Origin of the sequence: Pantoea sp. PNA 14-12 (assembly GCF_004364735.1) — a bacterium.
GTDB classification, from domain to species: Bacteria; Pseudomonadota; Gammaproteobacteria; order Enterobacterales; family Enterobacteriaceae; genus Pantoea; species Pantoea stewartii.
In genome coordinates, this window is sequence record NZ_SOAJ01000001.1 from 1379314 (window position 1) to 1494656 (window position 115343).

The 115343-nt window shown below is 53.0% G+C and carries 107 protein-coding genes, 2 tRNA genes, 2 other RNA genes, 1 pseudogene and 1 other annotated feature (2 of these 113 only partly in view); of the genes and pseudogenes, 59 read left to right on the plus strand and 53 right to left on the minus strand.

Features of this window, described 5'->3' with window-relative positions; all coding sequences use genetic code 11:
* From C7434_RS06525 to pdeR, 5 genes are all read left to right on the plus strand, one after another.
* A protein-coding gene (locus C7434_RS06525) for an FdhF/YdeP family oxidoreductase (RefSeq protein WP_133745317.1) crosses the window boundary here: on the plus strand, window positions 1–855 show its 3' portion. Its footprint begins 1449 nt before the window's first position; the window shows 855 of its 2304 coding nt (coding positions 1450–2304); the start codon falls outside the window, past its left edge; its stop codon occupies window positions 853–855.
* A 111-nt stretch (window positions 856–966) separates the two neighbouring features.
* Window positions 967–2898: an exoribonuclease II gene (locus C7434_RS06530; RefSeq protein WP_033741804.1), complete on the plus strand. Its 1932-nt coding sequence runs from the start codon at window positions 967–969 to the stop codon at window positions 2896–2898.
* A 182-nt stretch (window positions 2899–3080) separates the two neighbouring features.
* Window positions 3081–5147, plus strand: coding sequence for a carbon starvation CstA family protein (locus C7434_RS06535; protein ID WP_033741806.1), 2067 nt, complete (start codon window positions 3081–3083; stop codon window positions 5145–5147).
* Window positions 5140–5430: a CstA-like transporter-associated (seleno)protein gene (locus tag C7434_RS06540; protein WP_033741809.1), complete on the plus strand. Its 291-nt coding sequence runs from the start codon at window positions 5140–5142 to the stop codon at window positions 5428–5430. The genes C7434_RS06535 and C7434_RS06540 overlap by 8 nt, the downstream gene beginning before the upstream one ends.
* A gap of 156 nt (window positions 5431–5586) precedes the next feature.
* Complete coding sequence (pdeR, locus tag C7434_RS06545) at window positions 5587–7572, plus strand: cyclic di-GMP phosphodiesterase (RefSeq protein ID WP_039340199.1); 1986 nt, start codon at window positions 5587–5589, stop codon at window positions 7570–7572.
* A 12-nt stretch (window positions 7573–7584) separates the two neighbouring features.
* Here pdeR and C7434_RS06550 read toward each other — a convergent pair whose 3' ends face one another.
* Window positions 7585–8451 carry a crotonase/enoyl-CoA hydratase family protein gene (locus C7434_RS06550; RefSeq protein ID WP_033741810.1) on the minus strand — a complete coding sequence of 289 codons (867 nt, stop codon included), beginning with the start codon at window positions 8449–8451 and terminating at the stop codon, window positions 7585–7587.
* Window positions 8452–8720: 269 nt separating this feature from the next.
* Window positions 8721–9419: an L-ribulose-5-phosphate 4-epimerase gene (gene araD, locus C7434_RS06555; RefSeq protein WP_033741813.1), complete on the minus strand. Its 699-nt coding sequence runs from the start codon at window positions 9417–9419 to the stop codon at window positions 8721–8723.
* A 344-nt stretch (window positions 9420–9763) separates the two neighbouring features.
* Here araD and osmB point away from each other — a divergent pair, with 344 nt between their 5' ends.
* Complete coding sequence (osmB, locus tag C7434_RS06565) at window positions 9764–9979, plus strand: osmotically-inducible lipoprotein OsmB (RefSeq protein ID WP_006119323.1); 216 nt, start codon at window positions 9764–9766, stop codon at window positions 9977–9979.
* An 80-nt stretch (window positions 9980–10059) separates the two neighbouring features.
* Here osmB and yciH read toward each other — a convergent pair whose 3' ends face one another.
* The 5 genes from yciH to pgpB all read right to left on the minus strand — a co-directional run bounded on the left by yciH (window position 10060) and on the right by pgpB (window position 13680).
* Window positions 10060–10383 carry a stress response translation initiation inhibitor YciH gene (gene yciH / locus C7434_RS06570; RefSeq protein ID WP_006119324.1) on the minus strand — a complete coding sequence of 108 codons (324 nt, stop codon included), beginning with the start codon at window positions 10381–10383 and terminating at the stop codon, window positions 10060–10062.
* Window positions 10380–11093 carry an orotidine-5'-phosphate decarboxylase gene (gene pyrF, locus C7434_RS06575; RefSeq protein WP_006119325.1) on the minus strand — a complete coding sequence of 238 codons (714 nt, stop codon included), beginning with the start codon at window positions 11091–11093 and terminating at the stop codon, window positions 10380–10382. The genes yciH and pyrF overlap by 4 nt, the downstream gene beginning before the upstream one ends.
* A 206-nt stretch (window positions 11094–11299) precedes the next feature.
* A complete protein-coding gene (gene lapB / locus C7434_RS06580; RefSeq protein WP_033741814.1) occupies window positions 11300–12469 on the minus strand; it encodes a lipopolysaccharide assembly protein LapB in 1170 nt (389 codons plus the stop codon).
* Between the two features lie 6 nt (window positions 12470–12475).
* Window positions 12476–12787: a LapA family protein gene (locus C7434_RS06585; RefSeq protein ID WP_033741817.1), complete on the minus strand. Its 312-nt coding sequence runs from the start codon at window positions 12785–12787 to the stop codon at window positions 12476–12478.
* Between the two features lie 128 nt (window positions 12788–12915).
* Window positions 12916–13680: a phosphatidylglycerophosphatase B gene (pgpB, locus tag C7434_RS06590; protein WP_033741819.1), complete on the minus strand. Its 765-nt coding sequence runs from the start codon at window positions 13678–13680 to the stop codon at window positions 12916–12918.
* Window positions 13681–13909: 229 nt separating this feature from the next.
* Here pgpB and ribA point away from each other — a divergent pair, with 229 nt between their 5' ends.
* Window positions 13910–14503: a GTP cyclohydrolase II gene (ribA, locus tag C7434_RS06595; protein ID WP_006119329.1), complete on the plus strand. Its 594-nt coding sequence runs from the start codon at window positions 13910–13912 to the stop codon at window positions 14501–14503.
* Between the two features lie 33 nt (window positions 14504–14536).
* On the opposite strand, the gene acnA is transcribed toward ribA, so the two are convergent.
* From acnA to topA, 5 genes are all read right to left on the minus strand, one after another.
* Complete coding sequence (gene acnA / locus C7434_RS06600) at window positions 14537–17218, minus strand: aconitate hydratase AcnA (RefSeq protein WP_033741821.1); 2682 nt, start codon at window positions 17216–17218, stop codon at window positions 14537–14539.
* A 398-nt stretch (window positions 17219–17616) separates the two neighbouring features.
* A complete protein-coding gene (locus tag C7434_RS06605) occupies window positions 17617–17796 on the minus strand; it encodes a hypothetical protein (RefSeq protein ID WP_033741823.1) in 180 nt (59 codons plus the stop codon).
* 3 nt (window positions 17797–17799) lie between these two features.
* On the minus strand, window positions 17800–17958 hold the full coding sequence (locus C7434_RS06610) for a YmiA family putative membrane protein (protein ID WP_006119333.1): 159 nt from the start codon (window positions 17956–17958) through the stop codon (window positions 17800–17802).
* A gap of 495 nt (window positions 17959–18453) precedes the next feature.
* Window positions 18454–19428, minus strand: coding sequence for an HTH-type transcriptional regulator CysB (gene cysB / locus C7434_RS06615; protein ID WP_033741825.1), 975 nt, complete (start codon window positions 19426–19428; stop codon window positions 18454–18456).
* 189 nt (window positions 19429–19617) lie between these two features.
* Window positions 19618–22215, minus strand: a complete 2598-nt coding sequence (topA, locus tag C7434_RS06620; RefSeq protein WP_006119337.1) for a type I DNA topoisomerase — start codon at window positions 22213–22215, stop codon at window positions 19618–19620.
* A gap of 371 nt (window positions 22216–22586) precedes the next feature.
* Here topA and C7434_RS06625 point away from each other — a divergent pair, with 371 nt between their 5' ends.
* Window positions 22587–22835, plus strand: coding sequence for a DUF2498 family protein (locus C7434_RS06625; RefSeq protein WP_033741829.1), 249 nt, complete (start codon window positions 22587–22589; stop codon window positions 22833–22835).
* A 28-nt stretch (window positions 22836–22863) separates the two neighbouring features.
* On the opposite strand, the gene sohB is transcribed toward C7434_RS06625, so the two are convergent.
* On the minus strand, window positions 22864–23910 hold the full coding sequence (gene sohB / locus C7434_RS06630) for a protease SohB (RefSeq protein WP_006119340.1): 1047 nt from the start codon (window positions 23908–23910) through the stop codon (window positions 22864–22866).
* A 173-nt stretch (window positions 23911–24083) separates the two neighbouring features.
* Between sohB and C7434_RS06635 the strand changes: the two genes are divergently transcribed.
* The 3 genes from C7434_RS06635 (at window position 24084) to C7434_RS06645 (ending at window position 27213) form a co-directional block, all read left to right on the plus strand.
* Window positions 24084–24845, plus strand: a complete 762-nt coding sequence (locus C7434_RS06635; protein WP_033741832.1) for a YciK family oxidoreductase — start codon at window positions 24084–24086, stop codon at window positions 24843–24845.
* Window positions 24845–25435: a cob(I)yrinic acid a,c-diamide adenosyltransferase gene (gene cobO / locus C7434_RS06640; protein ID WP_033741834.1), complete on the plus strand. Its 591-nt coding sequence runs from the start codon at window positions 24845–24847 to the stop codon at window positions 25433–25435. The genes C7434_RS06635 and cobO overlap by 1 nt, the downstream gene beginning before the upstream one ends.
* Window positions 25436–25899: 464 nt before the next feature.
* Window positions 25900–27213: a CitMHS family transporter gene (locus C7434_RS06645; protein ID WP_006119344.1), complete on the plus strand. Its 1314-nt coding sequence runs from the start codon at window positions 25900–25902 to the stop codon at window positions 27211–27213.
* Between the two features lie 88 nt (window positions 27214–27301).
* Here C7434_RS06645 and rluB read toward each other — a convergent pair whose 3' ends face one another.
* The gene (gene rluB, locus C7434_RS06650) at window positions 27302–28186 is read right to left on the minus strand and encodes a 23S rRNA pseudouridine(2605) synthase RluB (RefSeq protein WP_006119347.1); all 885 of its coding nucleotides are present in this window, start codon (window positions 28184–28186) and stop codon (window positions 27302–27304) included.
* A gap of 1079 nt (window positions 28187–29265) precedes the next feature.
* On the opposite strand from rluB, the gene C7434_RS06655 reads away from it, so the two are divergent.
* The gene (locus tag C7434_RS06655) at window positions 29266–29907 is read left to right on the plus strand and encodes a hypothetical protein (RefSeq protein WP_006119348.1); all 642 of its coding nucleotides are present in this window, start codon (window positions 29266–29268) and stop codon (window positions 29905–29907) included.
* 5 nt (window positions 29908–29912) lie between these two features.
* On the opposite strand, the gene C7434_RS06660 is transcribed toward C7434_RS06655, so the two are convergent.
* Together C7434_RS06660 and C7434_RS06665 are read right to left on the minus strand one after the other, a co-directional pair.
* Window positions 29913–30533 carry an L-threonylcarbamoyladenylate synthase gene (locus C7434_RS06660; protein WP_033741837.1) on the minus strand — a complete coding sequence of 207 codons (621 nt, stop codon included), beginning with the start codon at window positions 30531–30533 and terminating at the stop codon, window positions 29913–29915.
* A 12-nt stretch (window positions 30534–30545) separates the two neighbouring features.
* The gene (locus C7434_RS06665) at window positions 30546–31430 is read right to left on the minus strand and encodes a PHP domain-containing protein (protein ID WP_006119350.1); all 885 of its coding nucleotides are present in this window, start codon (window positions 31428–31430) and stop codon (window positions 30546–30548) included.
* Window positions 31431–31584: 154 nt separating this feature from the next.
* Window positions 31585–31687 (plus strand) — a sequence feature (Trp leader region).
* Between the two features lie 23 nt (window positions 31688–31710).
* On the opposite strand from C7434_RS06665, the gene C7434_RS06670 reads away from it, so the two are divergent.
* The 6 genes and pseudogenes from C7434_RS06670 to C7434_RS06700 all read left to right on the plus strand — a co-directional run bounded on the left by C7434_RS06670 (window position 31711) and on the right by C7434_RS06700 (window position 38732).
* Complete coding sequence (locus C7434_RS06670) at window positions 31711–33273, plus strand: anthranilate synthase component 1 (RefSeq protein ID WP_054633693.1); 1563 nt, start codon at window positions 31711–31713, stop codon at window positions 33271–33273.
* A pseudogene (gene trpD / locus C7434_RS22155) lies at window positions 33273–34866 on the plus strand (bifunctional anthranilate synthase glutamate amidotransferase component TrpG/anthranilate phosphoribosyltransferase TrpD). Before C7434_RS06670 ends, trpD begins: the two are co-directional and overlap by 1 nt.
* Window positions 34867–34868: 2 nt before the next feature.
* Window positions 34869–36230 carry a bifunctional indole-3-glycerol-phosphate synthase TrpC/phosphoribosylanthranilate isomerase TrpF gene (gene trpCF, locus C7434_RS06685; RefSeq protein WP_033741841.1) on the plus strand — a complete coding sequence of 454 codons (1362 nt, stop codon included), beginning with the start codon at window positions 34869–34871 and terminating at the stop codon, window positions 36228–36230.
* Window positions 36231–36274: 44 nt separating this feature from the next.
* Window positions 36275–37465, plus strand: coding sequence for a tryptophan synthase subunit beta (gene trpB / locus C7434_RS06690; RefSeq protein ID WP_033741842.1), 1191 nt, complete (start codon window positions 36275–36277; stop codon window positions 37463–37465).
* A complete protein-coding gene (gene trpA / locus C7434_RS06695; protein ID WP_033741843.1) occupies window positions 37465–38268 on the plus strand; it encodes a tryptophan synthase subunit alpha in 804 nt (267 codons plus the stop codon). The genes trpB and trpA overlap by 1 nt, the downstream gene beginning before the upstream one ends.
* A 149-nt stretch (window positions 38269–38417) precedes the next feature.
* A complete protein-coding gene (locus tag C7434_RS06700; protein ID WP_006119359.1) occupies window positions 38418–38732 on the plus strand; it encodes a BON domain-containing protein in 315 nt (104 codons plus the stop codon).
* A 48-nt stretch (window positions 38733–38780) separates the two neighbouring features.
* Here the strand turns inward: C7434_RS06700 and ompW are convergent, their stop codons facing one another.
* The gene (gene ompW / locus C7434_RS06705) at window positions 38781–39413 is read right to left on the minus strand and encodes an outer membrane protein OmpW (protein ID WP_039342995.1); all 633 of its coding nucleotides are present in this window, start codon (window positions 39411–39413) and stop codon (window positions 38781–38783) included.
* A 252-nt stretch (window positions 39414–39665) separates the two neighbouring features.
* Here ompW and C7434_RS06710 point away from each other — a divergent pair, with 252 nt between their 5' ends.
* Genes C7434_RS06710 through yciA form a run of 4 tightly spaced genes read left to right on the plus strand, consistent with a single transcriptional unit; the run spans window position 39666 to window position 41919 of the window.
* Window positions 39666–40082: a YkgJ family cysteine cluster protein gene (locus tag C7434_RS06710; protein ID WP_033741845.1), complete on the plus strand. Its 417-nt coding sequence runs from the start codon at window positions 39666–39668 to the stop codon at window positions 40080–40082.
* A gap of 27 nt (window positions 40083–40109) precedes the next feature.
* Window positions 40110–40844, plus strand: a complete 735-nt coding sequence (locus C7434_RS06715; RefSeq protein WP_033741847.1) for a YciC family protein — start codon at window positions 40110–40112, stop codon at window positions 40842–40844.
* Between the two features lie 56 nt (window positions 40845–40900).
* Window positions 40901–41440 carry a septation protein A gene (locus C7434_RS06720; RefSeq protein ID WP_006119363.1) on the plus strand — a complete coding sequence of 180 codons (540 nt, stop codon included), beginning with the start codon at window positions 40901–40903 and terminating at the stop codon, window positions 41438–41440.
* Between the two features lie 56 nt (window positions 41441–41496).
* The gene (gene yciA / locus C7434_RS06725; protein ID WP_033741850.1) at window positions 41497–41919 is read left to right on the plus strand and encodes an acyl-CoA thioester hydrolase YciA; all 423 of its coding nucleotides are present in this window, start codon (window positions 41497–41499) and stop codon (window positions 41917–41919) included.
* Window positions 41920–42022: 103 nt separating this feature from the next.
* Here yciA and tonB read toward each other — a convergent pair whose 3' ends face one another.
* Entirely contained in the window at window positions 42023–42781 is a 759-nt protein-coding gene (gene tonB / locus C7434_RS06730) for a TonB system transport protein TonB (protein WP_133745255.1), read from the minus strand.
* Between the two features lie 198 nt (window positions 42782–42979).
* Here tonB and C7434_RS06735 point away from each other — a divergent pair, with 198 nt between their 5' ends.
* Together C7434_RS06735 and C7434_RS21930 are read left to right on the plus strand one after the other, a co-directional pair.
* The gene (locus C7434_RS06735; RefSeq protein WP_006119366.1) at window positions 42980–43276 is read left to right on the plus strand and encodes a YciI family protein; all 297 of its coding nucleotides are present in this window, start codon (window positions 42980–42982) and stop codon (window positions 43274–43276) included.
* 40 nt (window positions 43277–43316) lie between these two features.
* Window positions 43317–43490, plus strand: coding sequence for a hypothetical protein (locus tag C7434_RS21930; RefSeq protein ID WP_166649046.1), 174 nt, complete (start codon window positions 43317–43319; stop codon window positions 43488–43490).
* Window positions 43491–43519: 29 nt separating this feature from the next.
* On the opposite strand, the gene C7434_RS06740 is transcribed toward C7434_RS21930, so the two are convergent.
* The gene (locus C7434_RS06740) at window positions 43520–43693 is read right to left on the minus strand and encodes a YciY family protein (RefSeq protein ID WP_006119368.1); all 174 of its coding nucleotides are present in this window, start codon (window positions 43691–43693) and stop codon (window positions 43520–43522) included.
* Window positions 43694–43855: 162 nt separating this feature from the next.
* Here C7434_RS06740 and cls point away from each other — a divergent pair, with 162 nt between their 5' ends.
* Entirely contained in the window at window positions 43856–45316 is a 1461-nt protein-coding gene (cls, locus tag C7434_RS06745; RefSeq protein ID WP_033741857.1) for a cardiolipin synthase, read from the plus strand.
* Window positions 45317–45360: 44 nt separating this feature from the next.
* Window positions 45361–45684, plus strand: coding sequence for an HI1450 family dsDNA-mimic protein (locus C7434_RS06750; protein ID WP_006119371.1), 324 nt, complete (start codon window positions 45361–45363; stop codon window positions 45682–45684).
* A gap of 47 nt (window positions 45685–45731) precedes the next feature.
* Here the strand turns inward: C7434_RS06750 and oppF are convergent, their stop codons facing one another.
* From oppF to C7434_RS06785, 7 genes are all read right to left on the minus strand, one after another.
* Window positions 45732–46730 (minus strand): murein tripeptide/oligopeptide ABC transporter ATP binding protein OppF, encoded by a 999-nt coding sequence (gene oppF / locus C7434_RS06755; protein WP_039343011.1) that lies wholly within the window; start codon window positions 46728–46730, stop codon window positions 45732–45734.
* The gene (locus C7434_RS06760; RefSeq protein WP_006119374.1) at window positions 46727–47740 is read right to left on the minus strand and encodes an ABC transporter ATP-binding protein; all 1014 of its coding nucleotides are present in this window, start codon (window positions 47738–47740) and stop codon (window positions 46727–46729) included. Before C7434_RS06760 ends, oppF begins: the two co-directional genes overlap by 4 nt.
* Before the next feature lie 11 nt (window positions 47741–47751).
* A complete protein-coding gene (gene oppC, locus C7434_RS06765) occupies window positions 47752–48660 on the minus strand; it encodes an oligopeptide ABC transporter permease OppC (RefSeq protein ID WP_133745256.1) in 909 nt (302 codons plus the stop codon).
* A 14-nt stretch (window positions 48661–48674) separates the two neighbouring features.
* Window positions 48675–49595: an oligopeptide ABC transporter permease OppB gene (gene oppB / locus C7434_RS06770; protein WP_006119378.1), complete on the minus strand. Its 921-nt coding sequence runs from the start codon at window positions 49593–49595 to the stop codon at window positions 48675–48677.
* An 85-nt stretch (window positions 49596–49680) separates the two neighbouring features.
* Window positions 49681–51321 (minus strand): oligopeptide ABC transporter substrate-binding protein OppA, encoded by a 1641-nt coding sequence (gene oppA / locus C7434_RS06775; RefSeq protein ID WP_039343014.1) that lies wholly within the window; start codon window positions 51319–51321, stop codon window positions 49681–49683.
* 155 nt (window positions 51322–51476) lie between these two features.
* Entirely contained in the window at window positions 51477–53096 is a 1620-nt protein-coding gene (locus C7434_RS06780) for an ABC transporter substrate-binding protein (protein WP_039343018.1), read from the minus strand.
* A gap of 585 nt (window positions 53097–53681) precedes the next feature.
* Window positions 53682–54329: a YchE family NAAT transporter gene (locus tag C7434_RS06785; RefSeq protein ID WP_006119393.1), complete on the minus strand. Its 648-nt coding sequence runs from the start codon at window positions 54327–54329 to the stop codon at window positions 53682–53684.
* Window positions 54330–54754: 425 nt separating this feature from the next.
* Here C7434_RS06785 and adhE point away from each other — a divergent pair, with 425 nt between their 5' ends.
* The gene (adhE, locus tag C7434_RS06790; protein WP_133745257.1) at window positions 54755–57439 is read left to right on the plus strand and encodes a bifunctional acetaldehyde-CoA/alcohol dehydrogenase; all 2685 of its coding nucleotides are present in this window, start codon (window positions 54755–54757) and stop codon (window positions 57437–57439) included.
* A gap of 238 nt (window positions 57440–57677) precedes the next feature.
* Here adhE and tdk read toward each other — a convergent pair whose 3' ends face one another.
* Window positions 57678–58298 carry a thymidine kinase gene (tdk, locus tag C7434_RS06795; protein WP_006119396.1) on the minus strand — a complete coding sequence of 207 codons (621 nt, stop codon included), beginning with the start codon at window positions 58296–58298 and terminating at the stop codon, window positions 57678–57680.
* Window positions 58299–58704: 406 nt separating this feature from the next.
* On the opposite strand from tdk, the gene hns reads away from it, so the two are divergent.
* Window positions 58705–59112: a histone-like nucleoid-structuring protein H-NS gene (gene hns / locus C7434_RS06800; RefSeq protein WP_033741865.1), complete on the plus strand. Its 408-nt coding sequence runs from the start codon at window positions 58705–58707 to the stop codon at window positions 59110–59112.
* Window positions 59113–59204: 92 nt separating this feature from the next.
* Here the strand turns inward: hns and C7434_RS06805 are convergent, their stop codons facing one another.
* The 5 genes from C7434_RS06805 to rssA all read right to left on the minus strand — a co-directional run bounded on the left by C7434_RS06805 (window position 59205) and on the right by rssA (window position 64717).
* Window positions 59205–60212, minus strand: a complete 1008-nt coding sequence (locus C7434_RS06805; protein ID WP_006119398.1) for an NAD-dependent epimerase — start codon at window positions 60210–60212, stop codon at window positions 59205–59207.
* A gap of 14 nt (window positions 60213–60226) precedes the next feature.
* Window positions 60227–61567 (minus strand): UDP-glucose/GDP-mannose dehydrogenase family protein, encoded by a 1341-nt coding sequence (locus tag C7434_RS06810; protein WP_006119399.1) that lies wholly within the window; start codon window positions 61565–61567, stop codon window positions 60227–60229.
* 24 nt (window positions 61568–61591) lie between these two features.
* Window positions 61592–62494, minus strand: coding sequence for a UTP--glucose-1-phosphate uridylyltransferase GalU (galU, locus tag C7434_RS06815; protein ID WP_006119401.1), 903 nt, complete (start codon window positions 62492–62494; stop codon window positions 61592–61594).
* A 195-nt stretch (window positions 62495–62689) separates the two neighbouring features.
* Window positions 62690–63706, minus strand: a complete 1017-nt coding sequence (gene rssB, locus C7434_RS06820; protein ID WP_006119402.1) for a two-component system response regulator RssB — start codon at window positions 63704–63706, stop codon at window positions 62690–62692.
* Between the two features lie 99 nt (window positions 63707–63805).
* Window positions 63806–64717, minus strand: a complete 912-nt coding sequence (gene rssA / locus C7434_RS06825) for a patatin-like phospholipase RssA (RefSeq protein WP_039343037.1) — start codon at window positions 64715–64717, stop codon at window positions 63806–63808.
* 97 nt (window positions 64718–64814) lie between these two features.
* Between rssA and C7434_RS06830 the strand changes: the two genes are divergently transcribed.
* The 7 genes from C7434_RS06830 to xthA all read left to right on the plus strand — a co-directional run bounded on the left by C7434_RS06830 (window position 64815) and on the right by xthA (window position 67922).
* A complete protein-coding gene (locus C7434_RS06830; protein WP_006119404.1) occupies window positions 64815–65270 on the plus strand; it encodes a YchJ family protein in 456 nt (151 codons plus the stop codon).
* A gap of 56 nt (window positions 65271–65326) precedes the next feature.
* Window positions 65327–66175: a formyltetrahydrofolate deformylase gene (gene purU, locus C7434_RS06835; RefSeq protein WP_006119405.1), complete on the plus strand. Its 849-nt coding sequence runs from the start codon at window positions 65327–65329 to the stop codon at window positions 66173–66175.
* A 144-nt stretch (window positions 66176–66319) separates the two neighbouring features.
* Window positions 66320–66404 (plus strand) — tRNA-Tyr (locus C7434_RS06840).
* A 35-nt stretch (window positions 66405–66439) separates the two neighbouring features.
* Window positions 66440–66524, plus strand: a tRNA-Tyr gene (locus tag C7434_RS06845).
* A 41-nt stretch (window positions 66525–66565) separates the two neighbouring features.
* A non-coding RNA gene (locus tag C7434_RS06850) (RtT sRNA) lies at window positions 66566–66693 on the plus strand.
* A gap of 41 nt (window positions 66694–66734) precedes the next feature.
* A non-coding RNA gene (locus tag C7434_RS06855) (RtT sRNA) lies at window positions 66735–66861 on the plus strand.
* Between the two features lie 254 nt (window positions 66862–67115).
* Entirely contained in the window at window positions 67116–67922 is an 807-nt protein-coding gene (gene xthA, locus C7434_RS06860) for an exodeoxyribonuclease III (RefSeq protein ID WP_033741873.1), read from the plus strand.
* 39 nt (window positions 67923–67961) lie between these two features.
* Here the strand turns inward: xthA and C7434_RS06865 are convergent, their stop codons facing one another.
* From C7434_RS06865 to C7434_RS06875, 3 genes are all read right to left on the minus strand, one after another.
* Window positions 67962–68231, minus strand: a complete 270-nt coding sequence (locus tag C7434_RS06865) for a YnjH family protein (protein WP_226374522.1) — start codon at window positions 68229–68231, stop codon at window positions 67962–67964.
* Window positions 68232–68251: 20 nt separating this feature from the next.
* On the minus strand, window positions 68252–70168 hold the full coding sequence (locus C7434_RS06870; protein ID WP_033741875.1) for a DNA topoisomerase III: 1917 nt from the start codon (window positions 70166–70168) through the stop codon (window positions 68252–68254).
* Window positions 70169–70425: 257 nt separating this feature from the next.
* Window positions 70426–70977, minus strand: a complete 552-nt coding sequence (locus C7434_RS06875) for an NAD(P)H nitroreductase (RefSeq protein ID WP_006119410.1) — start codon at window positions 70975–70977, stop codon at window positions 70426–70428.
* 172 nt (window positions 70978–71149) lie between these two features.
* On the opposite strand from C7434_RS06875, the gene sppA reads away from it, so the two are divergent.
* From sppA to pncA, 3 genes are all read left to right on the plus strand, one after another.
* The gene (sppA, locus tag C7434_RS06880) at window positions 71150–73015 is read left to right on the plus strand and encodes a signal peptide peptidase SppA (RefSeq protein ID WP_133745258.1); all 1866 of its coding nucleotides are present in this window, start codon (window positions 71150–71152) and stop codon (window positions 73013–73015) included.
* Between the two features lie 85 nt (window positions 73016–73100).
* The gene (gene ansA / locus C7434_RS06885; protein WP_033741878.1) at window positions 73101–74114 is read left to right on the plus strand and encodes an asparaginase; all 1014 of its coding nucleotides are present in this window, start codon (window positions 73101–73103) and stop codon (window positions 74112–74114) included.
* 16 nt (window positions 74115–74130) lie between these two features.
* Complete coding sequence (gene pncA, locus C7434_RS06890; RefSeq protein ID WP_006119415.1) at window positions 74131–74739, plus strand: bifunctional nicotinamidase/pyrazinamidase; 609 nt, start codon at window positions 74131–74133, stop codon at window positions 74737–74739.
* Window positions 74740–74823: 84 nt separating this feature from the next.
* Here pncA and C7434_RS06895 read toward each other — a convergent pair whose 3' ends face one another.
* Window positions 74824–75105, minus strand: coding sequence for a DUF1315 family protein (locus C7434_RS06895; RefSeq protein ID WP_133745259.1), 282 nt, complete (start codon window positions 75103–75105; stop codon window positions 74824–74826).
* A 2-nt stretch (window positions 75106–75107) separates the two neighbouring features.
* Window positions 75108–75518, minus strand: a complete 411-nt coding sequence (msrB, locus tag C7434_RS06900) for a peptide-methionine (R)-S-oxide reductase MsrB (RefSeq protein ID WP_033741880.1) — start codon at window positions 75516–75518, stop codon at window positions 75108–75110.
* 340 nt (window positions 75519–75858) lie between these two features.
* Here msrB and gapA point away from each other — a divergent pair, with 340 nt between their 5' ends.
* Entirely contained in the window at window positions 75859–76857 is a 999-nt protein-coding gene (gapA, locus tag C7434_RS06905; RefSeq protein WP_006119418.1) for a glyceraldehyde-3-phosphate dehydrogenase, read from the plus strand.
* Between the two features lie 72 nt (window positions 76858–76929).
* Window positions 76930–77805, plus strand: a complete 876-nt coding sequence (locus C7434_RS06910) for a D-hexose-6-phosphate mutarotase (protein WP_033741882.1) — start codon at window positions 76930–76932, stop codon at window positions 77803–77805.
* Window positions 77806–77812: 7 nt separating this feature from the next.
* Here the strand turns inward: C7434_RS06910 and C7434_RS06915 are convergent, their stop codons facing one another.
* Window positions 77813–78664, minus strand: a complete 852-nt coding sequence (locus tag C7434_RS06915) for an aldo/keto reductase (RefSeq protein WP_133745260.1) — start codon at window positions 78662–78664, stop codon at window positions 77813–77815.
* 73 nt (window positions 78665–78737) lie between these two features.
* Window positions 78738–79487, minus strand: a complete 750-nt coding sequence (locus C7434_RS06920) for a MipA/OmpV family protein (RefSeq protein WP_006119421.1) — start codon at window positions 79485–79487, stop codon at window positions 78738–78740.
* A 422-nt stretch (window positions 79488–79909) separates the two neighbouring features.
* On the opposite strand from C7434_RS06920, the gene yeaG reads away from it, so the two are divergent.
* From yeaG to C7434_RS06950, 6 genes are all read left to right on the plus strand, one after another.
* Window positions 79910–81844, plus strand: a complete 1935-nt coding sequence (gene yeaG, locus C7434_RS06925; RefSeq protein WP_006119423.1) for a protein kinase YeaG — start codon at window positions 79910–79912, stop codon at window positions 81842–81844.
* 93 nt (window positions 81845–81937) lie between these two features.
* Window positions 81938–83212 carry a YeaH/YhbH family protein gene (locus tag C7434_RS06930; RefSeq protein ID WP_006119424.1) on the plus strand — a complete coding sequence of 425 codons (1275 nt, stop codon included), beginning with the start codon at window positions 81938–81940 and terminating at the stop codon, window positions 83210–83212.
* Between the two features lie 248 nt (window positions 83213–83460).
* On the plus strand, window positions 83461–85188 hold the full coding sequence (locus C7434_RS06935; RefSeq protein WP_033741886.1) for a potassium/proton antiporter: 1728 nt from the start codon (window positions 83461–83463) through the stop codon (window positions 85186–85188).
* Window positions 85189–85265: 77 nt separating this feature from the next.
* Window positions 85266–85499: a DUF1480 family protein gene (locus C7434_RS06940; RefSeq protein ID WP_033741887.1), complete on the plus strand. Its 234-nt coding sequence runs from the start codon at window positions 85266–85268 to the stop codon at window positions 85497–85499.
* Window positions 85500–85878: 379 nt separating this feature from the next.
* On the plus strand, window positions 85879–87345 hold the full coding sequence (gene wbaP / locus C7434_RS06945) for an undecaprenyl-phosphate galactose phosphotransferase WbaP (protein ID WP_033741889.1): 1467 nt from the start codon (window positions 85879–85881) through the stop codon (window positions 87343–87345).
* Window positions 87346–87466: 121 nt separating this feature from the next.
* The gene (locus C7434_RS06950) at window positions 87467–88660 is read left to right on the plus strand and encodes a multidrug effflux MFS transporter (RefSeq protein ID WP_033741891.1); all 1194 of its coding nucleotides are present in this window, start codon (window positions 87467–87469) and stop codon (window positions 88658–88660) included.
* Here C7434_RS06950 and dadX read toward each other — a convergent pair.
* Together dadX and C7434_RS06960 are read right to left on the minus strand one after the other, a co-directional pair.
* Window positions 88653–89723: a catabolic alanine racemase DadX gene (gene dadX, locus C7434_RS06955; protein ID WP_033741893.1), complete on the minus strand. Its 1071-nt coding sequence runs from the start codon at window positions 89721–89723 to the stop codon at window positions 88653–88655. The two genes, C7434_RS06950 and dadX, sit on opposite strands and share 8 nt — an antisense overlap.
* A gap of 19 nt (window positions 89724–89742) precedes the next feature.
* Complete coding sequence (locus C7434_RS06960; protein ID WP_133745261.1) at window positions 89743–91044, minus strand: D-amino acid dehydrogenase; 1302 nt, start codon at window positions 91042–91044, stop codon at window positions 89743–89745.
* A gap of 502 nt (window positions 91045–91546) precedes the next feature.
* Here C7434_RS06960 and C7434_RS06965 point away from each other — a divergent pair.
* Window positions 91547–93082 carry a SpoVR family protein gene (locus tag C7434_RS06965; protein WP_033741895.1) on the plus strand — a complete coding sequence of 512 codons (1536 nt, stop codon included), beginning with the start codon at window positions 91547–91549 and terminating at the stop codon, window positions 93080–93082.
* 40 nt (window positions 93083–93122) lie between these two features.
* On the opposite strand, the gene fadR is transcribed toward C7434_RS06965, so the two are convergent.
* The gene (gene fadR, locus C7434_RS06970; RefSeq protein ID WP_033741897.1) at window positions 93123–93842 is read right to left on the minus strand and encodes a fatty acid metabolism transcriptional regulator FadR; all 720 of its coding nucleotides are present in this window, start codon (window positions 93840–93842) and stop codon (window positions 93123–93125) included.
* 365 nt (window positions 93843–94207) lie between these two features.
* On the opposite strand from fadR, the gene dsbB reads away from it, so the two are divergent.
* On the plus strand, window positions 94208–94738 hold the full coding sequence (dsbB, locus tag C7434_RS06975; protein ID WP_039343052.1) for a disulfide bond formation protein DsbB: 531 nt from the start codon (window positions 94208–94210) through the stop codon (window positions 94736–94738).
* Between the two features lie 41 nt (window positions 94739–94779).
* Here the strand turns inward: dsbB and C7434_RS06980 are convergent, their stop codons facing one another.
* The 3 genes from C7434_RS06980 to C7434_RS06990 form a co-directional block, all read right to left on the minus strand.
* Window positions 94780–95226: a YcgN family cysteine cluster protein gene (locus C7434_RS06980; protein WP_033741898.1), complete on the minus strand. Its 447-nt coding sequence runs from the start codon at window positions 95224–95226 to the stop codon at window positions 94780–94782.
* A gap of 63 nt (window positions 95227–95289) precedes the next feature.
* The gene (locus tag C7434_RS06985; protein WP_058701812.1) at window positions 95290–95949 is read right to left on the minus strand and encodes a fumarylacetoacetate hydrolase family protein; all 660 of its coding nucleotides are present in this window, start codon (window positions 95947–95949) and stop codon (window positions 95290–95292) included.
* A 295-nt stretch (window positions 95950–96244) separates the two neighbouring features.
* Window positions 96245–96520 (minus strand): YcgL domain-containing protein, encoded by a 276-nt coding sequence (locus C7434_RS06990; RefSeq protein WP_006119443.1) that lies wholly within the window; start codon window positions 96518–96520, stop codon window positions 96245–96247.
* A gap of 154 nt (window positions 96521–96674) precedes the next feature.
* Here C7434_RS06990 and minC point away from each other — a divergent pair, with 154 nt between their 5' ends.
* From minC to minE, 3 genes are read left to right on the plus strand one after another with little or no spacing between them, the layout of a single operon-like run.
* Complete coding sequence (minC, locus tag C7434_RS06995) at window positions 96675–97373, plus strand: septum site-determining protein MinC (protein ID WP_006119444.1); 699 nt, start codon at window positions 96675–96677, stop codon at window positions 97371–97373.
* A gap of 33 nt (window positions 97374–97406) precedes the next feature.
* Window positions 97407–98219, plus strand: a complete 813-nt coding sequence (minD, locus tag C7434_RS07000) for a septum site-determining protein MinD (protein WP_006119445.1) — start codon at window positions 97407–97409, stop codon at window positions 98217–98219.
* Window positions 98220–98222: 3 nt separating this feature from the next.
* Window positions 98223–98492: a cell division topological specificity factor MinE gene (gene minE / locus C7434_RS07005; RefSeq protein ID WP_006119446.1), complete on the plus strand. Its 270-nt coding sequence runs from the start codon at window positions 98223–98225 to the stop codon at window positions 98490–98492.
* Between the two features lie 48 nt (window positions 98493–98540).
* On the opposite strand, the gene rnd is transcribed toward minE, so the two are convergent.
* From rnd to C7434_RS21935, 6 genes are all read right to left on the minus strand, one after another.
* Window positions 98541–99662 carry a ribonuclease D gene (gene rnd, locus C7434_RS07010; protein ID WP_110267438.1) on the minus strand — a complete coding sequence of 374 codons (1122 nt, stop codon included), beginning with the start codon at window positions 99660–99662 and terminating at the stop codon, window positions 98541–98543.
* 99 nt (window positions 99663–99761) lie between these two features.
* Entirely contained in the window at window positions 99762–101438 is a 1677-nt protein-coding gene (fadD, locus tag C7434_RS07015) for a long-chain-fatty-acid--CoA ligase FadD (RefSeq protein WP_133745318.1), read from the minus strand.
* Between the two features lie 206 nt (window positions 101439–101644).
* A complete protein-coding gene (locus C7434_RS07020; protein WP_133745262.1) occupies window positions 101645–102238 on the minus strand; it encodes a Slp family lipoprotein in 594 nt (197 codons plus the stop codon).
* Between the two features lie 60 nt (window positions 102239–102298).
* Window positions 102299–102997 carry a tRNA (adenosine(37)-N6)-threonylcarbamoyltransferase complex dimerization subunit type 1 TsaB gene (gene tsaB / locus C7434_RS07025; RefSeq protein ID WP_133745263.1) on the minus strand — a complete coding sequence of 233 codons (699 nt, stop codon included), beginning with the start codon at window positions 102995–102997 and terminating at the stop codon, window positions 102299–102301.
* 44 nt (window positions 102998–103041) lie between these two features.
* The gene (locus C7434_RS07030) at window positions 103042–104952 is read right to left on the minus strand and encodes an ATP-dependent DNA helicase (protein ID WP_033741909.1); all 1911 of its coding nucleotides are present in this window, start codon (window positions 104950–104952) and stop codon (window positions 103042–103044) included.
* A gap of 143 nt (window positions 104953–105095) precedes the next feature.
* On the minus strand, window positions 105096–105263 hold the full coding sequence (locus C7434_RS21935) for a hypothetical protein (protein WP_006119453.1): 168 nt from the start codon (window positions 105261–105263) through the stop codon (window positions 105096–105098).
* A 151-nt stretch (window positions 105264–105414) separates the two neighbouring features.
* On the opposite strand from C7434_RS21935, the gene C7434_RS07035 reads away from it, so the two are divergent.
* On the plus strand, window positions 105415–105759 hold the full coding sequence (locus C7434_RS07035; RefSeq protein WP_006119454.1) for a RidA family protein: 345 nt from the start codon (window positions 105415–105417) through the stop codon (window positions 105757–105759).
* A 16-nt stretch (window positions 105760–105775) separates the two neighbouring features.
* On the opposite strand, the gene C7434_RS07040 is transcribed toward C7434_RS07035, so the two are convergent.
* Entirely contained in the window at window positions 105776–105958 is a 183-nt protein-coding gene (locus C7434_RS07040) for a YoaH family protein (RefSeq protein WP_006119456.1), read from the minus strand.
* 108 nt (window positions 105959–106066) lie between these two features.
* Here C7434_RS07040 and pabB point away from each other — a divergent pair, with 108 nt between their 5' ends.
* From pabB to C7434_RS07060, 4 genes are all read left to right on the plus strand, one after another.
* Entirely contained in the window at window positions 106067–107425 is a 1359-nt protein-coding gene (gene pabB, locus C7434_RS07045) for an aminodeoxychorismate synthase component 1 (protein WP_033741911.1), read from the plus strand.
* Window positions 107426–107989 carry a CoA pyrophosphatase gene (locus tag C7434_RS07050; protein WP_006119458.1) on the plus strand — a complete coding sequence of 188 codons (564 nt, stop codon included), beginning with the start codon at window positions 107426–107428 and terminating at the stop codon, window positions 107987–107989.
* A 185-nt stretch (window positions 107990–108174) separates the two neighbouring features.
* The gene (locus tag C7434_RS07055; RefSeq protein ID WP_033741913.1) at window positions 108175–109539 is read left to right on the plus strand and encodes an L-serine ammonia-lyase; all 1365 of its coding nucleotides are present in this window, start codon (window positions 108175–108177) and stop codon (window positions 109537–109539) included.
* 216 nt (window positions 109540–109755) lie between these two features.
* Entirely contained in the window at window positions 109756–111318 is a 1563-nt protein-coding gene (locus C7434_RS07060) for a cyclic diguanylate phosphodiesterase (RefSeq protein ID WP_033741915.1), read from the plus strand.
* A gap of 62 nt (window positions 111319–111380) precedes the next feature.
* On the opposite strand, the gene C7434_RS07065 is transcribed toward C7434_RS07060, so the two are convergent.
* On the minus strand, window positions 111381–112949 hold the full coding sequence (locus C7434_RS07065; protein ID WP_133745264.1) for a TerC family protein: 1569 nt from the start codon (window positions 112947–112949) through the stop codon (window positions 111381–111383).
* Window positions 112950–113450: 501 nt separating this feature from the next.
* Between C7434_RS07065 and manX the strand changes: the two genes are divergently transcribed.
* The 3 genes in view from manX to C7434_RS07080 are tightly spaced (at most 43 nt apart) and all read left to right on the plus strand, a layout consistent with a single transcriptional unit that may run on beyond the window.
* Window positions 113451–114422: a PTS mannose transporter subunit IIAB gene (gene manX / locus C7434_RS07070; RefSeq protein ID WP_133745265.1), complete on the plus strand. Its 972-nt coding sequence runs from the start codon at window positions 113451–113453 to the stop codon at window positions 114420–114422.
* A 43-nt stretch (window positions 114423–114465) separates the two neighbouring features.
* The gene (locus C7434_RS07075) at window positions 114466–115266 is read left to right on the plus strand and encodes a PTS mannose/fructose/sorbose transporter subunit IIC (RefSeq protein WP_033742216.1); all 801 of its coding nucleotides are present in this window, start codon (window positions 114466–114468) and stop codon (window positions 115264–115266) included.
* Between the two features lie 15 nt (window positions 115267–115281).
* On the plus strand, window positions 115282–115343 hold the beginning of the coding sequence (locus tag C7434_RS07080) for a PTS mannose transporter subunit IID (protein WP_033741920.1). Its footprint extends 784 nt past the window's final position; only the first 62 of its 846 coding nucleotides appear in the window; it begins with the start codon at window positions 115282–115284; its stop codon lies off the right edge, out of view.

The following is a 115343-nucleotide window of genomic DNA, read 5'->3' on the forward strand; positions in this document are numbered from 1 at the left end:
TGTGGCCTGACCGTGCATATCAGTACCAAACTGAACCGCAGCCATCTGGTTCCCGGTCATGAGGGCCTGATTCTGCCTACGCTGGGCCGCACCGAGCGCGATTTGCAGGCGACGGGCAATCAGTATATTACCGTGGAAGATTCCTTCAGCATGGTGCACGCGTCTGAAGGCGTGGGTATTCCGCTGGCGGATACACAACGTTCAGAAACGTCGATTGTCGCCAGCATTGCGCATGCGGTACTGGGCGATGAAAAGGTGAAGTGGCTGGATCTGGCGGCGGACTACAACCTGATTCGCGATCACATCGCAGCCACGATTCCTGGCTTTGCCGACTTTAACAGCAAATGCGATCAGCCTGGTGGGTTCTATCTGGGTAATGCCGCCGCCGAACTGCGCTTCAACACGCCGACCGGTAAGGCCGAGTTCAGCCCTGCCGCGCTGCCTGACTCGCTGTTTCCGCAGTTGGATCAGGAGGTGCCCTTCACGCTGCAAACCCTGCGTTCGCACGATCAGTACAACACGACGATTTACGGCCTTGATGACCGCTATCGCGGCGTTTACGGTCAGCGTGAAGTCGTCTTTATCAACCCGGACGATATGGCGGCATTAGGCTTCAGCGAAGGCCAGAATGTTGACATTGAAACCCTGTGGAATGACGGCGTAACACGTCGCGTGAGCGGCTTTAAGCTGGTGCCTTACAACATCCCGCGTGGCAACCTGGCGGCCTATTATCCAGAAACCAACCCGCTGGTTCCGCTGAACAGCTACGGTGATATTAGCGGTACGCCAACCTCGAAATCGGTGCCGGTTAAGCTGGAATTGTCGCAGGCGACGGTCACCCAACGCATTGCCTGATTCAGGCTTTGCTCCAGGCAAAAAGCCGGTTCGTCCGGCTTTTTGCCTTGCCGCGGGACCGCGATTCGCGTAAAACTGTCAGCCGCTATTAGGCCACGAAACGTAAAAATCATGTTCCAGGATAATCCGCTGCTTGCGCAGCTTAAAGAGAAGCTCCATTCACAAACGCCGCGTGCAGAAGGCGTTGTAAAAGGCACCGAAAAGGGATTCGGCTTTCTGGAAGTCGATGCACAAAAAAGTTATTTCATCCCGCCCCCGCAGATGAAGAAAGTGATGCACGGCGACCGTATTATTGCCGTCATCCACACCGATAAAGATCGTGAAAGCGCAGAACCAGAAACGCTGGTCGAGCCTTTCCTGAGCCGTTTTGTAGGCCGTGTGCAGAAAAAAGACGATCGTCTTTCTATCGTGCCCGATCATCCCCTGCTGAAAGAGGCCATTCAGTGCCGTCCGGTACGTGGGCTGACCCACGATTTCCAACAGGGCGACTGGGCCGTCGCGGAAATGCGACGTCATCCGTTAAAGGGTGACCGAGGCTTTTATGCTGAACTGACCGAATTTATTGTCAGCGCAGACGACCACCTTGCGCCGTGGTGGGTGACACTGTCACGTCACAATCTGGAGCGCCAGGCACCTGAAATGGGTTTTGGCGAGATGCTGGACGAAAACCTGCAGCGTGAAGACCTGACCGCGCTGGATTTCGTGACCATCGACAGCGCCAGCACAGAAGATATGGACGATGCGCTCTATGTTGAGGCGCTGGAAGACAATGCCCTGCGCCTGACGGTCGCCATTGCCGATCCGACCGCTTACGTGGCTGAAGGCAGCGAGCTGGATAAGCTGGCCGCGCAACGTGCGTTCACCAACTACCTGCCGGGCTTTAATATTCCGATGCTGCCGCGCGAGCTTTCCGATGATGTCTGCTCCCTGCGCCCTGATGTGCGTCGCCCGGTACTGGCCTGTCGCGTCACCGTGGCGCAGGATGGCAGCCTGTCTGATGTGCACTTCTTCGCGGCCTGGATCGAATCGAAAGCCAAACTGGTTTACGACGAGGTTTCTGACTGGCTGGAAAACAGCGGCGAGTGGCAGCCGCAGAATGACGCGATTGCGAATCAGATCCGCCTGCTGCATCAATTGTGCCTGTCTCGCGGCGAATGGCGCCAGGCCCATGCGCTGGTGTTTAAAGATCGCCCGGATTACCGCTTCCTGTTGGGCGAGAAAGGCGAAGTGCTGGATATCGTCGCTGAACCGCGTCGCATTGCCAACCGAATCGTTGAAGAAGCCATGATTCTGGCCAACATCTGTGCGGCCGAGGTGCTGCGCGATAAGCTGGGCTTTGGGATCTATAACGTCCATGCAGGCTTCGATACTGCCAACGCCGAGCAGGCCGCCGCCGTGCTGGCGACACATGGGATTACGGCAGATCCTTCAGCGATTACCACGCTGGACGGTTTCCGCGTGCTGCGCCGGGAGCTGGATGCCCAGCCGACCCAGTTCCTGGACAGCCGTATTCGTCGTTTCCAGACGTATGCGGAAATCACCACCGAACCTGGCCCGCACTTCGGTCTGGGCCTGGAAGCCTATGCGACCTGGACCTCACCGATTCGTAAATTTGGCGACATGATCAACCATCGCCTGCTGAAAGCCATCGTGCGTGGTGAGTCGATCGCCCGGCCCGATGACGCTGTCACGGTCACCATGAGCGAGCGCCGCCGTCTTAACCGCATGGCCGAGCGTGACGTGGGCGACTGGCTTTATGCCCGTTACCTGTCACCTTTTGCGGCGACAGATCGTAAATTCAGCGCGGAAATTATCGATATTTCCCGTGGTGGCATGCGCGTGCGTTTGCTGGAGAATGGCGCAGTGGCGTTTATCCCTGCTCCGTTCCTGCACTCCGTTCGTGACGAACTGGTATGCAGCCAGGAAAGCGGCACAGTGCAGATCAAAGGTGAAGTGGTTTACCGCGTGACCGATGTGATCGACGTGACCATCGCCGAAGTGCGTATGGAAACCCGCAGCGTCGTCGCTCGCCCCGCAGCCTGAGTATTATCCAGCGGGACAGGATAGCCTGTCCCGCTCATTCCTGACGTACCGCTTCCGCACACGCTAAATTTGCACTGCGCTTCACAGTTCTCTCCTTATTAACTTTCACTTACATTCCATTACATTAACGTTAGCTCGTTGTATTCGATCGCCTTCCATTCGGTCTCTACAAGGAGTGAGTTATGAAGAACGTCAAAACCGGCGTGATCTGGTTAGCGGTGGCGTTAACTGGCGCGGGCGCGTTCGCGATGCTGGCGCTTAATCGCGGCGAACACGTCAACGCAGTCTGGCTGGTGGTTGCCGCAGTCGCCTGTTACAGCATTGCCTATCGTTTTTACAGCCTCTTTATCGCCCGCAACATTTTCGAACTCGACGATCGTCGCCTGACGCCTGCTGAACGTCTCAGCGACGGTCTGGACTACGTCCCCACCAACAAATGGGTGCTGTTTGGTCACCATTTTGCCGCTATCGCCGGTGCGGGCCCGTTGGTCGGTCCGATTCTGGCCGCGCAGATGGGCTTTTTACCTGGCACGATCTGGATTCTGGTCGGCGTGATGCTGGCCGGTGCGGTTCAGGATTTCCTGGTGCTGTTTATCTCGACCCGACGCGATGGCCGTTCACTGGGCGAAATGGCCCGTCAGGAGCTGGGGGCCTTCGCTGGCGTCATCACTATGCTGGGTGCGCTGGGCGTGATGATTATTATCCTTTCCGCGCTGGCGCTGGTGGTGGTGAAGGCACTGGCGAACAGCCCCTGGGGCCTGTTTACCATTGCCGCAACGATCCCTATCGCGCTGTTTATGGGCATCTACATGCGCTTTCTGCGCCCCGGTAAAATTGCTGAAGTCTCACTGATTGGTTTTGTGCTGATGATGGCGGCCATTATTTACGGTGGCGATGTCGCACAGCATCCCTACTGGGGGCCGTTCTTTACCCTGAAAGGCACGTCACTGACCTGGGTGCTGGTCATTTATGGTTTTATCGCATCGGTATTACCGGTGTGGCTGCTGTTAGCACCGAGGGACTACCTCTCGACCTTTCTGAAAATTGGCGTCATCGTTGGTCTGGCTGTAGGTATCGTGTTCGCCATGCCAGAGATGAAGATGCCCGCCGTGACCCGCTTCATTGACGGCACCGGCCCGGTCTTCTCAGGGGCTCTGTTCCCGTTCCTGTTTATCACTATTGCCTGCGGGGCGATTTCCGGCTTTCATGCGCTGGTTTCCAGCGGAACCACGCCAAAACTCGTGGAGCGGGAAAGCCACATTCGCTTTATTGGCTACGGCGCGATGTTGATGGAGTCGTTTGTCGCCATAATGGCGCTGATTTGCGCCTCAGTGCTGGACCCCGGCGTATATTTTGCAATGAATGCCCCGGCGGCGCTGATTGGCACCACCGTTGAAAATGCCGCCCAGGTGATCAACGGCTGGGGCTTTGTCGTTACACCGGAGATGTTAAGTGGAATTGCACGGGATGTAGGTGAAGCCTCCATTCTGTCCCGTGCTGGCGGCGCCCCGACGTTCGCCGTCGGTATGGCCCATATCATTACCGAGGTGGTTAACAGTCGCGCCATGATGGCCTTCTGGTATCACTTTGCCATTCTGTTTGAAGCCCTGTTTATTCTGACTGCCGTCGATGCCGGTACGCGTGCCTGTCGGTTTATGGTGCAGGACCTGGTGGGCACCGTGGTGCCGTCGATGGCCAATAACCGCTCCTGGCTGGGTAACCTTGCGGGTACGACCGTTGCGGTGGCAGGCTGGGGATTCTTTGTGTATCAGGGCGTGATTGATCCGCTGGGCGGCATCAATACGCTATGGCCATTGTTTGGCATCGGTAACCAGATGCTGGCCTCCATGGCGCTGATTCTGGGCACCGTGGTGCTGTTTAAAATGAAGAAGCAGCGTTATGCATGGGTGACCATTCTGCCAACGATCTGGCTGTTTATTACCTCAATGACCGCGGGATGGCAGAAGATTTTCCACGAAAAACCGTCCATCGGCTTTCTGGCGCAGGCCAATAAATTCCGTAAAGGTCTGGATGAAGGCGTGATTATCGCACCGGCGAAAACCGTCGCCGATATGCACACCATCGTTTTCAGTAACCAGATTAACGCGGCCCTGTGCGGGTTCTTTATGCTGGTCGCCGTCACCATGCTCATTGCGGCTTTTTTTGTGATTCGTCGTGCCCTGCGCAGTGAGGTACCTACCACGCATGAGTCCGCGACCACGTTGCGGAAGGAGATTCGCCATGTCTGACAGCATTCATCGTGTAACACGGCCAACAGGGACGTGGCAAATTGTGCGCTGCGAATTACGCCATGCTCCCGTCCGCCCTGGCTTTCGCTGGCGGGCATTCTGGCAGGGGCTACAGCAAAGCTTTCGTCTGATGGTGGGCGTTCAGGACTACCAAAAATACCTGCAGCACATGCGGCAGCAGCATCCAGACCTGCCGCCGATGAGCGAGCGTGACTTTCATCGTTATTGTCTGGACGCCCGCTTTCCCAGTCAGGCTGGAAAACTGGGTAAATGTCCGTGCTGAACCGCCTGCCGGCCCCGCTTCGGCGGGGTTTTTTGTTCCTGTTTTTTCTGGAAAGTAAAATAAATACACTTTCATCTTGTGCTGACATCAGTAGATGAATACTGTTGCTAAAATAATGAGATAACGTCAGCTATGGACTTCCCGGAGGGAGTGATCATGACCGATGAACAAGGGCAATCATTGTTGTATACCTTGTTTGGTACAACCAGCCCTCATTGGCGGTTAAGCGCGGACAGCGATGCGCTGCTTTTTGCCTTAGATGAATCATCGAATACGAGTGTTGCTGTGCCGCTGACGCCTGGCCAGTGCAGTTTACTGCGAGCTATGCCAGTGATTACTTCCAGTATCAACCTGACGTTAACAATCCATGGTGAGCAGGTGGCCATGCATTTTGTCGGACGGCGCATCAATCAGTCTGTCTGGGCCGGTACCGCATCCGCCTGGGGCGATACATCGGCGGTCGCACGCGATCTGACGCTGGGGCTGTCCTTTGCGGAACAGGTAGTTTCAGAGGCCAATTCCGTTATCGTCATTCTTGACCAGCGGGGCAATATTCAGCGCTTTAACCGACTCAGCGAAGAGTACACCGGCCTGTATGAGCAGGATGTGATTGGCCGGAATGTTTTTCAGCTGTTTATGACCAAGCAGGAGGCGGCAGCGTCACGTCGCAACATTGCGGGCTTCTTCCGTGATGGTAACTCTTATGAAGTCGAACGCTGGATCAAAACGATGAAGGGACAGCGACTCTTTCTGTTTCGTAATAAGTTTGTTCACAGCGGCAGCGGAAAAAATGAAATTTTCCTCATCTGTTCCGGAACGGATATTACCGAAGAACGTCGCGCTCAGGAGCGACTGCGTGTCATGGCCAATACGGATGGTATTACCGGCCTGCCCAACCGTCACGCGATACATCAGCAAATCAGTCAGGCGCTGGAGCGGGCGGAAGGCAGTGAAACCGGTGTGGTCTATCTGGACCTGGATAATTTCAAAAAAGTGAATGACGCTTATGGCCATATGTTTGGCGATCAACTGCTGCAGGCGGTGTCGCTGGCTATTCTGAGTTGTCTGAGTAAGAACCAGACGCTGGGACGCCTTGGCGGTGATGAGTTTGTGGTGCTGGCCGAACAGACCAGCCAGGCGGCGCTGGAAGCGATGGCGACGCGCATTCTGGATCGGTTACGTCAGCCCTTCCGCATTGGCCTTATCGAAGTTTACAGCGGCTGCTCCATCGGCATTGCCATCGCGCCGCTGCACGGGGAAGATCGTGAATGCCTGATCCGCAATGCCGATACGGCGATGTATCACGCCAAAGAGAACAATCGCGGTAAATATTGCGTTTTTGCTGAAGAGATGAACCGGCGGGTATTTGAATATCTGTGGCTTGATACCAATCTTCGCAAAGCGCTGGAGCAGGACCATTTACTGGTGCACTACCAACCCAAAGTGGACACGGACGGAAAAGTACGCAGTGCCGAAGCGTTGGTGCGCTGGCATTCACCCGAGCGCGGACTGGTCTCGCCTGCTGACTTTATCCCCTATGCTGAAGATTCAGGACTGATTGTGCCGCTGGGGCGCTGGGTGATGCTCAATGTGTTGAAACAGATTATCGCATGGCGCCAGCAGGATATTCATCTGCGCGTGGCCGTCAATGTCTCCGCGCGCCAGTTGATGGATCAGTCGATCTACAGCGATCTGAAGCAGGCGCTGACTGACGCCGGTTTAACGGAAAGCCCGATCGATATCGAACTCACGGAGAGCTGTCTGATTGAGAACGAAGCGGAAGCGCTGAAGTTAATGCACAAGTTCCAGGAGCTGGGTGCCCAGGTCCATCTGGATGATTTTGGTACCGGTTATTCCTCGTTATCACAGCTGGCACGAGTGCCTATTAACGCCATTAAGCTGGATCAAAGTTTTATCCGCAATGTGAATAAACGCCCTGTCTCCCAGTCGCTGGTGCGCGCGATTGTTGCGGTTGCCAAGGCGCTGGATTTACAGGTTATTGCCGAAGGCATAGAAACCGCCGATGAAGAGGCCTTCGTGCTGAAGAATGGCGTCGATGGTCGACAAGGCTATTTCTACGCAAAACCAATGCCCGCCGAACAGTTTGGGCATTGGCTGGCTCAGCATCCTGCCCGCAAGTAAACGCTTAAGTCCCTAACCCGCTTTACGCAGTGATGCGGTGTGGCGGTTTTGTAACTGGACTAAACGCTCCATATAGGCGATATCTTTTGCTTCAAGCGAAAAGGCGTAATCGACCCAGTCTTCCGTGATGTCCATTAACTCGGCGCGGGAAAGCTGCAATACGCGCTGGCGCGCCTTCAGCATAGCGCGCACTCCATTGAGTTTGGGCCGCAAGGTATCAATGAACGTCCGGGTGGCACGGTAGCTGTCGCCTGGCTGAAACACTTTGTCAACCAGTCCCCGCGTTTCGTACCACTCTGCGCTGTGGGATTCGCCTTCGATGATCAGCTCCTCCGCCAGCTTCATGCCCGAACGCCGGGCGACTAATGAATAGCCGCCCATACCCGGAAACAGGTTAAACGCAATCTCCGGAAAACCCATACGGGCGTTGTTTTGCGCCAGGATAAAGTGATGCGCCAGCGCTGCCTCAAAACCGCCGCCCAGTGCACTGCCCTCAATCATTGCCAGCGTCACGGCTCCGGTGTCAAAGCCACGCGCGGCAGAATGAATGCAGTCAACACAGGCGCGTGCATAGGCACGCAACGCTTCCCGGCGATTATTACGGATACACTCCACAAAGAAGCGCAAATCACCACCGGCATTAAACATTTGTGGCACTAACGAGCCGGTGACCCAGAAGTCGATGGGTAAGCCAGAACGCTGGGCCGCGTAACTGAGATTCATGATCTCTTCAATCAGTTCATGATTAAAGCTGGGGCGCGGTTGGGCGCGTAACATCATCCACATGGTACGTCTCCCTTCTTCGTAATAAGCCACTAACTGCGTGGTTTGTCCGGCTTCGGAAAACAGTCTGCATGTGGGTTGGTTAATCACGGTCATTGTCTCATCCTCTGTTATTTTGATGCGCTAATTGCGCCACATCAGCCTAATCCAGAGTGAGGCCAGACCAAATGAGAGATTGATTTACAAGATAAATTCCAGAGTGATCCCTGATGCACGACATTTAATTGATTAGTATGATTTCTTGATAGCACGCGACTCGCTGGCAGAACAGCGCCAACCGATAACGGGTACTGAAGAGACTTTCACGCCACGTAAGCCGTGCGTAACGCGCAAATCAGGACGCAGACCAGGCTGCGCCCTCAACCTTATTTCTGGCCGTACCAGGCATTTTCACCATGCTTGCGCAAGTAATGCAGATCGAGCAGGGTTTGCTGGATGGGGGGAAGACCGGCCGTCAGCTGCTGACTGAACAATCCCATATACGCCACCTCTTCCAGCACCACCGCGCTGTGCACCGCCGCATGGGCATCTTTACCCCACGCGAAGGGGCCATGTGAATTCACCAGCACGGCGGGAATCGCAGTGGGAGAAAGCCCACGCTGTGCAAAGGTTTCAATAATCACTTCACCCGTATTCCACTCGTATTGCTGTTGAATCTCCTCGTCACGCATGGCGCGGGTACAGGGAATTTCACCGTAGAAGTCGTCCGCGTGTGTGGTTCCCCAGGCCGGAATGGCACGACCGGCCTGCGCCCAGATGGTGGCGTGGCGTGAGTGCGTATGGACAATTCCACCTACTTCGGGCCAGGCCAGATAAAGCGCCCGGTGCGTAGCCGTGTCAGAGGAAGGACGTTTTGTGCCTTCGACAATCTCTCCGCTCGCCAGATCCACCACTACCATGTCATCCACTTTCATTACATCGTAACTGACGCCGGAAGGCTTAATCACCAGCAAACCCTGCTCACGATCGAGGGCGCTGACATTGCCCCAGGTGAAGGTAACAAGGTTATGTTTAGGAAGATCGAGATTGGCTTCCAGAACCTGTTGTTTCAGATGTTCCAGCATTTTTTTCTCCTGCTGAATAAGGTCTTAACATTTTGCGGAGCAGGCAGAAAAAACGTTATGGAGCAAATGGCTAAAAAGCAGCGGAAAATAGCTGTGAATGGAAAATTGTGCTGAGAATTAAGAATTATCCCTCTTCGGAAAACCTTCAAAATGAATAGAATTCTGTCAGGCGTCGGGCAGGTCCACCTGCTACTGGTGCTTTTCAGCCGCTACAAACAGATCGTCCATGGTGTCCGCGTTTTTATACTAAAAGGATGCGGTAATAATGCGGCACAGGCGGCCTGAAAAAATTTCAAAGCTATACTTAGTGTGTTGCCTCTGCAAACACAATAAAGGAGAAGTTTATGACAATTACAATGAAAAAATTGACCGTTGCGGTATTAGCGACCACCCTGGTTGTGGCGTTAAGCGGCTGTTCTAACTGGTCTAAGCGTGACCGCAATACTGCGATTGGTGCAGGTGCGGGTGCCATTGGTGGTTCAGTACTGACCAACGGAAGCGCGCTGGGTACAGTCGGCGGCGCCGCAGTAGGTGGCATTATCGGTCATCAGATTCACTAAGAACCGCAATTAAAATAATTAACGGCTACGCAGCGCATCTACACCATAAGCCGGGCTACACAAGTCGCCCGGTTTTTTATTTAACCGCCCGCCAGTTTTACTTTCATACCTTTGGCTTCCAGCAGGCTTTTAAGTAAATCACGTTTGTCGCCCTGAATTTCAATCACACCGTCTTTCACCGATCCGCCGCAACCGCATTTCTTTTTTAGCTCGGCAGCCAGCAGATTCAGTGCACCGTCATCCATGTCCACACCAGTTATCAGGCAAACGCCCTTGCCTTTCCGGCCGCTGGTCTGGCGCTGGATACGGACAATGCCGTCCCCTTTAGGACGTTCCACTTTCTGTTCGGGTTGCACAATGCGGCCTGAGTCTGTGGAATATACAAGTGGGTTGTCACGACTCATTTTACCGCCTCCAGATCATTGATTATGGCTTTCAGCGTCGCCGCCGGGTTAGCAGACTGTGTAACCGGGCGGCCAATGACCATATAATCCACCCCGGCGAGCTTCGCTTGCTGCGGCGTCATTACGCGACGCTGATCGCCGGCGTCGCTGCCTGCTGGCCGGATGCCTGGCGTGACCAGCGTGAAGTCCCTGCCAATGACCTGTTTAAATCGGGCGGCTTCGTGGGCGGAACAAACCACACCATCCAGGCCACATTCGTGGGTCAGCTTCGCCAGGCGCTCGGCTTGCTCTGCCGGCGAAAGCGTGATACCCAGACCCAGCAAGTCATCTGCATTCATACTGGTCAGGACGGTGACCGCAATCAGCAACGGCGCTTGCTGACCAAAAGGCACTAACGCTTCCCGGGCGGCGTTCATCATACGCGCACCGCCGCTGGCGTGCACATTCACCATCCAGACACCAAGATCGGCGGCGGCGGCGACAGCATGGGCCGTTGTATTGGGAATATCATGGAATTTCAGGTCGAGGAAGATTTCAAAGCCGCGTTGTTGCAGCGTTTTGACCAACTGAGGGCCAAATAAGGTGAACATTTCTTTGCCCACTTTCAGGCGACAGCTACCTGGCTCTATCTGATCAACAAAATGCAGCGCGCTGTTTAAATCGTGGTAATCAAGCGCCACTAACACGGGTGAAGTCGGGGATAAGGCCATGCTATTTCCTCTGCGGTAGGCACCTGCTGGCGCGTTAGACAAACGGCACGCATTCTACCTGCCCGCATTTCCCATCACAATCCCTGTTATCCTGCGAGGCGATATTCGCACGGTGCTGATGCAGGCTGGTGAAGAGGCACTTTATAGTATGTTGTAACTAAATTAGGCACCAGAAAGACAGGCAACAGTGCGCATCGCGTGCGCAGTCATTGCCCGTCGAGTCCCCGAATCGGTTTGACCGATGACCAGGTGCGGCAGGAAGGACAATGCCAGTAGAGCGCATGGGCAGTAAACCCGCATTTCTGGCAACGGTAGCGCGGCTTGGTCCGGATTTGTTCGCCGACCAGGTCGCGCAGGACCATCAGACTCTCTTTGGCGCGACCGTCTTCCGCCTCACGCAGGTGAAACTCCATCAGGCGATGAAACACGCGCATATTGGGATGACGCTGTAGCTGATGATTAATGTAATTTTGTGCGGCTTCCGCGCCCTGCTCTTGCTCCAGAATCGCGGAAAGATAAAGTTCTGCGGCGGCGCCGGTATTTTCTTCCACGCAGCGTTTGAGAAAGGCGGCCCAGGCGTCGGGCTGATTAAGTCGCTGAAAACAGGTCTCCAGCATCGGCAGCGTTTCACTGACCAGTTCTTTGTCCTGATCCAATACACGTTGCAGATGCTCAACCGCTTTGCCGTACTCCCCTTTCTCCATCAGAATGCGTCCCATCATAATGGAGACTCGCGCGCTCTGGCGATCTGCCGCCTCGCCCTTTTTCAACAGCGTCATTGCGCGGTCAAGATCGTCGCTGCTCATCGCCTGCAAAGCCAGTTCACAGTAGAAATGCGCGATCTCGCCCTTCTGCTTGTCTTTGCCTAATTTCACCAGGCGCTCAGCGACCTCAATCGCCTGAAGCCAGTCGCTGGTCGCCTGATGAATAAGCAATAACTGCTGCAGAGCACCAATGCGGAAATCCGTTTCATCGGTGAGCTGTTTAAACATGTCTTCTGCGCGGTCATAAAGCCCCGCGGCCATGTAATCGCGCCCCAGTTGCTGGATAGCCAATAAACGCTGCTCATAGCTCAGGGAAGCACTTTCCATTAACGACTGATGGATTCGAATCGCACGGTCAACTTCACCGCGGGAGCGGAACAGGTTTCCCAGCGTGAGATGCGCCTCAACGGTGCCGCTGTCTTCCTTCAGCATATCAAGGAACAGATCGACCGCTTTATCCTGTTGGTTGGACAGCAGAAAGTTAACGCCGGCCACGTATTCGCGTGACAAGCGGTTGGATTCCTGTTGCTTGTCCTGCTGCGCACTACGGCGTCCCATGTACCAGCCATAGGCCGCCGCAACAGGCAGTAACAGAAACAGCAGTTCTAACATGGAATCTTATTCCTGCACGGTTGGCGGCAACGGTTTACCACCTGTGCCAGGCGCATTCTGATCAACCTGAGCCTGCAGACGTTTAATTTTACGTTGGGCGTTCGCCAGCGAGACGCGAACACGCAGCCAGAACAGCCCACAAATGACCCAGCCCAGCAGGAAGCCCACGCCGAACAACGTTGCCAGTAAAGTGGAGATACGGAAATCGCCCTGCGCCAGCAGATAGTTAAAGGTGATAACCTGGTCGTTGTGTGCGCCAAGGGTCACAGAAATGATAAAAATGACCAAAACCACTAAAAAAATCAGCAAATATTTCACAGTGCATCCTGTTGTGAGGTTGTCGAATCAAAGTATGCCAAAATTACGGCAGAAATACTGCTCCTTGCAGCATCAGGCGAAGCACTTTTGCGCGGTTCAGTCGCAAGATATGAGGCTGAACGGCGCAATTACAATCCCTGGTCGCGTTCTGCCACTTCCTTTTGCTCGTCGGGGGGCAACGTCAGCGGTCCACAAAAGCGCTGGGCAAGCCAGGTGGCGATGACCACCAAAAACCAGGACAGCACGGTGGCAACGGCAAGATCGCGCGGCCAGTGCATACCCAGTAACAAGCGGCTTCCCATAACGCCCACCGCCCAAACGCCGACCAGCACTATCGTTTTATAATGCCGGCGCGGCCATAGCAGGCCAATGACCAGTAATGCCCAGCTCGCCGCGAACAAGGTATGACCTGACGGGAAGGCGAACCCTGTTTCAAACGCCCAGTGCTTTTTCAGCCACACCGGAATATGCGATTCATCCGCAATCAGTGCGGTAACGCGTTCACCACGCTGGGTGCGGTTTAACTGATAGAAGGTTTTGTCATCCAGACCGTGCGTTTTCTCCAGCCATACCACATAAGGTCGGGGTTCCTGCACCCGCTCTTTAATGAATGATTTGGTATACTGGCCCGCCAGAATCGTGACATTCATGATCAGCAACAGCAGCAATGCCGGTTTAAGCCGAAAGCGAAGACACCATAATACCCAGGCACTTAACACCAGGCTGGTCAGTATGCCCCATGGCCGGGTCACCGTTTCTGTCATCCAGAACAGGACTCTCAGAAACGTGTTACTTTCCTCGGGTTGCCATTGCCAGCCGGACAGCCACACGGCTAATGGCATCATCAGCAGTAACACCATCCCTGCTGTGGTACGTTGCAAAATTTTAACCATCCCTTTTCCCTTTTTGCTGATGAAAAGCCGTCATACCGGTAAAACTTTAGCTTAAAAAAGAATAACATAACCTTTACGGATTAGATAATCGTGCTTTATCACAACAATCGTTTACACAGATTAACAGCCAACCTCGCGGTTGTGGCACAATATTGCATGTTTGTCGGGCCACATCGGCCTGTGCACTATCATGATGATAGTGCATCCTCTGATGGTTCTGGAGAGTCACATGCAGCTTAAACGGGTGGCAGAAGCCAAACTGCCAACGCCATGGGGAGATTTCCTGATGGTAGGTTTTGAAGAACTGGCAACCGGTCACGACCACGTTGCTCTGGTCTTTGGCGATATCAATGATAACGAACCGGTCCTGGCGCGCGTTCATTCGGAATGCCTTACCGGTGATGCGCTGTTCAGCCTGCGTTGCGATTGCGGCTTTCAACTTGAAGCTGCGCTGAATGCCATTGCCGAAGAAGGACGTGGTGTATTGCTTTATCACCGCCAGGAAGGCCGCAATATCGGCCTGCTGAATAAGATTCGCGCTTACGCTTTGCAGGACAAAGGGTATGACACGGTTGAAGCTAACCATCAGCTCGGTTTTGCCGCTGATGAACGTGACTTCACGCTCTGCGCAGATATGTTTAAGCTCCTTGGGGTGAACGAGGTTCGCCTGCTTACAAATAATCCGCGCAAGGTTGAAATCCTGAGCGAAGCCGGTATTAACATCGTTGAACGTGTGCCGTTGGTGGTGGGACGGAATCCCAAAAATGCGCACTATCTCGATACCAAAGCCGAAAAAATGGGCCATCTGTTGCCGAAGCAGTGAATAAAAAAGCCGGGTTTCCCCGGCTTTTTCGTATCAGTTGAGCATATTTCGAATCACATAATGCAGAATACCGTCGTTGCGGTAATAGGTCAGCTCATTACCGGTATCAATGCGACAGCGGGTATCCAGCTTCTCTTTGCTGCCATCGGCACGCGTGATTGTCACTGGCACGGTGCAGCCCGGCGTGAGCTGTGACAGGTTCTCAACGTCAATCGACTCATCCCCTTTCAGTCCTAATGTTTTACGCGTTACGCCCTGGGGGAATTCCAGCGGTAAGATCCCCATACCGATCAGATTAGAGCGGTGGATACGTTCGAACGATTCGGCGATCACCACGCGAACGCCCTGCAGACGCGGTCCCTTCGCTGCCCAGTCACGACTCGAACCTGACCCGTACTCTTTACCGGCAATGACGGCCAGCGGCACGCCTTCGGCCTGATATTTCATCGCGGCATCGTAAATGGCCAGTTGTTCACCACTCGGATAATGTTTGGTATAGCCACCCTCAACGCCCGGCACCATTTCATTGCGGATACGAATGTTGGCAAAGGTTCCGCGCATCATGACTTCGTGGTTACCACGACGCGAGCCATAGGAATTGAAGTCATTGCGCTCGACACCATGCGCCAACAGATAGCGCCCTGCCGGGCTTTCTGCTTTGATGCTGCCTGCCGGTGAAATATGATCTGTTGTGACCGAATCCCCCAGAATAGCCAGCAAACGCGCACCACGAATGTCTTCGACCGGTTTGGGCGTTTTTTCCATGTCATCAAAGAACGGTGACAGACGGATATAGGTTGATCCTTCGTCCCAGTCATAGGTCGCGGCTTCGCTGACTTTGATCGCCTGCCATTCGGGCGTACCGTCAAAGACTTCCGCATACTCTTTGTGGTACATATCGCTGGTAACCTGCTGTACCGCTGTCGCGATTTCTTCAGGTGAAGGCCAGATATCTTTCAAAAAGACCGGCTTGCCATCCCGATCCTGTCCGAGCGGATCAGTTTGCAGGTTGATCTTCATATTCCCCGCGAGCGCATAGGCCACCACCAGCGGCGGTGAAGCCAGCCAGTTGGTTTTAATCAGCGGATGAATACGGCCTTCGAAATTACGGTTACCCGACAGCACGGCCCCTACTGTGAGGTCGCCCTCTTTAATCGCCGATTCGATCGCATCCGGCAGCGGACCGGAGTTACCGATACAGGTTGTACAGCCATAACCGACCAGATTAAAGCCCAGTTTATCGAGGAACGGCGTCAGTTGTGCGACGGCCAGATAGTCGGAAACCACTTTAGAGCCCGGGGCAAGCGATGCCTTGACCCACGGCTGACGTTTCAGGCCCCGCTCTACCGCCTTTTTCGCCAGTAAACCTGCGGCCATCAGGACACTTGGGTTTGAGGTGTTTGTACACGAGGTGATCGCCGCAATGGCCACCGCGCCGTCGGTCAGGGTATGGGAAAGTCCGGTGTCGCTGTCCGTGTAGGTGACTTCTTTGTGAGGTTTCTGCGCGTGGTTGACTTCCAGTTCATTGCTGGCGTCGAACGCCGCCGGGACATCGCCCAGGGACACGCGATCCTGTGGGCGTTTTGGTCCGGCCAGACTTGATTCAACATCATTCATGTCCAGCGCAAGACTGCTGGTGAAGACAGGTTCATCGCCCGCATTACGCCACATTCCCTGGCGTTTAGCATAATGTTCTACCAGCGCAACCTGTTCGGCATCGCGTCCGGTTAAGGTCATATAGCTCAGTGTCACTTCATCCACAGGGAAGAAACCGCAGGTGGCGCCGTATTCCGGTGCCATATTGGCGATGGTTGCGCGGTCCGCCAGCGGCAGATCGGCCAGGCCATCACCATAGAATTCTACAAATTTGCCCACCACGCCGTGCTTACGCAACATTTGCGTCACCGTTAGCACCAGATCGGTCGCGGTAATGCCCGGCCGCAGTTTGCCAGTGAGTTTGAAGCCCACGACATCCGGGATCAGCATAGACACCGGTTGCCCCAGCATCGCCGCTTCGGCTTCAATCCCGCCGACGCCCCATCCCAGCACGCCAAGCGCATTGATCATCGTGGTATGAGAATCCGTCCCGACTAAGGTGTCCGGCCAGGCATAGGTTTCGCCGTTTATCTGCTGCTGCCAGATTGCTTTCCCCAGGTATTCAAGGTTTACCTGGTGACAGATCCCGGTCCCCGGTGGCACCACCCGGAACTGGTCAAAGGCTTTCTGGCCCCAGCGCAGGAAGACGTAACGCTCATGGTTGCGTTCCATCTCAAGCCGCACGTTCTCTTCAAAGGCATCGTCGTCGCCAAAATGGTCAACGGTGACGGAGTGGTCAATGACCAGATCGACCGGGGACAGTGGGTTGACTTTATTCACGTCTCCACCCAGTCGGTTCACCGCTTCGCGCATCGCGGCTAAATCAACAACGGCGGGTACGCCGGTGAAATCCTGCATTAAAACACGGGCCGGGCGGTAAGCAATTTCCCTGTCGGCGTGGCCGGTTTTTTGCCAGTCAACCAGCGCCTGAATATCTTCCTCAGTGACTGAGTCGCCATCCTGCCAGCGCAACAGGTTTTCTAACAGCACTTTGAGGGATTTAGGCAACCGATCAATGTTACCGAGATGTTGTGAAGCGCGAGGTAGACTGAAGATGTGATAGTTGTGATTATCTACCTGCAGTGTTTCCTGACTCTGCTCGCGTAGGGATGACGACATAGCTCCTCCTTTATAATACATGGTCTTTAAACCTCAGAGACAACAAGGTTTAGTATAAAGATAGACCACTTTTTTGTTAACGTTTTGATTACAACACAGATTGCTACAATCGGACGCAAACAAAAATGCCCCGCAATGTTGCGAGGCATTATTGAGAAAGAGACACGTTTAAATTATAGCGCTGCCCAGAGCGCTGCCATCCACACGGTAAATGAGAACGCATAAGCACTAAACCAGGTCATTTTAATCATATTCATAGCAATACTCCTGCGTAGAAAGGGCAATAAAAGCCGTACTCGCATCCTGATAAGGGATGACATCATTTATGCAACGTGTGAAGAGCGCTTAATTAAGTCAGAAAGACAGAAGAAATGTCGAAAGAAAAACGCGATGTAAAATTATTTTGTTTTCGGGTCCAGAAAGGACTCGATGAAATTACGCTGATGCTCGTTGAGATCCCAACTTTCGGGGATAGTCACTTTTTCCGCCTTTGCAACCGGCTCTTTCGCTTTATAGCCAGAGAGACGATGCTGACGAGTCGTCATGGTGTGCTTATGGCAGAGTGCGTTTGCCCACATGGCTTAACCCCAGATGCGCCAAATCATTAATGCTACAACCACCCAGAACAGCGCTGAGGCAGCGAACACAGTTAACCAGGCATTGCGACGAGTGTTACCTGTACGCTTAACCTTGGTGCTTTTAGCCGGGAAGCCCGGATCAACAGTCAGTCTCGTAGCCATAGTTTTTGATAATCACTCTCAATAAAACGATTGATAACATCGATTAAGATTTAGGAGGAATCCTAAACCCGTTAAGGCCAAAAATCCAGTCATTTTTATTGCACAAAACGATTAACGCAATTTATCAAAAATGTAAAATTACTTAAGTAACGATTAATGACTTATTACCCATACTATTAAAACCCGCCTGACAAAAATTTGAGTTAATTTAACTTCAGATCCAGTCATTACTAAAGACCGTGTTAACTAACCCCTAAATAAAAGCTTCTCCATCAAGCGTTAACTGGAGTATGGGAATAATCCTGGCAGCCCGCAAAGAAATCGCGTCAAAAATGTGTCGTATTTCGCATTTAAGATACAGCAAGCTTTAAACATGTGATCGACGTTACATTTACAAAAAGATAATGAAACTTCTCAATATAAACATGGCGCTAACATTCTTGCATAAAAAAGGCTGCACTAAGCAGCCTGAGAATACGCGACGACAGATAACCGTTACTTAAACGGCAGCTTGATATCTTTAAACATGGCCTCAATGTCCTCGTTGGAACGCAACGCTACAGCCGTATCCACGACATCGCGCGTCAGATGAGGAGCGAAGCGCTGGATGAAGTCATACATATAACTGCGCAGGAAGGTGCTGCGGCGGAAACCAATCTTCGTCGTACTGTTGGTGAAGATTTCAGAGGCTTCAATTCTGACGAGGTCAGGATCAGCAACGGGATCCACCGCCATACTCGCAATCACCCCTACGCCCAGCCCCAGGCGAACATACGTTTTAATGACGTCGGCATCCGTTGCGGTAAAGACGATACGTGGCGTCAACCCCGCGCGCATAAAGGCGGTATCCAGCTCGGAGCGTCCGGTGAAGCCGAAGGTATAGGTTACCAGCGGAAAATCGGCCAGCTCCTCTATCGTCACCTGCCCTTTTCCCGCCAGCGGATGGTCTGGCGTGACCACGATAGCGCGGTTCCAGTGATAGCACGGTAGCATAATGAGATCGTCGTAGAGGTGGAGCGCTTCCGTGGCAATTGCAAAGTCTGCGTTGCCTTTAGAAACCGCCTCGGCAATCTGCGTTGGTGAACCCTGATGCATATGCAGCGAGACACGTGGATAACGTTCGATAAAGCCCTTAATCACGCCGGGCAGCGCATAGCGCGCCTGAGTGTGCGTAGTGGCAACATATAACGAGCCTTTATCCGGCCAGGTATGTTCACCTGCGACAGATTTAATGGCATCCACTTTGGAAAGCACTTCGCGCGCAATGCGAATGATTTCTTCACCGGCGGGCGTAACCTGCGTCAGGTGCTTACCGCTGCGGGCGAAAATCTGCACCCCAAGCTCATCCTCCAGCATACGGACCTGCTTACTGATGCCCGGCTGCGAAGTGTAAAGCCCTTCTGCTGTCGATGAAACATTCAGGTTGTGGTTCACGACTTCTACGATATAGCGCAACTGCTGTAATTTCATATCTGTTGTTATCCTGGTCGGTTACAGAGTCGCATCCCCGGGTGGCGTACTGTCGCCCAGGCGGGTGAAAGGTGCTGAGCAGAAAGAAGGGATCGGAAATGCTATAACCACTATAGCATTTTAAGTATCAATGTAGAACGGAATGATATAAGGCGGGGAAAAAAGGCCAGCAATGCTGGCCTTACAGGGTTACTTTTTCGCTTCCTGCCACTTGCCGTCAATGTAAAACGCTGACCAGCCTGTCGCTTTGCCGTCTTTTTCAGACGCCACATACTGCTGTTTCGTTTTACGGCTAAAGCGCACCAGCGTCTTGTTGCCTTCCGGATCGGTTGCTGGCGCTTCGGCCAGATATTTCAACTTCTCAGGTAAACGGTCGTGGAAACGCTGCAGCTCTTCCACCAACGGTGCGCGGGTTTCACGCGATTTGGGGAAGGTATTGGCGGCCAGGAACACACCGGCAGCACCGTCACGCAACACAAAATACGCATCCGATTTTTCACACGGCAGTTCGGGCAGCGGCACGGGATCTTCTTTCGGCGGGGCGACATCGCCATTACGCAAAATCTTACGGGTGTTCTTACAGTCATCATTGGTACAGGCCATGTATTTACCGAAACGCCCCATTTTCAGGTGCATTTCAGAACCACATTTTTCGCACTCGACGACCGGACCATCGTAGCCCTTGATACGAAACTCCCCTTCTTCGATTTCATAACCATCGCACTCAGGGTTGTTACCGCAAACGTGCAGCTTGCGTCCGTTATCAATCAGATAGCTGTCCATCGCTGTGCCACATTTCTGGCAACGACGACGGGCACGCAGCGCGTTGGTTTCGGCATCGTCCCCTTCCAGAATATTCAGAACTTCATTTTCCGGAATCAGGTTGATAGTTTGCTTGCAACGCTCTTTCGGCGGTAACGCATAGCCTGAACACCCCAGGAAAACACCGGTGCTGGCTGTCCGAATCCCCATTTTACGGCCGCAGGTTGGGCAGTCGATGGAGGTCAGGACCATCTGATTCGGCTGCATTCCGCCTTCTTCCGGATCTTTCTCAGCCTGTTCCAGTTGCTGGCTGAAATCGGAGAAGAAGCGATCCAGAACCGCCTTCCACTCCGCCTGATTGTTGGCGACCTGGTCGAGGCTGTTTTCCATGTGAGCGGTAAAGTCGTAATTCATCAGCTCGCGGAAGTTCTCTTCCAGACGATCGGTGACAATTTCGCCCATTTTTTCAGCGTAAAAGCGGCGGTTTTCCACCCTGACGTAGCCACGATCCTGGATAGTGGAAATGATGGCCGCATAGGTCGAAGGACGGCCGATACCGCGTTTTTCCAGCTCACGGACCAGTGAAGCTTCACTAAAGCGGGCCGGTGGCTTGGTAAAGTGCTGGCTGGGTAACAGGTCCTGCAGGCTCAGCTCATCGCCAACGTTAACCGGCGGTAAAGTACGATCCTCATCATTCTTACGCAGCGCAGGCATGACTTTGGTCCAGCCGTCAAAGCGCAGCGTACGCCCTTTGGCCTTCAGTTTGTAATCCCCTGCCGTGACTGTCAGCGTGGTCGAATCGTACTGTGCCGGTGTCATCTGACAGGCGACAAACTGACGCCAGATAAGCTGATACAGTTTCTGCGCATCCGCTTCCATATCTTTGAGCTGCTCGGCCAGCACTTCCACATCTGATGGACGGATGGCTTCATGCGCTTCCTGCGAATTCTCTTTGCTGGCGAAGGTATTCGCCGCATCGGGCAGGTACTTTTTACCAAAATGGCCTTCAATGTAGCCGCGCACCATCGAAACCGCATCCTGGCTCAGGTTCGTGGAATCGGTACGCATATAGGTGATATGGCCCGCTTCATACAGGCGCTGCGCCATCATCATGGTCTTTTTCACGCCAAAGCCCAGCCGGGTACTCGCCGCCTGCTGCAACGTGGAGGTAATAAACGGCGCGCCGGGTTTGCTGCTGGTTGGCTTGTCTTCACGGTCCGTGACCGCAAAGCGCGCTTTTTCCAGCAGAGCCAGCGCGGCGTGCGTCTGGTCGTGATTGACCGGACGGAACGGTTTATCGCCCGCATGAGTGACGTCCATCGTCAGCTCATCGCCCTTCGGCGTGGTCAGGTTAGCGCTCAGTTCCCAGTACTCTTCGGGCACAAAAGCTTTGATTTCACGCTCACGCTCAACCACTAACCGGACAGCAACAGACTGCACGCGACCGGCAGACAGGCCTCGCGCGATTTTTTTCCATAATAACGGGGATACCATGTACCCCACGACACGGTCCATAAAGCGGCGTGCCTGCTGTGCATTGACGCGGTCAATGTTGAGTTCGCCCGGCGTTTCAAACGCCTGGCGAATCGCATTTTTGGTGATCTCATTGAACACCACGCGGCTAAAGCGCTTATCGTCACCCCCGATCACTTCCCGCAGGTGCCACGCAATGGCTTCCCCTTCGCGGTCAAGGTCGGTTGCGAGATAGATATGGTCGGCGTTCTCGGCTAAAGCTTTGAGTTCCGCTACCACTTTCTCTTTATTGGGCAGGATTTGATAATCCGCTTCCCAGCCGTGATAGGGATCAACGCCCATACGACTGACCAGTGCGGCTTTCTCATCCTTCTTAACTTTTTTGGCTTTCTTATCTGTCGGGGTTTCAGCACTTTTTTTGGCGGTTGAACCACTGGTCGGCAGATCCCGGATATGGCCCACGCTGGATTTCACCACGTAGCCACTGCCGAGGTATTTATTGATTGTTTTAGCCTTTGCCGGGGACTCAACAATAACGAGTGCTTTACCCATATTTACCTTTACCTAATGAATACATCCTGCTCAACGGGAGAGGATTGGACGCCCTGAAAACCCATCGGGTTCAATATTGCTACGCCTGTTTGGTATTTCAAGACGTGGGGCTCAATCTCTGGTCAGTCGATTCTTTACAGTGCAACTTTATGATAAAAATCGCTTTTTCTGCCTGACTTAATCGCACTTCCCGGTGCAATATCCCTGGAATCTGAAACGCCCACACTGTACCTGATAAAATCTGTTACGCAACTTAATTAGCATCTGGTGTGAGGAAAGCCCTTTTTTTACCCCTGCCCACGATTTGTCGAACAGTGCAGTACGGAAGTAATATAGAAAGAATTATCAGACTGTCAAAAAGGCACAGACATATGCAGAATCTGACTGAGGGAGTGTCGTCCCAGGCACTGTTAGACATCGCTAACGCGATGCTCAGGGAACATGATGATTTTATCGCCGGTATTGAAGCTACTGCCGTCAGCCAGCAGGGCGACGTGCTGGTGTTTAAAGGGCCGTACTTTTTGGACGCGGAAGGCCTGCCGACCGCAAAAACCACGGCGGTGTTCAACCTGTTCAAACACCTGGCCGTTCTGCTGTCACCCCGTTATCACCTGGTATAAAAAACCCGGCCTGAGCCGGGTCGATGCATCATAAAAACCGTTTGTCGCTGCGCTGCCACCATTTGAGCATAATGCGCTCAAGCACCTGCCCTGCGCTTTGCGTCAGGCGATCGATTTTTGAACGACGGCGCACATACGTCACGCCCAGTACCGTGAATTTCGCCATATTCGCGATAATGAGATCGTCACTGGTCGAAATGCGATCGATCAGACCCAGTCCAAGCGCCTGCCGGCCATACCAGTGCTCGCCGGTTGCCACCCGGTCAATGTCGAGGGAAGGACGCATTTCATGAACAAACTGTTTAAACAACAGGTGGGTTTCGTTCAAATCCTGCTGAAACTTTTCACGTCCTTCTTCGGTGTTTTCACCAAACAGCGTCAGCGTACGTTTGTACTGACCCGCCGTGTGTAACTCAACGTCAATGTCATTACGTTTCAACAGACGGTTGAAGTTAGGGATTTGCGCGACAACCCCGATGGAACCGATGACGGCAAAAGGCGCGGCCACGATGGTATTGGCCACACAGGCCATCATATAGCCGCCGCTCGCCGCCACTTTGTCCACGGCCGCTGTCAGGTTCAACCCGGCATCACGCAGGCGCTGCAATTGTGACGCCGCCAGGCCATAACCGTGAACCATGCCGCCCGGGCTTTCCAGACGCAGTAACACTTCATCGCCCGGCTGGGCAACCGCCAGAATGGCTGAAATTTCTTCGCGTAGCGATTTCACTTCACTGGCATCGATGCTGCCATTGAAATTAAGCACGTACAACGTGGGTTTTACGGTGTCGACATTGCCCTGCTTCGCGTCGCGTTTCTCTGCTTTCGCCTTCTGTTTTTCGGCCTTTTTATGGTTTTTTAACCACAGTTTTTGCGCCTGCGGTTTCATTTTCTCAAGCTGCAACGCCTCTTTCATCTTGTTGTAATCGTCATCTAACCGCGTTAATCGCAGTTGTCCGCCCGGGTGACGTTTACGCTGAGCGGCATGCACAACAATCATGACGATGGCAGCAATGGCAACGACCACCGTCACCGCTTTTGCTAAAAACAATCCATAACTCAAAAGAAGATCCATCATGTCGCCTTATTAAACAGAGGATTACTGACAAACGCCTAGTTTAACGGGTTTATGCTACTGCGTCGCCTGAAATGCCAGCATCTGGCACAGATTGTCCCTATTGCTAATTGCGTCGTGCCCTGAATTAGGGCATAAAGCGAAAAACCCAGACGTTGCGGGAGGTTCCCAACATGCATTATCAACCGAAAGATGATCTACTTGCCCATCGCATTATCCTGGTGACGGGTGCTTCTGACGGCATTGGACGCGAAGCGGCCCTGACCTACGCACGCTTCGGCGCGGAGGTGATTTTACTGGGGCGCAGCGCTGAAAAGCTGCAGCAGACAGAAGCGTTGATAAACCAACTGAATAAGCGCCCTGCCCATTCGGTGGTATTGGATCTTTCAGACGCCACGCCGGCACACTGTGCGCAGCTAGCGCAGGAACTGGCGCAAACATTCTCCCGTCTGGATGGTGTGTTACATAACGCCAGTATCTTAGGTGAGATTGTTCCGCTGGCCGACCTGGATCCGCAAACCTGGCAACAGGTCATGAAAATTAATGTTGATGCCACGTTTTACCTCACCCAGGCGCTATTGCCGTTGCTGCTCAAATCCGAAAGCGGCTCACTGGTATTCACGACGTCAAGTGTGGGCCGTACCGGGCGCGCGGGTTGGGGTGCCTACGCGGTATCAAAGTTCGCCACAGAAGGCATGATGCAGGTGCTGGCCGACGAGTATAAAAATCAGGCATTGCGGGTTAACTGTATTAATCCCGGTGGTACGCGTACGAAAATGCGCGCCAGTGCGTTTCCTCAGGAAGACGCCGGTAAACTCAAAACGCCTGCCGATATCATGCCCCTTTACCTCTATTTAATGGGCGATGACAGCCGCCGTAAAACCGGTATGAGCTTCGATGCGCAGCCAGGCAGAAAACCCGGGGCCGCAGAGTAATGACCAGCGATCGTCATCAACAGCGGCAACAGCGTCTGAAAGAACAGGTGGATGCCCGCATTGCTGCCGCTCAGCAAGTCAGAGGCATTTTGATGGTGTTTACCGGAAACGGTAAAGGGAAAACCACCGCTGCGTTTGGCACGGCTCTACGCGCCTGCGGGCATGGCAAACGTGCCGCGGCCATTCAGTTCATTAAGGGAGAATGGCCCAACGGCGAACGCAACCTTCTGGCCCGGCACGGAGTGGAGTTTCAGGTAATGGCCACGGGTTTCACCTGGGAAACGCAAAATCGCCAGACCGACACAGCGGCCTGCCTGGCCGTCTGGGAACATGCCAGACGCATGCTGTCGGATGACACGCTTGATTTAGTGATTCTGGATGAGATCACCTACATGATCAGTATGGATTATCTGTCACTCGACGAGCTGGTAACCGCTCTGCAAGGCCGTCCTGCCCACCAAAGCGTCATCCTTACGGGTCGGGGTTGCCATCGCACCTTACTGGATATGGCTGACACCGTGACGGAAATGCGCCCGGTGAAACATGCCTTTGACGCCGGTATCCAGGCACAGCAGGGAATAGACTGGTAGCCTTTACCGCAGGCTGGCTGCCCTTATGCATCCGGCCTGCTTATCTTACGCTGTGCCCCCTCTGTACTTCCTTTTCCCTGTTTATCGGCCTGCATGCCCGCTTATTGTTATTGCAGCCCGGCACAGCTGGTCCTCAGGGCTTTTCCCGCTTTTATTTTCCATTCATGTTAATTTTGCGAAACGTTTTACGCGCCTTTTCCAGAAACCCTGCCTGCAAACCGGCGTCATCCGCCGCCGCCATGATTGATCTCAATCACATATTTTTACCGTTGAGAGACGTAAAACCGATCGGGATCACTCTTCAATGTTAAATAAATGATAAAAAATATTTAGCTTTAATATCATCCCATTGCACGTGGTTAATCAAATCAACAGGTTAATCATTACCGTGCTAATCGATTCCATAATTAAATGTTCTTTCTGATAATAATTGAATAACTTTTGCCAATAAGAGGGCTCTTATTTTGCTGACCATACTGGGCTTTACGATGGTGGTTTGTTTCATGTATCTGATCATGACCAAACGCATGTCAGCGCTAATCGCGCTCATTCTTATCCCGACGCTTTTTGCGCTTATCGGCGGGTTTTATCACGGACTTGGGGAAATGATGCTGAACGGGGTCAAAACGCTGGCTCCGACGGGTGTGATGCTGACGTTTTCTATTCTCTATTTCGGCCTGATGATCGATGCCGGACTGTTTGATCCGCTGGTGCGTTTCATCCTGAAAATTGTGCGTGGCGACCCGCTTAAAGTGCTGGTCGGTACCGCTGTATTAACCTTGCTGGTCTCGCTGGATGGCGACAGTTCCACCACCTACATGATTGCTATTGCCGCGTTTCTTCCCCTCTACCGGAAACTGGGCATGAATGTGCTGGCAATGACCTGCCTGGTTAACCTGGCCAGCGGCATCATGAACCTGTCGCCGTGGGGAGGCCCCACTGCCCGCGCGGCGGCCGCGCTGCGCATTGATGCGCTGGATATATTCATTCCCATGCTACCGGCCATCCTTATCGCCTGTGTTGCTCTTGTCGGTCTGGCCTTCGTGTTTGGGCTACAGGAACGTAAACGTCTGGGCGTCATGCGCATCAGCGACGACCATCTGAATAATATCGAACTGGGCCTGGGTGATGCAGACGAATGCGCAGCAAATCGCCGGCCCAAAATGTTCTGGCCAAACTTTATTCTGACCACGGTACTGCTGGTGCTTCTGGTGGTGGGTGCCATGCCCATCCAGATTCTGTTTATGCTGGCTTTTGCAATTGCCGTCATGCTTAATTACCCCTCGCTTGAAGAGCAAAAAGCCCGTATCGGTTCACACGCCAGTAATGTGCTGGCAGTGACTGCCTTGATTTTTGCGGCAGGTATTTTTACCGGCATACTGTCAGGTACCGGCATGGTGGACGCCATGGCGAAAAGTCTGCTGGCCTTTATTCCGCACAGTTTCGGACCTTATCTTGCGCTATTTACCGCCCTGATCAGTCTGCCGTTTACCTTTTTTATGTCCAACGATGCTTTCTACTTTGGCATTCTGCCTGTCATCGCGCAGACGGCCGCCAGCTATGGCATTTCAGCAGAAGAAATTGCCCGAGCCTCCATTGTGGGCCAACCCTTCCATCTGCTGAGTCCACTGGTGCCGTCGGTCTATCTGTTAGTCGGTCTGGCCAAAGTGGATATCGGTGACCATCAACGTTTTGCCATAAAATGGGGGATTTTGATTAGCCTGGTGCTGATGGCGGGCGGCTTAGTAACCGGCGCGTTTCCCCTCTTCCACCGGTAAGATGTCCGGGAGCGTCAGCCAGAAAGTAAAAAGCCGCAACAGACGATGTTGCGGCTTTTTTATAGCCTTATATCAACCCGGCAGGCACTCAGGTTGCGTTGCGTTTGCTACTGGCATTACGACGAGCGGGTCTGCCACTGGCCTGACTGTGGCGTTTCACGGCCCGACGAATCTGATTGGCTTTTGTACGACGGCGATCTTTCTCAACCGCCAGTTTGGTGACGGTTTCGTCATCCATTCCTACCAGATTGCGCAGATAATTTACCGCAGGCAGATCCAGTTCCATCCAGCCACCGCGTGGTACACCTTTTGGCAAGGTGATGTCGCCATAGCGGACACGCATCAGGCGGCTGACCTGCACACCCACGGCTTCCCATAAACGGCGAACTTCACGGTTGCGTCCTTCAGTCAGGGTAACGTTGTACCACTGGTTGATGCCTTCTCCACCCGCAAAACGCAATGTTTTGAACGCTGCCGGACCATCTTCCAGTTGCACACCTTTACTGAGCTGACGAATTTTGTCATCGTCAACCTGGCCAAACACGCGCACCGCGTATTCACGTTCCACTTCCCGGCTGGGATGCATCAGGCGGTTAGCCAGTTCACCATCCGTTGTAAAAAGCATGAGTCCACAGGTATTCACGTCAAGGCGGCCAACGGCAATCCAGCGTGAACCGCGCAGGCGCGGCAGACGATCGAAGACCGTAGGCCGCCCTTCAGGATCGCTGCGTGTGCAGAGTTCACCTTCAGGTTTGTAATACGCCAGCACACGGCACACTTCTGTTGCAGATTCAGCAATCGATACCAGATGGCCATCAATACGGATTTTCAGGGCTTTATTGTTTTCGATGCGATCGCCGAGTGTGGCAAGCTTACCGTCAACGCTCACGCGTCCGGCCGCAATCATCGCTTCAATTTCACGACGCGAACCGTGACCGGCACGCGCTAAAACCTTTTGTAACTTCTCGCTCATGGAGCTACCTCATTGTCGCCTTCCCAGGCGTCGGATGGATTAGGTAATTAAACCTTTAAAATCAATAGGTTATATTTTCCTGTTGGCCCCATTATACAGCATGTCTGAGGCATTGTAACCCGTAATGTGCCGCCCGGAAGCGGCGTACGGGGCCTGGCTGCTGACCCGTGCCTTACGACACCTGTCCCGGGCGTGACGATCCCTACGCGCTCACGCCTGGTCCGGTTAAGATCTGGTCGAATTAGATGGCTGCGTTGCGTCCTGGTGATCGCGCGAGAAGATCATTATAAGCACACACGTTTATTTAGGGTAATTAAGTCAAATGACACAATCGTAGCAGGGGAAAATATTATCTGAATGTCACACTTGGTTACTTCATTTTAATTAATGTTACTTATCGCAGCTATTGGCTTTATTTCCGTCTTTACTCCCTCTTATAAATCATTTCCTGCCAAAACCGGTAGCGCATTAATGATTAAGTCTCCAGGTATCTGGCCTGACACTTTTCATTAACGGCTCACACTCAGTCGGCGCGCTAAACAGTTTTATTTTTGTGGCTGTTTACAAAAAAATAAAAACAAAATACCGCTACTTAAGTCAAATAAAATCATTGTGGGCCCCGGCAGCCCTCTGTTAGCCCGCCTCGCATCTTCAATGCACCCTGTTTACTCTATTATCAACAGGTTGCGTCGGGAAAAGCTATACAACATAAAAATCACTGTACAATTTTATTCATCAGCCGATAATGAAAGAATAATAAGGTGGTCATCACCCTGTTTTTTATCATTAAGTCCGCAATGACTTTTTTTTCTACCCTCGTAAAGTTAAAAAAAATTGGACTATTGCAATCTATTGCCGATAACACATTATGCGACCGGACAGTGAGCAGATTTTAATCCGTACGGTGTCAGTTATTTCTGACTCGGGCATTAAATTGCAGCACGCTAAAGGGTTGTTATTAATCTTAATACTGGCGCATCGGGAAACGCTGCGTTAATACGGCTCACGATGAGCTTTAATTTGCATGTCCTTAATCTTCACCAGGGATTTTACTGGCATGCTTAAGCGAAGACACCACCATGAAAAAACGTTTTGTAAGTTCAGCGTTGATTGCGTTGGCGCTGAGCGGTTGTTCCGTGGGCCATACCGAGTACAGCCGAACGGCAATGCAGCACGTGGATATGAGCGTGACAGGCATTCCGACGATTCTGGGTTTAGGCACGCTGGGCACCACTATTCCGTTGACGCCTGAATACAGCCTGACTGCCGCGCATGTGGCAAAATTTGCCGTGCAGCGCGTGAAGTCTTATCACCCTTACTGCGACCTTGCGATTATTTATCACAAGAATCCGCCTGATACGCTGGCTCACTTCCGCAGCACCGATATTGGCGATCACGTAAAGATGTACGGTTACAGCTATATTTCGGCGCTACCTGTTGAATCAAAAGGTGTGAATCTCGCACGCACCGCCATTCGTAACCTCTGGAATAAAAGTCCGTGCATCGCGATGGCTTCCAATGCTGGCGTGGTTCAGGGGATGTCTGGCGGTGGGGTCTTCAATAGTGACGATACCATCGGCGGCGTGATCGTCGGGTATTCCGATTCAATTAAAAATGGCCGTAGCGGGAAAGTGATACTGAAAGATGTGTCACTCTATATCCCTTACGGCCAGTTTAAAAACTGGTTACAGGCGACGATTCCTGACACCCGTAAAACCTGAATGGCTTACATAAAAGGCGTTGTGTCGCCAGCGCCTTCACGGACAATTTCAGGGGCATCACTGGTCAAATCAATCACGGTGGTAGGCTGCTGTCCCAGCGTGCCGCCGTCAATGATTAAGTCCACCAGCTTACCAATACTCTGCTGAATGTCTTCCGGATCAGATTCAGTGAAATCATTGCCTGGCAGAATCAAGGATGTCGACATCATCGGTTCATTAAGCGCTTCCAGTAACGCCAGGGCCACTGGATTCGACGGGACACGTAAACCAATGGTTTTACGTTTCTCGTTCATCAGACGGCGCGGGACTTCTTTCGTCGCCTTCAGAATAAACGTGTAATTGCCCGGCGTGTTATTTTTAATCAGGCGGAACGCGCTGTTGCCCACCTGTGAATACACCGACAACTCAGACAAATCGCGGCACATCAGTGTGAAATTATGATGGCCATCGAGTTGTCGTATACGGCAAATGCGCTCCATCGCGCCTTTTTCTTCCAGACGACATCCCAGGGCATAGCCTGAGTCGGTCGGATAAACAATCACGCCACCTTTGTTCAGGTACTCCACAGCCTGGTTAATCAGACGCGGTTGCGGATTATCCGGATGAATATGAAACAGTTGACTCATAAAAACCTCTTGTCACCTTTCCGTGCATTCAGCAGCCGGAGCCAGTGCGGGAAAGCGTTCCCAGACGGGTTCTACGGCTGCGGGTAACCACAGTTTGCGGCCTAACTCAATCCACGGGCAGGGTTGATGAAAATCAGAACCTTGCGATGCGGCCAGATCGTTATCCCGGGCGTACCCGGCTAACGTGGTACGCTCATCGGGTGCCTGCTGACATTGTGCCACCTCGATAGCATCACCCCCCGCAGCGCGAAAATACGCGATCAGGCGTTTCAGCCATTTTGCCGACAATCCGTAGCGTCCCGGATGAGCCAGCACCGCACAGCCACCAGAATGGTGAATGGCATCAATGGCTTGATTAATTGTACACCATTGCGGCGGCACGTAGCCGGTTTTGCCTCGGGCCAGATAATTTTTGAATACCTGCGCCATAGTGCTCGCTTTGCCAACCTCAACCAGATAGCGGGCAAAATGTCCCCGCGTGATCATTCCCCCTTCGGCTAAACGCAGGGCGCCCGCCAGTGCATCGGGAATCTGGGCTTTTTCAAGCCGCTCAGCAATGCGTTGGGCGCGTTCCAGTCGCGTCGTATACTGACCAGCGAGGAACTGCGTCATGACGGGATGATGAATATCGATATTTAATCCAACAATATGGATCTCATGATTTTCCCACAGCGTGGAAATCTCGACGCCGGCTATGACATTGACTGGCAACGAAGCACGTAATGCGGCCTGCTGTGCCTCGGCGACGCCCGCCACGGTATCATGATCGGTAATGGCCAGCACACCTACGCGCATTTCAACCGCACGCTCGACCAGCGCCTGCGGGGATAGCAATCCATCGGAAGCCCGTGTATGACTATGTAGATCGTAAAGCGGAAAACGGGCGATATCGCTCAAAACAACTCCTGCTGGCGATGGAACAGGTCAGCATGATAACGATTTTATGGGTCACTGAAAAAGTGTATTGACATTTTTGTCACGAACCAGTTAACTAGTACACAAGTTCACCGCAGACGGGTATGTGTTTATGAAAATGGTTATTACGCTTTTCACTGGTTGGTGGCGCAATGTTTCCCGGTCGGGCGGCGTTGTCGTGCACACTTAGCGTAAACCTGTGCAGATACCTGAGCCCGCCAACAAGCGGGCTTTTTTTTGGACGACATTCAGAGAAATCATCATGCTCAATGCAAAACCTACAGTGAAGTTAATTACCGGTAACGCCCCTTATCGGGAAGATCCCGCCGCGGTTTTTCATCAGTTATGCGGCGCGCGCCCGTCAACGCTGCTGCTTGAATCTGCGGATATCGACAGCAAGGAAAATTTAAAAAGTCTGATGATCATCGACAGTGCCCTGCGTATCAGCGCGCTGGGTAACTGCGTCACTGTGCAAGCCCTGTCTGATAATGGTCGGGCGCTGCTGCCGCTGCTGGACGAGGCGCTTCCCGCCGAAATCAAAAATGAATCGCGCCCTGATGGCCGGGTGTTAACATTTACGACAACTCACGATCAGCAAGATGAAGACTCTCGCTTACGCGCCCTGTCGGTGTTTGATGCCCTGCGTGTGATTCCGCAGTTAGTGAACTCGCCCGCCGATGAGCGCGAAGCCGTGTTCGTTGGCGGCCTGTTTGCCTATGATCTGGTCGCGGGTTTTGAGGACCTGCCGACGCTCAGCAGTGAGCAGCGCTGCCCTGACTACTGTTTCTATCTGGCGGAAACCCTGCTGGTGCTCGATCACCAGGCACACAGTGCCCGCCTGCAGGCCAGCCTGTTCTGTCCGTCCACCCACGAATTCCAGCGTCTGCAAAGCCGTATTGAGCAGTTACACGGACAAATGCTGCAACCTGCACCTGCGTTGCCCGTCAAGCCGGTCGAAACGATGACGCTGACCACCAGCCAGAGCGATGAGGAATACTGTAATGTGGTGAGGAAGATGCAGGATGCTATTCGTATTGGTGAGATCTTCCAGGTCGTGCCATCACGTCGCTTCTCACTGCCCTGCCCGTCGCCGCTGGCCGCTTACGATACGTTAAAACGCAGTAATCCCAGCCCGTATATGTTCTTTATGCAGGATCAGGATTTTTCGCTCTTTGGCGCCTCGCCGGAAAGCTCGCTCAAGTACGACGCCGCCTCACGACAGATCGAAATTTACCCGATTGCCGGAACGCGTCCACGCGGTCGACATGCGGATGGCTCGCTGGACCGCGATCTGGACAGCCGTATCGAACTTGAAATGCGCACCGATCATAAAGAGCTGGCCGAGCACCTGATGCTGGTCGATCTCGCACGCAATGACCTGGCGCGCATTTGTCGTCCCGGAAGCCGCTACGTTGCGGATCTGACCAAGGTTGATCGTTATTCCTTTGTTATGCACCTGGTCTCACGCGTGGTGGGGACATTGCGTGAGGATCTGGATGTGCTACATGCCTACCGCGCCTGCATGAATATGGGCACGCTGAGCGGCGCGCCTAAAGTTCGCGCCATGCAACTGATCGCTGAAGCCGAAGGCACCCGACGCGGTATTTACGGCGGCGCTGTCGGCTATTTCACCGCCAACGGTGATTTGGATACCTGTATTGTGATCCGCTCAGCCTACGTGGAAGACGGCGTGGCCACTGTACAGGCCGGCGCGGGCGTGGTGCTCGACTCTAACCCACAGGCCGAGGCCGATGAAAGCCGCAATAAAGCCCGCGCGGTGCTGCGCGCTATCGCCACTGCTCATCACTGCAAGGAGATCTTCTGATGGCTGACATCCTGCTGCTGGATAACATCGACTCATTTACCTACAACCTTGTCGATCAACTGCGCACCTTTGGGCACAACGTGGTGATTTACCGCAACAACGTACCGGCCGCTTTGCTGATTGAACGTTTGCAGAGCATGGACAATCCTGTCCTGATGCTGTCACCCGGCCCTGGCGCGCCGAAAGACGCGGGCTGTATGCCCGAACTGCTGCGTGCGCTACGCGGAAAGTTACCGATTATCGGGATCTGCCTGGGCCATCAGGCGATTGTGGAAGCGTATGGCGGCCATGTCGGTCAGGCCGGTGAAATTTTGCATGGCAAAGCGTCATCCATTATCCATGACGGCGAGGCGATGTTTACCGGACTGAGTAATCCTCTTCCCGTTGCCCGTTACCACTCACTGGTGGGCAGCAATACACCAGACGAATTAACGGTCAATGCCAGCTACAACGGCATGGTGATGGCCGTCCGTCATGAACACGATCGGGTCTGCGGATTCCAGTTCCATCCTGAATCCATTTTAACCACTCAGGGCGCACGTCTGCTTGAACAGACACTTGCCTGGGCGCTGGCGAAGTAACAGGGAGAACGCAATGCAACCGATTCTGGAAAAACTTTACCAGTCGCATAGTCTGACGCAGGCAGAAAGCCACCAGCTGTTCAGCGCCATTATTACCGGCCAGCTTGAACCTACCCAACTGGCGGCGGCGTTGGTTGCGATGAAAGTCCGGGGCGAGAACCCGGAGGAAATCGCCGGGGCAGCCTGTGCCTTACTTGAAGATGCCAAACCGTTTCCGCGTCCGGATTATGCGTTCGCCGATATTGTGGGCACCGGCGGGGATGGCAGTAACAGCATTAATATTTCAACCGCCAGTGCCTTTGTCGCCGCTACCTGTGGTCTGAAGGTGGCAAAACATGGCAATCGCAGCGTATCCAGCAAATCGGGGTCATCCGACCTGCTGGCCGCTTTCGGGATTAACCTGGATATGCCCGCTGAGCTGGCGCGGCGCGCACTGGACGATCTGAATGTCTGCTTCCTGTTCGCACCGCAGTACCACACGGGCTTTCGCCATGCTATGCCGGTGCGTCAGCAGTTGAAGACCCGCACGTTGTTTAACGTTCTGGGGCCACTGATCAACCCTGCGCGCCCACCGTTAGCCGTTATTGGCGTGTACAGCCCTGAGCTGGTCTTGCCGATTGCTCAGACGCTGAAAGTATTAGGCTACCAGCGTGCAGCCGTGGTACATGGCGGCGGCATGGATGAGGTTGCCCTGCACGATGTGACACAGGTGGCCGAGCTGCGCGAAGGGGAAATCACCCGCTATCAGTTAAGTCCGGAGGATTTTGGTTTCGGATTCCATCCTAAAGACGCGCTGGCAGGCGGCACACCCGAAGAAAACCGTGACATTCTGACACGTTTACTCCAGGGTAATGGCGAGCAGGCCCATGAGGAGGCGGTTGCCGTGAATGTGGCCATGCTCCTGAAAGTATTTGGTAATGAAGATCTCCGTGAAAATGCACAGCGTGCGCTTAACGCCATCCGTAGCGGTCAGGCTTATGAGCGCGTGGTGGCTCTGGCATCAAGAGGATAATCATGCAGGGTACAGTGTTAGATAAAATCGTGAAAGACAAAGCCGTCTGGGTTGAAGCGCGTAAGCAGCAGCAACCGCTGGAAAGCTTCCAGCCGCGCATTGTTCCTTCCAGCCGTAGCTTTTATGACGCACTGCAGGGCACCCGCACTGCCTTTATTCTGGAATGCAAAAAGGCTTCGCCTTCAAAAGGGCTGATCCGCGATGATTTCGATCCCGAAATGATCGCCGGGGTGTATCGCCATTATGCTTCTGCCGTTTCGGTATTAACCGACGAAAAATATTTCCAGGGCGACTTTGCCTTTTTGCCCGTCGTTAGTGCTGCGATTACGCAGCCGGTGCTGTGTAAAGACTTTATCATCGACCCTTATCAAATTTATCTGGCGCGTTTTTATCAGGCTGACGCCATCCTGCTGATGCTGTCGGTCGTGGATGATGAGCAGTATCGTCAGCTTTCCGCCATCGCACACAGCCTGCAGATGGGCGTTTTGACTGAAGTCAGCAATGAGCAGGAGCTGGAACGCGCTATTGCGCTGGAAGCCAAAGTGGTCGGCATTAATAACCGCGACCTGCGCGATCTGTCGATTGATCTCAACCGGACGCGTCAGCTTGCGCCGCGTCTGGGGCAAGGTGTGACCGTTATCAGCGAATCGGGCATCAACAATTACCGCGATGTGCGTGAACTGAGTCATTTTGCAAATGGCTTCCTGATCGGTTCGGCATTGATGGAAGAAGAGGATCTTCACGCTGCGGTGCGACGTGTCACCCTGGGCAGCAACAAGGTATGCGGACTGACGCGCCCTGAAGATGCCTGCGCGGCCTGTGATGCCGGCGCTATTTACGGCGGAATTATTTTTGCCGAGGGCTCGCCGCGTCAGGTGGATACCGAGAAAGCACGTGCCGTGATAGCCGGTGCCCCGCTTAACTATGTGGGTGTGTTCCGCAATGCGGCAATAAGTGACATTGTCACTAAAGTGGAATCATTGCAGCTGTCTGCTGTGCAGTTGCATGGCGATGAAGACCACGCTTATGTGGCTGCGCTTTATCAGGCACTGCCTGAACAGGTACAAATCTGGAAAGCGCTCAGCATCAGCGACGCGTTGCCAGAACGTAACTGGCCGCATATTGACCGTTACGTTTTCGATAATGGTCAGGGCGGTTCGGGCCAGACCTTTGACTGGTCGCTGCTACACGGGCAGGACCTGAAGAATGTTCTGCTGGCCGGTGGGCTGAGCGCGGATAACTGTGTGGAAGCCGCACAGTTGGGTTGTGCAGGACTCGATTTTAATTCCGGTGTAGAAAGCGCGCCAGGCATCAAAGATGCCAGCAAAATTGCGGCGGTGTTCCGAACGCTTCGCGCCTACTGACTGGACTGGCCCGCCTGAAGGCGGGCACACAAAAGGATAGATCCATGACTTTACTTAATCCCTATTTCGGCGAGTTTGGCGGCATGTACGTGCCACAAATTCTGATGCCTGCGCTGAAGCAGCTTGAAGAAGCCTTTGTCAGCGCCCAAAAAGACCCTGAGTTTCAGGCTGAATTTACCGACCTGTTGAAAAACTATGCCGGCCGCCCGACAGCCTTAACCCTGTGCGGTAACCTGACCAAAGGCACTCAAACCCGCCTTTACCTGAAACGTGAAGATCTGCTGCACGGCGGCGCGCACAAAACGAACCAGGTACTGGGACAGGCGTTGCTGGCTAAACGGATGGGCAAAAACGAGATTATTGCGGAAACCGGAGCCGGTCAGCATGGTGTGGCTTCTGCCCTGGCCTGTGCGCTGCTGGGCATGAAATGCCGCATCTACATGGGCGCCAAGGATGTTGAGCGTCAGTCACCTAACGTCTTTCGTATGCGCCTGATGGGTGCCGAAGTGATTCCGGTTCACAGCGGTTCCGCCACCCTGAAAGATGCCTGTAACGAGGCGCTGCGTGACTGGTCGGGCAGCTATGAAACCGCCCACTATATGCTGGGCACCGCGGCCGGCCCGCACCCGTTCCCGACCATCGTGCGTGAGTTCCAGCGCATGATCGGTGAAGAGACGAAAAAACAGATTCTGGAAAAAGAAGGACGTCTGCCCGACGCCGTCATCGCCTGCGTCGGCGGCGGCTCCAATGCGATTGGCATGTTTGCCGATTTCATCGAGGAAGAGAGCGTCAAACTGATTGGCGTTGAGCCAGCGGGCCACGGTATCGAAACCGGTGAGCACGGCGCACCGCTGAAACACGGCCGGGTCGGCATCTACTTCGGGATGAAAGCCCCGATGATGCAGACCAGCGAAGGGCAAATCGAAGAGTCCTACTCGATTTCTGCCGGCCTCGATTTCCCGTCAGTCGGCCCTCAGCACGCCCATCTGAACAGCATCGGCCGCGCGGACTATGTTTCCGTCACCGACAATGAAGCGCTGGCAGCCTTTAAAACGCTTTGTCGTGCGGAAGGCATTATCCCTGCGCTTGAATCCGCCCATGCGCTGGCCCATGCTTTAAAAATGGCGAAGGCGGAGCCGGAGAAAGAGCAGCTGATTGTGGTGAACCTTTCTGGGCGGGGTGATAAAGATATCTTCACCGTTCACGATATTCTGACTGCGCAGGGAGAAATTTGATGGAACGTTATGATCGACTGTTTACGCGTCTGGCGGCGAAGAAAGAAGGTGCGCTGGTTCCCTTCGTAACTCTGGGTGACCCGTCACCTGCCCTGTCATTACGCATTATCGATGCGCTGGTAGAAGGCGGGGCTGACGCACTTGAACTGGGAATTCCCTTTTCTGATCCTTTAGCAGATGGTCCTACTATTCAAAGTGCAACACTGCGTGCCTTCGCTGGCGGAACGACGACGGCACAGTGTTTTGAAATGCTCGCGGCGATTCGTCAAAAATATCCCGAACTCCCGATAGGTTTACTGATGTATGCCAATCTGGTGTTCAGCAATGGTATTGATGACTTTTATGCGCGTTGTGCCAAAGCGGGGGTCGACTCTGTCCTCGTGGCTGATGTGCCCGTAGAGGAATCGGCACCTTTCCGTCAGGCGGCTATGCGTCACGGTATTGCGCCCATTTTCATCTGCCCACCGAACGCCAGCGATGAACTTCTGCGCGAAATCGCTTCTCACGGTCGCGGTTACACCTATCTGTTATCACGAGCGGGCGTGACGGGTACTGAAAAGCGGGCCAGCCTGCCACTTGATCATCTGATAACCCGCCTGAAGGAATACCATGCAGCCCCGCCGCTACAGGGCTTTGGCATTTCCGAACCTTCCCAGGTAAAAGACTCTCTCGCGGCAGGCACAGCCGGTGCAATTTCAGGTTCCGCTGTTGTGAAAATTATTGAAAAGCATCACGCCGAGCCAGAGGTCATGCTGGACGCATTGAGAACATTTATCCACGATCTCAAAGCCGCCACCCGCTAACAGCCTTCACCTTATGCCTTACCGCCCGGTAAGGCATGATTTCGCTGTTTTTTTTCGCTGTCCGTTTGCCCATTTCGGATTTTCTGCACCACAATTAACAGGCGCCGTTATGGTAACGACGTATCCTATTTGTGACAGGGAGAGAAGCAATGAAATGGTTTAAAGTGCTGGCAAGTGCCATGGTCGCGGCTGTTGTTGCATTAACACTCAGCGCCTGTGCGCCAACGCCAACGAAAGAAGGCACCGGCGGTTACATTGATGACACCGTGATTACCACCAAAGTGAAAGCCGAATTGTTAAAAGATGAGTCGCTGAAATCAACCGAAATCAACGTTGAAACCTTTAAAGGTAAAGTGCAGCTCAGCGGCTTTGTCAGCTCACCGCAAATGGCTAACCGTGCCGTTCAGGTGACCCGAAGCGTTGCTGGGGTAAGATCCGTCGTGAATAACATGCAAATTAAATAACGCCGTTTTAAACCCAAAAGGGCCACGCATTGCGTGGCCCTTTTTTCTTCAGAAGCGATAACCTGCGCCAAAGAAGAATACCCAGGGGTCAACACGCATATGAATATTTTGCTGCTGATCGCCCGATTTAAATTTCACGTTCGTATCAATATCCATGTACCACAATGATGCATTCAGCAGCCAGTCACGGTTAATCTGATAATCCAGCCCTACCTGACCGGCAATGCCCCACGAGTCTTTCACACTGAGATCACTTAATCCCGCATCACGACCGGTCTGATTAAACGTTGCATCGTAAAACGTCGTGTAGTTAATGCCGACGCCGACATAGGGTCGCGCTTTGCTTTGGCTGTCAAAGAAGTAGTACTGTGCCATCAGCGTTGGCGGCAATTGCCGGACCGTCGCCAGCGTGCCCGTTGGGCCAAGGCCAACTTTATGGCGGAACGGTGTGGCCGCCAGTAGCTCGACGCCAATATTGTCTGTCGCCATATAGGTAAACGTTAAGCCCAGTTGGGTATCATTACTGGCACTGAATCCGCCCATACCCAGTACGTTATCCGAGCCTTCGTTAGGTCGAACGGTGGCGCTACCTGCGCGAATAAAAAAATCACCTGCCTGGTGGGCCAGTGCCAGTTGAGGTAACGCAAGCGCCAGCAGCATGGCGCATTTAGCCAGTTTCATAGTCACTCCTGTGAGAAAGTAAGGTGCCTGCACTGAATCATTTTTTTGTGCGCACAGGTTTAACGCGTTTTTTTTATAAATGCATCTAAATCAAGACGGAAAAATGATATAAAAAACAATGAATTGACTCAGATCAATTTTATGCCCGTATCCCGGACACAAATAGTGCTTGCCGAAAAAATGGAGCGGCATTACTTTGCTCATCTCCCCCTGTGATTTTGGTTCGATGCCTTAGAGGTGGCGGGCGATCAAATGAGTGAAACTACAAACCCCTGTATTAGCTGTGGTGCCTGTTGTGCCCACTTCCGCGTCTCGTTTTACTGGGCTGAAGCCGACGATGCGGGCGGCCCCGTTCCCACAGAATTAACGGAACCTTTAAGTCTGATGATGCGAAATATGCGTGGGACGAACGATCGTTCGCCGCGCTGTATTGCGCTTGAAGGGGAAATCGGCCACTGCGTGTCGTGCAGTATTTATGAGAACCGCCCCTCGCCCTGCCGGGAGTTTGCTATGTCCGGCGAAAACGGGATCGGGAATGAAGGCTGCGATCGGGCCCGGGCACGCTATGGCCTTCCCGCACTGTTTCACCCATCTTTACCTGTTATGACAGAAAGTTATCCGGTTGCGGGTGCCAGCGAGCCGCCAGAACATGTACAATCGACGGGTTAATTAACCCGGTTCTTTCAAGGAGTGTACATGTCTATCACGGCAAGATCGTTATACCGTGACACAGGAAATTTTTTTCGTCATCAACTGATTACCCTGGTGCTGATGTCACTGTTGACCGCGTTTGTCACAGTGATGCTTTTACATGCCTTCACACCGGGTGACGATCAAATGGCGATCCTGCAGCAAGGCGATATCAGCAGTGCCTCGCTGTTTGAAATGGTGCAGAGCATGTCACCCGAACAGCAGCAGGTTCTGCTGCGTGCGTCTGCTGCGGGTACTTTTGCAGGCCTTGTCGGCAATACGCTGCTGTTGGGCGGTATGCTGTGCCTGATTCCGCTGGTATCGTCTGGCCAGCGCGTGAGCGCGCTGCGTGCCATTGGTACATCCGCGCCTTTATTACCGAAACTGCTGCTGCTGACCTTTTTGATCACCCTGGTCGCCCAACTGGGTTTTATGGTTCTGGTGGTGCCTGGCGTGCTGCTTACCATCGTGCTCTCGTTGTCGCCAATCATTCTGGCAAATGAAAAACTGGGCGTTATCGCCGCCATGCGCGCCAGCATGCGCATGGCCTGGAAAAACGTCAGACTGATTGCACCAGCCATTATTCTGTGGCTGCTGGCAAAACTGGCAGTGATGTTTTTCTTTACCTCGTTAGTGGTGCTGCCGATGAACGTGTCGACGGTGATTTTCACCGCTATCGGGAATCTGATTTCAACCCTGTTAGTAATTTACCTGTACCGGCTTTATATGCTGTTACGTTGATTGTCCGTGCGCCTTGGGGCGCACTGGCCGGGAATACCGCCTTAACTGGAATGACTATGAAGCAGTTACTCGACTTTCTTCCCCTTGTGGTTTTCTTTATTTTTTATAAGTTGTACGACATCTTCGTCGCCTCAGGAGCCCTGGTTGTCGCGACCGGCCTGGCGCTGGTGGCAAGCTGGGTGCTCTATCGCAAGCTTGAAAAAATGACCATTTTTACGTTTGTGCTGGTGGCGGTGTTTGGCACGCTCACCCTGGTTTTCCATAATGATGAATTTATTAAATGGAAAGTCACGGTGATCTACAGCCTGTTTGCGCTGGCGTTACTGTTCAGCCAGTGGTTTATGAAACAGCCGTTAATTCAGACCATGTTGGGAAAAGAGCTGGAGTTACCCAACACCGTATGGCGCAATCTGAATATTGCCTGGGCCCTCTTCTTTTTATTGTGTGGTCTGGCGAATATCTATGTGGCATTTTGGTTACCTCAGTCAGTCTGGGTTAACTTTAAAGTGTTTGGGCTGACCGGCCTGACGCTGCTCTTTACCTTACTGAGTGGGCTCTATATCTGGCGTAAGATGCCGCAACAACAGCAAAAATAAACCTGCTGCCCGTCTGTGCGGGCAGCCTTTCTTTCATTACATAAGAAAACAACGCAATGGACGAAAAACATAAATTGCCCCAGGGCGAAATGGTCATGCGGACGCTCGCGATGCCTGCGGATACTAACGCAAACGGCGACATCTTCGGTGGCTGGTTAATGTCGCAAATGGATATGGGCGGTGCCATTCTGGCAAAAGAAATCGCCGAGGGCCGTGTCGTCACCGTCAGAGTGGATGGTATGACCTTTTTAAAACCCGTCGCGGTCGGCGATGTTGTCAGTTGCTACGCACAGTGCATTCGCACGGGCAACAGCTCAATGACGATCAATGTGCAGGTATGGATTAAGAAAGTGTCGTCTGAGCCTATTGGTCAGACCTATTGCGCAACCGAAGCGGTCTTTATTTATGTTGCGGTGGACAATGAAGGCCATCCCCGTCAGCTGCCTGCGGGACGGGATAATCAGTCAGCCCCTGCCTGAGTGCGGTTCAGCCTGACATCGCAGACAGGCTGAATCTGAACCGGACCCGGGCGGGTCCGGGCCCGCTTAGCCGACTTCACGTTGCTGAAACGCCTCACAAGCCTTATTCAAGGCTGGCCCCGCCGTTAATTTTAAACACAATATTCATCGTCAGACCGGTACCGGGCTTACCGCTTTGATAGCGCCACGAACGCATGGCCTGTTTGACGCTGCGCTCAAACATGTTGCGCGGTTCCGCAGACAGAATATCAATGTTGTCGACCCGTCCGTCACTGTCCACATCAAATTTCACTCTGACACGGCCTTCTACTCGCAGGGCCGCCGCGCGTGGCGGATAGGCTGGCTTGCTGATATTCAGCGCTTTTGGGCCGGTTGAGGCCGTCTGCGCAGGTGTTGCTGACGGTGTCGCTTTCGGCGCTGTCGCAGGCTTAGTCTGTGTTGCAGGCGCATCCTGCTTAAAGGGGTTGGCCTGGGGCTTCGCTTCCTCACGCGGTTTTACTTCGCGTTTTGGCTGTGTATGTTTGGGCGGGTGCCGCGGTCTGGGTTTTGGCTCAGGTTTGGGTTCCGGTTTGGGAATCGGCACTGGCTCAGCTTTAGGCGGTTCCGGAGCGGGTTTCGGCTCTGCCACAGGCTCGGGGGCTGGCTGGGGGTCCGGTTGCGGTGTCGGTTGTGTGATTGCGGGTTCAGGCTGAACCTCGGGCGCGACCATTGTCACACTGATTGGCTGGGATGCTTTGGGCAGTTCTCGGGTTTGATGAAAAGACGCATAGAGAATACCGGCAATGACTGCACCATGGAGCACAACGGACAACATCATGGCGACAGGCGTGCGTTTCGGTAAAGGCATAGTCAGCGTGGTCATAACAATCGCAGTTATCAAATGAAGCCCTGATTTTAAATGCAAATAGCAATCAGTTTCAATAATCACCTTAGTGCCGGGCGAAAAAAGCCCCTTTAGCCCATTATGCTCAGCACGTTATTGACGCAAGGTTTCGTTTGCACTCTACTTAACTATCCCTTACCGTGTTGCAAAATTTATAGAGTCAATGGGAGCGCCCTAGTGCTTTACGTCATTTATGCTGAAGATAACGCCGATTCTCTGGAAAAACGCAACGCGGTGCGCCCCGCTCACCTTGCGCGTCTGAAGCTGCTGCATGAAGAAGGCCGTTTGATCGTTGCAGGCCCCATGCCTGCGGTTGACAGTAACGATCCTGGCGTAGCCGGTTTCACCGGCTCCACGGTGATTGCAGAGTTCCCGTCACTGGAAACGGCCCAGGCCTGGGCAGCGGACGATCCCTATATTGCGGCGGGTGTTTACAAACACGTCAGCGTCAAGCCGTTTAAGCGGGTTTTCTGAGCCCGCCGACAACACTGACGCTTCTACAGAGATAGTCTGAATGCATGCCATTATCATGGCCCTGCTGCTGGTCATCACCCTGCTTTTGGGGGGCGCGTTGTATCTGTGGCGAAAGCACGGCTGGCGAAACAAAAAGCACCTGATCGTCATGCTGATTGTACTGGCGGCAGCCGTCCAGTTGGTTAACGTGAACTTATTGATGACCGGACAGTAATTTAACAGCCGCTTCGCGCGGCTGCGTCATCAGAGATTTTGTGTGATAAACAGAATGGAACGACGTTGCTGTTGCGCCAGTTGATGGCGAATCCCGTGGATGCGTTTATAGCGGCGTGACTGCCCTTCCAGCCAGCGCGAACGTCGACGCTGCACCTGACGCAACATTCTCCAGCGGGCCACTTCGTTTCTGCTTCGTCTCATAACTTCCTCTCTGACATCTGACTCACGCGCACGCATTATAGAGATCTCTGCGCTAATGCCAAATCGGATCTTGCATTGACATACCACGATGATTAAGGGTTTCACTCCCTACCATCTCCACGTAAACTTCTCAGATTCAAGCGCGAACAGGATGTCCACTTAATGACGACGTTTTATACGCTTATCAGTTGGTTATTGGTATTTGGTTACTGGTTATTGATTGCGGGTATTACCCTGCGCATTCTGATGAAGCGACGAGCCGTAACCTCGGCAATGGCATGGCTGCTGATTATTTTTATTCTGCCACTGGTTGGCATTATTGCTTATCTGTCGTTTGGTGAATTGCATCTGGGTAAACGCCGGGCTGAACGCGCGCGAACGATGTGGCCCTCTACCGCCCGCTGGCTGAATGATCTTAAAAAGCGTACCGAAATCTTTGCCACCGATTACAGCGATGTCGCGCAGGCGTTATTTCAGTTGTGCAACAACCGTCAGGGCATCGCAGGGGTAAAAGGGAATCAGTTACAGCTGTTGACCAGTTCGGACGATGTAATGAAAGCCCTTATCAGGGATATTCAGCTGGCCCGGCACAATATTGAGATGGTGTTTTATATCTGGAATCCGGGCGGACTGGCGGATGAAGTCGCCGAATCCCTGATGGCCGCGTCGCGGCGCGGTGTTCACTGCCGCCTTATGCTGGATTCCGCAGGGAGCGTCGCCTTCTTCCGCAGCCCGTGGGTCGGGATGATGCGTAATGCGGGTATTGATGTGGTTGAGGCGCTACAGGTCAGCCTGCTACGTGTCTTTCTGCGTCGTATGGATTTACGTCAGCATCGCAAAATGGTGTTGATTGACAACTATATCGCCTATACCGGCAGCATGAATCTGGTGGACCCGCGCTTTTTTAAACAGGACGCGGGCGTGGGTCAGTGGGTCGATCTGATGGCGCGTATGGAAGGGCCGGTATCAACCGCCATGGGGATCGTTTACAGCTGTGACTGGGAAATTGAGACCGGCAAGCGTATTCTGCCCCCACCGCCCGACCGCAATATTATGCCGTTCGAACAGGAAAGTGGTCATACCGTTCAGGTGATCGCTTCCGGTCCCGGTTTCCCCGAGGATTTAATTCATCAGGCGTTGCTTACGGCGGTCTACTCTGCCCGCGAACAGCTGATCATGACCACGCCTTATCTGGTGCCCAGTGACGATCTGCTGCATGCCATCTGCACGGCTGCGCTACGTGGCGTCAATGTGAGTCTGGTGGTTCCCCGGCACAACGACTCTTTGCTGGTAAGCTGGGCCAGCCGCTCGTTTTTTAGTGAGCTGCTTGAGGCCGGCGTTAAGATCTACCAGTTTGAAGATGGCCTGCTGCATACCAAAAGCGTGCTGGTCGATGGTCAGTTGAGTTTAGTGGGGACCGTAAATCTCGATATGCGCAGCTTATGGCTGAATTTCGAAATCACACTCGCCGTCGATGATGCCGGATTTGGCAGCGATTTGGCCTGCGTCCAGGACGACTATATTGCCCGTTCGCGTCTGCTTGACGCCAGACGGTGGGCAAAACGTGCCTGGTGGAAGCGGATTGTCGAACGACTGTTTTACTTCTTTAGTCCTTTACTGTAAAACGAGCGAAATTACGAACCGCCCTCAGATAAACGGGACCGAAAATGGATCTGAACAACCGCCTGACAGAAGACGAAACGCTGGAACAGGCCTACGACATTTTTCTTGAACTGGCAGGTGACAACCTTGACCCTGCAGACATTATTCTTTTCAATCTGCAGTTTGAAGAGCGTGGCGGCGCAGAACTGTTTGATCCGGGCGAAGACTGGCAGGAGCACGTGGACTTCGATTTGAACCCCGACTTTTTCTCTGAAGTGGTCATTGGTCTGGGCGAAGCAGACGGCGAACCTATTACCGATGTGTTTGCGCGCGTACTGCTGTGTCGGGAAAAAGATCACAAGCTGTGCCATATTTTATGGCGTGAGTAGTCCTCACCTCGTAACGAAAACGCCGGGCAACAGCCCGGCGTTTTGGTTTAAAGCGGATCCACCTTCAGGCAGGACACCGCATGGCGAAAGCTGCCTTCGAGCAGCGGCCGCGTTTTGGCGCATTCCGGTCCGGCAATCGGGCAGCGGGTGCGGAAAACGCACCCGGATGGCGGATTGATCGGCGACGGTAACTCCCCTTCCAGCAACTGAATCTGCTTATTTTTTTCCAGATCCGGATCGGGAATCGGTACGGCTGACATCAGCGCTTTGGTATAAGGATGCTGCGGATGGGTATACACCTCATCGTAGGTGCCCAGCTCCACCGCGTGGCCCAGATACATCACCAGTACGCGATCCGAGATGTGCTTCACCACCGCCAGGTCGTGGGCGATAAAGATCAGCGACAGCCCCATTTCTCGCTGCAGTTGCTGTAGCAGGTTGACCACCTGCGCCTGAATGGACACATCCAGTGCAGAGACCGGTTCATCACAGATGATCAGTTTAGGCTCAAGAATCAATGCACGCGCAATGCCGATACGCTGACACTGACCGCCTGAAAACTCGTGCGGATACCGGTTAATCAGGTTAGGCAACAAGCCCACTTTCATCATCATCGTTTTGACGCGATCTTTGATGTCCTGGCGAGAAAGCTCAGGGTGATAGGTGCGTAAGGGCTCGGCGATAATATCGCCGATGGTCATGCGCGGGTTAAGCGAGGCCAGCGGATCCTGAAATATCATCTGGATATCGCTACGCGCCTTACGCCACTCTTCCTCACTCTGCCCCAGCAGGTTACGGCCAAGCCAGGTGACACGGCCTTCCGTGGCTTTTACTAACCCGATAATCGCTCGTGCCAGCGTGGATTTACCGCAGCCGGATTCGCCCACCACACCCAGCGTTTCTCCTTCGTACAGACGCAGACTGACGCCATCCACGGCCTTCAGCGTTTTTGGCGGCTGCCAGAACCACTGCTTGTCATCCTTGATGTCGAAATGAACTTTCAGATCGGCAATTTCGAGTAGGACTTTTTTTTCTGCCAGGCTCATACGAGTTCCTCCACCGGCTTAAAGCAGGCGCGTAAGCGCCCTTCTGCAAACGGTAACAGCGGCGGTGCTTTGGAACAGATATCCATGGCATGCGGACAGCGCGGCTGGAACGGACAACCCTGCGGCAGACGCAGCAGGTTTGGTGGATTACCCGGAATGGTGGTCAGGCTTTCACCTTCTGCATCCAGTCTTGGCACCGCATTCAGGAGACCAATCGAGTAGGGGTGAGCCGGCTGATAAAACACATCGCGCGCGCGACCGTATTCCATGGTGCGGCCGGCATACATCACCAGCACTTTATCGCAGATCCCGGCCACAACGCCCAGATCGTGGGTAATCATGATGATCGCCGTATTGAACTCGCGCTTCAGCTCATTCAGCAGCGTCATAATCTGCGCCTGCACCGTAACATCCAGTGCGGTCGTCGGTTCATCCGCAATCAGCAGCTTAGGCCGGCACAGGAGCGCCATCGCGATCATCACGCGCTGACGCATCCCGCCCGAAAACTCATGTGGGTACATCTTCATGCGTTTGCGGGCTTCAGGCATTTTTACCGCGTCCAGCATTTTCACCGACTCTTCAAAGGCCTGAGCGCTGCTCATGCCTTTGTGCAGTTTCAGCACTTCCATTAACTGTTCGCCGACCCGCATATACGGATTCAGTGATGTCATGGGATCCTGAAAAATCATCGCGATTTGTTCAGCGCGCAGCCGGTTTAACTGTTTTTCCGGCAGATTAAGAATCTCTTTACCGTTGAACAACGCAGAGCCGCCAATGCGGCCATTGCTGGCCAGCAGGCCCATCAGCGCAAACGCGGTTTGCGATTTACCCGAGCCTGACTCACCGACAATGCCCAGGGTTTCCCCGGCACGCAGTGAGAAATTGAGATCGTTCACGGCGGTGACATCACCGTCATGGGTGCCGAACGTAACACGTAAGTCTTTCACTTCAAGCAACAGGTCGCTTCCCGCGCGTGCAGCCTGAGCAGGCTGAAATTCATGAATAGTCATCGGGAAACTCCTTAACGATCTTTGGGGTCGAGGGCATCACGCAGGCCATCGCCAATAAAGTTAAAACAGAACAGCGTGACCACCAGGAAAATGGCCGGGAACAGCAACAGCCACGGCGAAACTTCCATGGAGTTAGCCCCATCGCTCAACAGCGCGCCCCAGCTACTCAGCGGCTCCTGGGTGCCCAGGCCGAGAAAGCTCAGGAATGATTCGAACAGAATCATGCTGGGCACCAGCAGCGAGGCGTAAACCACCACCACGCCCAGTACGTTAGGCACGATATGGCGCGTCACGATTTTCCAGGTCGAAACGCCGCCGACATGCGCCGCTTCAATAAACTCTTTGCGCTTCAGGCTCAGAGTTTGTCCACGCACGATACGCGCCATGTCCAGCCACGACACCATACCGATAGCAGCAAAAATCAGCAGGATGTTACGGCCAAAGAAGGTGACCAACAGAATGACGAAAAACATAAACGGGAAGGAGTTAAGGATTTCCAGAATACGCATCATCACGGAGTCGGTTTTTCCACCAAGGTAACCGGCAATGGAACCGTAGAGCGTTCCCACCACCACGGCGATCAGCGCGGCGGCAATGCCCACCATTAACGAAATACGACCGCCAATGGCGACGCGCACCAGCAGATCACGCCCCGATGAGTCGGTCCCAAACCAGTGTCCGGACGTGGTATCTGGCGGGGATGACATCATTCCCCAGTCGGTATCGAAATAGGAGAACGGTGACAACATGGGCGCGAAAATTACAAACAGCGTGATTAACATCAGCACCATCAGGCTGATTAACGCGGCCCGGTTATGAATAAAACGGCGACGGGCATCCTGCCACAGGCTACGCCCTTCGACTTCCAGTTTTTCACTGAATGCATCAAGAGCTTCGCTATTTTTCTTACTTAACATCATGGCGAACTCCAGAATCAGTAGCGAATTTTCGGGTCGATAACGGCATAGAGCACATCAACGATCGCGTTAAACAGAATGGTCAACAGCCCCACCAGAATCGTCAGGCTCAGTACCAGCGAGTAGTCACGGTTAAGCGCGCCGTTGACAAACAGCTGACCGATACCGGGCAGTCCGTAAATAGATTCAATCACCATAGAGCCAGTAATAATGCCCACAAATGCCGGTCCCATATAGGAAATAACCGGCAACAGTGCTGGCTTGAGCGCGTGACGTAAAACGATACGACGTAACGGCAACCCTTTGGCTCGCGCGGTACGGATAAAGTTGGAATGCATCACCTCAATCATCGAGCCACGAGTGATACGCGCGATACTGGCAATGTAAGCCAGGGATAACGCCACCATCGGCAGCAGCATATAGTTCCACTGTCCACCGTTCCAGCCGCCACCCGGCAGCCATTTCAGCGTAATGGCGAAAATCAGGACTAACAGCGGGGCAACCACAAAACTCGGTATGACCACGCCGGTCATTGCCACCCCCATGACGACGTAATCCCACAGGGTGTTTTGCTTCAGCGCGGCGATAACCCCTGCCGTCACGCCCAGTACCACGGCCAGGATAAAGGCAGCAAGGCCCAGTTTGGCCGACACCGGAAAGGCATGACCAACCAGGTAGTTCACCGAATAGTCTTTATATTTAAAGGAGGGGCCAAAGTCGCCATGGGCCAGTTGAATCAGGTAATCAACATATTGCTTGCCAATGGGATCGTTGAGGTGATATTTCGCCTCGATATTCGCCATCACCTCTGGCGACAGCGTACGCTCACCCGTGAACGGACTGCCGGGGGCCAGTCGCATCATAAAGAAGGAGATAGTAATAAGGACGAAAAGCGTCGGGATGGCTTCAAGTAACCGACGCAAAATGAATTTTAACATTGCCGTACCTACCAGGCTGGTGCTTCACATTGCATTAAAAAATACAGGCGGCGCTCATGGCGCCGCCGCTGTTCTTGGTGTTCTGTTAGTGCTTAATGATGTACAGGTTTCTGTCTGCGACGTTATCCAGCGGATCTTTACCGGTATAACCGCCGACATACGGTTTCACCAGACGGGTGTTCACGTAGTAGTACAATGGCACGATGGCAGAGTCTTTATCCAGCTGCTGCTCAGCTTTTTCATAGTCAGCCGACCGGGCTTTATCATCGGTCGTGGCCAGGGCATCTTTCATCAGCTTGTCGAAGGCCGGGCTCTTGTAGTGCGCGGTGTTGTTACTGCTGTCAGACAGCATGGTATTCAGGAACGACGTCGGTTCGTTATAGTCTGCACACCAGCCTGCACGTGCAACGTCGAAGTTGCCCTGATGACGCGTATCCAGAAAGGTTTTCCACTCCTGGTTCTCCAGCTTCACTTTCACACCCAGATTTTTGGCCCAAATCGACGAGGCGGCAATGGCCAGTTTTTTATGCAGATCGGAGGTGTTGTACAGGAGCGTAAACGTTAACGGTTTGTCTGCCGTGTAACCGGCTTCAGCCAGCAGCTTTTTGGCTTCAGCATTACGTTTTTCCTGTGACCAGGTAAACCACTCTGGCTTCACCAGCTCCATACCATCTGTTGCAGGTGGCGTGTAGCTGTAGGCTGGCTTCTGGCCCTGCGCCAGTACTTTATCCACGATAATGTCGCGGTCGATACCCAGTTTCAATGCGGCACGTACGCGCGGATCGGTGAAAGGCGCTTTCTGGTTATTAATTTCGTAATAGTAGGTGCACAGATAGGGGTCAACATGCAGCTCTTTACCGTTGTCACGCTGTAATTTTTTGAACAGCTCAATCGGCAGATTGTTATAGGTCATGTCACTGCCGTTATCAGAGAAGTAACGGTTAACATCACTGACTTCTGACGAAATGGGCAGGAAGGTGACTTTGTTCAGCACGGTATGCGCGTTATCCCAGTAATCAGGGTTGCGCACAACGGTAATACGTTCGTTAATGACGTGAGATTCCAGCTTAAAGGCACCGTTGCTGACGATATTTTCAGGCTGGGTCCACTTATCACCGAATTTCTCAATAACCGCTTTGTTTACCGGCGACATTGAGGAGTGAATCAGTAATTTATAGAAATACGGAACCGGCTCGCTCAGGGTCACTTGCAGCGTATGATCGTCAAGCGCCTTCACGCCCAAATCTGTTGGCGGTTTCTTACCGGCGATAATATCGTCAACGTTGGCCAGGTGACCGTATTGCAGATAGCTGGCATAAGGAGACGCGGTTTTCGGATCGGCCAGACGCTGCCAGCTGTAAACGAAATCCTGAGCAGTCACCGGCTCACCGTTTGACCATTTGGCATTTTTGCGCAGATGGAAGGTCCAGACTTTAAAGTCTTTATTATCCCAGCTCTCTGCCACGCCAGGAATCGGATGGCCGTTGGTATCGCTGATCACCAGTCCTTCAAACAGGTCACGGCTGACGTTCGATTCCGGTACGCCTTCAATTTTGTGCGGATCCAGCGACTGAACCTCGCTACCGTTTCCTTTTACCAGCTCCTGCTTCGCGGCCAGCTCAACCCCGGCAGGGACCGTGGCGGCGATAACGCTGTTGGCTGTGAGCGCACTCATCGCTGCAAAGACGCTGGCAGCAATCAGGGTTTTCTTCGTGATGTTGTTCATTCTTAACTCCAGTTTTTTTATTTTCACCGAGGGTGTTTGCGACCTCAGTGTTCCCCGTATTCGGGCCCCGGTGTTTTCACCTGGGGAGCATTGACCCTGTAGCGTGGTCAGCACGGTAACGCCCTTCCCGGCTGTGCCGCCGGATAAGCGCGTTATCAGTGTTGTTTAATGAAATAATATTTCAGATCTGTCATGTCCTGCGGATCGTGGCCGGTAAACCCGCCAACCCAGGGTTTAACCAGCCTCACGCTGACGCGGTAGTAAACTGGCACAATTGCCGAGTCTTTGTCGAGTTGTGTTTCAGCCTGCTGATACAATGCCGCGCGGTCAGCATCCTTTGTGACGCTTAGCGTGTCTGCCATCAGCCGATCAAAAGCCGCACTACGATAAAACGCGGTATTGGTCGACGACTGACTCAGGAACATATTCAGGAAAGTAGAGGGCTCGTTATAATCCGCGCACCATGTGGCCCGCACCACGTCATACTGTGCCTGATGACGCGTTTCCAGCAGCGTTTTCCATTCCTGATTTTGTAAGGTGACCTGCGCCCCGAGGTTGCGCTGCCACATTGACGCTGCAGCAATCGCCTGGGTTTTATTTTGATCGGAGGTGTTATAGAGCAGCGTAAAACGCAAAGGATTTTTACTGTCGAAACCCGCTTCTGCCAGCAGTTTCTTTGCCGCCTCATTGCGCTGCGACTGGGACCAGGTCATCCATTCCGGTGTGGCTAACGCGGCCCCATTGGTATAGGGCGGTGTAAAACTGTAAGCCGGAATCTGGCCCTGTCCCATTATCTTTTTGGCGATAATGTCGCGGTCCAGCGTCATCTTTATAGCCGCGCGCACGCGCGCATCAGTAAAAGGCGGCTTTTTGTTGTTGATTTCATAATAAAACGTACACAACAAGGGGCTGACTTTGACTTCGTCGCCGATGTCCTTACGCAGCTTCGCGAACATATTGGGCGGGATGGCGCTGTTGGTCATATCCAGGCCACCGCTGCGATAGCGGTTAATGTCGCTGTTCTCAGAACTGATCGGCAGAAACGTCCCCTGCTCAATCACGGTTTGCGCGTTGTTCCAGTAAAGCGGATTGCGCTTCAGGACAATTTTTTCGTTGACGACCCAGTCACTTAAGGTATAAGCACCATTACCAACATAATGCCCGGGTTGAGTCCACGCCTCGCCCCATTTCTGGATAGCGGGCGCATACACGGGTTTCATAGCCGTATGCGCCAGCATGGCAATCAGATAGGGAACGGGCTCTGTTAAAGTGACTTGTAAATGGTGATCGTCAATCGCTTTTACGCCCAGTTGGTCTGGTGCCGCTTTACCCGCAATAATCTCGTCGGCATTGGCAATATGCGCCGCCTGCAGATAACTGGTGTAAGGAGATGCAGTTTTCGGATCGGCCAGGCGTCGCCAGCTGTAAACAAAATCGTTAGCCGTTACCGGTTCGCCGTTGCTCCATTTTGCATCGTTGCGCAGCGTGAAGGTCCAGATTTTTCCTTGCTGATTTTCCCAGCTCTCAGCCACACCGGGGACAACCTTACCGTTATTATCTGTATTAACCAGCCCGTCCAGCAGATTCAGGATAATATTGGATTCCGGCACACCTTCCGTCTTATGCGGGTCAAGCGAGGCCACTTCGGAGCCATTATTAATGACAATTTGCTGCTGTGGCGATAAGGTCACGCCGGCGGGTACGCTGGCCGCACAGACGGGTAAAGCAGTCATCACACCTAGTGCCAGACAAGACCAATATTGCTGAGCGTTCATTTACCACACCTTGTTGACCTGCCCGTTTTTATTCTGCAATCCCGTCTGCATCAAGAAAAAAATCTTGCTATTTCGACCTTCGGGAAAACATGCTCAATGCGCCGAAAATTAGCAGAAGCTGAATGACGGCGCCAAAACTAAATAGTTAAAATGTTATCTGTTTCTCTTTTATCATGAGATTTTTCCCAGTGGAAGTGTTAATTTTTAGCCTAAAAATACATTAACCTACTGAATTATAAAAATATTCATAGATTTGATGCTATTCTAACCAGAATATTACATTCACCGATTTTGACTGCGTTGTTGTAGCGTCATTCTTTCCCGGTGTGCCATTTAAAAAGGCATTAATGGGCCTTTACCAGCATTAATCATGCCAACATGCATCGTCAAAGCAGAATATAAGGTGAGATTGATGACAGGAAGGCCAGGCGCGTACTATCGGGACGCGCACTGAGTATTAGGGAAAGTGATAACCCGGAGGGGATATACAGCGGTGCAAATAATTGCCCGTTTAGAGTGCAATATTGTGTCGTATTGCACTCTTTTGATGCCTGTCTTTTTATGCTTGTTAAAATAAGTGGGTATTCAGCTTACCAGCCCTGGAAAAATCGCTTTAATGCCTGTTACCACAAATTCGATGCCCAGCGCCATTAACAGCAGCCCCATGATACGGGTGATGACGTTGATGCCCGTTTGCCCCAGTACTCTGACCATAATAGGGGCGGCACGAAACAGTAACCAACAACTGAAGGCAAAAATGGCCACTGCCACGGTAAATCCCAGCAGATTTAACCAACTGTGATAGCGCGTACTCCAGACGATAGTTGAGCTGATTGCGCCGGGCCCGGCCATCAGCGGTAAAGCCAGCGGAACAACGCCAATACTTTCGCGAATCGCGGTTTCTGTTTTTTCCTGCTTGTTTTGTTTATCTTCGCCCAGCTTTCCGCTGATCATCGACATCGCTATCGTGACAACCAGAATGCCCCCGGCAATACGGAAAGAATCAATTGAGATGCCAAACACATGCAGAATGGCATCCCCTAAAAACAGCGACGTCCAGAGAATAATGGCCACAGCAAGGTTTGCGGTGAGATTCGTTTTATTACGTTCTGCCACGCCCTGATAACGCGTCATGCTGATAAACACCGGAATGATGCCAATGGGATTCACCAGTGCAAACAGGCCTACGAAAAACTTGATATAGCCAGAAAGATCTAACAGCGCAGGATTCACGGTTCACTCCACATCCCAGATGAAAAACGCGCCTAATGTAAGGTAAAAACGCCGCGCACGCCAGTTGAAGCGAGAGTTATTTATTCTGTTAATTTACTTACAGTTTAGGGCGTTAAACCAGCCATTCCACAAAGGCTGGCAGATGTTACTTTTGTTACCGCTTTTTACCTCATCGCCCTCCCCCTCATGAACCGCAGGCTGAAAGGTGTCAGCTGTGGTTTAAATTGATTTAGATCATTATTGCTGTCCCCTAAACCCGATACTCTTTTGTTGTCAGCCACGATACCACCGGAGAAAAAGAATTCTTTTAGTAAACAACTGAAAAACGGCACTTTCACGCCCCGTGATTGAGCGGTTTTTACCCTGGCTATACTTTCCGTTCAGGCTTGTTTCCTAAAAAAGTTTAACTTCCTCAGGAGATCACAATGGCCGTTACTAATGTCGCTGAACTCAATGCACTGGTTGAACGGGTAAAAAAAGCCCAGCAAGCGTTCGCCAGTTTTTCTCAACAACAAGTCGATGCTATTTTCCGCGCAGCCGCACTGGCCGCTGCCGATGCCCGTATTCCCTTAGCGAAGATGGCGGTCGCAGAATCGGGCATGGGCATTGTCGAAGACAAAGTCATCAAAAATCATTTTGCGTCCGAATATATTTATAACGCCTATAAGGATGATAAAACCTGCGGCGTACTGGAAACCGATGATACCTTTGGCACCATTACGATTGCCGAACCCATCGGCCTGATTTGTGGGATCGTCCCGACCACCAACCCCACCTCTACCGCCATCTTCAAAGCTCTGATCAGCCTTAAAACCCGCAACGGTATTATCTTCTCGCCGCATCCTCGCGCCAAAGATGCCACCAATAAAGCCGCCGATATTGTGCTGCAGGCCGCGATTGCTGCTGGCGCCCCTAAAGACATTATCGGCTGGATCGATGCGCCCTCTGTTGAGCTGTCGAATCAGCTGATGCACCACCCGGACATCAATCTGATCCTTGCCACAGGTGGACCGGGCATGGTGAAAGCCGCTTACAGTTCCGGCAAACCGGCTATTGGTGTCGGTGCCGGGAATACACCTGTCGTGATTGATGAAACGGCAGATGTTAAACGCGCGGTGGCGTCCATACTGATGTCGAAAACGTTTGATAACGGCGTGATTTGTGCCTCAGAGCAGTCCGTTATTGTTGTCGATGCAATCTACGATGCCGTTCGGGCACGTTTCGCCAGTCATGGTGGCTACCTGCTGCAGGGCCATGAACTTCAGGCGGTTCAGAATATTATCCTGAAAAATGGCGGCCTCAACGCCGCGATTGTGGGCCAGCCCGCAGTAAAAATTGCTGAGATGGCGGGCATTACGGTACCAACCGATACCAAAATTCTGATTGGTGAAGTTGAACGGGTCGACGAATCCGAACCTTTTGCCCATGAAAAACTGTCGCCAACGCTGGCGATGTACCGGGCTAAAGATTACGAAGACGCCGTCAGTAAAGCGGAAAAACTGGTCGCCATGGGCGGCATTGGCCACACCTCCTGCCTGTACACGGATCAGGATAACCAGTCCGCACGTGTCCACTATTTTGGCGACAAAATGAAAACGGCCCGTATCCTGATTAATACCCCCGCTTCTCAGGGTGGGATTGGCGATTTATATAACTTCAAACTCGCGCCTTCGTTGACGCTGGGTTGTGGCTCCTGGGGAGGTAACTCAATTTCCGAAAACGTCGGACCTAAGCATCTGATCAATAAGAAAACCGTCGCCAAGCGAGCTGAAAATATGTTGTGGCATAAACTTCCGAAATCTATCTATTTCCGTCGTGGGTCATTGCCTGTCGCCTTAGAAGAGGTCGCTACCGACGGCGCGAAACGTGCATTTGTTGTGACTGACCGCTTCCTGTTCAATAACGGCTATGCCGACCAGGTTACCCGCGTCCTGAAATCCCACGGTATTGAAACGGAAGTGTTCTTCGAGGTCGAAGCAGACCCAACACTGAGCATTGTTCGCAAAGGCGCAGAGCAAATGCACAGCTTTAAACCCGATGTGATCATTGCGCTGGGCGGCGGCTCGCCAATGGATGCGGCGAAAATCATGTGGGTGATGTATGAGCATCCCGAAACCCACTTCGAAGAGCTGGCATTACGCTTTATGGATATTCGTAAACGTATCTATAAGTTCCCGAAAATGGGCGTCAAAGCCCGCATGGTAGCCATCACCACTACCTCCGGCACCGGTTCAGAAGTGACCCCGTTTGCGGTGGTCACGGATGATGCCACCGGTCAAAAATATCCGCTGGCAGATTATGCACTGACTCCGGATATGGCCATTGTGGATGCGAACCTCGTAATGGATATGCCGCGTTCACTCTGCGCCTTTGGCGGTCTGGATGCGGTTACCCATGCACTGGAAGCCTATGTTTCCGTTCTGGCGAATGAGTATTCTGATGGTCAGGCTCTGCAGGCGCTTAAGTTGCTGAAAGAGAACCTGCCCGCCAGTTATGCCGAAGGCGCCAAAAATCCGGTTGCGCGTGAACGTGTGCACAATGCCGCCACCATTGCCGGTATTGCCTTTGCCAACGCCTTCCTCGGCGTATGTCACTCGATGGCCCATAAACTGGGTTCCGAGTTCCATATTCCCCACGGACTGGCTAACTCGCTGCTGATTTCCAACGTCATTCGTTATAACGCAAATGACAACCCGACCAAACAGACTGCATTCAGTCAGTATGATCGTCCACAGGCGCGTCGTCGCTATGCGGAAATCGCCGATCATCTTGGTTTGACCGCCACAGGCGATCGTACTGCCCAGAAAATTGAGAAACTGCTGGTCTGGCTGGATGAAATTAAAACGGAACTGGGTATTCCCGCCTCGATTCGTGAAGCTGGCGTGCAGGAAGCGGATTTTCTGGCGAAAGTGGACAAACTGGCTGAGGATGCGTTCGACGATCAGTGTACCGGTGCTAACCCACGTTATCCGTTAATTGCTGAACTGAAACAGATCATGCTGGACAGTTACTACGGCCGCAAATTTGTTGAGCCTTATGCCCAGGTTGAACAGCCCCTGAATCAACCTATCAGCGATATCAAAGCCGCTAAAAAGGTTAAAAAAGCCTAATCAGGAACAAGCCCGTTAGTGCGGGTGCGCCATCCCCCTTGTGGCTCGGTCACAAGGGGGTTTTTTATGGCTGTTGAGGATAAGCAGGCTGTTTGCCCGCTGTCAGTGAATGTGCAATAGTGCAATCGCTATCACACACGAACAGACCGACTCCCAGGTCGCCATAAAGATAAAGAGACGAATGAGGTTCACCAGGAAAGATTTTTGCGACTGCGTGAACCTGAGGTGAGGAACAGGATTACGCGACTGGCGTTTGCGCGCCGTGGATAGCCTGCAAACAGCCCTGCTCAATCGCTTTTTTATAGTGCTTACGGCACACCGAGATATAGCGCTCATTGCCGCCAATCACCACCTGCTCCCCTTCCCGGAAGGGTTTGCCTTCGCTGTCGAGACGCAGCACCATGCCCGCTTTACGTCCGCAATGACATACGGTTTTAAGCTCCACCAGTTTATCGGCCCAGGCCAGCAGATACTGGCTACCGGTAAACAATTCTCCCAGAAAGTCGGTTCTTAACCCATAACACAGCACCGGAATATCCAGATTATCCACCACGTCAGACAAGGCCTTCACCTGTTCCCGTGTCAGAAACTGACTTTCATCCACTAACACACAGTGTACGGGCTGGCGCGCATGCTCTTGTGCAATTTCCACATCCAGCTGGCTTTCGGCATTATAAAGAACGGCCGGTGATGACAAGCCAATGCGTGAACTGACTTTACCGGTACCAAAGCGATTATCAATCTCAGCGGTATAAACCAGGGTCCGCATACCGCGCTCCTGATAATTATAGGAAGACTGCAAAAGCGCGGTTGATTTACCCGCGTTCATTGCCGAATAGTAGAAATAGAGTTGAGCCATTGGCACGGTATCCCGGTGTGGATGAAACAAAATAAGTGCGATTTTACCATATCTGACCGGCGATGCCGTGTTGATTTTCAGCCCGTTACGTTCAGACGAGAGCCAGCGTCGGGTATTGCCTGTCCTGCAACGGCAGCGCATTATTTTTGACTAAATGAATATTAAAGACAGTATAGCGTTAAGCTTTATTTTCATTGAACCGTGTCAGGGCTTTTTAGGTTGCCGGTTAAACATCAACGTTTCATTGGTCCTTACATCGCGCTTTATCTGGCGGAATTTATAATTTAATAAATTCACCTTTGAACTTTTAAAGCTAAAAATTAATTTAATGTTGAAGTTATTTCCCCCCACCACTACTATTAGCGGGCAGAACAACTCTCCTATTCATTATTCAGAGATCAGGACAATGAGCGAAGCACTAAAAAATCTTAATAATATCCGCACGCTGCGTGCCCAGGCCAGAGAGTGTTCTTTGGAAACACTGGAAGAAATGCTGGAAAAGTTTGAAGTCGTAGTAAATGAACGCCGCGATGAAGCGTCACATTCTAAAGCAGAAACGGAAGAGCGTGCGCGTAAACTTGAGCAATATCGCGATATGCTTTTAGCGGATGGAATCGATCCCAATGAGTTATTCAACGCATTGTCAGAGTCCAAAACGTCTGGCAAAGCCAAACGTGCTGCCCGCCCTGCCAAATATCAGTTTGTTGATGAAAACGGGGAGACCAAAACCTGGACCGGTCAGGGACGTACACCAGCAGCAATCAAAAAAGCCATGGAACAACATGGTAAGCAGTTAGACGACTTTTTGCTGTAAATCCTGGCGTGCTTTAGGCTTTGCTGGCTTCATTTTAGCGACCTGATTACCAATACCAGAAAAAAAAGGAAGCGGTCGCTTCCTTTTTGTTTTTATACCGAATAAAAGTTTCGGTACCAGTCAACAAAACGTCTGACACCTTCATCCACGCCTGTTTGCGGTTTAAAGCCGACAGCGTTAAATAAATCGCTGGTATCTGCGCTGGTAGCTAACACGTCACCGGGTTGCATTGGCATCAGATTTTTATTTGCCGTTACACCTAATGCTTTTTCAATCGCTTCAATATAGCGAATCAGGCTCATCGGCTGACTATTGCCTAAATTGTAAATACGATACGGCGCTGAACTCGACGCGGCAGACCCGCTCTCTACTGTCCAACTTTCATCCGGCTGCGGAATACGATCCTGCAGACGAATAATGGCCTCGACAACATCATCGATATAGGTGAAATCGCGTTGCATTTTACCCTGGTTATAGACGTCAATTGCCTCACCCGCAATCATAGCCCGGGTAAATTTAAACAAGGCCATATCGGGGCGTCCCCAGGGACCGTATACAGTGAAGAAACGTAAACCGGTGGTGGGTAACTGATACAGATGCGAATAGGTGTGCGACATCAGCTCATTGGCTTTTTTGGTCGCGGCATACAATGACACCGGATGATCGACACTGTCTTCCGTAGAGAACGGCAGCTTACTGTTCAGTCCATAAACGGAGCTGGACGACGCATAGAGCAGATGTTCAACACGATGATGACGGCACCCTTCAAGAATATTCAGATGCCCAATAACATTGGCATCCACATACGCATGCGGGTTTTCAAGTGAATAGCGCACACCAGCCTGAGCGGCCAGGTGGATAACGCGCTGAAATTTGTGCTGTTCGAAAAGTGCTGCAATGGCCTGACGGTCGGCCAAATCGGTTTTAACAAACGTAAAAGATGGGTTGTCGCCGATCAAATCAAGACGGGCTTGTTTGAGGCTGACATCATAATAGTCATTCAGGTTGTCAATACCGACAACCTGGTGACCGGCGGCCAACAGGCGTTGGCTCACATGGAAGCCAATAAAGCCTGCTGCGCCGGTTACCAGAAAATTCATAAATCCCTCATTAATCACACAGCCTGGATGGACGCTCCGCGGCCAATAGCGTAATAAACGAAGCCGCGTTTGCTGAGACGCTCTGGATCATACAGGTTACGTCCATCAAAAATCACGGGTTGTTTCAGTGCATTTTTGATCACGTCGAAGTCAGGGGCACGGAAATTTTGCCACTCAGTGCAAATTACCAGGCCATCTGCGCCCTGTAATGCTGATTCTTTGGTGCCCATCAGCTTCAAATCGTCGCGGTGACCGTAGATGCGTTGTGCTTCATCCATCGCTTCCGGATCGAAAGCCTGTACAGACGCACCTGCTTCCCACAGCGCTTCCATCAATACACGGCTCGATGCTTCACGCATATCGTCGGTATTCGGTTTGAACGACAGTCCCCACAGCGCAAACGTCTTCCCTTTCAGATCGTCACCAAAATGACGTTTGATAAAGGCGGGCAGCTTAGTTTTCTGGCTGTCATTGACGTCTTCCACCGCTTTTAACAGACGTGGTGTATAGCCAATGGATTCCGCCGTACGAATGAGCGCCTGCACATCTTTCGGGAAACAGGAACCGCCATAACCGCAGCCAGGATAGATAAAGTGATAGCCGATACGTGAGTCAGAACCAATCCCCTGGCGCACTTTTTCGATATCCGCACCTAAACGTTCCGCGAGATTGGAAATTTCATTCATAAAGCTGATTTTGGTCGCCAGCATACAGTTGGCAGCGTACTTCGTCAGCTCTGCACTGCGAATATCCATCAGGATCATACGATCGTGGTTGCGGTTGAAGGGCTCATAGAGCTCACGCAACAGTTCCACGACAGCATCATTATCCGTGCCGACAACGATGCGCTCGGGACGCATACAGTCAGCAACCGCCGCCCCTTCTTTCAGGAACTCGGGGTTGGATACTACATCAAAGCTGATATTGGCATCACGCGCCTGCAGGGTTTCCGTCATGACCGCACGGACTCTGTCAGCCGTTCCAACCGGTACGGTAGATTTATCGATGACCACTTTATGATCGGTCATATGCTGAGCAATGGTGCGTGCCACGGCAGTAACATATTTCAGATCGGCCGAACCATCTTCATCAGGCGGTGTGCCTACGGCGATAAACTGCATCACGCCATGGTTAACGCCCAGTGCAGCATCGGTGCTGAACTTCAGGCGACCGGATTCATAGTTAGACTTAACCAGCGGCGTCAGGCCCGGTTCAAAAATAGGAATCTGACCCTTTTTGAGGTTCTCAACCTTTTTTTCATCGACATCAATACAGAGAACGTCATGTCCGACTTCGGCCAACACCGCAGCCTGAACCAGACCGACATAGCCGATACCAAATACAGTGACTTTCATTACGCTATCCTGTGTTTTAAATTTTTAATCGCTAACGGTTTTATTGAGCCACTCAGAGAACTCTTTGCCCAGCACCGGATGGCGAACACCATATTCGACGAAAGCCTGCATGTATCCCAGTTTGTTACCGCAGTCATGGCTGACCCCTTTCAGGTGGTAAGCTTCAACGGTCTCTTTTTCCATCAGCATGGCGATAGAATCCGTGAGCTGTACTTCACCGCCTGCACCTGGAGGCGTTTTTGCCAGCAGTGGCCAGATATCTGCGGACAGAACATAACGCCCCACCACAGCCAGATTAGAAGGCGCTTCAGACGCTTTTGGTTTCTCAACCACACCGACCATCGGTGCGCTGTCGCCCGGGTTCAGTTCTGCGCCCTTGCAGTCAACAACACCATAAGCGGTTACATCGCTGACAGGCTCAACCATGATCTGGCTGCGGCCAGACTCTTCATAACGGCTCAGCATTTCTGCCAGGTTATCTTTGGTTGGGTTTGATTCATATTCGTCGATGATCACATCAGGCAGGATGACGGCAACAGGCTCATCGCCGACCAGCGGGTGCGCGCACATTACCGCGTGGCCCAGGCCTTTAGCGATGCCCTGACGGACCTGCATGATGGTCACGTGTGGAGGGCAGATGGACTGAATTTCATCCAGCAACTGACGCTTAACGCGTTTTTCCAGCATCGACTCCAGTTCGAAACTGGTATCAAAATGGTTTTCAATGGCGTTCTTAGACGAGTGGGTTACCAGCACAATTTCATTGATACCCGCAGCAATACACTCGTTAACGACATACTGAATTAACGGCTTATCAACCAGCGGTAACATTTCTTTTGGAATCGCTTTCGTCGCAGGAAGCATACGCGTACCCAAACCTGCTACCGGGATTACCGCTTTTTTAACTTTGGTCTTATAGGCAGACATCAAAATACCTCTCTTATAGGCCGTTCAAGTTTTAATGCTTGATATGTCGGTTTAAATTCGGAAATGAGTATATCAGTTACTCGCGAACGGATTTATCCTGGAAGGCATCTATCCGTAGAATTTAAGACTATTACCCAAGTGTAAAGCTAACTTCTGGCACTGTCTTGCGGGTAAGTATAAATTACCCTTCGGTGTTTATTGCTCAGACGATAACATCAGTCGTATACGGCCCCCGGCGCCCCAAATATGGCACTGCCAGTCGTCCGCACGCTGGCTAATCTGGTTAATATGCGTACTGCCCATAGTGCCAAGCGGAACGCCATTACTGAGTTGAATTTGATGGGCCTGAACATGTAAGGTGGCATTCAGGCCAGCAGAAACCAGCACCAGGTTTTTTAATCCGCGATGGTAGTACCCAACTAACAGAGGGAACTGTCCGGTTAAATTCGCCTGCCGTAGCAGCAGATTGACCTGTCTGAGTAAACTGCTTAACTCAGGTAATCGCTGTTTCTGTCCTGATAACTGTTCTTGTAATAATCCGTTAAACAGAGCGCGCAATAATAAAGCCGCCAGCACGCCATTGTCGCCCGCACGGGTGACATCGAGACAATAAAAAGCCAAATCTTTGTCAGATAACGCCGCAATATCCAGCACCAGCCCGGGCTGCTCTGCCATGGTTAACTGGCGATAATTTACCCGACAATGGGCAATGCGCTGCTGGACCGGGGGCTGCAGTTCTTTCAGTAATTTTGCCGCAGCGGAAGGATCGCGCACCAATGCATCCCAGTCCTGAAACAGCTGTTCATCTTCCTCGACTTTCGAGGTAAACATCGACGGATAGAGGCATTCGTATACCGCTTCACGGAAACGTTCAAAATTCTTCAGGGGTTTTAGCAACACATCCTGTACGCCCAGACGTAAAACCTGCGCGATGTCGGACATATTTTCGGTCGCGGAAATTATCAGAATGGGCAGGGTATTGCCGTGGCTGCGCAGATGTTCGACAAACTGAATTCCGTTCATGCGCGGCATTTCCAGGTCACAAATCACCAGTTCGACGGCATGTTTATCCAGTTGCGCAATAGCTTCCAGACCATCTTCAGCCTCAACAGTGACGGCCCCCATTGATGTTAAAAACTGGTTTAAAAGCGAACGGAAAACGGCCTCATCTTCGACAATGAGTATCTTTTTGCCGATCAGTGGTTTTTCCATTCCATCCCCCTGCGTACCCGATAAATCAATAGTGGTTCATAAAACGCAGTTGCGCCTTTCAGAATAGACCGAAGTAACATCTGTGCGTGAACAACCAGATTATCTTCTACGGACCAGCGGTAATAATTCATCCATTTGTTTCTCAACGGCAACCTTCCCAGCCGCAATTGCTTCTTCTGCACGATGAAAATCCAACGTGGATATTTGTGGACAAAATGGCTGGATAAGCACATCAGGCGGATCGCCTGCCATCCGGTTTCGCTTCAGGCGATTTTCCAGCACCTGGATGGACGTGGCCATGATCTCCATGGCGCCCGGCATTTGCGAGGCCCGGCGCTGCGTAAAATTGACCAGACGCTGTCGCAGTTTTCCACGCCAGTCGAGATTGAGCGCCACAGCCGCCGCATGTTCTTCTGAACTCTGGGGCGTCAGCGCCATCGCATTCTGCGGCATCAGATGCGCGTCGTGCTGAAGATCGACAGCAATCACGACATCCGCCCCCAGCGCGCGCGTCAGGGAGATCGGTACCGGATTCACCACCGCACCATCCACCAGCCAATATCCATTGTAGCCGACGGGCGGTAATAAACCTGGCATACTGCAGGACGCACGTACCGCCTGATGTAATTCACCCTCGGTCAGCCACAGCTCGCGACCGGTACTTAAATTGGTTGCCACCACACCAAACGGCTTTCCGCACGATTCAATCGCGTCGTGCGTAATGAGTTGCCGGACATGGTTGAATACCCGTTCTCCGCGTAACAGTCCGCCTCGCTGCCAGGACAGATCCATCAGACGGATGACATCCCAGTAGCTAAACGCACTCACCCACTTTTTCATGTGCGGGAGACGATGATTGACGTAAGCTGCGCCCACCAGTGCACCGATGGAACAGCCTGCCACGACATCAATGTTGATACCTGCGCTCTCCAACGCTTCGATAACGCCAATATGCGCCCATCCTTTGGCGGCACCGGAACCCAGAGCCAATCCAATTTTTTGCTTTCTCATCTTACTCGGGTCCTGGCGTCAATACATGGCATCACACGCGTGGGTCGGATAAAGTAAACGATATCATTAACAATCACTGTTATTAACAGGAGAATGTGTGTCCGAATCTTGCCCATGCTGTAGCGGCAAGCAGTATAGCCTATGTTGTCAGCCCTTTGTTAAAGGAACAGAAATTCCCTTATCAGCTGAACAACTTATGCGCTCCCGCTACTGCGCTTATGTCAAACAAGACGTCGATTACCTCGTCGCCACCTGGCATCCCACCAGCCGCGTTCCGGCGCTGGCTGACTTAGTGACTGAAAGTTTCGCGGGTACTGAATGGCTCAGCCTGAACATCACACGTTGTGATGAGGGGCGCCACAAAGACGAATCTTTCGTCACTTTTTTTGCACGTTTTGCTGAAAACGGTGTTAATCGGGCGATGTACGAGCGTTCACGCTTTCTTCGCGAGGACAGTCGCTGGTACTATGTCGACGGAATGACGCCCGCCATCGGGCGCAACGATCGCTGTCCATGTGGCGCCGACAAAAAATACAAAAAATGTTGCGGTTAAGGCAGTTGCCTGCGTAACGGTTTTACCCTTAATGCTTTGACAGGACTCTGATTGAGATGCAAGCGCAAACCATGCAAAGAAAAGTTTTACGAACCATTTGTCCCGATGCAAAAGGTCTGATCGCCAAAATCACCAATATTTGTTACAAGCACGAACTGAATATCGTGCAAAACAATGAGTTTGTTGATCATCGCACCGGGCGTTTTTTCATGCGCACAGAGCTGGAAGGGATTTTTAACGACAATACTTTACTGGCCGATCTTGACAGCGCCCTTCCTCAGGGCTCGGTACGTGAACTGCACAGCGCAGGCCGTCGCCGCGTCGTTATTCTGGTCACCAAAGAAGCCCACTGCCTGGGCGACCTGCTGATGAAGAGCGCATTTGGCGGGCTGGATATGGAAATAGCCGCCGTCATCGGTAACCATGAAACGCTGCGCTCGCTGGTCGAGCGTTTTGATATTCCGTTTGTGTTGGTCAGTCATGAAGGGCTTTCGCGGGAAGAGCATGATAATAAGATGGCGGACGAAATTGATCGTTACCAGCCAGATTATGTCGTGCTTGCCAAATATATGCGCGTGCTGACGCCGGGCTTCGTCCAGCGCTACCCGAATCAGATCATCAATATTCATCACTCGTTCCTGCCTGCCTTTATCGGCGCACGCCCTTATCACCAGGCTTATGAACGCGGCGTTAAAATCATTGGTGCGACGGCGCACTACGTTAATGACAACCTGGATGAAGGTCCGATCATTATGCAGGACGTCATCAACGTCGATCACAGCTATACAGCAGAAGAGATGATGCGTGCCGGACGTGATGTAGAAAAGAATGTGCTGAGCCGCGCGTTAGATAAAGTGCTGGGTCAGCGTGTGTTTGTTTACGGCAACCGTACGATTATTCTTTAACCGCCACGGGCGCTGGACTGGCTGACATTCCAGCGCTACGCGTAAAAAGTGGGCAAACGGTTCGTGATTTACCTGAGTCCGCTTTACAGTCTGAATCCATTTGGTATGATGCGCCCCGCTTCAGAGCACAACAATTCAGTCCCTGGTGGGATTCCCGAGCGGCCAAAGGGAGCAGACTGTAAATCTGCCGTCACAGACTTCGAAGGTTCGAATCCTTCTCCCACCACCATCTGAATCTGCTGCCTGAGCCTACAAATCATCCCCGGTGGGATTCCCGAGCGGCCAAAGGGAGCAGACTGTAAATCTGCCGTCACAGACTTCGAAGGTTCGAATCCTTCTCCCACCACCATCTCGCATTTAGCAACTTCATTCCGACATGCAACTCAGTCAGCCTGTTCTGCATGGAGAGGGATGAGAACCTTCGACCAGGGTTCGCGTCGAGCACCGCGAGACAACGCGCATTAGCGCGGCCCGTAGGGTGAGGCGCAACGCGCCGAATCATCCTTCTCCCACCACCATCTCGTATTTAGCAACTTCATTCCGACATGCAACTCAGTCAGCCTGTTCTGCGAGGAAAGGGATAAGACCTTTGTTCAGCGTTCGCGTCGGGCACCGCGAGACAACGCGCATTAGCGCGGCCAGTAGGGTGAGGCGCAACGCGCCGAATCATCCTTCTCCCACCACTCTCTTCCCTTTAGCACGTCATGCCGTTATAAAACTGTTCTGCGCGGAGAAGGATAAGAGCCTTTGTTCAGCGTTCGTGCCGGGCATCGCCTGAGAAAACGCCTCTGGAAACCACTCTGGTTTTCTGTTCCCGCTGACCATGGGTCGTGCTCTCTCGCCCGTGCTGTCCACCACTCGCTGAAATTGCCCTGCTCTGCCATGACATTTCCGGCAAAAATCGCTACCATCCTGCCTATCATTCGCTGAAGGTTATCTCATGAAATTTATTTCATTCAATATTAACGGCTTGCGGGCACGTCCCCATCAACTCGAAGCACTGGTCGAGAAGCATCAGCCTGACGTCATTGGTCTGCAGGAAACGAAAGTCCATGATGATATGTTCCCGCTCGAGGATGTGGCTAAGCTGGGCTACAACGTGTTTTATCACGGTCAGAAAGGCCATTATGGTGTGGCACTGTTGACCAAGGTTCAGCCGGTCTCCGTGCGTCGGGGGTTTCCGGGCGATGGCGAGGATGCGCAGCGTCGCCTGATCATGGCTGAAATCCCCAGCCCGATTGGCGATATTACCGTGATAAATGGCTATTTTCCGCAGGGCGAGAGCCGCGATCACCCGACAAAGTTTCCGGCCAAAGAAAAATTTTACCGCGATCTGCAAAGCTATCTGAGCGAGAGTCTTACGGCGGATAAGCCCGTACTGATCATGGGCGATATGAATATCAGCAGCACCGACCTGGATATTGGGATTGGCGAAGACAGCCGTAAACGCTGGCTGCGTACCGGTAAGTGTTCTTTCCTGCCCGAAGAGCGGGAATGGATGGACAGGCTGTTAAGCTGGGGGTTGGTCGATACCTGGCGTGCGCATCATCCCGATACCTGTGACCGTTTTTCCTGGTTCGATTACCGTTCTAAAGGGTTCGATGACAATCGCGGTCTGCGCATTGACCTGCTGCTGGCCAGCACCGGGCTGGCCTCGCACTGCATTGAGAGCGGTATTGACTACGATATTCGTGGCATGGAAAAACCCTCTGACCATGCCCCGGTCTGGTCAACCTTCCGCTTCTGATAGCGCTGACGCGTGGTGCGCCCGCCCACCACGCGTTTTCTATTTCACTATTTTCCAGATCAGGTTGTTCGTCCCCAGCGATTTTTCGTCACGCGCGCACTGTAACAGGACGCCTTCTGATTTCACGACTGCGCCCTCGGTATAATTGCGGTTTTCGAAAATACAGCACTGCATACAGTTCTGCTGATTATTTTGTCCCTGAGTCCAGGCTTCCCGCGGCATATCAACAATCACATCCGTATTAGTTCCGCCTGTCGACGGATGATAATTCGCCTGGGCCGGCCCACAGACAATCAGTGCGGCCAGCATGAGCAGTGCAGTTTTACGCATTATTCGGTTTCCTTAGTTTTACGCCGTGCTTTGCGCTGCGGACGTTTTTGTCCGGTGGACGGTAACCCACGAAACGCCTGTCCCGACGGTTGCTGCCGTGCCTGATGAATAAGCCCACTCAGCGTGTGCACCAGCGGTTGCATAAACTCATCATAACGGCAGGCCTTTTCACTAATCCGTGTCAGTGTCGATTCCCACTGGGCGGTCATGTCCGGCCGGGCTGCCAGATCCGGTAACGAATGGATCAACGCCTTACCCGTGTCGGTAGAATGAATATAGCGCCCTTTCTTCTGTAAAAATGACCGGCGGAACAATAATTCTATGATCCCCGCGCGCGTGGCTTCCGTTCCTAAACCATCGGTCGCACGAAGCACTTTCTTTAATTCTTTATCCTGAACAAAACGCGCGATACCGGTCATGGCTGACAGAAGCGTGGCATCCGTAAAATGGCGAGGTGGCTGCGTTTGCTTGGCCAGCACCTCGCCGTGCTCACACAGCAGGACGTCCCCTTCCGCCACGACCGGCAGCGGCATGCCGTCATTTTCTTCATCACGCTCTTTACTGCCCAGCAAAGCACGCCAGCCCGCCTCAGCCAGAAAGCGGGCCTTCGCCACGAATTTACCGCCCGCAATATCCAGTTCAATAGTGCATTTACGAAACATCGCATCCGGGCAGAACTGCATCAGATACTGACGCGCGATCAGGCCATAAACCTGCTGTTCATTGTCATTCAGCCTGACAGCGCTGGCGCGTGCTGTGGGAATAATGGCATGGTGCGCATCCACTTTTTTGTCGTCCCAACAGCGGTTTTTACGATCGGCATCAAACTCCGCAGGCGGCGTCAGATCGGGCTGGTGAACCTGAATGGCATTTAGCACTGCGTGACGACCAGCAAAATGCTCATCGGGCAAATAGCGACTGTCGGAACGGGGATAGGTAATCAGTTTGTGGGTTTCATACAAGCGCTGACAGATATCCAGCACCGCCTGCGCGCTCAGGCCAAAGCGTTTTGCCGCCTCAATCTGCAGTGCCGAGAGCGAAAACGGGAGTGGCGCAGTGTCGCTTTCGCGCTTATCACTGTATGCGGTGACACGCGCAGGCTGACCGGTAATGCGGGCAACCACATGCTCTGCCAGACTCCGCTTGAGTAAGCGCCCTTCTTCATCCTGCCAGGGCTCACAGGCTTCACTGGGGACCCAGTTGGCAACAAAGCGGATGTCATCTGGCGTCACGATATGCGCTTTAACTTCAAAATAGTCTTTCGGCACAAAGTTTTCGATCTCTTCGTCGCGGCGCACCACCAGCCCCAGCACGGGTGTTTGCACCCGCCCCACCGACAATACGCCATCGTAACCGGCATTACGGCCCATTAACGTCCAGGCGCGGGTCATGTTGATGCCATATAGCCAGTCCGCCCGGGCGCGAGCCAGGGCGGAAACACACAGGGGGATAAACTCACGGTTTTCACGCAGGCGACTGACTGCGCGTTCGACCGCCTGAGGATTGAGATCGTTGATCAGGCAGCGCTGCACCTTACTGCGTTTCTCGGCGGGCAGTTGCAGGTAATCCAGCACTTCGTCCACTAACAGTTGGCCTTCCCGATCCGGGTCACCGGCGTGAACCACTTCGTCCGCCTGCGCCAGCAACCCCTCAACCACTTTAAGCTGCTTAGCGACAGAGGGCCGCGGCTGCAGGCGCCACTTTTCAGGAATAATGGGCAGATCGGCCAGTGACCAGCGTGCGTAACGGCCGTCATAAGCATCGGGCTGCGCCTGCTCAAGTAAATGCCCTACGCACCAGGTGACGACCTGATCATTGCCACAGGCAATGAATCCGTCACCGCGGCGGTGCGGTTTAGGTAACACATCGGCAATGGCCCGTCCGAGGCTGGGTTTCTCTGCTATAAACAAACGCATTAAATCGGGTAATCCTTAACGTCAGCGAACAACAATGATGGCAGCGCCTGCCCCGTGCACGACGACAGTGCAGGATCACGGCCTGGCGCCATCGGATGCAGGCAGCCGGTTTCCCCGGACACAGCACGCGGCGCTGCCAGTGAAGACAGCGCTATAGTAGCCTGGCGGCACGCTGCTGATAAGCGTGCCGGATTTGCGAGGAAACGCTTCGCTCATTACGTGCGCAGTTTACCGCGCATCGCGTGGTTCAGACAGGTTCAGAAATAGCGGACGAAGGGTGCCGTGTCGGGATGAACCACGGTGGTGCTGGACTTAAGCTGCGGCGTGCCCAGATAGAGAAAGCCCACAATCGCGTCCTGCTCACGGCAGCCGAACGCCTCACGCACCTGCGGATCGTCGGTCCAGACGCCGCTCCGCCAGATGCCATTAAAGCCCTGAGCGACAGCAGCCATCTGCATCGCCATCACGGCACAGCTGGCAGAGGCGATTTGTTCCCAGCGCGGCACCTTGTGATTGATCTCGCAGTGCGCCACGACGGTGATGATCATGGGCGCACGGAACGGCGCCTGACTGGCTTTATTGATGGCTTTCTCATCCATCTGGTTGTCCCGCGCCGCTTTTTCCAGTAGCTGACTCAGGCGATCGCGGCCTTCATTTTCAACAATAATAAATCGCCAGGGTTGCAGGCCGCCGTGATCGGGTGCGCGCATGCCCGCGCGCAGGATGTTATCCAGCGCTTCACCGCTGGGGGCCGGTTCCGCCAGACGCGAGGCCGAACGACGATTAACCAGTAATTCTAGTGCGTCCATGTTTTTCTCCTGACAGTAAAAGCACGGGTAATCCTGGCACAAGTGGATTTTTTGTAACAGTCCAGGGTGATTTCCTGCTGACTTTTGTTTCGCTGCTCTTTAGGATGAGGTCGTTAACGGAGACCTGGCCCGCCTGGTGGCTATTTCCGGCTATATCAAAATGGAGAATGTGATGCGCACACTGTGGCGAATAATTGCGGGTCTGTTCCGCTGGACCTGGCGAGTGTTGAATTTTATCAGGGAATGTATTCTCAACCTGTTTCTGGTTTTCTTAATTATTGTCTGTGTGGGGATCTGGCTTCAGATCAGCGGCTCAGGCAGCCGTTCCTCCGCCCCGGTACAGCAAGGTGCGCTAAAAGTGGATTTGACCGGTGTGCTGGTCGACAAACCCTCCGTCAGCAACCGTCTGAGCAAAATTGGTCGTCAGTTATTAGGCACCAGTAGCGATCGTCTGCAGGAAAATTCCCTGTTTGATGTAGTAGATGCTATTCGTCAGGCCAAAGGTGACAGCAATATTAAAGGTCTGGTTTTAGACCTGCGTGATTTTGCTGGGGGCGATCAGCCTTCTCTGCAATATGTAGGTAAAGCGTTACGCGAGTTCCGCGACAGCGGTAAGCCTGTTTACGCCTTAGGCGATAGCTATAGCCAGGCGCAGTACTACCTTGCCAGCTATGCGACGAAAATCTATCTGTCGCCACAGGGCACCGTTGATTTGCACGGCTTTGCCACCAACGGTCTCTACTACAAAACGTTGCTCGACAAGCTGAAAGTCAATTCACACGTTTTCCGCGTGGGCACCTATAAATCAGCCGTTGAGCCCTTCCTGCGTGACGATATGTCGCCAGCGGCGCGTGACGCAGATAGCCGCTGGATTGGCCAGCTCTGGCAAAATTACCTGAATACCGTGTCTGCTAACCGCCAGATTACGCCTGAGCAGTTGTTCCCTGGCGCTGCCGCTATTATCGCAGGTCTGCAGGCCGTTAAGGGCGATACCGGAAAATATGCGCTGGATAACAAACTGGTCGATGTGCTGGGCTCACGCGCTGACGCGGACCAGGCGCTTATCCAGGCATTTGGCTTCGATAAGCAAAACAACGATTACCGTAACGTCAGCATTTATGATTACAACGTTAAACAGGATGCCAGCCAGCAAAAAGGCAACATTGCCGTGATCCTTGCCAGCGGTGCCATCATTGATGGTGATGAAACGCCGGGTAATGTGGGCGGCGATACGACAGCGGCGCAGATTCGCGATGCCCGACTGGATCCCAAAATCAAGGCCATTATTTTGCGGGTGAACAGCCCGGGCGGCAGCGTTACGGCGTCCGAAGCGATTCGTTCGGAACTGGCCGCAGCGAAAGCGGCAGGCAAACCGATTGTGGTCTCCATGGGCGGTATGGCAGCCTCGGGCGGCTACTGGATCTCGACGCCAGCCAGCTACATTATTGCCAGCCCCAGCACGCTGACCGGCTCTATCGGCATCTTTGGCGTGATTAACACGCTGGAGAACAGCCTGGCCTCGATTGGTGTGCATACCGATGGCGTCGCGACCTCACCCCTGGCAGACATCTCAAGCACTAAAGCACTGCCTGAGGAAGTGCAGCAACTGATGCAGTTGACCATTGAAAACGGCTACCACAACTTCGTGGGACTGGTGGCGACATCGCGCCATAAAACACCGGAACAGATCGATGCCATCGCGCAGGGGCACGTCTGGACGGGCAGCGATGCCAAAGCCAATGGTCTGGTCGATGCGCTGGGCGATTTTGACGATGCGGTGAAAAAAGCGGCTGAGCTGGCGAAGGTTTCCCAGCCAGAGCTTGACTGGTATCAGGAAGATCCCGGCTTCCTTGACGTGATGCTGAATCAGATGAACGCGTCTGTTCAGGCCGTGCTGCCTGACACGATGAAAGCCTGGCTGCCTGCGCCCATGTACGATGTGATGAACGCGATGAAGAATCAGCCCAGCCTGTTTGACCATCTGAACGATCCGCAAAACCGCTATGCCTTCTGCCTGAACTGCGGCGAAGTGCGATAAACCTCTCAGCCCGACTGCTTGTCGGGCTGCTTTTCCCTGCTGTTCCCCTTATACTGCCCGTTTTACGGCAAGTCTGAGTTTACCTATGCAAAAGAAAAATATTTACGTTGCCTACACGGGCGGTACCATCGGTATGCAACGTTCTGCTCAAGGTTATATTCCGGTTTCTGGTCATCTGCAGCAGGAACTGGCGAAGATGCCTGAGTTCCATCGCCCGGAAATGCCTGACTTCACGATTCATGAGTATCAGCCTCTGATTGACTCTTCTGACATGACCCCGCAGGACTGGCAGTCGATCGCCGAAGATATCCGGCTGAACTATGATCGCTATGATGGTTTTGTCATTCTGCACGGCACGGATACCATGGCATTTACCGCTTCTGCCCTGTCGTTTATGCTCGAAAATCTGGCTAAGCCGGTCATCGTTACGGGCTCACAGATTCCGTTAGCCGAACTGCGTTCCGATGGCCAACAAAACCTGCTTAATTCCCTTTACGTCGCTGCGAATTATCCCATCAACGAGGTGACGCTGTTTTTCAACAACACACTCTATCGCGGTAACCGTACCACTAAAGCGCACGCGGACGGTTTCAACGCCTTTGCATCCCCCAACCTGTCAGCCTTGCTGGAAGCCGGGATTCATATCCGTCGTCTTAATACGCCGCCTGCACCTCAGGGCAAAGGCGAGCTGATTGTTCATACCATTACCCCGCAACCTATTGGCGTGGTGACAATTTATCCGGGCATCTCTGCAGATGTCGTGCGTAACTTTTTACGTCAGCCGGTTAAGGCGCTGATTTTACGCTCGTACGGTGTCGGTAACGCGCCGCAAAACGCCGAGTTTCTGTCTGAACTTCAGCAGGCCAGCGAACGCGGCATTGTGGTCGTCAACCTGACCCAGTGTATTTCTGGCAAGGTCAATATGGGTGGCTACGCCACCGGGAATGCTCTGGAGCACGCTGGCGTCATCAGCGGCTTTGATCTGACGGTTGAAGCGGCGCTGACGAAACTTCACTATCTGTTGAGCCAGGATCTGTCCAGCGATCAGATCCGCGCCAAAATGCAGCAGAACCTGCGTGGCGAACTGACAGACGACTAAGATGGAGTCAACGGCAATGAAACGGGCATTAATCATTATCGACATCCAGAACGACTTCTGCCCCGGCGGCCCAATGGCCGTCAAAGAAGGCGATCATACGGTCGAGGTTGCTAACCGCTACGCCCGTGCTTTTCATGAGAATGGTGAGTGCGTCGTAGCCCTGCAGGACTGGCATCCAGCCGATCACGGTAGTTTTGCTTCCGTATCCGGCGAACCTGTCTATACCCTCGGTGAACTCAACGGCCTGCCACAGATCTGGTGGCCGGATCATGGCGTGCAGCATTCTGCGGGGGCTGATTTTCATCCCGGCCTTGATCGCAGCCTGTTCGACGCGGTTTTCCATAAAGGGCAAGATCAGGACGTAGACAGCTACAGCGCCTTTTTTGACAACGGACACCGACGCAAGACAGAACTGGACAGTTGGTTACGCGCACGCGATATCACGCATCTGGTCATGCTGGGCCTGGCGACGGATTACTGCGTGAAGTACAGCGTGCTGGATGCACTTGAACTGGGTTATCAGGTCGAGGTCGTGGCGGCAGGCTGCCGTGGCGTTAATCTCAACCCAGAAGACAGCGACATTGCGCTGGCGCAGATGGCGGCTCAGGGCGCCGTCATTATCTGAAAAAGGGCTGGCGTATAGCCAGCCCTTTTTGCTCTTCCATACGATGCCCGCCTGCGCGTGGCTGACTGGCGACTTACCGCGCTATTAATGCAGATGAATGCGCGTGACGTCCGGTTCGATACCAAGCTCTTCTTTTAACTGCTTTTTCGATTTGGTCACCATTTCGCCATTTTTGCCGATGGTCATATGCTGTGGTGCATCATTATTGCGCGCCTGCCACATCATAACCAACTGCAGGCTGTTATCACGCTGTTGCTGCGTCAGCGCCACTCCATCCGGCCATTTTCCGGTTTCAACGGCCGTCATCAGGCGTTCATAAATTTCGGGTGTCATAGCATCAAGCATGGCTTCAAGTTGCTGTTTCATTGTTAGCCCTTAATCTCGTCGCCTTGTGGACTGGTGAAGTTCAGCGAGGCTGAGTTCACACAGTAACGCTCACCGGTCGGCTGCGGCCCATCAGGGAAAACATGGCCGAGATGAGAATCACAGTTGCCGCAACGGATTTCAATACGCTGCATACCGTGCGAGTTATCTTCCAGATAACGAATAGCCTCATCGCTGACGGGCTCATAAAAACTCGGCCAGCCACAGCCTGAATCGTATTTCGTCTCTGAAAGAAACAAGGGCGCGTTGCACACCAGGCAGTGATAAATCCCTTCCTGCTTGTTATGCAGCAGCGCACCGCTGTACGGCGGCTCCGTGCCATGCTGTTGCGTGACATAGCGCTGCATCTCAGTTAACTGGGCGATTTTTGCGTCGGGTGCGGTTTCTTTAGGCATTTGAGCAATTCCGGGATGTCATTCTGAAAAAATCGACTAGTATTCTAACAAATGATCAACATTAGTCGGGTCTTTTTTTGTGCTCTGCCCTTCGGTCCGTATCTTACAAGGTGGATTTGTGATTTTGATCACCTTTTCTCTGGCATATCCCTATATATTCGGCGAAGGTTTCAACAGAGCACGATGTTCGCGGAAGCGCGCAAGCGGTTGCGCGTCAAATAATTCCTGTTCGGTGGATTGACCTGTCGCAACAATTGACACGATTCCGCTTGACGCCTGGTAAGGTTTTTGTAATTTTACAGCCAACCTTTTATTCACTAACAACTAGCTGGTGGAATATATGACTATCAAAGTAGGTATCAACGGTTTTGGCCGTATCGGTCGCATCGTTTTCCGTGCTGCTCAACAGCGCTCTGACATCGAAATCGTTGCTATCAACGACCTGCTGGACGCTGACTACATGGCGTACATGCTGAAGTACGACTCTACTCACGGCCGTTTTGACGGCACCGTTGAAGTACAGGACGGCGCTCTGGTTGTTAACGGTAAGAAAATCCGTGTTACAGCTGAGAAAGATCCGGCTAACCTGAAGTGGGGCGAAGTGGGCGTTGACGTCGTTGCTGAAGCAACCGGTATCTTCCTGACCGACGAAACCGCACGTAAGCACATCACTGCTGGCGCGAAAAAAGTGGTTCTGACCGGTCCATCTAAAGATGACACCCCAATGTTTGTTCGTGGTGCTAACTTCGACAAATACCAGGGCCAGGACATCGTTTCTAACGCCTCTTGTACCACTAACTGCCTGGCCCCGCTGGCAAAAGTCATCAACGATAAATTTGGTATCGTTGAAGGCCTGATGACCACCGTACACGCCACTACCGCAACGCAGAAAACCGTTGATGGCCCGTCTCACAAAGACTGGCGCGGTGGTCGTGGTGCATCACAGAACATCATCCCGTCTTCTACCGGCGCCGCTAAAGCGGTAGGTAAAGTGCTGCCAGAACTGAACGGCAAACTGACCGGTATGGCATTCCGCGTACCTACGCCTAACGTTTCTGTTGTTGACCTGACCGTTCGTCTGGAAAAAGCTGCGTCTTACAAAGAAATTTGTGCCGCTATCAAAGCCGCGGCTGAAGGCGAGATGAAAGACGTGCTGGGCTACGTTGAAGATGACGTTGTTTCTACCGACTTCAACGGCGAAGTCCTGACCTCAGTATTCGATGCCAAAGCCGGTATCGCGCTGAATGACAACTTTGTTAAACTGGTTTCCTGGTACGATAACGAAACCGGTTATTCAAACAAAGTTCTCGACCTGATTGCGCTGGTTGCTGCTAAATAAGGCAGCCAGACACGAGACAATAAGGGTGACTTCGGTCACCCTTTTTTTGATCCCTTCACTATGGAGTCAGGCATGCAAGACAAACTCTTTTCCCTTCCCGTGGTTAAACAAATCACGCCTTATCTGTCGCAACGTCAGGTGGGTGAACTCCCGGTTATCATTGTCAGCCATCCGCGTGTACGGGCGGCCGTGACCTTACAGGGCGCGCATCTGATTGCCTGGCAACCGAGCGGTGAGAAGCCCATCATCTGGCTGAGCGACAAGAGCCCTTTCCTGCCTGGTAAGGCGATTCGCGGCGGTGTACCGATTTGCTGGCCCTGGTTTGGACCGGCAGGAGAGCCTGCCCATGGCTTTGCCCGAAATCAGTCATGGACGCTCTCTGCGCATGATGAAAACGAAGACGGCGTGCTGCTGACATTTGTGCTGGAAAGTACCCCACAAACGCTGAAGCTGTGGCCGCATGACTTTACCCTTATCGCCCGCTTCCGTCTGGGCCAGCATTGCGAAATTGAGCTGGAAGCCTACGGTGATTATGAATCGACAGCTGCGCTACACAGCTATTTTAACGTGGCGGACAGTGCGAGCGTTGAGGTCACCGGACTGGGTGAACATTACATCGACAAGGTCAAAGATAACCAGCCGGGTCAGAGCGAGGGTAAACAGCGCTTTACCGAGCGCGTGGATCGTATCTTCACTGCGCCAAAAGACTGTTCAGTTATCAACGATCTGGCTGGAAAACGGCAAATTGAAGTGTACCACCATCACCATAGTGACGTTGTCACGTGGAATCCTGGTGTGGCGCTGTCGTGTAGTATGGCGGACATGCCAAATGAGGGTTATAAAACGATGGTGTGTGTTGAAACCGCGCGCATCAGCAAACCGTTGCGCAGTGCAGGCGACAAGCCTGCCCGACTGGCGACGACAATACGTTTGAAAAATAAGGCCTGAAGCGCGTTCAGACCACATCCAGCGGCAGTTTGTGTTGTGGCGGCGGAAAAGCCCTGTCGAGTCTGAGACAGTCCTCCTCGCTCAGGGTAATGTCCAGCGCAGCCGCATTTTCACGAACATGTACCAGTGAACTGGCTTTAGGGATGGCAAGGACATCGCCATCCCGAATCGCCCAGGCCAGCATAAGCTGTGCCACGGTGATGCCTTTTTGGCGGGCAATTGCGTTCAGAGCGGGGTCGGTAAACAGCTGACTGCGTAACCGACCGGCCTGTGCCAGGGGACAATACGCCATGACCGGCATCGCGCGCTGGCGACAGAGCGGTAGCAAATCGTATTCAATACCGCGGGAACCCAGATGATAAAGCACCTGATTGGTGGCACAATTTTCGCCACCCGTTTCGGCCCACAGGGCGTCCATGTCCTCGCTGTCGAAGTTTGAAACACCCCACGCACGAATTTTGCCCTGCTGCTGCAAAGTCTGCATCGCGCTGATGGTTTCGTCGAGTGGCACACTGCCGCGCCAGTGCAAAAGATACAAATCAATTCGATCCGTTTGCAGACGACGCAGGCTGGCCTCGCAGGCGGCGATGGCATCCTGTTTCCCGGCATTCCATGGATAAACTTTCGATACCAGCAGGGCCTCATCACGCCGTCCCTTCAGGGCATCGCCTACCACTTCTTCGGCGCCACCCTCTGCATACATTTCAGCGGTATCCACCAGCCGCAAACCGGCATCCAGCCCTGCCTGAAGCGCACTGATTTCCTGTTGCCGGCTGGCGGGATCCTCCCCCATATACCGGGTGCCAAGACCGATTGCCGGAATCTGACGCTGACCTGCAATATCGATATATTTTGTCATCGGGTTCTCCTGCACTAAATGGGGGCATATGCACCCTGAGAGCGCACAGCCTGCACTCCCGGGGTGCGCCGCATCAGAAGGTATAGCTGACGCCTGTCCAGACCGTAAACTGTCCGCTTTTATCAACCATCGGACTGTCTTTGATTTCGCTGGCAAAGCGGGTGTAACGCCCTGAAAGACTGGCATTCCACTGCGGGGTAATGCTGTAGCTGGCGTTCATTTCCACATAAGGCGACCAGCTGTCATCCGGATGATAACGACGAATTCCGGTCCGATCGCTTTCGTTACCCGATACGCCATAGTAGTAGCGGTTTTGATTCGCGCTGTTCCACAATGCACCAATTCCCGGCGTAAAGGTAAAGTCGCCAAAGCTGAAACGGTAAAGATAGGTCAAATCCCAGACGATACCGTTGCTGTTGTTAAGCACATCGCCTAACAATGAGGTCCGTATGATGCCCCAGTCATCCGTGTGCCGGTAAGTCACCCCGCCCATCAACGTCATCCGGCGCTTATCCAGCCCCTTCATATCCCCCAGATCGTTATCATCCGGGTCGTATTGCTGCGGCGAACCCAACAGCGACAGAGAGAGCTGATCCTGTGGGTCTTTCCACACGTAATAGCCACCCTGCAGGGTGTTAAACCAGAATTTTTCCCCTTCGTAATTGATGATGGGAACAGGCAAATAGCGGTCCTGTCCACCACGATAAGGTGACTGCGCATAAATCACTGATGCACCGAGTGATAAGGGTGCGGCTTGTACTGACTGGCCCAGAAAATAACAAGGGATAAGTGCAATAAGCACGTTAAGTTTGAATTGGTTCACAATTTATTCATTCCATAAATATAACAATCACACATAGAGTCTAACGCTTTTTACAGACTGAATTAACCTTATATCAAAATCATCTACCGCGTTTGCCGCAGAATGTGGCATAACCGGGTTGAAGGCATCACAGAACGGGGGTTAACTGAGGAAAAACGTTTCGCAACAAAATGATTTTGTTATTGATATGTGGCTCACTAATCAAAAATCTATGATGAAATTTCCTGAATGCCTTCTACAGTTAAACTTAATACCCGAGTTTTTGTACTTACCAAGTAACCATAAAAGTTGTGCATCCCGATAAGAACGATCAGGTTGGCATAAGGGTTGCTGTAGTAAACAGATTAATATCTTCCGGGAGCTGTACGAGCACTGATTATTGCTCCTTTACCTGTGCTAAAAACGAAAGGACGGGCATCGCTATGAATATATTCGATCACTATCGTCAGCGTTATGAAGCTGCCAAGGACGAAGAGTTCACACTGCAGGAATTTCTGACTATCTGTAAACAGGATCGCAGTGCATACGCCAACGCAGCAGAGCGACTCTTAATGGCTATTGGTGAGCCAGTAATGGTCGACACTGCCCAGGAGCCACGCCTTTCCAGAATCTTTTCTAACCGGGTTATGGGACGTTACCCAGCGTTCGAAGAGTTTTACGGTATGGAGGAAGCGATTGAGCAGATCGTGTCCTATTTGAAACACGCAGCGCAAGGCCTTGAAGAGAAGAAGCAGATTCTCTATTTACTGGGTCCGGTGGGTGGCGGTAAGTCCTCCCTGGCTGAGCGCCTGAAATCCCTGATGCAACGCGTCCCTATCTACGTGCTCAGTGCCGACGGCGAACGCAGTCCGGTCAACGACCATCCGCTGTGCCTGTTCAACCCGCAGGAAGACGCTAACATTCTGGAAAAAGAGTACGGCGTACCGCGTCGCTACCTTGGCACCATTATGTCGCCCTGGGCCGCCAAACGTCTGCATGACTTTGGCGGGGATATTACACGCTTTAAAGTCGTTAAAGTCTGGCCATCGATTCTTGAGCAGTTAGCCATCGCCAAGACAGAGCCGGGCGATGAGAACAACCAGGATATCTCTGCGTTGGTCGGTAAGGTCGACATTCGCAAACTTGAAAACCACGCGCAAAACGATCCTGATGCCTACGGTTACTCTGGCGCACTGTGCCGGGCCAACCAGGGCATCATGGAATTCGTTGAGATGTTTAAAGCGCCGATCAAGGTTCTGCACCCCCTGCTTACTGCCACGCAGGAAGGAAACTACAACGGTACGGAAGGGATTTCAGCCCTGCCGTTTAACGGCATCATCCTGGCGCACTCAAACGAATCCGAATGGGTAACCTTCCGCAACAATAAAAACAACGAGGCTTTCCTCGACCGTGTTTACATCGTCAAAGTGCCTTACTGCCTGCGCGTGTCTGAGGAAATTAAGATTTATGAAAAGCTGCTGAATCACAGTGAGCTGTCCACTGCGCCTTGTGCACCTGGCACGCTTGAGACGCTGGCGCGCTTCTCTATCCTGTCGCGTCTGAAAGATCCCGATAACTCGAGCATCTACTCCAAAATGCGCGTGTACGATGGTGAAAGCCTGAAGGATACCGACCCGAAAGCGAAATCCTGGCAGGAGTACCACGATTATGCGGGCGTGGACGAAGGCATGAATGGCCTGTCAACGCGTTTCGCCTTTAAAATCCTGTCACGCGTATTTAACTTCGACCATGCTGAAGTTGCCGCCAACCCGGTGCACCTGTTCTATGTGCTGGAACAGCAGATTGAACGTGAGCAGTTCCCACAGGATCAGGCGGAAAAATACCTTGAGCATCTCAAAGGCTATTTAATTCCTAAATATGCGGAGTTTATTGGCAAAGAGATTCAAACGGCTTATCTGGAATCCTATTCCGAATATGGTCAGAATATTTTCGACCGTTATGTAACCTATGCGGATTTCTGGATTCAGGATCAGGAGTATCGCGATCCGGATACCGGACAATTATTTGACCGTGAATCGCTGAATGCCGAGCTGGAGAAAATTGAGAAGCCTGCCGGGATTAGTAACCCTAAAGATTTCCGTAATGAAATTGTCAATTTTGTGCTGCGTGCAAGAGCGCATAATAATGGCAGAAATCCCAACTGGACCAGCTATGAAAAACTCCGTACGGTCATTGAGAAAAAGATGTTCTCCAATACCGAAGAGCTGTTGCCGGTTATCTCGTTCAACACCAAAACCTCTACGGATGAGCAGAAGAAACACGACGATTTTGTCGATCGCATGATGGAAAAAGGCTATACCCGCAAACAGGTTCGCCTGCTGTGTGAATGGTATCTGCGCGTGCGTAAATCGTCCTGATCAAAGTCTGTAAGCAAACCGGTGCGGGACAGCACCGGTCATATTAAGGTCGGGTCAGCCCGGCCTGCTTGCAATGTAGTTTGGGGGAACATCATGGCCTATTTTATCGATCGCCGACTGAACGGTAAAAACAAGAGTGCGGTTAATCGCCAGCGCTTCTTACGTCGTTACAAGTCGCAGATTAAGCAGTCGATTTCCGAGGCCATTAACAAACGCTCGGTAACCGACGTCAGCAGTGGCGAATCCGTCTCTATTCCCGTAGATGATATCAATGAACCCATTTTTCATCAGGGGCGGGGTGGTCAACGTCATCGCGTTCATCCAGGCAATGATCACTTCGTGCAAAATGACCGTGTTGAACGCCCACAAGGCGGGGGCGGTAGTGGTTCAGGTCAGGGAAATGCCAGTCAGGATGGTGAAGGTGAGGATGAATTTGTTTTTCAAATTTCCAAAGATGAATATCTGGATCTGCTGTTTGAGGATCTGGCGCTGCCCAATCTGCGGAAAAATCAGCACCGCCAGTTGAATGAGTACAAAACGCACCGTGCCGGATTTACCTCGAATGGCGTCCCCGCCAACATCAGCGTGGTCCGTTCTTTGCAAAATTCCCTGGCCCGACGTACTGCGATGACGGCAGGTAAGCGCCGCCAGCTCCATGAGCTTGAGGATGCCCTCAGCGAAGTAGAAAAGTCAGAGCCCGCTCAGTTACTCGAAGAGGAACGCCTGCGCAAGGAGATTGCCGAACTGCGCGCGCGCATTGACAGAGTGCCCTTTATTGACACCTTTGACCTGCGCTATAAAAACTTCGAGAAGCGGCCCGAGCCTTCCAGTCAGGCGGTCATGTTTTGCCTGATGGATGTCTCCGGCTCGATGGATCAGGCGACGAAAGATATGGCAAAACGCTTTTATATTTTGCTCTATCTGTTCCTCAGCCGGACTTATAAAAACGTCGAGGTGGTCTACATCCGCCATCATACTCAGGCCAAAGAGGTCGATGAGCAGGAGTTTTTCTATTCGCAGGAAACCGGCGGCACCATCGTCTCCAGCGCACTGAAACTGATGGATGAGGTTGTGAAGGAGCGCTACGATCCCGCGCAATGGAATATCTACGCCGCGCAGGCGTCGGATGGTGACAACTGGGCAGATGATTCACCGCTCTGCCACGAGATTCTGGCAAAAAACCTGTTGCCGGTGGTGCGTTACTACACCTACATCGAGATAACACGTCGCGCGCATCAGACCTTATGGCGCGAATACGAGCATCTGCAGTCAATGTTCGACAACTTTGCGATCCAGCACATCCGGGAGCCCGAAGATATTTATCCTGTGTTTCGTGAGCTGTTTCACAAACAGGCAATGGAAGCCTGAGACACTAAGCCGACGCCCAGTCGGCTTTTTTTATTGTATTTATAACCTCTTAAAATGCGGTCTTGCCTGCTGCAAGCTATCTAACTCCCCTATTAGCCTTGTTAACTGGGATTATCCAGTGCATTAGCAATTAAGATAAATTGCAAAATGACAATGACAACTCATTGATAAAACATTATCTTGCAGACATAGCATGGATGTTTCTACCCCTTAGTTAACATTGTCTGCCGTATCTCAGGAGACCGCGTTTGAACCACACTATTGTTTATAGTCTTTTCATTATTGGATCCGTGCTGGTTGCGTCGAGTATCTTGCTCAGTTCCTTTTCGTCCCGATTGGGCATTCCTATCCTGGTGATTTTTCTGGCGCTGGGCATGCTGGCCGGCATTGACGGTATTGGCGGCATCGCATTTGATAACTATCCGGCGGCCTACCTGATCTCTAACCTTGCCCTGGCAATCATCCTGCTGGACGGCGGCATGCGCACCAAAGCCAGCTCCTTTAAGGTGGCGCTCGGACCGGCCTTATCACTGGCAACCGTAGGCGTGATCATTACGGCAGGCCTGACTGGCATGGTCGCGGCCTGGCTGTTCAGGCTCGATATGATGCAGGGCTTCCTGATTGGTGCGATTATCGGCTCCACCGACGCGGCAGCGGTATTTTCCCTGCTCGGTGACAAAGGTCTGAATGAGCGTGTCAGTGCCACGCTGGAAATTGAGTCCGGCAGCAATGACCCAATGGCGGTGTTTCTGACCATTACGCTGATCGAAATGATTGAGCAGGGACGAACCGGTCTGGACTGGATGTTCGTGGTGCATCTGATTCAGCAGTTCGGTCTGGGGATTGTCCTCGGTCTGGGCGGTGGCTGGGCCCTGCAGCAACTGATTAACCGCATGAATCTGGCTCCCGGCCTGTATCCCTTACTGGCACTGAGCGGCGGCATTCTGGTCTTTGCGTTGACCACCGTGCTGGAAGGCAGCGGCATCCTCGCCGTCTATCTGTGCGGCTTCTTACTGGGTAACAGCCCTATCCGCAACCGTTTCGGCATTTTGCAGACCTTTGACGGTATGGCCTGGCTCAGCCAGATCGGCATGTTTATCGTACTGGGATTGTTAGTCACGCCCTCCGACCTCTGGCATATCGCTGTTCCGGCGATGATTCTGTCCCTGTGGTTAATTCTGGTGGCACGTCCGCTGTCGGTGTTTATCGGCCTGTTACCGTTCCGTGGCTTCACGGCGCGGGAGCGTATCTTTATCAGCTGGGTCGGTCTTCGCGGAGCAGTGCCGATTATCCTGGCCGTCTTCCCGATGATGGCCGGTCTGGAAAATGCCTCGCTCTATTTTAATATTGCGTTTTTCGTGGTGCTGGTGTCCCTGATGCTACAGGGCACCTCGCTGGGCTTTGCGGCGAAGAAAGCCAAAGTGGTGGTTCCGCCTACCGCCTCTCCGATTAGCCGTATCGGGCTGGATATTCATCCGGAGAATCCGTGGGAGCAGTTCGTCTATCAGCTCAGCGCCGACAAATGGTGCGTGGGCGCGGCACTGCGGGATTTACAGATGCCACGCGAAACCCGTATCGCCGCACTGTTTCGGGATAACGTGTTAATGCACCCCAACGGCGCAACGCGTTTAAAAGAGAATGACGTGATTTGTGTGATTGGCCGTGAGCGCGATCTGCCTGCGCTGGGCAAAATGTTCAGTCAGTCGCCGCCTGTCTCGCTGGATCAACGTTTCTTCGGCGACTTTATTCTGGATGCCGACGCGCGACTTCATGATGTCGCGCAGATTTATGGCCTTGAACTCGACGAAGATACGAACGCGCAACAGTCGCTGGGTCAGTTGATGATGAGTATGTTAGGCGGGGCACCTGTGGTCGGTGACCAGATAGAATGGAATCAACTGACATGGACGGTAGCGGAGAAAGAAGATAATCATATTGTTAAAATTGGCGTGCGCCCCAATGAAGACAAAGAATAATCTTATTTAAATAGCGCGGTTTAATTAGCTGAATTGCACTACGCTTTTATAACATTCAGTTAAAACGGGAGTTATCCATGAGTCACGTGGTTAAAATTGGTCGCTATGAAATTGTTGATGCGGAATTCAGCAGCGAAGACCCGGTGACGGTGAGTATTCCCTGCCACACCAATCCCGGCCTGAGTTATCAGCTTGACGGCTGGGATCAGGAAACCAGCGTACCGGCCTGGATCGACGGTAAAGAAGTGATATTAGCGATCGGTCATTACGATAAACAACAAGACCGCTGGGTATTAAAAAAACCCGCGTAAGCCCGGAGGATTACCGCCAGTCAGCCCGTTTGGCGGTAATTCCTAAAAATGGACCTGAATATCTCCGTGCATCACGCTTATCTCTGATACAATATTCTGCATATCAATAACTTAAACAAAACCCGCGCGATTATCCCCTGACTTTTTAAGAATTATTCCGTATTAACTCTGTCAAACATCTCCTGCATACTCTTCTCCAGTGCTGCATTTTTACGTGACTTGTCTCACGTTTAGAGAATCTGTTTTTTGCAGCGTTAATGGCTCTAATGACTGTAACAAACTGAAAACGTCCCGGTTTCGGGTTTTCAGTCGTTAACCCCTGAACGCGTACTTGATTCTGGTCAGGCCATCTTTTACTTCATTAAAGAGAGCAGGTTTTATGGCAAGTACAATTGTAATGAACAATGCGACTCGCTCGTGGAGCGGTCTTCGTAAAAATATTCTTGTAAAGCTTGCGTTAAGTTTTTCAGATCTCATTGCGCTGAATTTAGCGCTGTTTCTCTCTGCTGCGACCGTGCAGGGAATTTGGGGCGACCTTGATGCCTTTATTCCACCCCATCAAATTGAGAACCGTTTTATTGCGCAGTTTATTATGTCGGTGCTTTGCACCGGTTGGTTCTGGATGCGCCTGCGTCACTATACCTACCGCAAACCCTTTTGGTTTGAACTGAAAGAGATTGTTAAAACCCTCGTCGTGTTCTCTCTGCTGGATCTGGCGTTAATCGCCTTCTCCAAATGGGACTTCTCCCGCATGGTCTGGGTGTTCAGCTGGAGCTATGCCCTGCTGTTGCTGCCGTTAATGCGTGCAGGCGTGAAAAGCGCGATTAACCGGGCCGGACAATGGCAAAAAGAAACCATTATCATTGGCTCGGGCCGTAACGCTACCGAAGCTTACGCCGCATTACAAAGCGAGGAGATTCTCGGGTATAACGTTCAGGCGTTTATTTCCGTTGAAGACGCACCGCTGCAGCAGAGCGTTAATGGTGTGCCTGTTATCTCCGCCAACGATATTAACTGGCAGACCATCGACCGTGACAATGTGCAGTTCATTGTGGCAATGGAATACGAACAGCAGCCTGAGCGCGACCGCTGGCTGAAATTCTTGTCTAAAATGAACTGCCGTTCCGTGTCGGTTATCCCAACATTACGCGGTGTACCGCTTTACGGCACAGACATGTCCTTTATCTTCAGCCATGAAGTGATGATTCTGCGCGTCAGCAATAACCTGGCGAAGCATTCGTCACGCTTCCTGAAACGGGGATTTGATATTGTGGTAGCTTCGCTGCTGCTGCTCTTCCTGGCACCGGTTTTTGCCTTACTTTGCTATATGGTGAAGCGTGATGGCGGTAATGCCATTTATGGTCACGAGCGCGTGGGTCAGGATGGCAAGAAATTTAAATGTCTGAAGTTCCGTTCGATGGTCACCAATTCCAAAGAGGTGCTGGAAAACCTGCTGGCGACCAGCGAAGAAGCGCGTCGCGAATGGGACAAAGACTTCAAGCTGAAAAATGATCCGCGCATTACCCGCATCGGGGGCTTCCTGCGCAAAACCAGCCTGGATGAGTTACCTCAGCTCTGGAACGTGATTCGGGGTGAAATGAGCCTGGTCGGCCCACGTCCGGTTATCGAAGCGGAACTGGAACGTTATGCCGGCGACGTGGATTACTATCTGATGGCGAAGCCCGGGATGACCGGCCTGTGGCAGGTGAGCGGACGTAACGACATTGACTACGATACCCGTGTCTACTTTGATTCCTGGTATGTCAAAAACTGGGCGCTGTGGACGGATATTGCCATCCTGTTTAAAACAGCCGGTGTGGTATTACGCCGCGACGGCGCGTACTGATTTAGCCTGCGATGCCTGTTTCAGACAGGCATCGCCATTTCGCTGGTAATTCGCTTTCCTTTTGCTTTATTAATCATTACCCTCTTCCCTCGCTTTATCGTACGTTTACCCTCTGGTTTCTATGCAAAAATATACCCTGTTGCTGTTAAGCCTGGTGCTCCTGGCGCCTTTAGGCATCGATCTCTATTTACCCACGCTGCCGCAGATCGCAGAAGGTCTGTCAACACCGGTGACGCTGATACAAACAACGATCCCCCTTTTCCTGCTGATAATGGGACTGGGTCAGCTGGTGAGCGGCCCGCTGGTCGATAACTATGGGCGTAAACCTATTGCGCTGCTGGGACTGACGCTCTACATAGCGGGCAGCGCCATTGCGGCCACCGCCACCTCCTTCCCGCTGTTCCTGCTGGCCCGCGTCGTACAGGGCTGTGCGGTATGTTGTAGTGCCGTCGTTGCGTTCAGCGGCGTACGTGACCGGTTAAGTGGTGATGATGCAGCCCGGGCTTATGGCTTTCTGAATGGCGCACTGAATATCGTGCCCGCACTGGCACCGTTGCTGGGTGGACTGCTGGCCAGCGCCTTTGACTGGCGCGCGCCCTTCTGGTTCCTGTGTACTTATGCCGCCGTCGTGATGCTGATGGTCATTATCTGGCTGCCGGAAACCCGTCCGGCCGATACGCTGCGTGTAAAAGGGCTTCCCGTTAATCAGTATGCCGCCATTTTACGTCAGCCGCGCTTTCTGGCCTTTGCCTTCGCGAATGCGGGCGCACTGGGCATGGTGCTGACGTATGTTTCGCTGGCGCCCCACATTCTGATGACCGAGGGCGGCCTGTCGCCCTTGGCATTCTCCTTTGCCTTTGGCGCGAATGGCTTTTGGATCATGCTGGTGAGTGTGGTGGTGAACAAGGCGATTCGTAAGGCGGGCAGGCCATTTTGCCTGGCGATGGGTTGCCTGACCATGCTACTGGGTGCTGGCCTGCTGCTGGCAGGTATGACACTGCTGCCTGACAGCCTGCAGTCACACTGGGCGCTGTATATGTTCCCTGTCGCCGTGGCCGTGGCCGGACTGGCCTTCACCGTCGGCCCGGCCACCAGCTATGCGCTGGAACCTTACCAACAGCAGGCTGGTGTCGCATCGGCGTTACAGGGTTTTATTCAGATGGCAGGCGGTGCAGCGGGGAGTTTGCTTATTGTCGCCCTGCCACTGGCAGAGAAAATGTCGCTGGCGTTGATGATGCTGCTGGGTGCAGCGCTGGCGTTCCTCGCCTGGCGCTGCAGTAAAAATATGCACAGCCGGATTACAGCGATTAAATAACGTTTACCGGAACGCGTGGGGCCAGGGCACACATCAGCTCATAACCTACCGTTCCGGCCGCTTTTGCTACCTGATCGATTTTGACATTGTTTCCCCACAGCTCGACAGGTGAACCAATGCCCGCCTGTGGGCAGGGTGTTAAATCAACGGTAATCATATCCATCGACACCGCACCCACGACCTGCGTCAGCACGCCATCAACAAAAACCGGCGTCCCGTTGTGCGCATGGCGAGGATAACCATCGGCATAGCCACAGGCGACAACACCTATTCGCTGCGGCTGGGATGCCCGGTAGCGATAGCCATAACCCACGCCATCTCCGGCCTGAAGCTGCTGCACACCAATGATTTCACTGGACAGGGTCATCACCGGTTGAAGTCCACTGCTGGCCACGTCCTGCCAGTCACCGCTGGGTGACGCACCATACAAAATGATCCCCGGTCGCACCCAGTCCCTGTGCGCCTCAGGATGCCACAACGTACAGGCCGAATTGGACAGCGAGACCGGGCTGTCCAGCCCTTCGGTGGCGTCGGCGATTCGCTGTAGCGGCGCCACAATGCCGTCGGGATTCTCGGCATCAGCGAAATGCGCCATCAACGTAATATCCCCGACGTTTTCCAGCGCACGCAGTTTATGCCAGATGCCATTTACCTGTTCAGGGCGAAAGCCCAGTCGGTTCATACCGCTGTTTATCTTCAGGTAAATATCGACAGGCGCCGAGAGCGTCGCATTGGCCAGGGCATGAATCTGCCAGTTGCTGTGCACGCTGGTCGTCAGACGGTAACGATCGATTAAGGTCAGATCGTCAGGGTGAAAAAAGCCTTCAAGCAGCAGGATGGGTTTCTTCCACCCCTGCTCCCGCAGCAGAATGGCTTCTTCCATATTCAGTAACGCGAAGCCATCGGTGCTGGACAGACTTTCCCACACGCGGGCAATGCCATGGCCGTAGGCATTGGCTTTCACCACAGACCAGACACGTGATGCGGGGGCCGCACGACGCACAATGGCCAGGTTATGTCGCAACGCCTGTTGATTGATGGTTGCGACAATTGGACGTGACATACTTCCTCTCCCTGAAGGCTTAACGTGTAGCGTTAACGTTACGAAGCGGTGATCGGCTGGCCGCAAAACCAGGCAAATAACGGAAGACCGTGAGATCGTCCGATGCAATCGCTGGCGACGTGCCGGAAATGACATCAGCCAGTAACTGACCGGAGCCACAGGCCATTGTCCAGCCCAGTGTGCCGTGTCCGGTATTCAGATAAAGATTGGACAGCGGCGTCGCCCCGACAACCGGCGTACCGTCTGGCGTCATAGGACGCAGGCCTGTCCAGAAACTGGCCTGGCTGACATCACCCCCTTCAGGATAAAGATCTGTAACCACCATCTCCAGCGTTTCGCGACGCGCTTCAAGCAGTTTGGTGTTAAAACCCACAATTTCTGCCATACCGCCGACTCGAATACGGTTATCAAAACGTGTGACGGCCACTTTGTAGGTTTCGTCCAGGATGGTGGAGACGGGTGCCGCATCGGCATTCGTCACCGGAATCGTTAAGGAATAGCCTTTCAGAGGGTAGACCGGGATATCCACAATATTTTTCATCAACGCGGTGGACCAGGAGCCCAGCGCAACGACGTAGCTGTCGGCTTTAATCACCTCATCGCCGCACTTCACACCGTAAATCCGGTTACCGTCGCGCAGCAGCTGATCGATGGGTGTATTGAAGCGGAAGACCACACCGGCTTCCTCGGCCATTTTGGCCAGACGCTGGGTAAAAAGCTGGCAGTCGCCGGTTTCATCATTTGGTAACCGCAGACCGCCGGTAAGTTTATGCTGCGTCGCCGCAAGGGCAGGCTCAACGCTGGCCAGCTGATGCGACTCCAGTAATTCATAGGGCACGCCGGCCTCGCGCAGAACGGCAATGTCTTTGCTTGCGCTCTCGAATTGCTGTTGCGTACGGAATAACTGGAGCGTGCCGCCCTGTCGGCCTTCATAGGCAATGCCCGTTTCGGCGCGGAGGGCCTTCAGGCAATCGCGGCTGTATTCAGCAAGCCGGACCATGCGACTTTTATTCTGCTGGTAGTGCTGCATGTCACAGTTACGCAGCATATGCCACATCCACTCAAGCTGAAAGCGGCTGCCATCCAGCCGGATGGCCAGAGGCGCATGACGCTGAAACATCCATTTCATCGCCTTAAGCGGCACACCGGGTGCAGCCCAGGGCGCCGCATAGCCTGGCGAGATCTGCCCGGCATTTGCCGCGCTGGTTTCCATGGCGGGTTGAGGCTGACGATCGATCACGGTGACCTGATGGCCGGCGCGCGCCAGATACCACGCGCTGGTTACGCCCACAACCCCACTACCAAGAATAACTACGTGCATAAGTCCCCCGCGAAAATAAAAAGCATAATCCACTATTCACCGGTTAACATTCAGAGTGATCGCAAAGTGGAAACATCCTTTACACAATCCATCCATTTCACCTCTTTTTGCGCCTACAGGTAACTAAAATCATTTCACGCCCTCAAATTCAGAGAATTATGCGTCCTTTATTAAAAAATCAGGCATAAATGACACCAGTTCTGGTTAATTATGCCTTTCACAGGAGAATCCTTCATAATCTCCCTCCCTGCAAAAAGCCAGCATTTAATGCTGAAAAGTAACAGCTATTCAGTGTGTAGAGCTATTTAATCCCAGCGCGGTAAACCTGAAATGATTTTTCTGCCAAAGAATTCGTTTGAGTTCCCGGATCGGATAAGCGACAGTGAACTATCATTGATCTGTTCACTCAGTTTTTTTGGGTTCCTTTCTCAGGAAGAGCCTTAAATAAATCGTAACGGACAACGCGTCAGGGTGAGTCCGTTCGCCAAAACAGAGGTGCGCTATGACAACAATCTTTGACGATTCCATCATGGACAGCAAACGACTCAGCGACGGGCCCGACTGGACATTCGAGTTACTGGATGTCTATCTCGCTGAAATCGACCGCGTAGCGAAACACTACGGTCTGGATACCTACCCGCACCAAATTGAAGTGATTACCTCCGAGCAGATGATGGACGCCTACTCCAGCGTCGGTATGCCCATCAACTATTCGCACTGGTCGTTTGGCAAAAAATTTATTGAGACTGAGCAACGTTACAAGCATGGGCAGCAGGGTCTGGCTTATGAGATCGTGATTAACTCTAACCCCTGCATCGCCTATCTGATGGAAGAGAACACCATGACCATGCAGGCGCTGGTTATGGCGCACGCCTGCTATGGGCATAATTCCTTTTTTAAAAATAACTACCTCTTCCGCAGCTGGACCGATGCCAGCTCCATTGTGGATTACCTGTTATTTGCCAGAAATTACATTGCTGACTGCGAAGAGCGCTATGGCGTTGAAGAAGTGGAGCGCCTGCTCGATTCATGTCACGCCCTGATGAATTACGGTGTGGACCGCTATAAGCGCCCGCAAAAAATTTCCCTGCAGGAAGAGAAGGCCAGGCAAAAAAGCCGCGAAGAGTATCTGCAAAGCCAGGTCAATACCTTATGGCGCACCTTACCGCGGCGTGAAAAAGAAGCCGCGCATTTTGAAGCGGCGCGCTACCCTTCTGAACCGCAGGAAAACCTGCTCTACTTTATGGAAAAGAACGCGCCGCTGCTGGAGCCGTGGCAGCGTGAAATTCTGCGCATTGTGCGTAAGGTGAGCCAGTATTTTTACCCGCAGAAACAAACTCAGGTGATGAATGAAGGCTGGGCGACCTTCTGGCATTACACCATCCTGAATCACCTCTATGATGAAGGCAAAGTGTCAGAACGCTTTATGATGGAGTTCCTGCACAGCCATACCAACGTAATCTATCAACCGCCCTACAACAGCCAGTGGTACAGCGGTATCAATCCGTATGCACTGGGCTTTGCCATGTTCCAGGATATTAAACGTATTTGTCAGTCGCCGACGGAAGAGGATCGCTACTGGTTCCCGGATATTGCCGGTTCTGACTGGCTGAAAACCCTGCATTTCGCGATGCGTGAATTTAAAGATGAAAGCTTTATCAGTCAGTTCCTGTCGCCTAAGGTCATGCGTGACTTCCGGCTGTTCACTGTGCTGGACGACGACCGCAACAATTATCTGGAAATTGCCGCGATCCACGACGAGTCCGGCTATCGGGCCATTCGGCAGCAGCTTTCGGCACAGTACAACCTGAGTAATCTGGAGCCCAATATTCAGGTTTACAATGTGGACTTACGGGGTGATCGTTCCCTGACGCTGCGCTACGTGCCACAAAGCCGTGCACCACTCGATAAGAGCCGTCGGGAGGTGCTTAAGCACGTGCACCGCCTGTGGGGCTTTGATGTGATTCTGGAACAGCAGAATGAAGATGGCAGCGTCGAACTGCTGGATCGCAATCCACCGCGCAATGTTCCCCTCTAAAACAGGCATAAAAAAACCGGACGCGCAGTCCGGTTTTTTTTTAGCGCTTAGCGCCTAAGTCGTTCGGCATACTCTTTTGCATCGAATGCCAGATATCTCCACTCTGGCGTCCGTAATGCCGGACACACTCCACGATTTCATCCTGAGTGGGCTGTTTGTCACACAGGTCGAGCAGTGTCAGATAAAACTCGCGGGCGACTTTACGGGCTTCCGGATTGGAGAAATAGTGCCGCCCAACGCGCGTATACAGTCCTTTCAACCCATTCAGGATCAGGCCATAAATCGGATTGCCCGAGGCGAACGCCAGGCCGCGAAACACCCGATAATCGAGTTCCGTGTAACTGTCCACCTGATCGTCGGTTTGCGCGACGGCCTGCAGCACCTCACGCGCCTTCTCAGGATAGTGGCGCAGCGCGCGGCTGATAAAAATAGAAGAAATATTGGTGCGCACCGACAACAGGTTATCGATCAAAGCCGGTACACTATCGTGGTCCAGACGCGCCAGGGTTTCCAGAATGTTCAGACCCGACGTTTCCCAGAAATCGTTAACGCGCGTGGGCTTGCCATGCTGAATGGTTAACCAGCCGTCTCGCGCCAGGCGTTGTAACACTTCACGTAACGTTGTACGCGTTACGCCAATCAGTTCAGAAAGCTCACGTTCGGCAGGAAGGATCGATCCGGGTGGAAAACGGCTGTTCCAGATGCTTTCAATAATATACTCTTCAGCAAATCCGGCTGGACTCTGCGCCTTAATAACCATAACTGTGTGTTCTCATTGCTTTCTGGATCGTAATGGGCACTCATCATACCAGAGCGCCTATAGCGGATATAGCCTTGTCAACGATTAAAAATGCGGTTCAGCACAAAAATAAGACAGATTACCGTGCTGCGCCATACGTGCGAGGATGCCTTAGGTTAAGCCCTGAAAACCGCCTCGGGCAGCAGCGCGTTGATGAATAATCCGCCGAATGAGGCAGAAGGTGCCAGCCGCATTCGCGAACAGACAAAGAATTAATCTGGATCAGGGCCAGGTTAGGTTTGCACACGATTTTTTCTTACCACAGGATGGCGCGCCGCGTCTTTTGGTTTACACTGCGGGGCATTAACGTTTACAGGGAATGCACTATGTTGCGATATTTAAACCAATGTTCGCGGGGTCGCGGTGCCTGGTTATTATTGGCCCTTTCCGCTCTGGCGTTGGAACTGACAGCATTATGGTTTCAGCATGGTCTGGGCTATAAACCCTGCGTCATGTGTATTTACGTGCGTTGCGCGCTTTTTGGCGTGATGGGCGCAGGCATCCTTGGCTTCCTGATGCCACGTTCGCCGGTTCGACTGGTGGCGATTGTGTTATGGATATACAGCGCATGGGAAGGCCTGCGCCTTTCTTACGAACACACCATGATCCTGCTGCATCCGAATCCCTTTGTAACCTGTGACTTTGCCGCCCGCTTCCCCGCCTGGTTGCCGCTGGATAAATGGTTGCCATCGGTATTTGTCGCCAGCGGCGATTGTTCGGAACAGGCCTGGCGCTTCTTATCACTCGCCATGCCACAGTGGATGATCGGCATCTTCGCGGCTTATCTGCTGGTGGGTGTGCTGGTGTTGCTTGCTCAGCCGTTTAAACCTAAACGCCGCGACTTATTCGGTCGTTAATCCGTTAAAAGGCTGCCAGGGGCAGCCTTTATCGTCAGGACTTAGCCATTCCGGTCAGGGCGATCGATAATATGATCTTCCCAGTCGCGCACTTCACTTTCCCGCACTGCAATGTAACGTACAGAAATTCGCTGCGCATGCATCGCATTTTTTGAGCCCGTCAGCAGCGGATGCCAGGCAGGCAGCGGCTTGCCCTCGCCCAGTAAACGGTAGGCACAGGTGCGCGGTAACCAGTCAAAGGTGGTCAGATTTTCGCGCGTCAGCTTGATACAGTCTTCTTCATATTCAAAGCGACGCGCATAGTTACGGCACTGGCAGGTTTTGATGTTGAGCTGATTACAGGCGACATTGGTGAAATAAATTTCATCCGTGTCCGCGTCCTGAAGTTTGTTTAGACAACACTGACCACAACCATCACACAAGGATTCCCATTCCTCATCGCTCATTTGTGCCAGGCGTTTGTGTTGCCAGAAAGGGGTTTCAGTCATGATGATTGTCCAGATTTAGCGTAAACCGCACCTTATAAAGCGATCAGCACGCTGATGCAAGTTTTACAGCACGCGCGTACTGATTCCGTGACCGGCAAAGGAGACTTCCAGCGTGTCGCCTGACCGCATTGGGCCCACCCCTTCTGGCGTACCGGTCAAAATGACGTCGCCAGCATGTAGCGTAAAATACTGACTCATATGGGCAATCAGCGGCAGGATTTTGTGAATCATATCTGACGTATTGCCATCCTGACGGACTTCCCCGTTTACCACCAGCTTCAGATCGGTATTCTGGGGATCGCCCGCAAACTCCGCGACCGGTATGAAACCTGACAGCGGACAGGCGTTATCAAACGCTTTTGCTTTTTCCCAGGGTTGTCCGGCTTTTTTTAAGCCCGCCTGCAGATCGCGCAGCGTCAAATCCAGCGCCACACCATAACCGGCAATGGCTTTCGCCACGTGCGCTTCGCTGGCCTGTTTTAGCGTGGTGCCGATCAACACCGCCAGCTCGACTTCATGATGCACTTCACCAAAGGCATCAGGAATGGATAAAGGCTGCCGCAGATCGCACAAGGCCGAAGCCGGTTTAATAAAGATAACCGGTTCGGTCGGCGTCGCACTGCCCATTTCTTTAATGTGTTTCGCATAGTTGCTGCCCACGCAAACCACTTTGCTGACGGGATAATCTAACAAAGCGCCTTGCCAGTTACGATGCTGATACATGCTAATCCCCTGTTTCATGATGCCGGACGGTCAGTCTTCGACGATTAAAAGCATACAGGGCAGCACCGCACAGCGCTCCCCTGCGTAGCCATTGCGATGATTTAACCTGACAGATGCGCAGGAATTGTCAACCTGCCCGCCAGGCTATTTGTGCGTCAGTACAGGAAAACGCGGTGCGGCAGGTTACCGGGAAGGGGAAAACAGCGGCGCTGCACAATTAATATTCAGCGCGGATGCAAAATATAAATTTGCCGTTCACTGCCGCACATCAATAATATTAACGGAACAATCCGAGTTAATCTTTTTTGTCCGCCTCAAGATGGGTTTTTAACAAACTTTCAATCGGCGGAGGAATTTGCAAATAATATCCCTGCTCGCTTAACCCCTGCTTAACTTTATTGATGTCGGCGTTGGCCAGCTTGTCGCGTTGGGCAAGGTTAATCACCATGGCCAATTGCGGTTTACCAAAGCCTTTCAACAGCGCGTCAGGCACGCGCGAAAAATCGTCTTTTTTTTCAACATAAAGATAAGTCTGGTCACGGACGGGACTTCTGTAGATCACACAAAACATATTTTTTACTCGAATTAACCCGCGCTGAGGCTTGTTTGAATATAGCGCTAACTATAACATGCTTGCAGTACTTCGAATATTCGCCGATCGCGCTTTAACGATGCTTTTATCATCGCTTAGCACAGGGTAGTAAAACAGGACTGAGTCGGGACAGATGCCGCAATCGCCAATCGAATTTAAGGGAAGCAGTTTTACCTTGTCTGTTGTTCATTTGCATCACCATGAGCCAGAGGTGATCCGCAAAGCGCTTCAGGACAAAATTGACCAGGCACCCGATTTCCTGAAAAACGCACCAGTGGTGCTGAATGTTGCGGCACTCAATGCCGCCGTAAACTGGAAACAGATGCTGCAGGCGGTAAGCGCTACGGGACTGCGTATTGTCGGTGTCAGTGGCTGCAAAGACGAGGCGTTGAAAAAGCTGATCGCCCGTGCCGGTCTGCCGGTGCTGGCAGAGGGGAAAGAGAGCCAGAAACGTGAGGAGCCAAAACCTGAACTCAAACTGGTTGCTGCGGAACCTCTGGCCGCGAAGACACGCATCGTCAATACACCGGTCCGTTCAGGCCAGCAAATCTATGCCCGTAATGCGGATTTGATTGTGACCAGTAGCGTCAGTGCCGGTGCAGAACTGGTCGCTGACGGCAATATCCATATTTACGGCATGATGCGTGGTCGGGCGCTGGCAGGCGCCAGCGGCGACAGAGAATGCCAGATTTTTTGTACCAACCTGTCCGCAGAGTTGGTTTCTATCGCCGGGGAGTACTGGATTATGGATCAGATCCCCGAAGAATATTTTGCTAAAGCAGCGCGGCTTTGCCTTCAGGATGGCGCGCTGACTATCCAGACACTTAATTAGGCCCCTTTTCTTTCGTTAAGGAAATCAATATTTATGGCACGCATTATTGTAGTTACATCCGGTAAAGGGGGCGTTGGTAAGACCACGTCAAGCGCGGCCATCGCCACCGGTTTAGCGCAGAAAGGCAAGAAAACGGTTGTCATCGACTTTGATATCGGCCTGCGTAACCTTGATTTGATCATGGGCTGCGAGCGCCGGGTTGTTTATGATTTCGTGAATGTTATTCAGGGTGATGCCACGCTGAATCAGGCCCTGATCCGCGACAAGCGCACTGAGCAGCTGTATATTTTGCCTGCCTCACAAACCCGTGACAAAGACGCGCTGACCCGCGAAGGCGTCGAGAAAGTCCTGAATGATCTTGCGGAGATGGAGTTCGATTTTATTGTTTGTGACTCCCCTGCGGGCATTGAAACCGGTGCGTTAATGGCGCTCTATTTTGCCGATGAAGCCATCATCACCACTAACCCGGAAGTCTCTTCGGTTCGCGACTCTGACCGTATTCTCGGTATCATTTCGTCCAAATCACGCCGTGCGGAAACCAGCCAGGAGCCGGTTAAAGAGCATCTGCTGCTGACCCGCTATAACCCGGGTCGTGTTAACCGTGGCGATATGCTGAGCATGGAAGATGTGCTGGAAATCCTGCGCATACCGCTGGTCGGCGTCATCCCGGAAGACCAGTCTGTGCTGCGTGCCTCAAACCAGGGTGAACCCGTGATTCTGGACGCGGAGTCCGATGCGGGTAAAGCCTATGCCGATACCGTTGAACGGTTGCTCGGTGAAGTTCGCCCCTTCCGCTTTATTGAAGAAGAGAAGAAGGGTTTCCTGAAACGCCTGTTCGGGGGATAAACCATGGCATTACTTGATTTCTTTTTATCCCGGAAGAAGAACACTGCCAACATAGCCAAGGAACGGCTGCAGATTATTGTGGCAGAACGGAGAAGGGGCGACAGTGAGCCCCACTATCTTCCGCAACTCAAGCGCGACATTCTGGACGTGATTTGCAAGTACGTGAAGATTGATCCGGACATGGTGACGGTTCAGCTTGATCAGAAAGGAGATGATATCTCGATTCTGGAACTGAACGTCACCTTACCTGAAACGGAAGACGTAACGAAATGACGCGTCTGGTTTCCTGAGATTCCCCTGCGCAGTAGCAGGGGAATTTTTTTATATCTCGGCAAGTATCTCGCTAATGCCGGGTTTCAGAAGCGCACCGCGCCAGCCTGCCAGCAGTTCGGGCTCACGGTTCTGTGGCTTTAATCCCCAGTGCTGACTCAACACCTGATTAATCTGTCGACGTGATGCCAGCAGTTCCTGACTTAATCCGCTCTGTTCACTGACCTGCTGTACCAGTGCTTTAATCGCTTTAAAAGCCCGTTTGTAATGCACGTGATCCACCAGATTCGCTAACGGCGGTGGTAACGCACTGTCCTCCAGCGCGGCGGCTTCAGCAACCCGCGCCAGCATTGCCCTGCCGTGAAAACGGATCTCGTGACCGGACAGGCCCAGATGGTCTAACTCCCCTTGCGAGCCCGGCAAAAAGCGCGCCACTTTCCACAGGTTTTCTTCACGCACCACAAAATTGACCGCCATGTCTTTTTCGCGGGCAACGTTAAGCCGCCATGCCGCCAGGCGCTGCAGCGCGGCCAGTTGACGCGGACGCAGTTGCCAGGCGTTGGTGATGTCCCGCCATGCGTCCTCGGGATCAAGCACATCTAAACGGCGCTGACACAGGTTTTCACATTCGCTCAGTGCCGCCGTCACGTTCCCCACCTGCTCCACCTGCGCCATCAGCTGATGCGCAATGGGCAGCAGGTAATGCACATCCGCTGCGGCGTACTGACACTGCCGCTCAGTCAGCGGACGGGCCAGCCAGTCGGTCCGGGCTTCACTTTTGTCTAATTCCACCTGAGTGAAATGCGCCACCATTGAGGCAAAACCCCAGGAAAGTGGCTGACCGCTGAACGCCGCCAGAATCTGTGTATCGATCATGGGCTGTGGCAGTACCCCAAAGCGGTGCAGGAACACTTCCAGATCTTCCCCCCCGGCGTGCAAAAATTTGGTCACGCGGGTATCCGTTAAGAGCGCAATAAACGGTGACCAGTCACGGACAGGTAACGGATCGATCAGGACTAACTGCTCGCCATCAAACAGCTGGATTAACCCCAGCTGAGGATAGTAGGTCCGGGTACGGACAAATTCGGTATCCAGGGCGACAGCCGTATGCTGGCGTGCTTTTTGACACACCTCGGCCAGGTGATCATCGTTATCGATCAGAGAATAGTTCACGTTCAGTTTCCACCGCAGCTGACAACGTGCGGTGCTCCATGTTAAAAGCAATAAAAACGCCGGACAGTGCCGGCGTTCAACCTGAATCCTGACGGCGAATCAGCTTGCGCTGGTTTTCACCTCGTCGCGCAGTTCACGACGCAGAATTTTTCCTACATTCGTTTTAGGCAGTTCCTCACGAAACTCAACAATCCTGGGCACTTTGTAGCCTGTCAGTTGACGGCGACAGTGGTCCAGCAGCTCTTCTTTGGTCAGCGACTGATCTTTCTTGACCACACAAACCTTCACCGCTTCACCGGACAACTCACTCGGCACACCAATGGCTGCCGCTTCACGCACTTTCGGATGCTGCATCAGGACATCTTCTATCTCATTAGGATAGACGTTGAAGCCCGAAACCAGAATCATATCCTTTTTGCGGTCAACGATGCGGATAAATCCTTCGTGATCAACGGTAACAATATCGCCGCTGTGGAGCCAGCCATTTTTCAGGACCTCTGCCGTGGCCTCCGGATGCTGCCAGTAACCCAACATTACCTGCGGCCCACGAATGCATAATTCGCCGGGCTCACCAGTGGGGACTTCATTACCGTTTTCATCCAGAATAATGACATCCGTTGAGGGAACCGGCAAACCAATACTGCCGGTGTGGCAGTTAATGTCGTAGGGATTAACCGACACCAGTGGGGAACATTCCGTCAGCCCATAGCCTTCCAGCAGATAGTGCCCGGTCAGTTTTTCCCAACGTTCCGCCACTGCTTTTTGCACCGCCATCCCCCCGCCCGCGGACAGACGTAACGTCGAGAAGTCAAGTTTGTTAAAATTATCATCGTTGAGTAAGGCATTGAACAGCGTGTTCACGCCGGTTATCGCCGTGAAAGGATACTTCGCCATTTCTTTCACAAAAGCGGGAATGTCGCGCGGATTGGTGATCAATACGTTTTGCCCACCCAGTTCCACGAACAGCAAGCCGTTCACGGTCAGCGCAAAGATATGGTAGAGCGGCAAGGCCGTCACGACGCACTCTTTGCCGTCGCGGAGTAACTTGCCATACGTCGCCTTGGTTTGCTCAAGGTTTGCCTGCATGTTTCGGTGCGTCAGCATCGCACCTTTCGCGACGCCGGTCGTCCCGCCCGTGTATTGCAGGAATGCCAAATCATCATTACTGACCTGTGGACGTCGATACGGCATTGACGCGCCCGTTTCCAGCACATGGCGAAACGATATCGCCCCCGGCAAATGATACTTGGGCACCAGCCGCTTCACATACTTCACCACAAAATTCACCAGCGTGGCTTTTACCGGTGCCAGTTGATCCCCCATCCGGGTCAGCACCACATGTTTGACCGCCGTATCAGCGACGACTTTTTCCAGCGTATGTGCAAAGTTCGACACGATGACGATCGCACTGGCACCGCTGTCATTTAGCTGATGCTTCAGTTCACGCGGGGTATAAAGCGGATTGACGTTAACCACGACCATGCCGGCCCGGAGCACACCAAACAGCGCGACCGGGTATTGCAGCAGGTTCGGCATCATGAGCGCGACGCGCGCGCCCGGTTGTAACCTGAGTTCGTGTTGCAAATATGCCGCAAACGCCCGGCTTTTCTCGTCCAGTTGGCGGTAGGTCATTTTTTGACCCATGTTGTAAAATGCGGGCTGTCCGGCGTAACGCACGACAGCCTGCTCAAATAAATCGACCAGAGACGTATAACGATCAGCATTAATTTCGGCAGGGACGTCTGCCGGGTAGCGTTTCAGCCAAACCTTATTCAAGGATTCACCCCGATAATCTTGTTGTGTACTCATCGCCGCCTCAACAATCGTATTTGTTAACAATATTTTAACTGATTGTACCAGTTTGCTCTTATTGGCATGTTGAGGTTGCGAAGCCCATCACTAAATTTCGTGTTGGTTAATGATGCAAATAAAAAGCCCGGTTGCGAGCACCGCGACCGGGCCTGTTCAAAACGGATGTCACACTATTGCGTGAGGATGGTCTCGACCTGAGCCGGACCGGGGTTGTACATGCCCCAGTAAGGATTCGGCCCCCAGTAACCACCACGATGGCGCGTGGGGCCATACCAGATCCAGGGATCGAGAGGCTCTGGCGGTGACACGATCTGACGGGTCAAATGCCAGCGCTGGTACCCCCGAACATCAACGACCACAAACAAGTAGTTTGCTTCGCCGATTTTACCAGGCTCCGTTCCCTTAATCGTGCCGAGAACGGTGACGTACTGGTCTTTCACATCCGTCGGGTCAACAAAACCGGGAATGTCGGCATAGATACGCCCTACCGAGCTGGCCCCCAGCACTGGGCGCGCACCGTCATCCAGCGGCTGGGTCGCAATTTCCAGCCGGGTTTTGCCATTGCGGTTAATCACGTTGACCACTTTACCGCCAAAGCGCGACTCCTGGCCGACATAGAGGGCCGGATTGCTCATCACCCGCAGTAAATCCTGCTGGGGCAACGCTGAGTGACCTTTAATCGTATCCGGTACGGAAACACAACCACTTAACACCAGGGCGCAGACTAACATCACACCGGCAACGCCTCTACGACACATTGACATAGACATTCTCCTGAAGGTTGATGTTTAGAGTGCCCCGATAACAATAAGTTGCGTTGCCTGTCAGCGGCCCGGCAGTTTTTTCCATGCCACTTCATTACGCAGATAGGTTGGCTCTGCCTGTTCGGGCAACACGGTTTGCCCCTGTGCTAAGGCGCGCGCCGCCAGGGGCAACATGTCCTCAGCCGCTGGCAGCAAAACGCCGCTGTCTTTGAGCTGAAGTGCATGGCCCTGCTGCAGTACCGGCCAGGCCTGCCATCCGGTACCGGCGGTATACCACTCCCCGCTCAGCGCATGCATGCGCTCCAATGCGGCCTCGGGCGTAAGCACGCTTTCCGTTGCTTCACCTTGCCAGATACCGTCCTCATCGCGCTGATATTCTGCCCAGTACACTTCACCCATGCGCGCATCAATCGCGGTGAGTACCCGACAGGCACCGTGCTGACGCCAGGCGCCCTGCGCCAGCGTGGCCAGGGTGGAAATACCCGTCATCGGTAACGCCGCGCCGAGTGCCAGCCCCTGGGCAATACCAATCCCGATACGCACGCCCGTAAAACTGCCGGGCCCGCGACCAAAGGCCAGCACATCGAGTTCGGTGAGTTCCAGTTGCTGAGCCTGCAGCAGCTCGGCGACCAGCGGCAAAATGCGCTGTGTGTGATCGCGCGGCGCAATTTCAAAACGTGCGTCACTCTCTTGCCCGTTAAGCAATGCCGCAGAACAGGCTTCTGTCGCTGTATCCAGCGCTAAAATTCGGACCGACATATCGACCTCTGAAGATTCAAAACGGCGCGCATCTTAGCACACAATTACGCGCCAGGTTGCTGATGAATAAAGGCAATAGCTTGCGCAAGATCACGCGTGCGTGGTGTGGGCGGCAGACTGCTCAGAAAAAGTGCGCCGTAGGGCCGTGACACCAGCCGCTGGTCGCAGATGACCAGAACGCCGCGGTCGTCCGTATCACGAATCAACCGGCCCACGCCCTGTTTTAGCGTAATCACGGCATCCGGCAGTTGCACATCGCTGAAGGGATCGCCGCCGCGGATGCGGCAATCTTCCATCCGGGCCTTAAGCAGCGGGTCCTCTGGCGACGTAAACGGCAGCTTATCGATAATGACCAGCGACAGCGCATCTCCCCGCACATCCACGCCTTCCCAGAAGCTGCTGGTCGCCACCAGCAAAGCATTCCCTTTATCGATAAACTCTTTGAGCAACTGTCCTTTGCTGGTTTCGCCCTGCACCAGCACCGGCAATGTCATGGAGGCCCGGAACTCGGCGGCCAGCTCACGCATCATCAGATGAGAAGTACATAAAAAGAAGCAGCGGCCTTTGTTCGCCTCGATCAGCGGCTTCATCATTTTTGCCAGCTGACGCGCGCCACCGGGGCGATTGGGCTCAGGCAGATTGCGTGGCACACACAGCAGCGCCTGCCGCGCATAGTCAAACGGGCTGTTGAGAATCAGGTTTTTTGCCTGACTGACGCCCAGCCGCTCGGCAAAGTGATCCATCTTTTCATCTACAGCCAGGGTGGCAGAGGTAAAAATCCAGGCCGCTTTACGGTTATCCATGACCTCGCGGAAACGTTCGGCAACCGACAAAGGCGTCAGCGCCAGCACAAAGTGACGCGATGTACATTCATACCAGTAGCTAAAGCCCGGTTCGCTGATGGCACGAATCCGTTTCAGTCGCGTGCGATAGAGCGCCGCGCGCTCAAAGGCCGCATCCAGCAGGGCAGAACGCCCAAGCGAAAGTTTGATCACGTCGTAACAGAGTTCCAGCGCATCATCCAGCAGCGTAAACATGCGCATGATGTTGTTATCGCTGAGGAGGTCGCGCAGGTTGCCGCGGTAGCCCGGTTCTCCCAGCGTCAGGCGAAAGTCCTGGGCACACTGGGCCAGACGGTCAGCGGATTTTTGCAACTGCTGAACGTCCCGCACTTCCGTGCGGTAGGCGATAATGATGTCTTTGGCGAGATCGGCTAACTGACGACTCGACAGCTGCTGACCAAAATACTGACTGGCGATATCCGGCAGTTGGTGCGCTTCATCAAAAATCATGACGTCCGCTTCAGGGATCAGTTCCCCGAATCCGCCCTCTTTTACCACCAGATCGGCCAGGAAAAGATGGTGGTTGACCACGACGACATCGGCGTCCATCGCTTTTTTACGTGCTTTAACGACAAAACAGTCTTTATAAAGGGGGCAGTCGCTGCCCAGACAGTTGTCGTTGGTGCTGGTAACCAGCGGCCAGAGCGGACTGTCTTCGGTGACGCCGGCACAGGTACTGATATCGCCATCCGGGGTTTGCGAGGCCCAGCTGCGGAGCGTGACAAAATCCGTGAGAGCCTGAACGCTCATATCGCCCCCGGTCGCGGACTGCTGCTCCATACGCTCCAGGCACAGATAGTTGGACCGGCCTTTAAGCAGCGCAGTTTTACCGGTAAACGTAAGCGCTTTCGCAATGGTGGGGAGATCGCGCGCGTAGAGCTGATCCTGCAGGGCTTTTGAGCCCGTTGACACGATCACCTTTTTCTTCGCCCGCAGCGCCGGAGCAAGATAAGCGTAGGTTTTACCGGTGCCGGTCCCCGCTTCGACGACCAGTTCACCCTGATTCTGTACCGCCTCGGTGACCGCCTGCGCCATTTCACGCTGGGCCTCACGCGGTTTAAAGCCCGCAATGCCTTTTGCCAGCGCGCCATCAATTGCAAAATCGTCTGCCACGTACCCTCTCAATTACGGCCGAAAACACTGTATATTATGTCAGCATTGCAGCCCTGAAGGAAATCACAAACGGCAGCATTCTGCATGAAGTCTGCTGACCGGATGCGTTCAGTCAGTCTGACGGGCCAGGCCGCCCGTTATCGTCACGGGCTGATGTAGAGCGCACCCGCAACCAGTATCGCCATCAGGACGACAAGCGTAAAAAAACCGTGTTTTGCGGTACGCGACATACCGACAAACGTGGCGATCACAATAAACAGCAGCGTCAGTGCCCCGAACATTACCCAAAAGAGATAGTGCGTATTGGCCATGCGTTAATCCTGATTGTTCTGAACAAGTAAGCGACGCTTTATACCACTTTTCGCTGACGGTTGCGCGACTGACGGCGACCGTCTTCTGCAAGGGATGACAATCGTACCGGGAATATGTCAGGCTAGGCGTTCAGAAAATCAGGAGAAGAAAATGAGCATTACGCGCGTTGATCCCGAACACCGTATGTCCGAAGCCGTTATTCATAACGACACCATTTATTACACCAGTGTGCCCGAAAACCTCGACGCTGATGCCGAGGCGCAAACGGCTAATGCGTTAGCGGTGATCGATGCCCTGCTAACGCGCGTAGGCAGCGACAAAAGCAAAATCCTTGACGCTACCATTTTTCTGGTCGACAAGGCGGATTTCGCCGCGATGAATCGCGCCTGGGATGCGTGGGTTTCCCCCGATAACGCCCCGGTTCGCTGTACGGTCCAGGCCGGGTTGATGAATCCGAAGTATAAAGTTGAAATAAAAATTATCGCGGCCCGCTGATCCCGAGCCCCGGGCGTCAGCCTTCATCGTCCTCTTCGAAGCGCGCCCGGATCATTTCACCTGTATGGCTTTCACGTATCTCCTGTGCCACAACGGTAATCGCTTCACCGCTGGACATCCCTTCGGCCATTAACTGTTGAATGCGCTCTACGGCGCGCTGCTGCTGATCGTGTGAGAGTGCGGGTAATCCTGTCATCATCATTTTCTCCTGTTAAGGGCTGTCATTATTTCATGGGGAACAAACAGGTGCCAGTCAGGGAAAAATATGTCAGTCTAACGGCCTTACTGATGTCAAATTTCGTGCTCAATGATCGTTCAAACTCATAACCTGTGTTATTCGCCCGACGCTATCACCCACTATTTTTCGCGCATTGCGCATTTACCCTGGGCGATGCTGCTTTCGTCCGGCCAGGCCAGTCACAGTGATAACCGTTTTGATATTTTGACGGCGGACCCGCTTACCACCCTGACAACCCGTGGCAGCATAACAGAAATTCAGCAGGGCGATCGCGTTGAAACGCATACTGACGATCCGCTCTCCTTATTACAACAGCAGTGTGATGCGCTGGGCGCTAAGCCACCGCGTCACCCCGATTTGCCCTTTCAGGGCGGAGCGCTGGGACTGTTTGGCTATGATCTGGGGCGACGCTTTGAAACGCTGCCCGATACCGCCCTTCACGATCTGACTACGGCAGACATGGCCGTGGGCATCTATAACTGGGCACTGATTGCCGACCATCACCTCGGTAAACTCACCCTGGTCGCCCTGGACGATATCGCCTCGCGCCTTGCCTGGCTGGAAAACTGGCCCGAACGTGACGCGGCGGCGTTTTCCCTTACCAGTGACTGGCGGTCAAACCTCAGCATAGACGACTACGCGGAACGTTTTAATAAGGTACAGGCCTATATTCAGGCCGGTGACTGCTATCAGGTCAATCTGGCACAGCGCTTCAGCGCCAGCTATCAGGGGGATGAATGGCGGGCATTTTGTATGCTCAACCAGGCCAATCGCGCCCCGTTCAGCGCATTTTTGCGCCTGCCCGACAGCGCCATTCTGAGCCTGTCTCCCGAGCGCTTCCTGGCATTGGATCAGCAGGTTATCACCACCCGTCCCATCAAGGGTACGCGTCCGCGTGCGGCCGATCCTGAGGCGGATGCGGCCCAGGCTGAAAGTCTGCGCACGGCGGCGAAGGACCGCGCAGAAAACCTGATGATAGTCGACCTGCTGCGCAACGATATCGGTCGGGTCGCCGTCGCGGGCTCCGTGCACGTGCCCGAACTGTTTGTGGTCGAGCCGTTCCCGGCTGTCCATCATCTGGTCAGCACTATTCAGGCCACGTTGCCGGATCATCTTCATGCCTGCGATCTGCTGCGAGCCTGTTTTCCCGGCGGCTCGATTACCGGTGCGCCTAAAATTCGCGCCATGGCGATCATTGATGAACTGGAGCCTCACCGCCGCAATGCCTGGTGCGGCAGCATTGGTTATCTCAGTGTCTGCGGCAGAATGGATACCAGCATCACCATTCGTACGCTGATTGCTGAGCGTCAGCATCTTTACTGCGCTGCGGGCGGCGGCCTGGTCGCCGACAGTGATATGGCCTCGGAATATCAGGAAACGCTGGATAAGGTCAGTCGCATTCTGCCTGCACTGGAAAAAGGAGCCTGAATGGCGCTGACGCTGGCTGATTTTCGCACCCGTTTTCTCCTGCAGCAGCCGCTGCATAACGCCCAGCCGCTGTCGGGGCGACATGCCGCTGTGTTAATCCCCGTCGTTGCCCGTCAACAGCCCGGCTTGCTGCTGACGCAACGTTCGCACGCCTTACGTAAACATGCCGGTCAGGTGGCCTTTCCCGGCGGGATGCAGGATCACGACGACAGCTCACTGGTGGCGACAGCGCTGCGAGAAGCGCAGGAGGAAGTGGGCATCGCACCCGATCGGGTTGAGGTGCTCGGCTGCCTGCCTCCGGTGACCAGCAGTACAGGTTTTCAGGTCACACCGGTGGTCGGCATTGTGCCTGCAACCCTCGAATTGCGCCTTAATCCTGACGAGGTTCAGAGCGCCTTCGAAATGCCCCTGACCGAAGCGCTTCGTCTTAGCCGCTACGCCGAACTTGACTATTATCGTGCCGGCATTCGCCACCCGGTGTGGCTTTCCCATTATCAGGGCTATCTGGTGTGGGGAATGACAGCAGGCATTATTCGTGCCCTGAGCCAGCAAATTGCATTTTAGTTGAGGGCGAGCCCATTTCTGCGCCTGAATTCAGCCTTTTGCGCCATGTCACACTATAATTTTTTCTGGTGGAGTTAATTAGTTTATTTCATGCGAAAAGCAGCACGTTTACCCTGCCTCGCCGTTTACTATTAGCGCCATTAACTGCCACGGCAGTCTGCAAGTTTTTGTGAGGAGTGTCACCCATGATTTCGGTTTTTGACATGTTTAAAGTGGGCATCGGCCCATCCAGCTCTCATACGGTCGGTCCGATGAAAGCGGGTAAACAGTTTGTGGAGTTGTTGTCTGAACAAGGCAAGCTGCATGAGGTGACACGCATTGCGGTCGATGTCTATGGTTCCCTGTCGCTGACCGGTAAAGGTCACCATACGGATATAGCGATTATTATGGGCTTAGCCGGCGAATCGCCTGACAGCGTCGATATCGACGCCATCCCCGCGTTTATTAAGGATGTGCAACAACGTGAACGCCTGCCCCTTGCCAAAGGCGCGCATGAAGTCGATTTTCCGCGTGAAGGCGGTATGGTGTTCCGTAGCGAAAATCTCTCCCTGCACGAAAATGGCCTGCGCCTGCTGGCGTTCTCCGGCGACCTGCTGGTGCTGTCTAAAACCTATTACTCTGTCGGCGGCGGCTTTATTGTCGATGAAGAGCATTTTGGTCAGTCGGCCCTGGACGAAGTCACGGTACCCTGGCCCTTCCACTCGGCCAAAGAACTGCTGGCCCACTGTCGCGAGACCGGACTTTCCCTGTCCGGGCTGGTGATGAAAAACGAGCTGGCACTGCACTCACGTGAAGAGATCAATGCATATTTTGCGACCATCTGGCAAACCATGCAGGCCTGTATTGACCGTGGTCTGAATACCGAAGGTGTGCTGCCCGGGCCGTTACGGGTACCGCGCCGGGCGGCGTCACTGCGGCGTTTGCTGATCTCCTCAGCCAAACACTCTAACGATCCGATGGTGGTGATTGACTGGATCAACATGTTTGCGTTGGCGGTTAATGAAGAGAACGCGGCGGGCGGTCGGGTGGTGACCGCACCGACCAACGGAGCCTGCGGTATCGTCCCCGCCGTCCTGGCTTACTATGATCACTTCATTGAACCCGTCACGCCCGACATTTTTATTCGCTATTTCCTCGCCTCCGGTGCCATTGGCATTTTGTATAAAATGAATGCCTCTATTTCCGGCGCGGAAGTCGGTTGTCAGGGGGAAGTCGGCGTTGCCTGCTCAATGGCTGCGGCAGGTCTGGCCGAACTGCTGGGCGCCAGCCCTGAGCAGGTGTGCGTGGCCGCCGAAATCGGGATGGAACATAATCTGGGTTTGACCTGCGATCCGGTTGCCGGCCAGGTTCAGGTGCCCTGTATTGAACGTAACGCAATCGCCTCGGTGAAAGCGATCAACGCGGCACGTATGGCCCTGCGCCGTACCAGCGAACCGCGCGTCTCACTGGATAAGGTCATTGAAACCATGTACGAGACCGGCAAAGACATGAACGCGAAATACCGCGAGACATCACGGGGCGGACTGGCGATAAAAGTTCAATGTGACTAATCATTCAGTCTGTTTATTTTTAAATTGCGCCCGTTAAACAGTGCATTAGCAAGTCCTGCCTGATATAAATATTAACGACGCTAAAGCGACCCGACAGTCGCTTTAGCGAGTTCTTCACAGCCTTTCATTTTACGCACCGGTCCTAAATTTGCTCCAGGCCGTGCCGATAACAACCCAGCTATATCTATTTTTCTGGTTTTGGGAAGGTGATTCTTGATGTTCATGGCCCAGCAATATGTTGGACAGTACAGACGTAAGCGTTTGCTTATTGCTGTGGTGATTGCTTCTATTGTTCTTACGTTAACGCTGGCTTTGCGCTATTTCGAAGAAAAATCACGGATTCAGCAGCGTGCAATTAGCTTTGCCGATAACGCGATTACGCGTTTTGATCGCATGTTTTCTCCGCTGGATGTGGCAGCCAATAACACGCTGGGTTTAGTGGGCATGCCCTGTGAGGACGCGCGTTTTCCCTTAATCGAAAAGATTGCGTCCTTACAAACCGTGCGGGCGATTCTGCTGGTGAACGATGACTTACTGTACTGCTCCAGTATTTTCGGCTCACGGGATATCACCTTTAGTCAGACCTACCCTGAACTGGCGCTTAACGATAAGCGCATGATCCTGTCTACAGATGACTATCTGCTTAAAGGTTCGCCGGTCTTATTACTCTGGACGCCAACAACGCTGGATAACCGCTCAGGCATCCTGCAGGCCATCAACATTGAACTGATGAGCAGTTATCTGCTGGAACCGCAGTCGCCCTGGGTGGAACGCGCCATCTTTAACGTTAACGGCAAGAGCCTGGAATACGGCAATCCGCTTATTGAGTCGGCGGTCCCTTCGGAAGATGAAGTCACCTATAATGAAGCGTCACTGCGTTATCCCTACACGGTAACGCTTTATGGCCCTTCCCCATCCCGTCTGGCACTGGCCTCGTTGCCTTCTCAGTTGCCGCTGGCGCTAATGCTGAGTTTGTTAATAGGCTATGTCATGTGGCTGGCAACCGCCAACCGCATGAGTCTGAGCTGGCAAATCAGCTATGGCATCACCGCCAGGGAGTTTATTGTTTACTGCCAGCCGCTCATCAATGCCCGAAACGGTCAGTGTGACGGCATTGAAATCCTGCTGCGCTGGCATAACCCGCGCCAGGGCTGGATCCCGCCCGATGTGTTTATTCCGCTGACTGAGCGCCAGAATCTGATTAAACCTTTAACCCGTTTCGTGTTAAATCGCGTTGTCGAAGCCTTGCCGGATCTGCCTCACAGCCCGGATTTTCACATTGCTGTGAACGTCGCCGCCAGTCATTTTCGTGACCGCGCCATTCTGGAAGATCTGCAAACTATCTGGTGGCCTGCCAATCCGGTGCCAAAGCTGGTCGTCGAGCTTACCGAACGTGATGCGCTGCCGGTGGTCGATCAAACGGTCATTTCACAACTGCATGAGATTGGCGTACGGCTGGCAATTGATGATTTTGGCACAGGCCACAGTTCACTGTCTTACCTGAAGGACCTGCAACCGGACGTGCTGAAGCTGGATAAAATCTTCACCGCCTCGATTGGCACGGATGCGATTAACGCGACCGTAACGGATATGGTGATCTCACTGGCGCAACGGCTGAATATCAGCCTGGTGGCGGAAGGCGTGGAAACCCCGGAGCAGGCTGACTATCTGCGCGACCGCGGCGTGGATCACCTGCAGGGCTACTATTTTGCCCGCCCCATGCCGCTGGAGGATTTCCCCGCGTGGCTACGGCAACATCAACTGACCAGCGACCTGTAGTGCCATGCCTGGGGCAAAAAAAACGCATCACAGTGTGATGCGTTTTGCGTTTTCCGGGGAGGTTAACCTTCTTCGTCCTCGTCATGCTGCGGATCGCGCGTCACACGAACCAGATCAATGCGGTATTCTGTCGCTTCAATAATTTGGAAGTGAAGCGGCGCGATATCAATGACGTCACCCGGCTTCGGTAATTGTCCTTTCTGAGCAATCAGCAACCCTGCCAGTGACGCATGATCGTCGTCCGGTTTCACCAGCTCATGAAAATCAAGCAGCTGCTGGAGCGAGTGGAGATCGGTTCCCCCCTTCACTAACCAGCCGTCGCCGTCCATGATGATATCCGGCGTTTCGTCTTCATCCGGGAATTCACCTGCTATCGCTTCCAGCACATCCAGCGGGGTAATCAGGCCCTGTACCACACCAAACTCGTTGGTGACGATCACAAAGCTCCCTTTGGCACGACGCAGTACGCCCAGCAGGTTAATCGGATCGAGCGTTTCCGGCACCACGATAATCGGCGTGTTTGCCGCAAAGGTGGCAACATCCACACCATGATCCAGTGCGACCAGCAGCTCTTTGGCCCTGACAACGCCGATAATCTCGTCCAGTTCTCCCCGACAGACCGGGAACAGACTGTGCGGTGTGTCCAGCAACTGGATACGAATCTCGTCTACCGGACGACTGGCATCCACCCAGGAGATATCGCCACGCGGCGTCATGATGCTGCGAATTGAACGGGAAGCCAGCGTCAGTACGCCGTTAATCATATAGCGCTCTTCATCCTTAAAGGCTTCCTGTGGGATCGCGACGGCTATCGCCTGCTCTTCAGTGCTGGCCGAGGCCGTCTGTACCCGGTTGCGGCCCCCCATCAGGCGCAAAATGGCCTCAGCGGTACGCTCACGCATAGGACGATGCGACTGATGGCGAAGAAAGTTGCGACGCGCAATCTGGTTAAACAGCTCGATCAGGATCGAGAAACCAATCGCCGCATACAGATAGCCTTTAGGAATATGGAAGCCAAACCCTTCCGCCACCAGCGACAGACCGATCATCAGCAGGAAACTGAGACACAGGACAACGACCGTAGGATGGGCGTTAACAAATTTTGTTAACGGTTTAGAGGCCAGCAACATCACAATCATGGCGATCACTACCGCCGTCATCATGACCGGCAGGTTATTCACCATCCCCACGGCCGTAATCACCGCATCCAGTGAGAAGACCGCATCAAGTATGACGATCTGTGCCACAACGGCCCAGAAGCTGGCATAGCTGCGGTTGCCGCTGTTTTCCAGCTGACGGTTTTCCAGCCGCTCATGCAGTTCCATCGTGGCTTTAAAGAGCAGGAAGATACCGCCCGCCAGCAAAATAAGATCGCGTCCGGCGAAACTAAACCCGCCCACGCTAAACAGCGGCCGCGTCAGTGTGACCATCCAGGAGATCAGCGACAGCAGGCCCAGACGCATAACCAGCGCCAGCGAGAGGCCAATCAAACGCGCTTTATCGCGCTGCTTCGGCGGTAACTTATCGGCCAGGATGGCAATAAATACCAGGTTATCAATGCCGAGCACAATCTCGAGCACGATGAGCGTGAGCAATCCCGCCCAGATTGAGGGGTCGAACAGAAATTCCATTAGTGACTCCTGAAAAAGGATGTGATTACGCTAAAACGTACCAGCGTCTGATGACGTGACGATGAGCAAGGTGTAAAAGCAAAGAAAACGCGGTCTGGCGTAAATTGACGCGCTGAGGAGCGCAAAGACAAGGTTAAGCAACGTCGGTGACGGTCCATAAGGGTGGGCTGATGCCCATTACTCCTGAATAATTAACAGATCGCTAATGTATCAGTTCGGTCAACAAGGTCAAAAAATTTTCTTATTTTTACATTCTGTCATCACTTCGTTTATGCGCCATTAAAACGTAATTTCACGCTTTTATGCTGTAAATAGCCAACCGACATCACAAAATTTATTTTTTCGGTCACTAAAATAAATCCGGCATGCACGTAGTGAGTTGGTTATCCCTGCAATGTGGATATCGGGCCGGCAGGCTCAATAAAGAAGTCAGCATTGTTAACGCGATAATTCTTAACGGTTCCTCACCTTATGGAATCAACAAGCGAACGGAGGTAGCACGTGACCATTGCTCTGATCATTGGTACACACGGCTGGGCAGCAGAACAGCTGCTTAAAACGGCAGAGATGCTTTTAGGCGAACAGGAAAACGTCAAATGGATTGATTTTGTACCGGGCGAAAATGCAGAAACGCTGATTGAAAAATATCAGGCAAAGCTGACCGAACTGGATACCTCAAAGGGGGTGCTTTTTCTGGTAGATACCTGGGGCGGAAGTCCTTTTAATGCGGCAAGTCGGCTGGTCGTGGATCACGACAGCTATGAGGTCGTGGCCGGGGTGAATATTCCCATGTTAGTGGAAACCTTGATGGCGCGGGATGACAATCCAACCTTCGATGAGCTGGTGGCGATTGCGGTTGAAACTGGCCGTGAAGGCGTCAAAGCGCTGAAAGCCCAACCTGAAGTCAAACCCGCGCCCGTTGCTGCCGCACCGACTCCACCTCCCACCCCTGCCGCTGTCAGACCCCTCTCGCCTGACGAACACATGATTATCTGCCTGGCCCGTATTGATGACCGCCTGATTCATGGCCAGGTCGCCACACGCTGGACCAAAGAGACCAATGTCAGCCGCATCATTGTCGTCAGTGATGAGGTGGCAAACGACAATGTGCGCAAGACACTTTTAACCCAGGTCGCGCCGCCGGGCGTGACCGCGCACGTGGTTGGCGTCGATAAAATGGTGCGCGTCTGGAATAACCCCAAATATGCCCGTGAGCGCGTCATGCTGCTGTTCACCAATCCCACCGATGTCTTGCGGGTTGTGGAACAGAGCGTCGATATCAAAAGCGTCAACATTGGCGGCATGGCCTTCCGGCAGGGCAAAACGCAGGTCAACAATGCCGTGTCCGTTGATGAGAAAGATATCGCCGCGTTCCAAAAGCTCAATGAGCGCAATATCGAGCTTGAGGTACGCAAGGTTTCAGGTGATCCCAAACTGAAAATGATGGATCTGATAGCCAAAGTAGGCGCTTAACGGGCCAGCACTCTTTTCTATCCTGTAGAGGACACGAAGTATGATGGAAATAACCACACTTCAAATTATTTTGATCTTTATTATCGCCTGTATTGCCGGTATGGGATCCATCCTGGATGAGTTCCAGTTTCACCGCCCTCTGGTGGCCTGTACCCTGATTGGGATCGTACTGGGGGACATGAAGACAGGCATCATCATCGGCGGAACGCTGGAGATGATTGCTCTGGGCTGGATGAACATTGGCGCGGCGGTCGCCCCTGATGCGGCGCTGGCGTCCATTATCTCCACCATTCTGGTCATTGCAGGCGGGCAAAGCGTCGGCGCCGGTATCGCGCTGGCTATTCCGCTCGCCGCCGCCGGCCAGGTGCTGACCATTATCGTGCGCACGTTGACCGTGGCATTCCAGCATGCGGCGGACAAAGCCGCAGAGAAAGGCAATCTTACGGCCATTTCGTGGATCCATGTCTCCGCCCTGCTGCTTCAGGCCATGCGCATCGCCATTCCGGCGTTGATCGTTGCGATTTCGGTTGGCACGGACGCGGTGCACTCTCTGCTCAGTTCGATTCCTGAAGTCGTGACGAACGGACTCAACATTGCGGGCGGCATGATTGTGGTGGTGGGTTACGCCATGGTCATCAATATGATGCGGGCCGGTTACCTGATGCCGTTCTTCTATCTCGGTTTCGTGACGGCGGCTTTCACCAGTTTCAACCTGGTTGCGCTGGGGGTGATTGGCGTGGTGATGGCCGTGCTTTATATCCAGCTCAGTCCGAAATATAACCGTACCGCCGGTGCGCCTGCGGCCTCGCCGTCAGCTAACGATCTTGACAACGAACTCGATTAAGGAACAGGTGACAACATGGTTGATATAACAAAAGTCGAAAAGAAACTGACGCCAGGCGATGTCCGTGCTGTTTTTGT

Coding starts and splice junctions, on each gene's coding strand:
- galU (WP_006119401.1), bottom strand. CDS start 62,494: ATGTCTGCCTATAAGACCAAAGTTAAAAAAGCGGTAATCCCGGTAGCA.
- C7434_RS07020 (WP_133745262.1), bottom strand. CDS start 102,238: ATGTCAATGTGTCGTAGAGGCGTTGCCGGTGTGATGTTAGTCTGCGCC.
- msrB (WP_033741880.1), bottom strand. CDS start 75,518: ATGCCTAAAGAAACCGCACCCGACGCAAAAATCGCCCAGTTAACTGAG.
- gapA (WP_006119418.1), top strand. CDS start 75,859: ATGACTATCAAAGTAGGTATCAACGGTTTTGGCCGTATCGGTCGCATC.
- topA (WP_006119337.1), bottom strand. CDS start 22,215: ATGGGTAAAGCACTCGTTATTGTTGAGTCCCCGGCAAAGGCTAAAACA.
- rssB (WP_006119402.1), bottom strand. CDS start 63,706: ATGGAAAAACCACTGATCGGCAAAAAGATACTCATTGTCGAAGATGAG.
- C7434_RS06530 (WP_033741804.1), top strand. CDS start 967: ATGTTCCAGGATAATCCGCTGCTTGCGCAGCTTAAAGAGAAGCTCCAT.
- rssA (WP_039343037.1), bottom strand. CDS start 64,717: ATGAGAAAGCAAAAAATTGGATTGGCTCTGGGTTCCGGTGCCGCCAAA.
- oppF (WP_039343011.1), bottom strand. CDS start 46,730: ATGAGCCTGGCAGAAAAAAAAGTCCTACTCGAAATTGCCGATCTGAAA.
- oppC (WP_133745256.1), bottom strand. CDS start 48,660: ATGATGTTAAGTAAGAAAAATAGCGAAGCTCTTGATGCATTCAGTGAA.
- yciA (WP_033741850.1), top strand. CDS start 41,497: ATGGACGAAAAACATAAATTGCCCCAGGGCGAAATGGTCATGCGGACG.
- C7434_RS06915 (WP_133745260.1), bottom strand. CDS start 78,664: ATGACAAAATATATCGATATTGCAGGTCAGCGTCAGATTCCGGCAATC.
- C7434_RS06875 (WP_006119410.1), bottom strand. CDS start 70,977: ATGGACGCACTAGAATTACTGGTTAATCGTCGTTCGGCCTCGCGTCTG.
- ompW (WP_039342995.1), bottom strand. CDS start 39,413: ATGAAACTGGCTAAATGCGCCATGCTGCTGGCGCTTGCGTTACCTCAA.
- C7434_RS06865 (WP_226374522.1), bottom strand. CDS start 68,231: ATGCTGGCCGCACTGATTGTCTGTGGGCCGGCCCAGGCGAATTATCAT.
- cls (WP_033741857.1), top strand. CDS start 43,856: ATGACGACGTTTTATACGCTTATCAGTTGGTTATTGGTATTTGGTTAC.
- C7434_RS06535 (WP_033741806.1), top strand. CDS start 3,081: ATGAAGAACGTCAAAACCGGCGTGATCTGGTTAGCGGTGGCGTTAACT.
- minE (WP_006119446.1), top strand. CDS start 98,223: ATGGCATTACTTGATTTCTTTTTATCCCGGAAGAAGAACACTGCCAAC.
- C7434_RS06990 (WP_006119443.1), bottom strand. CDS start 96,520: ATGTTTTGTGTGATCTACAGAAGTCCCGTCCGTGACCAGACTTATCTT.
- purU (WP_006119405.1), top strand. CDS start 65,327: ATGCAAGCGCAAACCATGCAAAGAAAAGTTTTACGAACCATTTGTCCC.
- C7434_RS06960 (WP_133745261.1), bottom strand. CDS start 91,044: ATGCACGTAGTTATTCTTGGTAGTGGGGTTGTGGGCGTAACCAGCGCG.
- fadR (WP_033741897.1), bottom strand. CDS start 93,842: ATGGTTATTAAGGCGCAGAGTCCAGCCGGATTTGCTGAAGAGTATATT.
- xthA (WP_033741873.1), top strand. CDS start 67,116: ATGAAATTTATTTCATTCAATATTAACGGCTTGCGGGCACGTCCCCAT.
- C7434_RS21930 (WP_166649046.1), top strand. CDS start 43,317: ATGCATGCCATTATCATGGCCCTGCTGCTGGTCATCACCCTGCTTTTG.
- ansA (WP_033741878.1), top strand. CDS start 73,101: ATGCAAAAGAAAAATATTTACGTTGCCTACACGGGCGGTACCATCGGT.
- trpCF (WP_033741841.1), top strand. CDS start 34,869: ATGCAGGGTACAGTGTTAGATAAAATCGTGAAAGACAAAGCCGTCTGG.
- pabB (WP_033741911.1), top strand. CDS start 106,067: ATGATCGTTCAAACTCATAACCTGTGTTATTCGCCCGACGCTATCACC.
- pyrF (WP_006119325.1), bottom strand. CDS start 11,093: ATGGCCTTATCCCCGACTTCACCCGTGTTAGTGGCGCTTGATTACCAC.
- C7434_RS06610 (WP_006119333.1), bottom strand. CDS start 17,958: ATGGCTACGAGACTGACTGTTGATCCGGGCTTCCCGGCTAAAAGCACC.
- wbaP (WP_033741889.1), top strand. CDS start 85,879: ATGGCAAGTACAATTGTAATGAACAATGCGACTCGCTCGTGGAGCGGT.
- C7434_RS06550 (WP_033741810.1), bottom strand. CDS start 8,451: ATGACCGTGATTAACCAACCCACATGCAGACTGTTTTCCGAAGCCGGA.
- C7434_RS06625 (WP_033741829.1), top strand. CDS start 22,587: ATGCAGAATCTGACTGAGGGAGTGTCGTCCCAGGCACTGTTAGACATC.
- C7434_RS06930 (WP_006119424.1), top strand. CDS start 81,938: ATGGCCTATTTTATCGATCGCCGACTGAACGGTAAAAACAAGAGTGCG.
- adhE (WP_133745257.1), top strand. CDS start 54,755: ATGGCCGTTACTAATGTCGCTGAACTCAATGCACTGGTTGAACGGGTA.
- C7434_RS06605 (WP_033741823.1), bottom strand. CDS start 17,796: ATGTGGGCAAACGCACTCTGCCATAAGCACACCATGACGACTCGTCAG.
- C7434_RS06540 (WP_033741809.1), top strand. CDS start 5,140: ATGTCTGACAGCATTCATCGTGTAACACGGCCAACAGGGACGTGGCAA.
- lapB (WP_033741814.1), bottom strand. CDS start 12,469: ATGTTAGAACTGCTGTTTCTGTTACTGCCTGTTGCGGCGGCCTATGGC.
- hns (WP_033741865.1), top strand. CDS start 58,705: ATGAGCGAAGCACTAAAAAATCTTAATAATATCCGCACGCTGCGTGCC.
- C7434_RS06710 (WP_033741845.1), top strand. CDS start 39,666: ATGAGTGAAACTACAAACCCCTGTATTAGCTGTGGTGCCTGTTGTGCC.
- C7434_RS06895 (WP_133745259.1), bottom strand. CDS start 75,105: ATGAAACAGCAACTTGAAGCCATGCTTGATGCTATGACACCCGAAATT.
- C7434_RS07055 (WP_033741913.1), top strand. CDS start 108,175: ATGATTTCGGTTTTTGACATGTTTAAAGTGGGCATCGGCCCATCCAGC.
- tonB (WP_133745255.1), bottom strand. CDS start 42,781: ATGACCACGCTGACTATGCCTTTACCGAAACGCACGCCTGTCGCCATG.
- yeaG (WP_006119423.1), top strand. CDS start 79,910: ATGAATATATTCGATCACTATCGTCAGCGTTATGAAGCTGCCAAGGAC.
- osmB (WP_006119323.1), top strand. CDS start 9,764: ATGACAATTACAATGAAAAAATTGACCGTTGCGGTATTAGCGACCACC.
- cysB (WP_033741825.1), bottom strand. CDS start 19,428: ATGAAATTACAGCAGTTGCGCTATATCGTAGAAGTCGTGAACCACAAC.
- minC (WP_006119444.1), top strand. CDS start 96,675: ATGCCGCAATCGCCAATCGAATTTAAGGGAAGCAGTTTTACCTTGTCT.
- yciH (WP_006119324.1), bottom strand. CDS start 10,383: ATGAGTCGTGACAACCCACTTGTATATTCCACAGACTCAGGCCGCATT.
- acnA (WP_033741821.1), bottom strand. CDS start 17,218: ATGTCGTCATCCCTACGCGAGCAGAGTCAGGAAACACTGCAGGTAGAT.
- C7434_RS07050 (WP_006119458.1), top strand. CDS start 107,426: ATGGCGCTGACGCTGGCTGATTTTCGCACCCGTTTTCTCCTGCAGCAG.
- C7434_RS06740 (WP_006119368.1), bottom strand. CDS start 43,693: ATGAGACGAAGCAGAAACGAAGTGGCCCGCTGGAGAATGTTGCGTCAG.
- minD (WP_006119445.1), top strand. CDS start 97,407: ATGGCACGCATTATTGTAGTTACATCCGGTAAAGGGGGCGTTGGTAAG.
- C7434_RS06655 (WP_006119348.1), top strand. CDS start 29,266: ATGAAAAAACGTTTTGTAAGTTCAGCGTTGATTGCGTTGGCGCTGAGC.
- C7434_RS06965 (WP_033741895.1), top strand. CDS start 91,547: ATGACAACAATCTTTGACGATTCCATCATGGACAGCAAACGACTCAGC.
- C7434_RS06810 (WP_006119399.1), bottom strand. CDS start 61,567: ATGAAAGTCACTGTATTTGGTATCGGCTATGTCGGTCTGGTTCAGGCT.
- ribA (WP_006119329.1), top strand. CDS start 13,910: ATGCAGCTTAAACGGGTGGCAGAAGCCAAACTGCCAACGCCATGGGGA.
- C7434_RS06700 (WP_006119359.1), top strand. CDS start 38,418: ATGAAATGGTTTAAAGTGCTGGCAAGTGCCATGGTCGCGGCTGTTGTT.
- araD (WP_033741813.1), bottom strand. CDS start 9,419: ATGCTGGAACATCTGAAACAACAGGTTCTGGAAGCCAATCTCGATCTT.
- C7434_RS06985 (WP_058701812.1), bottom strand. CDS start 95,949: ATGTATCAGCATCGTAACTGGCAAGGCGCTTTGTTAGATTATCCCGTC.
- C7434_RS06950 (WP_033741891.1), top strand. CDS start 87,467: ATGCAAAAATATACCCTGTTGCTGTTAAGCCTGGTGCTCCTGGCGCCT.
- C7434_RS07060 (WP_033741915.1), top strand. CDS start 109,756: ATGTTCATGGCCCAGCAATATGTTGGACAGTACAGACGTAAGCGTTTG.
- sppA (WP_133745258.1), top strand. CDS start 71,150: ATGCGCACACTGTGGCGAATAATTGCGGGTCTGTTCCGCTGGACCTGG.
- C7434_RS06760 (WP_006119374.1), bottom strand. CDS start 47,740: ATGACTATTCATGAATTTCAGCCTGCTCAGGCTGCACGCGCGGGAAGC.
- trpA (WP_033741843.1), top strand. CDS start 37,465: ATGGAACGTTATGATCGACTGTTTACGCGTCTGGCGGCGAAGAAAGAA.
- tdk (WP_006119396.1), bottom strand. CDS start 58,298: ATGGCTCAACTCTATTTCTACTATTCGGCAATGAACGCGGGTAAATCA.
- C7434_RS06780 (WP_039343018.1), bottom strand. CDS start 53,096: ATGAACGCTCAGCAATATTGGTCTTGTCTGGCACTAGGTGTGATGACT.
- C7434_RS06750 (WP_006119371.1), top strand. CDS start 45,361: ATGGATCTGAACAACCGCCTGACAGAAGACGAAACGCTGGAACAGGCC.
- C7434_RS06720 (WP_006119363.1), top strand. CDS start 40,901: ATGAAGCAGTTACTCGACTTTCTTCCCCTTGTGGTTTTCTTTATTTTT.
- C7434_RS07035 (WP_006119454.1), top strand. CDS start 105,415: ATGAGCATTACGCGCGTTGATCCCGAACACCGTATGTCCGAAGCCGTT.
- dadX (WP_033741893.1), bottom strand. CDS start 89,723: ATGTCACGTCCAATTGTCGCAACCATCAATCAACAGGCGTTGCGACAT.
- C7434_RS06635 (WP_033741832.1), top strand. CDS start 24,084: ATGCATTATCAACCGAAAGATGATCTACTTGCCCATCGCATTATCCTG.
- C7434_RS06805 (WP_006119398.1), bottom strand. CDS start 60,212: ATGAATTTTCTGGTAACCGGCGCAGCAGGCTTTATTGGCTTCCATGTG.
- C7434_RS06660 (WP_033741837.1), bottom strand. CDS start 30,533: ATGAGTCAACTGTTTCATATTCATCCGGATAATCCGCAACCGCGTCTG.
- dsbB (WP_039343052.1), top strand. CDS start 94,208: ATGTTGCGATATTTAAACCAATGTTCGCGGGGTCGCGGTGCCTGGTTA.
- cobO (WP_033741834.1), top strand. CDS start 24,845: ATGACCAGCGATCGTCATCAACAGCGGCAACAGCGTCTGAAAGAACAG.
- C7434_RS21935 (WP_006119453.1), bottom strand. CDS start 105,263: ATGGCCAATACGCACTATCTCTTTTGGGTAATGTTCGGGGCACTGACG.
- C7434_RS07040 (WP_006119456.1), bottom strand. CDS start 105,958: ATGATGACAGGATTACCCGCACTCTCACACGATCAGCAGCAGCGCGCC.
- sohB (WP_006119340.1), bottom strand. CDS start 23,910: ATGGATCTTCTTTTGAGTTATGGATTGTTTTTAGCAAAAGCGGTGACG.
- C7434_RS06670 (WP_054633693.1), top strand. CDS start 31,711: ATGCTCAATGCAAAACCTACAGTGAAGTTAATTACCGGTAACGCCCCT.
- C7434_RS06910 (WP_033741882.1), top strand. CDS start 76,930: ATGCAAGACAAACTCTTTTCCCTTCCCGTGGTTAAACAAATCACGCCT.
- oppA (WP_039343014.1), bottom strand. CDS start 51,321: ATGAACAACATCACGAAGAAAACCCTGATTGCTGCCAGCGTCTTTGCA.
- oppB (WP_006119378.1), bottom strand. CDS start 49,595: ATGTTAAAATTCATTTTGCGTCGGTTACTTGAAGCCATCCCGACGCTT.
- C7434_RS06980 (WP_033741898.1), bottom strand. CDS start 95,226: ATGACTGAAACCCCTTTCTGGCAACACAAACGCCTGGCACAAATGAGC.
- C7434_RS06715 (WP_033741847.1), top strand. CDS start 40,110: ATGTCTATCACGGCAAGATCGTTATACCGTGACACAGGAAATTTTTTT.
- C7434_RS07065 (WP_133745264.1), bottom strand. CDS start 112,949: ATGGAATTTCTGTTCGACCCCTCAATCTGGGCGGGATTGCTCACGCTC.
- tsaB (WP_133745263.1), bottom strand. CDS start 102,997: ATGTCGGTCCGAATTTTAGCGCTGGATACAGCGACAGAAGCCTGTTCT.
- C7434_RS07075 (WP_033742216.1), top strand. CDS start 114,466: ATGGAAATAACCACACTTCAAATTATTTTGATCTTTATTATCGCCTGT.
- pgpB (WP_033741819.1), bottom strand. CDS start 13,680: ATGGTTAAAATTTTGCAACGTACCACAGCAGGGATGGTGTTACTGCTG.
- pdeR (WP_039340199.1), top strand. CDS start 5,587: ATGACCGATGAACAAGGGCAATCATTGTTGTATACCTTGTTTGGTACA.
- C7434_RS06940 (WP_033741887.1), top strand. CDS start 85,266: ATGAGTCACGTGGTTAAAATTGGTCGCTATGAAATTGTTGATGCGGAA.
- rluB (WP_006119347.1), bottom strand. CDS start 28,186: ATGAGCGAGAAGTTACAAAAGGTTTTAGCGCGTGCCGGTCACGGTTCG.
- C7434_RS06870 (WP_033741875.1), bottom strand. CDS start 70,168: ATGCGTTTGTTTATAGCAGAGAAACCCAGCCTCGGACGGGCCATTGCC.
- pncA (WP_006119415.1), top strand. CDS start 74,131: ATGAAACGGGCATTAATCATTATCGACATCCAGAACGACTTCTGCCCC.
- trpB (WP_033741842.1), top strand. CDS start 36,275: ATGACTTTACTTAATCCCTATTTCGGCGAGTTTGGCGGCATGTACGTG.